At 47.3% G+C, this 115,343-nt stretch carries 100 protein-coding genes (2 of these 100 cut by a window edge); 39 read left to right on the top strand and 61 right to left on the bottom strand.

Features of this window, described 5'->3' with window-relative positions:
• A protein-coding gene (locus tag ACT6NU_RS00920) for a tetratricopeptide repeat protein (protein ID WP_445382582.1) crosses the window boundary here: on the bottom strand, positions 1 to 699 show its beginning. 1,362 nt of this gene lie to the left of the window's left edge; only the first 699 of its 2,061 coding nucleotides appear in the window; the start codon lies at positions 697 to 699; the stop codon falls past the left edge of the window.
• Positions 700 to 917: 218 nt separating this feature from the next.
• On the opposite strand from ACT6NU_RS00920, the gene ACT6NU_RS00915 reads away from it, so the two are divergent.
• The 3 genes from ACT6NU_RS00915 to ACT6NU_RS00905 all read left to right on the top strand — a co-directional run bounded on the left by ACT6NU_RS00915 (position 918) and on the right by ACT6NU_RS00905 (position 4,027).
• Positions 918 to 1,220: an STAS domain-containing protein gene (locus ACT6NU_RS00915; RefSeq protein ID WP_445382581.1), complete on the top strand. Its 303-nt coding sequence runs from the start codon at positions 918 to 920 to the stop codon at positions 1,218 to 1,220.
• Between the two features lie 37 nt (positions 1,221 to 1,257).
• Complete coding sequence (locus tag ACT6NU_RS00910) at positions 1,258 to 2,445, top strand: sugar isomerase (RefSeq protein WP_445382580.1); 1,188 nt, start codon at positions 1,258 to 1,260, stop codon at positions 2,443 to 2,445.
• Positions 2,446 to 2,785: 340 nt separating this feature from the next.
• Entirely contained in the window at positions 2,786 to 4,027 is a 1,242-nt protein-coding gene (locus ACT6NU_RS00905; protein ID WP_445382579.1) for a glycosyltransferase, read from the top strand.
• 65 nt (positions 4,028 to 4,092) lie between these two features.
• Here ACT6NU_RS00905 and ACT6NU_RS00900 read toward each other — a convergent pair whose 3' ends face one another.
• Genes ACT6NU_RS00900 through ACT6NU_RS00890 form a run of 3 tightly spaced genes read right to left on the bottom strand, consistent with a single transcriptional unit; the run spans position 4,093 to position 9,886 of the window.
• Positions 4,093 to 5,592 (bottom strand): cellulase family glycosylhydrolase, encoded by a 1,500-nt coding sequence (locus tag ACT6NU_RS00900; RefSeq protein ID WP_445382578.1) that lies wholly within the window; start codon positions 5,590 to 5,592, stop codon positions 4,093 to 4,095.
• A complete protein-coding gene (locus ACT6NU_RS00895; protein ID WP_445382577.1) occupies positions 5,589 to 6,800 on the bottom strand; it encodes a hypothetical protein in 1,212 nt (403 codons plus the stop codon). Before ACT6NU_RS00895 ends, ACT6NU_RS00900 begins: the two co-directional genes overlap by 4 nt.
• A complete protein-coding gene (locus ACT6NU_RS00890) occupies positions 6,797 to 9,886 on the bottom strand; it encodes a hypothetical protein (protein WP_445382576.1) in 3,090 nt (1,029 codons plus the stop codon). Before ACT6NU_RS00890 ends, ACT6NU_RS00895 begins: the two co-directional genes overlap by 4 nt.
• A 188-nt stretch (positions 9,887 to 10,074) precedes the next feature.
• On the opposite strand from ACT6NU_RS00890, the gene ACT6NU_RS00885 reads away from it, so the two are divergent.
• Entirely contained in the window at positions 10,075 to 11,310 is a 1,236-nt protein-coding gene (locus ACT6NU_RS00885; protein ID WP_445382575.1) for a response regulator, read from the top strand.
• Here ACT6NU_RS00885 and ACT6NU_RS00880 read toward each other — a convergent pair.
• The 4 genes from ACT6NU_RS00880 to ACT6NU_RS00865 all read right to left on the bottom strand — a co-directional run bounded on the left by ACT6NU_RS00880 (position 11,302) and on the right by ACT6NU_RS00865 (position 16,484).
• The gene (locus ACT6NU_RS00880) at positions 11,302 to 13,455 is read right to left on the bottom strand and encodes a molybdopterin cofactor-binding domain-containing protein (protein ID WP_445382574.1); all 2,154 of its coding nucleotides are present in this window, start codon (positions 13,453 to 13,455) and stop codon (positions 11,302 to 11,304) included. The genes ACT6NU_RS00885 and ACT6NU_RS00880 overlap by 9 nt on opposite strands.
• Positions 13,456 to 13,950 (bottom strand): (2Fe-2S)-binding protein, encoded by a 495-nt coding sequence (locus tag ACT6NU_RS00875; RefSeq protein ID WP_445382573.1) that lies wholly within the window; start codon positions 13,948 to 13,950, stop codon positions 13,456 to 13,458. It abuts the gene before it with no gap.
• Between the two features lie 98 nt (positions 13,951 to 14,048).
• Positions 14,049 to 15,221, bottom strand: coding sequence for a galactokinase (galK, locus tag ACT6NU_RS00870; RefSeq protein ID WP_445382572.1), 1,173 nt, complete (start codon positions 15,219 to 15,221; stop codon positions 14,049 to 14,051).
• An 18-nt stretch (positions 15,222 to 15,239) separates the two neighbouring features.
• The gene (locus ACT6NU_RS00865) at positions 15,240 to 16,484 is read right to left on the bottom strand and encodes a cation:proton antiporter (RefSeq protein WP_445382571.1); all 1,245 of its coding nucleotides are present in this window, start codon (positions 16,482 to 16,484) and stop codon (positions 15,240 to 15,242) included.
• A gap of 142 nt (positions 16,485 to 16,626) precedes the next feature.
• Between ACT6NU_RS00865 and ACT6NU_RS00860 the strand changes: the two genes are divergently transcribed.
• The 13 genes from ACT6NU_RS00860 to trxB all read left to right on the top strand — a co-directional run bounded on the left by ACT6NU_RS00860 (position 16,627) and on the right by trxB (position 34,645).
• Positions 16,627 to 17,550, top strand: coding sequence for a dihydrodipicolinate synthase family protein (locus ACT6NU_RS00860; protein ID WP_445382570.1), 924 nt, complete (start codon positions 16,627 to 16,629; stop codon positions 17,548 to 17,550).
• A 65-nt stretch (positions 17,551 to 17,615) separates the two neighbouring features.
• Positions 17,616 to 19,211, top strand: a complete 1,596-nt coding sequence (locus tag ACT6NU_RS00855) for an aldehyde dehydrogenase (NADP(+)) (RefSeq protein WP_445382569.1) — start codon at positions 17,616 to 17,618, stop codon at positions 19,209 to 19,211.
• Entirely contained in the window at positions 19,208 to 20,929 is a 1,722-nt protein-coding gene (locus ACT6NU_RS00850) for a DUF885 domain-containing protein (RefSeq protein ID WP_445382568.1), read from the top strand. Before ACT6NU_RS00855 ends, ACT6NU_RS00850 begins: the two co-directional genes overlap by 4 nt.
• An 8-nt stretch (positions 20,930 to 20,937) precedes the next feature.
• Positions 20,938 to 21,945, top strand: coding sequence for a 4-hydroxyproline epimerase (locus ACT6NU_RS00845; protein WP_445382567.1), 1,008 nt, complete (start codon positions 20,938 to 20,940; stop codon positions 21,943 to 21,945).
• A gap of 81 nt (positions 21,946 to 22,026) precedes the next feature.
• Positions 22,027 to 22,449: an HYC_CC_PP family protein gene (locus ACT6NU_RS00840; protein WP_445382566.1), complete on the top strand. Its 423-nt coding sequence runs from the start codon at positions 22,027 to 22,029 to the stop codon at positions 22,447 to 22,449.
• 103 nt (positions 22,450 to 22,552) lie between these two features.
• Complete coding sequence (locus ACT6NU_RS00835; protein ID WP_445382565.1) at positions 22,553 to 26,344, top strand: efflux RND transporter permease subunit; 3,792 nt, start codon at positions 22,553 to 22,555, stop codon at positions 26,342 to 26,344.
• On the top strand, positions 26,341 to 27,555 hold the full coding sequence (locus tag ACT6NU_RS00830; protein ID WP_445382564.1) for a TolC family protein: 1,215 nt from the start codon (positions 26,341 to 26,343) through the stop codon (positions 27,553 to 27,555). Before ACT6NU_RS00835 ends, ACT6NU_RS00830 begins: the two co-directional genes overlap by 4 nt.
• Positions 27,556 to 27,575: 20 nt before the next feature.
• On the top strand, positions 27,576 to 27,845 hold the full coding sequence (locus ACT6NU_RS00825; protein ID WP_445382563.1) for a heavy metal-binding domain-containing protein: 270 nt from the start codon (positions 27,576 to 27,578) through the stop codon (positions 27,843 to 27,845).
• A gap of 95 nt (positions 27,846 to 27,940) precedes the next feature.
• The gene (locus tag ACT6NU_RS00820) at positions 27,941 to 30,445 is read left to right on the top strand and encodes a heavy metal translocating P-type ATPase (RefSeq protein ID WP_445382562.1); all 2,505 of its coding nucleotides are present in this window, start codon (positions 27,941 to 27,943) and stop codon (positions 30,443 to 30,445) included.
• Positions 30,446 to 30,456: 11 nt separating this feature from the next.
• Entirely contained in the window at positions 30,457 to 31,035 is a 579-nt protein-coding gene (locus ACT6NU_RS00815; RefSeq protein WP_445382561.1) for a DUF2911 domain-containing protein, read from the top strand.
• Positions 31,036 to 31,038: 3 nt separating this feature from the next.
• Positions 31,039 to 31,755, top strand: coding sequence for a PepSY domain-containing protein (locus ACT6NU_RS00810; RefSeq protein ID WP_445382560.1), 717 nt, complete (start codon positions 31,039 to 31,041; stop codon positions 31,753 to 31,755).
• On the top strand, positions 31,752 to 33,518 hold the full coding sequence (locus tag ACT6NU_RS00805; protein WP_445382559.1) for an efflux RND transporter periplasmic adaptor subunit: 1,767 nt from the start codon (positions 31,752 to 31,754) through the stop codon (positions 33,516 to 33,518). Before ACT6NU_RS00810 ends, ACT6NU_RS00805 begins: the two co-directional genes overlap by 4 nt.
• 155 nt (positions 33,519 to 33,673) lie before the next feature.
• Positions 33,674 to 34,645: a thioredoxin-disulfide reductase gene (gene trxB / locus ACT6NU_RS00800; protein WP_445382558.1), complete on the top strand. Its 972-nt coding sequence runs from the start codon at positions 33,674 to 33,676 to the stop codon at positions 34,643 to 34,645.
• 79 nt (positions 34,646 to 34,724) lie between these two features.
• Here trxB and ACT6NU_RS00795 read toward each other — a convergent pair whose 3' ends face one another.
• The 7 genes from ACT6NU_RS00795 to ACT6NU_RS00765 form a co-directional block, all read right to left on the bottom strand.
• Positions 34,725 to 35,171: a hypothetical protein gene (locus tag ACT6NU_RS00795; protein ID WP_445382557.1), complete on the bottom strand. Its 447-nt coding sequence runs from the start codon at positions 35,169 to 35,171 to the stop codon at positions 34,725 to 34,727.
• Between the two features lie 264 nt (positions 35,172 to 35,435).
• The gene (locus ACT6NU_RS00790; RefSeq protein ID WP_445382556.1) at positions 35,436 to 36,449 is read right to left on the bottom strand and encodes a dipeptide epimerase; all 1,014 of its coding nucleotides are present in this window, start codon (positions 36,447 to 36,449) and stop codon (positions 35,436 to 35,438) included.
• 125 nt (positions 36,450 to 36,574) lie between these two features.
• Positions 36,575 to 37,297: a head GIN domain-containing protein gene (locus ACT6NU_RS00785; protein ID WP_445382555.1), complete on the bottom strand. Its 723-nt coding sequence runs from the start codon at positions 37,295 to 37,297 to the stop codon at positions 36,575 to 36,577.
• Positions 37,298 to 37,432: 135 nt separating this feature from the next.
• Positions 37,433 to 39,124, bottom strand: coding sequence for a PspC domain-containing protein (locus tag ACT6NU_RS00780; protein WP_445382554.1), 1,692 nt, complete (start codon positions 39,122 to 39,124; stop codon positions 37,433 to 37,435).
• 34 nt (positions 39,125 to 39,158) lie between these two features.
• Entirely contained in the window at positions 39,159 to 39,494 is a 336-nt protein-coding gene (locus ACT6NU_RS00775; RefSeq protein WP_445382553.1) for a PadR family transcriptional regulator, read from the bottom strand.
• Between the two features lie 104 nt (positions 39,495 to 39,598).
• Positions 39,599 to 40,051, bottom strand: coding sequence for a nuclear transport factor 2 family protein (locus ACT6NU_RS00770; protein ID WP_445382552.1), 453 nt, complete (start codon positions 40,049 to 40,051; stop codon positions 39,599 to 39,601).
• Positions 40,048 to 40,530 (bottom strand): DUF4870 domain-containing protein, encoded by a 483-nt coding sequence (locus tag ACT6NU_RS00765; protein WP_445382551.1) that lies wholly within the window; start codon positions 40,528 to 40,530, stop codon positions 40,048 to 40,050. The genes ACT6NU_RS00770 and ACT6NU_RS00765 overlap by 4 nt, the downstream gene beginning before the upstream one ends.
• Before the next feature lie 134 nt (positions 40,531 to 40,664).
• On the opposite strand from ACT6NU_RS00765, the gene ACT6NU_RS00760 reads away from it, so the two are divergent.
• From ACT6NU_RS00760 to ACT6NU_RS00740, 5 genes are all read left to right on the top strand, one after another.
• Positions 40,665 to 41,117 carry a DUF4442 domain-containing protein gene (locus ACT6NU_RS00760; RefSeq protein ID WP_445382550.1) on the top strand — a complete coding sequence of 151 codons (453 nt, stop codon included), beginning with the start codon at positions 40,665 to 40,667 and terminating at the stop codon, positions 41,115 to 41,117.
• 110 nt (positions 41,118 to 41,227) lie between these two features.
• Positions 41,228 to 41,605, top strand: a complete 378-nt coding sequence (locus ACT6NU_RS00755; protein WP_445382549.1) for a hypothetical protein — start codon at positions 41,228 to 41,230, stop codon at positions 41,603 to 41,605.
• A 159-nt stretch (positions 41,606 to 41,764) separates the two neighbouring features.
• Positions 41,765 to 42,565, top strand: a complete 801-nt coding sequence (locus ACT6NU_RS00750; RefSeq protein WP_445382548.1) for a TIGR00266 family protein — start codon at positions 41,765 to 41,767, stop codon at positions 42,563 to 42,565.
• A gap of 149 nt (positions 42,566 to 42,714) precedes the next feature.
• Positions 42,715 to 43,374: a DUF2461 domain-containing protein gene (locus tag ACT6NU_RS00745; RefSeq protein WP_445382547.1), complete on the top strand. Its 660-nt coding sequence runs from the start codon at positions 42,715 to 42,717 to the stop codon at positions 43,372 to 43,374.
• Between the two features lie 18 nt (positions 43,375 to 43,392).
• On the top strand, positions 43,393 to 43,998 hold the full coding sequence (locus ACT6NU_RS00740; RefSeq protein WP_445382546.1) for an NUDIX domain-containing protein: 606 nt from the start codon (positions 43,393 to 43,395) through the stop codon (positions 43,996 to 43,998).
• On the opposite strand, the gene ACT6NU_RS00735 is transcribed toward ACT6NU_RS00740, so the two are convergent.
• Positions 43,995 to 45,287 carry a D-alanyl-D-alanine carboxypeptidase/D-alanyl-D-alanine-endopeptidase gene (locus ACT6NU_RS00735; protein ID WP_445382545.1) on the bottom strand — a complete coding sequence of 431 codons (1,293 nt, stop codon included), beginning with the start codon at positions 45,285 to 45,287 and terminating at the stop codon, positions 43,995 to 43,997. The genes ACT6NU_RS00740 and ACT6NU_RS00735 overlap by 4 nt on opposite strands.
• A 126-nt stretch (positions 45,288 to 45,413) precedes the next feature.
• Between ACT6NU_RS00735 and ACT6NU_RS00730 the strand changes: the two genes are divergently transcribed.
• The gene (locus ACT6NU_RS00730; RefSeq protein WP_445382544.1) at positions 45,414 to 45,611 is read left to right on the top strand and encodes a hypothetical protein; all 198 of its coding nucleotides are present in this window, start codon (positions 45,414 to 45,416) and stop codon (positions 45,609 to 45,611) included.
• A gap of 60 nt (positions 45,612 to 45,671) precedes the next feature.
• Here the strand turns inward: ACT6NU_RS00730 and ACT6NU_RS00725 are convergent, their stop codons facing one another.
• Positions 45,672 to 46,619, bottom strand: coding sequence for a hydrogen peroxide-inducible genes activator (locus ACT6NU_RS00725; RefSeq protein ID WP_445382543.1), 948 nt, complete (start codon positions 46,617 to 46,619; stop codon positions 45,672 to 45,674).
• A 99-nt stretch (positions 46,620 to 46,718) separates the two neighbouring features.
• Between ACT6NU_RS00725 and ACT6NU_RS00720 the strand changes: the two genes are divergently transcribed.
• Positions 46,719 to 47,198, top strand: coding sequence for a Dps family protein (locus ACT6NU_RS00720; protein WP_445382542.1), 480 nt, complete (start codon positions 46,719 to 46,721; stop codon positions 47,196 to 47,198).
• A 43-nt stretch (positions 47,199 to 47,241) separates the two neighbouring features.
• On the opposite strand, the gene ACT6NU_RS00715 is transcribed toward ACT6NU_RS00720, so the two are convergent.
• From ACT6NU_RS00715 to ACT6NU_RS00700, 4 genes are all read right to left on the bottom strand, one after another.
• A complete protein-coding gene (locus tag ACT6NU_RS00715) occupies positions 47,242 to 47,658 on the bottom strand; it encodes a DUF2141 domain-containing protein (protein ID WP_445382541.1) in 417 nt (138 codons plus the stop codon).
• A gap of 158 nt (positions 47,659 to 47,816) precedes the next feature.
• The gene (locus ACT6NU_RS00710; RefSeq protein ID WP_445382540.1) at positions 47,817 to 48,299 is read right to left on the bottom strand and encodes a GNAT family N-acetyltransferase; all 483 of its coding nucleotides are present in this window, start codon (positions 48,297 to 48,299) and stop codon (positions 47,817 to 47,819) included.
• A gap of 13 nt (positions 48,300 to 48,312) precedes the next feature.
• Entirely contained in the window at positions 48,313 to 48,699 is a 387-nt protein-coding gene (locus ACT6NU_RS00705; RefSeq protein WP_445382539.1) for a hypothetical protein, read from the bottom strand.
• 40 nt (positions 48,700 to 48,739) lie between these two features.
• A complete protein-coding gene (locus tag ACT6NU_RS00700) occupies positions 48,740 to 49,357 on the bottom strand; it encodes an FMN-binding negative transcriptional regulator (protein ID WP_445382538.1) in 618 nt (205 codons plus the stop codon).
• Positions 49,358 to 49,609: 252 nt separating this feature from the next.
• Between ACT6NU_RS00700 and ACT6NU_RS00695 the strand changes: the two genes are divergently transcribed.
• From ACT6NU_RS00695 to ACT6NU_RS00670, 6 genes are all read left to right on the top strand, one after another.
• A complete protein-coding gene (locus tag ACT6NU_RS00695; protein WP_445382537.1) occupies positions 49,610 to 50,941 on the top strand; it encodes a 2TM domain-containing protein in 1,332 nt (443 codons plus the stop codon).
• A gap of 115 nt (positions 50,942 to 51,056) precedes the next feature.
• Complete coding sequence (locus ACT6NU_RS00690; protein WP_445382536.1) at positions 51,057 to 51,338, top strand: 2TM domain-containing protein; 282 nt, start codon at positions 51,057 to 51,059, stop codon at positions 51,336 to 51,338.
• 26 nt (positions 51,339 to 51,364) lie between these two features.
• Positions 51,365 to 51,670, top strand: a complete 306-nt coding sequence (locus ACT6NU_RS00685; protein ID WP_445382535.1) for a 2TM domain-containing protein — start codon at positions 51,365 to 51,367, stop codon at positions 51,668 to 51,670.
• Positions 51,671 to 51,711: 41 nt separating this feature from the next.
• Entirely contained in the window at positions 51,712 to 52,017 is a 306-nt protein-coding gene (locus tag ACT6NU_RS00680; RefSeq protein WP_445382534.1) for a 2TM domain-containing protein, read from the top strand.
• Positions 52,017 to 52,355, top strand: coding sequence for a 2TM domain-containing protein (locus ACT6NU_RS00675; protein WP_445382533.1), 339 nt, complete (start codon positions 52,017 to 52,019; stop codon positions 52,353 to 52,355). Before ACT6NU_RS00680 ends, ACT6NU_RS00675 begins: the two co-directional genes overlap by 1 nt.
• A 19-nt stretch (positions 52,356 to 52,374) precedes the next feature.
• Positions 52,375 to 53,130 carry a LytR/AlgR family response regulator transcription factor gene (locus ACT6NU_RS00670; protein ID WP_445382532.1) on the top strand — a complete coding sequence of 252 codons (756 nt, stop codon included), beginning with the start codon at positions 52,375 to 52,377 and terminating at the stop codon, positions 53,128 to 53,130.
• A gap of 52 nt (positions 53,131 to 53,182) precedes the next feature.
• On the opposite strand, the gene ACT6NU_RS00665 is transcribed toward ACT6NU_RS00670, so the two are convergent.
• Positions 53,183 to 54,388, bottom strand: coding sequence for an LETM1-related biofilm-associated protein (locus ACT6NU_RS00665; RefSeq protein WP_445382531.1), 1,206 nt, complete (start codon positions 54,386 to 54,388; stop codon positions 53,183 to 53,185).
• Between the two features lie 172 nt (positions 54,389 to 54,560).
• On the opposite strand from ACT6NU_RS00665, the gene ACT6NU_RS00660 reads away from it, so the two are divergent.
• The 3 genes from ACT6NU_RS00660 (at position 54,561) to ACT6NU_RS00650 (ending at position 57,396) form a co-directional block, all read left to right on the top strand.
• Entirely contained in the window at positions 54,561 to 55,238 is a 678-nt protein-coding gene (locus ACT6NU_RS00660) for a DUF4331 family protein (protein WP_445382530.1), read from the top strand.
• 25 nt (positions 55,239 to 55,263) lie between these two features.
• Positions 55,264 to 56,025 (top strand): hypothetical protein, encoded by a 762-nt coding sequence (locus tag ACT6NU_RS00655; protein WP_445382529.1) that lies wholly within the window; start codon positions 55,264 to 55,266, stop codon positions 56,023 to 56,025.
• Positions 56,026 to 56,118: 93 nt separating this feature from the next.
• Positions 56,119 to 57,396, top strand: coding sequence for a tetratricopeptide repeat protein (locus tag ACT6NU_RS00650; protein WP_445382528.1), 1,278 nt, complete (start codon positions 56,119 to 56,121; stop codon positions 57,394 to 57,396).
• Positions 57,397 to 57,787: 391 nt separating this feature from the next.
• On the opposite strand, the gene ACT6NU_RS00645 is transcribed toward ACT6NU_RS00650, so the two are convergent.
• Positions 57,788 to 58,543 (bottom strand): DUF547 domain-containing protein, encoded by a 756-nt coding sequence (locus tag ACT6NU_RS00645; RefSeq protein ID WP_445382527.1) that lies wholly within the window; start codon positions 58,541 to 58,543, stop codon positions 57,788 to 57,790.
• Between the two features lie 204 nt (positions 58,544 to 58,747).
• Here ACT6NU_RS00645 and ACT6NU_RS00640 point away from each other — a divergent pair, with 204 nt between their 5' ends.
• Both ACT6NU_RS00640 and ACT6NU_RS00635 read left to right on the top strand, forming a co-directional pair.
• A complete protein-coding gene (locus ACT6NU_RS00640; RefSeq protein ID WP_445382526.1) occupies positions 58,748 to 59,440 on the top strand; it encodes a TIGR04283 family arsenosugar biosynthesis glycosyltransferase in 693 nt (230 codons plus the stop codon).
• Between the two features lie 16 nt (positions 59,441 to 59,456).
• Positions 59,457 to 60,518, top strand: coding sequence for a VOC family protein (locus tag ACT6NU_RS00635; RefSeq protein ID WP_445382525.1), 1,062 nt, complete (start codon positions 59,457 to 59,459; stop codon positions 60,516 to 60,518).
• On the opposite strand, the gene ACT6NU_RS00630 is transcribed toward ACT6NU_RS00635, so the two are convergent.
• The 6 genes from ACT6NU_RS00630 to ACT6NU_RS00605 form a co-directional block, all read right to left on the bottom strand.
• Complete coding sequence (locus ACT6NU_RS00630) at positions 60,515 to 61,321, bottom strand: anti-sigma factor (RefSeq protein ID WP_445382524.1); 807 nt, start codon at positions 61,319 to 61,321, stop codon at positions 60,515 to 60,517. The genes ACT6NU_RS00635 and ACT6NU_RS00630 overlap by 4 nt on opposite strands.
• Complete coding sequence (locus ACT6NU_RS00625) at positions 61,318 to 61,848, bottom strand: RNA polymerase sigma factor (RefSeq protein ID WP_445382523.1); 531 nt, start codon at positions 61,846 to 61,848, stop codon at positions 61,318 to 61,320. The genes ACT6NU_RS00630 and ACT6NU_RS00625 overlap by 4 nt, the downstream gene beginning before the upstream one ends.
• Before the next feature lie 48 nt (positions 61,849 to 61,896).
• A complete protein-coding gene (locus ACT6NU_RS00620) occupies positions 61,897 to 62,484 on the bottom strand; it encodes a superoxide dismutase family protein (RefSeq protein ID WP_445382522.1) in 588 nt (195 codons plus the stop codon).
• A gap of 132 nt (positions 62,485 to 62,616) precedes the next feature.
• On the bottom strand, positions 62,617 to 63,834 hold the full coding sequence (locus ACT6NU_RS00615) for a bifunctional alpha/beta hydrolase/OsmC family protein (RefSeq protein ID WP_445382521.1): 1,218 nt from the start codon (positions 63,832 to 63,834) through the stop codon (positions 62,617 to 62,619).
• Positions 63,835 to 63,839: 5 nt separating this feature from the next.
• Complete coding sequence (locus tag ACT6NU_RS00610) at positions 63,840 to 64,574, bottom strand: DUF2490 domain-containing protein (protein WP_445382520.1); 735 nt, start codon at positions 64,572 to 64,574, stop codon at positions 63,840 to 63,842.
• Positions 64,575 to 64,588: 14 nt separating this feature from the next.
• Positions 64,589 to 66,529, bottom strand: coding sequence for an alpha/beta fold hydrolase (locus ACT6NU_RS00605; protein ID WP_445382519.1), 1,941 nt, complete (start codon positions 66,527 to 66,529; stop codon positions 64,589 to 64,591).
• Between the two features lie 416 nt (positions 66,530 to 66,945).
• Between ACT6NU_RS00605 and ACT6NU_RS00600 the strand changes: the two genes are divergently transcribed.
• Positions 66,946 to 68,445, top strand: a complete 1,500-nt coding sequence (locus ACT6NU_RS00600) for a S10 family peptidase (RefSeq protein WP_445382518.1) — start codon at positions 66,946 to 66,948, stop codon at positions 68,443 to 68,445.
• Positions 68,446 to 68,554: 109 nt separating this feature from the next.
• Positions 68,555 to 71,578 carry a hypothetical protein gene (locus ACT6NU_RS00595; protein WP_445382517.1) on the top strand — a complete coding sequence of 1,008 codons (3,024 nt, stop codon included), beginning with the start codon at positions 68,555 to 68,557 and terminating at the stop codon, positions 71,576 to 71,578.
• Here the strand turns inward: ACT6NU_RS00595 and ACT6NU_RS00590 are convergent.
• From ACT6NU_RS00590 to ACT6NU_RS00550, 9 genes are all read right to left on the bottom strand, one after another.
• Positions 71,575 to 72,882, bottom strand: coding sequence for an amidohydrolase family protein (locus tag ACT6NU_RS00590; RefSeq protein ID WP_445382516.1), 1,308 nt, complete (start codon positions 72,880 to 72,882; stop codon positions 71,575 to 71,577). The two genes, ACT6NU_RS00595 and ACT6NU_RS00590, sit on opposite strands and share 4 nt — an antisense overlap.
• 6 nt (positions 72,883 to 72,888) lie before the next feature.
• On the bottom strand, positions 72,889 to 73,863 hold the full coding sequence (locus tag ACT6NU_RS00585; protein WP_445382515.1) for a sugar phosphate isomerase/epimerase family protein: 975 nt from the start codon (positions 73,861 to 73,863) through the stop codon (positions 72,889 to 72,891).
• Positions 73,864 to 73,869: 6 nt separating this feature from the next.
• Positions 73,870 to 75,252, bottom strand: a complete 1,383-nt coding sequence (locus ACT6NU_RS00580; RefSeq protein WP_445382514.1) for an amidohydrolase family protein — start codon at positions 75,250 to 75,252, stop codon at positions 73,870 to 73,872.
• A 114-nt stretch (positions 75,253 to 75,366) separates the two neighbouring features.
• Positions 75,367 to 77,001: a M1 family metallopeptidase gene (locus ACT6NU_RS00575; protein WP_445382513.1), complete on the bottom strand. Its 1,635-nt coding sequence runs from the start codon at positions 76,999 to 77,001 to the stop codon at positions 75,367 to 75,369.
• Positions 77,002 to 77,025: 24 nt separating this feature from the next.
• Positions 77,026 to 78,333 carry a DUF2268 domain-containing putative Zn-dependent protease gene (locus ACT6NU_RS00570; protein WP_445382512.1) on the bottom strand — a complete coding sequence of 436 codons (1,308 nt, stop codon included), beginning with the start codon at positions 78,331 to 78,333 and terminating at the stop codon, positions 77,026 to 77,028.
• Between the two features lie 36 nt (positions 78,334 to 78,369).
• Positions 78,370 to 79,701: a M28 family metallopeptidase gene (locus tag ACT6NU_RS00565; RefSeq protein WP_445382511.1), complete on the bottom strand. Its 1,332-nt coding sequence runs from the start codon at positions 79,699 to 79,701 to the stop codon at positions 78,370 to 78,372.
• Entirely contained in the window at positions 79,698 to 80,327 is a 630-nt protein-coding gene (locus tag ACT6NU_RS00560) for a TMEM175 family protein (protein WP_445382510.1), read from the bottom strand. Before ACT6NU_RS00560 ends, ACT6NU_RS00565 begins: the two co-directional genes overlap by 4 nt.
• A 4-nt stretch (positions 80,328 to 80,331) precedes the next feature.
• Positions 80,332 to 81,222, bottom strand: coding sequence for a hypothetical protein (locus ACT6NU_RS00555; RefSeq protein WP_445382509.1), 891 nt, complete (start codon positions 81,220 to 81,222; stop codon positions 80,332 to 80,334).
• Between the two features lie 108 nt (positions 81,223 to 81,330).
• Positions 81,331 to 83,541 carry a bifunctional alpha,alpha-trehalose-phosphate synthase (UDP-forming)/trehalose-phosphatase gene (locus ACT6NU_RS00550; protein ID WP_445382508.1) on the bottom strand — a complete coding sequence of 737 codons (2,211 nt, stop codon included), beginning with the start codon at positions 83,539 to 83,541 and terminating at the stop codon, positions 81,331 to 81,333.
• 102 nt (positions 83,542 to 83,643) lie between these two features.
• Here ACT6NU_RS00550 and ACT6NU_RS00545 point away from each other — a divergent pair, with 102 nt between their 5' ends.
• The gene (locus ACT6NU_RS00545; protein ID WP_445382507.1) at positions 83,644 to 85,446 is read left to right on the top strand and encodes a glycoside hydrolase family 15 protein; all 1,803 of its coding nucleotides are present in this window, start codon (positions 83,644 to 83,646) and stop codon (positions 85,444 to 85,446) included.
• Positions 85,447 to 85,624: 178 nt separating this feature from the next.
• Here the strand turns inward: ACT6NU_RS00545 and ACT6NU_RS00540 are convergent, their stop codons facing one another.
• From ACT6NU_RS00540 to ACT6NU_RS00450, 19 genes are all read right to left on the bottom strand, one after another.
• Complete coding sequence (locus ACT6NU_RS00540; protein WP_445382506.1) at positions 85,625 to 87,058, bottom strand: pyridoxal phosphate-dependent decarboxylase family protein; 1,434 nt, start codon at positions 87,056 to 87,058, stop codon at positions 85,625 to 85,627.
• 110 nt (positions 87,059 to 87,168) lie between these two features.
• Complete coding sequence (locus ACT6NU_RS00535; protein WP_445382505.1) at positions 87,169 to 88,980, bottom strand: acyl-CoA dehydrogenase family protein; 1,812 nt, start codon at positions 88,978 to 88,980, stop codon at positions 87,169 to 87,171.
• Positions 88,981 to 89,015: 35 nt separating this feature from the next.
• Positions 89,016 to 90,206: an acetyl-CoA C-acyltransferase gene (locus ACT6NU_RS00530; RefSeq protein ID WP_445382504.1), complete on the bottom strand. Its 1,191-nt coding sequence runs from the start codon at positions 90,204 to 90,206 to the stop codon at positions 89,016 to 89,018.
• Positions 90,207 to 90,232: 26 nt separating this feature from the next.
• On the bottom strand, positions 90,233 to 92,638 hold the full coding sequence (locus tag ACT6NU_RS00525) for a 3-hydroxyacyl-CoA dehydrogenase/enoyl-CoA hydratase family protein (RefSeq protein WP_445382503.1): 2,406 nt from the start codon (positions 92,636 to 92,638) through the stop codon (positions 90,233 to 90,235).
• 9 nt (positions 92,639 to 92,647) lie between these two features.
• Positions 92,648 to 93,106, bottom strand: coding sequence for a MarR family winged helix-turn-helix transcriptional regulator (locus ACT6NU_RS00520; protein ID WP_445382502.1), 459 nt, complete (start codon positions 93,104 to 93,106; stop codon positions 92,648 to 92,650).
• Between the two features lie 92 nt (positions 93,107 to 93,198).
• On the bottom strand, positions 93,199 to 94,983 hold the full coding sequence (locus ACT6NU_RS00515) for an AMP-dependent synthetase/ligase (protein WP_445382501.1): 1,785 nt from the start codon (positions 94,981 to 94,983) through the stop codon (positions 93,199 to 93,201).
• A gap of 285 nt (positions 94,984 to 95,268) precedes the next feature.
• Positions 95,269 to 95,682 (bottom strand): VOC family protein, encoded by a 414-nt coding sequence (locus ACT6NU_RS00510; protein WP_445382500.1) that lies wholly within the window; start codon positions 95,680 to 95,682, stop codon positions 95,269 to 95,271.
• Between the two features lie 21 nt (positions 95,683 to 95,703).
• Positions 95,704 to 97,722, bottom strand: coding sequence for a S9 family peptidase (locus ACT6NU_RS00505; RefSeq protein WP_445382499.1), 2,019 nt, complete (start codon positions 97,720 to 97,722; stop codon positions 95,704 to 95,706).
• Positions 97,723 to 97,812: 90 nt separating this feature from the next.
• Positions 97,813 to 99,681 (bottom strand): adenylate/guanylate cyclase domain-containing protein, encoded by a 1,869-nt coding sequence (locus ACT6NU_RS00500; RefSeq protein WP_445382498.1) that lies wholly within the window; start codon positions 99,679 to 99,681, stop codon positions 97,813 to 97,815.
• 61 nt (positions 99,682 to 99,742) lie between these two features.
• Positions 99,743 to 100,219: a hypothetical protein gene (locus ACT6NU_RS00495; protein ID WP_445382497.1), complete on the bottom strand. Its 477-nt coding sequence runs from the start codon at positions 100,217 to 100,219 to the stop codon at positions 99,743 to 99,745.
• 198 nt (positions 100,220 to 100,417) lie between these two features.
• A complete protein-coding gene (locus tag ACT6NU_RS00490; protein ID WP_445382496.1) occupies positions 100,418 to 101,302 on the bottom strand; it encodes an ATP-binding cassette domain-containing protein in 885 nt (294 codons plus the stop codon).
• The gene (modB, locus tag ACT6NU_RS00485) at positions 101,299 to 101,970 is read right to left on the bottom strand and encodes a molybdate ABC transporter permease subunit (protein ID WP_445382495.1); all 672 of its coding nucleotides are present in this window, start codon (positions 101,968 to 101,970) and stop codon (positions 101,299 to 101,301) included. The genes ACT6NU_RS00490 and modB overlap by 4 nt, the downstream gene beginning before the upstream one ends.
• Positions 101,967 to 102,371 carry a TOBE domain-containing protein gene (locus tag ACT6NU_RS00480; protein ID WP_445382494.1) on the bottom strand — a complete coding sequence of 135 codons (405 nt, stop codon included), beginning with the start codon at positions 102,369 to 102,371 and terminating at the stop codon, positions 101,967 to 101,969. The genes modB and ACT6NU_RS00480 overlap by 4 nt, the downstream gene beginning before the upstream one ends.
• A complete protein-coding gene (modA, locus tag ACT6NU_RS00475; RefSeq protein ID WP_445382493.1) occupies positions 102,364 to 103,125 on the bottom strand; it encodes a molybdate ABC transporter substrate-binding protein in 762 nt (253 codons plus the stop codon). The genes ACT6NU_RS00480 and modA overlap by 8 nt, the downstream gene beginning before the upstream one ends.
• A gap of 87 nt (positions 103,126 to 103,212) precedes the next feature.
• Positions 103,213 to 103,557 (bottom strand): hypothetical protein, encoded by a 345-nt coding sequence (locus ACT6NU_RS00470; protein ID WP_445382492.1) that lies wholly within the window; start codon positions 103,555 to 103,557, stop codon positions 103,213 to 103,215.
• A 127-nt stretch (positions 103,558 to 103,684) separates the two neighbouring features.
• Positions 103,685 to 105,352, bottom strand: a complete 1,668-nt coding sequence (locus ACT6NU_RS00465; protein WP_445382491.1) for a hypothetical protein — start codon at positions 105,350 to 105,352, stop codon at positions 103,685 to 103,687.
• Positions 105,353 to 105,458: 106 nt separating this feature from the next.
• The gene (locus tag ACT6NU_RS00460; RefSeq protein ID WP_445382490.1) at positions 105,459 to 105,890 is read right to left on the bottom strand and encodes an SRPBCC family protein; all 432 of its coding nucleotides are present in this window, start codon (positions 105,888 to 105,890) and stop codon (positions 105,459 to 105,461) included.
• 70 nt (positions 105,891 to 105,960) lie between these two features.
• Positions 105,961 to 109,620, bottom strand: coding sequence for a phosphoribosylformylglycinamidine synthase (purL, locus tag ACT6NU_RS00455; protein ID WP_445382489.1), 3,660 nt, complete (start codon positions 109,618 to 109,620; stop codon positions 105,961 to 105,963).
• A gap of 123 nt (positions 109,621 to 109,743) precedes the next feature.
• A complete protein-coding gene (locus ACT6NU_RS00450; RefSeq protein WP_445382488.1) occupies positions 109,744 to 110,961 on the bottom strand; it encodes an RsmB/NOP family class I SAM-dependent RNA methyltransferase in 1,218 nt (405 codons plus the stop codon).
• Between the two features lie 69 nt (positions 110,962 to 111,030).
• On the opposite strand from ACT6NU_RS00450, the gene ACT6NU_RS00445 reads away from it, so the two are divergent.
• Positions 111,031 to 112,059 carry a WD40/YVTN/BNR-like repeat-containing protein gene (locus ACT6NU_RS00445; protein WP_445382487.1) on the top strand — a complete coding sequence of 343 codons (1,029 nt, stop codon included), beginning with the start codon at positions 111,031 to 111,033 and terminating at the stop codon, positions 112,057 to 112,059.
• Positions 112,060 to 112,061: 2 nt separating this feature from the next.
• Here ACT6NU_RS00445 and ACT6NU_RS00440 read toward each other — a convergent pair whose 3' ends face one another.
• The 4 genes from ACT6NU_RS00440 to ACT6NU_RS00425 form a co-directional block, all read right to left on the bottom strand.
• On the bottom strand, positions 112,062 to 112,511 hold the full coding sequence (locus ACT6NU_RS00440; protein WP_445382486.1) for a hypothetical protein: 450 nt from the start codon (positions 112,509 to 112,511) through the stop codon (positions 112,062 to 112,064).
• On the bottom strand, positions 112,504 to 113,016 hold the full coding sequence (locus ACT6NU_RS00435) for a hypothetical protein (RefSeq protein WP_445382485.1): 513 nt from the start codon (positions 113,014 to 113,016) through the stop codon (positions 112,504 to 112,506). Before ACT6NU_RS00435 ends, ACT6NU_RS00440 begins: the two co-directional genes overlap by 8 nt.
• Before the next feature lie 51 nt (positions 113,017 to 113,067).
• A complete protein-coding gene (locus ACT6NU_RS00430) occupies positions 113,068 to 113,619 on the bottom strand; it encodes an RNA polymerase sigma factor (protein ID WP_445382484.1) in 552 nt (183 codons plus the stop codon).
• 84 nt (positions 113,620 to 113,703) lie between these two features.
• Positions 113,704 to 115,343 carry the 3' portion of an ABC transporter ATP-binding protein gene (locus tag ACT6NU_RS00425; RefSeq protein WP_445382483.1) on the bottom strand. Its footprint extends 184 nt past the window's final position, so the window shows 1,640 of its 1,824 coding nt (coding positions 185-1,824); its start codon lies off the right edge, out of view; the stop codon is at positions 113,704 to 113,706.

Below are 115,343 nucleotides of genomic sequence, written 5' to 3'. Positions count from 1 at the left end.
TGCTGTCAGGGAATCGCCGGTTATTTCAGCGTACTGTTTGTATATGGATCTGGCTGCTTCAAATTTACTGCCAAGCAGAAAACAATTTGCCAGGTCGCGCAAGGCCTCCGGATCATTAGGATAGAATTCAAAAATGGATTCAAGGAGTTGTTCCCCCCTTTTGTAGTTCTGCAATTTTATCTCTTTATCGGCACTTGCCAGCAAAATGTATTTTTTGGAAGTAAGTGCACTAGTGTTTGCCGGATCCAGCTTGAGGGCTTTATCTATCCAGAAAAGTGCTTCTGGATATTCCTTCAGATTACTAAGTGTATTGGCGAAACCCAGTAGTACCTCAAATTCATCAGGATATCGGTTTGCCAGTTCTGCATATAAGGGCCTGGCTTGGGTATATCGACCCGCCCATAATAGCGATTCATTGTAGTTCAGCTCTATTTCGAGATCAGCTGGATATTTTTCGAGCAACTCATTGAATTGACGATTTGCCTGTTCGGGTTTTCCATTTAAACCAACAGCCCGGCCATAGCATATTAATGCTGTTTTATTTTCGGGGTCTTCTGTGAGGTAGTCTCTAAAAAAAGACTCTGCTGTTTTAAAATCCCCGTTTTCGAGCATTTGAAATCCATCCTGAATCCCCTCTTGCGCATAGGAAATAAAAGGGGTCTGGATTAGGATTAACAGGGATAAAATTGAATTTCTCATAGGTTAAGCGGTGTTATTTCAGGAGCACTTGGGTACCCGCTGAAAGCCTGATTAGGGTTCAATGTAAAATTAGGCAAGCTTATCCCGCAGCCGAAGGGTGGAATACGTCATTCATCTACACTAATCCGCCGTCCGCCGAAGCCGGCTTATTTCAAGTGTCATATTCTGAGATATTTGCTTCAAAATTCGAACATTTCTTAACCCAAAATCTTTTACCTATGGCTCTTCAAATCACAGAATGTCGCGGAATATTTCACATTAACGGCGTACTCAATAGTGGGAATGCCCGCATTTTGATAGAACACATGAGCTGGTTCCTGTCACCAAACCGGCACCTTATCCTCAACCTGGAGAGGGTGCCGGCTATAGACCGGACTGCTGCTGTGGCACTAAAGCAACTATATATTATGGCTGGCAAAGCCAACGGTGCCTTATCAATAATCGGACGGGGGAATAAAAACATCCTCCCGATGCTCAGTTCCACCCAAGCCTTATATATCCTCAGTGATGATCGCGTTTAAACTTAGCACCGGGCGAATTGGTCCCCAACAATGGTTTATGATAAGTTCCCTGCTGGTAAACGGCGGGAACTACCTCTATAATCTGATCCTGGGACGGATGTTGGGGCCGGGCTTTTTTTCAGAGGCGGCCCTGATGGTTACCCTTTTGTTGATCCTGAGTTTCCTGGGAATGACCCTGCAATTAACCGTTACCAAGTTCAGTGCCCAGCTGCAGGCATGGGAGCAGGAAAGCCTGGTTGTTACCATGAACAGGTTAGCCATTTTCATTGGTGGGGTGTTGGGCATAGTGGTTATTTTATTGGCTCCTGTTTTGCAGGAGTATTTCCAAACTCAGAACGCCCTGATGTTTCGGATTTTTGGGCTGGGCATTCCAATTTACTTTTTATTGAGTATTAGCCGGGGGAACGCCCAAGGGCAGTTCGATCTGAAAAAACTGTCCATTTCCTATCAGTCGGAAATGTGGGGCAGGCTAATAGTTACCGCCCTTATCTTACTGATAATCCCTTTTCAACCAGGGATACTGGTTTCATTTGGTATATTGGTTTCATTGGTTCTGGGCTTTTTCCCCCTTTCGGGAGGAAAAATAAAACTCCTGAAAGCCCGGAGCCTCGAGACCAAAGTAAAACGGAATATAAAAGTATTTCTTTGTATAACAGCCTGTTATGAGCTCACCCAGATCCTCATCAACAATAGTGATGTGTTGCTTGTTAAGCGGTACTTTGATGCAGAACAGGCAGGTCTGTACGCTGCCCTGGCTCTTATTGGAAGGGTTGTCTACTTTATAGCATGGATGTTTGTAATGTTACTACTCCCGGAAGTGGTTCGTGCCAAAAAGGAAGGGAAGGCTACCGGTAGTTTGCTTTTTAAATATGTTGGCTACGTGGGGGTATTGTCAATGTTTATAGTATTAGCGTGTGCTATTTTCCCAAATGAGATTATCAAGCTCCTTTTTGGGATGGAGTATATCGCTATGGCAGGCTTGCTTTGGCAATATGCCCTTGCGACGGCACTTTTTGCCATCGCCAATATTTTCACCTATTATTTTCTTTCCCTTGAACAATATAAACCCATTTGGTTTTCTGCTGTTTTTGGCCTGTTACAGGTAATATTGATTGGCCTCTTTCACCGGGATCTGGAAATGGTCGTACAGATACAGATTTTTGCCATGCTTGCCCTTTTTGCTTCCCAACTTATGTATTTCAGGCAATCCTGGCTTTCAAATTAAGGACATCTGGGTTTCGTATCCCGGGTCGGACCAGATGCCCGTACAGCCCCAAACTTAAACCTAAGACATAACTCTATTTTGTAACACGTGGCCCTCCTTTCGGAGGGTCTTTTTTTTTGCCGCAACAGGAAACTATGCGGTTTTTCACACTATCGCCAGTGGTATTCGCCCTCTGATTGGCCGGCAGAACTAACCCCAGGAAACAAGCAGAAAATTTTAGTCGAATGATGTTATTCATTCATCTACACAAACAGGTCACCCGCCTTAAAACACCCCTATTTATTAAGGTTCAGAAGGATATTTGCCATATAAATCTATAACCCAATTTAAACTTAGCCTTATGAAATTAGCCATTGTAACTGCGTACCCACCCAGTAAAGTAACGCTTACCGAATATGGTTACCATCTTGTGAAACATTTCCGCCTCCAGTCAGAGGTAACGGAAATTGTCTTGTTAACCGATAAGACCGAGGCTCCTAAAGACCTCGCATTTACGGAGCCAGGTTGCCCCATAACCGTAAAGGAATGTTGGAAATTCAATGATATCCGGAACTTCTGGGGGGTTTTAAAAACCCTGCGGGCGTCGGGCCCTGACGCAGTGCTCTTTAACCTGCAATTCCTCAAATTCGGAGATAAGAAAATTCCCGCAGCCATCGGACTCTTATTGCCATTGGCATGCAGAATAATGGGGATCCCAACTATTTCCCTGCTGCATAATATTCTTGAGCAAGTAGACCTGGAGAATGCAGGAATCACCACCAACCCTTTCCTGAAGCGTATTTATAATTTCGTCGGCAGTACCCTGACCCGTTCTGTTCTGGCTTCTGATGTTCTCGCGGTAACCATCAGTAAGTACAAAGAAATACTAGAGCAGAAGTACGGCTCGCGTAACGTTGCCCTGATCCCCCATGGATCATTTGAAACACCTCCCGAACCGGATTTTGACATGCCTGAAGGCCCCTTGCAGGTTATGGCATTTGGAAAATTCGGCACCTATAAAAAAGTTGAACCGCTTATCGAGGCTGTAGAACTGATCCGCGAGCGTACAGCACTGGATATCCAGATTGTTATAGCCGGAACGGACAGCCCCAATACCCCCGGGTATCTGCAGGAAGTTCAAAACCACTACGCTGCTGTCAAAAACCTGAAATTTACAGGATATGTCGCTGAAGAAGATGTGCCGAATTTATTCGGAGAAAGTGCCGTTGTGGTTTTCCCATACACATCAACCACAGGGAGTTCCGGGGTGCTGCATCAGGCTGGCAGTTATGGTAAGGCTGTTGTTTTACCTGATCTGGGAGACCTCGGAATTCTGGTACGGGAAGAAGGATACAGGGGTGAATTCTTTGCGCCCGAAGACAGGGAATCCCTGTCCATAGCCATTGAGAAAATCCTTAAGGATGATCAATACAGGATTCGTTTGGGAAGACAAAACTACAAGGCGGCATGCTCGCTTCCCATGTCCAGAATTACAGAGATATACACAGGGTACTTTAAGGCTATTCGCTATGCGAAAAACTCCAAACAACGCCTGGCCCTCGAAGAATTATTAAAGGCTGAGGTGTTGGTACATAACGATTAGGTTAGTAGATTAGGTTGGTAAAGGGGTGACAAATAAATTGTCGCCCTTTTCCTTTTCTACAGTACTTAATTCTTTGCGGCCTCTTTTAATTTCCCCTCAGTATTTATCAGACCGTAATGACGCTGATAAGCCTTTCGCCAGGGCAGGCGTCCTACAACTTCTTTTGGGACCTTGTCAAAATCATAAAGGGTCCATTCAAAAGAAGATAATTTGTTATCTATTGTAAATTTCCTGATGGCTTCCATATATGCCGCTTGTTGAGCTTCTGAACCGGAAAAGCCATTCCAAATACCGCTATAACTGGATTTGCCGAATTCCTGTAAGACCACGGGTTTGTTCCTGGCTACTTTTCTAAGGTCCTTAAAACGTTCCGGCAACTCTGCCAGGTCTTCATAGTAATGAAAAGAAACAACGTCTACTACATCGGTTAGCAAACGGGCCTTCTCAGGAGAAGACCAGCCAATAGTAAGCGGGTGTTCGGGATCCCATTTGCGTAGCTGGTTTGCCATTTCCCGTAGCCATTGGAGCACCCGTTGTTGGCCCCTGGAACCGAAATCAAGGTCAGGTTCGTTTTTGAGGTCCCAGCCGAGGAGGGCCGGGGAATCCTTTATCGCCCTGACAATTTTTTCAGCATGCCTGTGGGTTAGGGTCCAGTCGCGAAGGTCGTAATTCCCGTAAAAGTCGAATAAGCTAACCAGGACTTTTATGTCCGATGCTTCTGCCAGCTCCAGTACCTCTTTCAGCTGTTGCAATACCTGCTCGTTTACTTTGGCCTCCCCAAAAACGCCGTAGGGAATAAAAATACGTATAGCATTAAATTGCAGAGACTGAAGCTTTTTGAAATCTTCAGCTACCACCTGCCGGTCAAAATAGGCGCCGAACATTCGCCAGGGACGCTCCTTAGGGTAATAGTTAATGCCCCGAACAGCCTGGAATTCAGGTGCAACCTGCTTTAGTTCGGGCTCGTGATGGGAAGGGATTTGCAACATTTGTCTAATGCGCCAATTCCCGTCTTCAAGAAGTAGAATAATCTGATAGGAACTTGTGGTATACTGTTGAAATACCAGCTTTTCATCCTGATAGCTTTCAGTATACTCACGGACATTATGGTCGTTTAAAACCACCATTTTTCCATCCAGGCTAAAAAATTCCAGTTCGGGATGATGTTCAATGGTCGTGGACCGGATTCGGGTATTTGTTTTATTGTTGTGTTCCAGCAGTGCTGCCAATTGCCGACGGGCATCCGCTGTAAAGTAGTCTTCCAGCCCGAATGGATTACTGTTTTCCAGGGCCACCTGGCGAACATACCAGGCACTTTTATAATCCCTTTCAAGTTCCGACAGCGTCTGGGGGTCCATCATTCTACCCTCCTGTCCCTCCAATTTCCAGGTCATGGCGGGTTGAAAGGCCAAATCCGGATCCTCACTAAGATGTAGCCTTCCCGCTCTGTCCGCCCCGGTGTTCAGAAAATTCCAGCTAGCGGCTATACCGTATATAAGCGCAGCGTTAATGACCAGAAAACTGGCAACCAACAATACCCGGTAAATATTTCTGGATCGGTTCATGGGTAATCTATGGTTTTGCTAATTCCAGCTACTGTCACTTCCATAACACCTGATTTTAGCCTCAGGCGAGTCGGTAATGTAAAAGATGACAGCCCTTGGAAGCTTCCAATTTGCTGGGTATGTACTAATTCTCCTGACAGATTCCTGATAGCCAGCGTTGTCATTACGCCATCCGGAATAAGCTGACCCATAAAACTTTGCATCGGCCCTACCAGAATTTTGGCTTCCAATGGGTCATATACAACTTTAAAATCCAGGATGGCAGGTTCGAATTTCAATTGAATTTCATTGCTTGTGGCCGCAGCAGGAATATAGGCCCTTATGCGCCAGGTACCCGGCCTAAGCGGGTGTAGCATACCAGCCTTCGCCACCCCGCTCAGGGTATGTCCGATTGTCTTCAAGGGGTAGCCTGACCCCGTCTGGACGGAAAAGACAACCTGGGTGCCATCTGCTACTATATTGCCGTTCCTATCGTAAATTTCAGAGGTGGCGAGGGCAATTATTTGATTACCGTCGGCATACGGATGATTGCGCTTTACATTTATCGTAAAATCCTCCGGGAGGAAGGGAAGCAAATTCAGGGTTAGTTCCTTGGACTGCTGATTTCCGACACGGGCGGAAACAAAATATTTACCGACTGCTGATCCCGAGGTAAACGCCTTATAGGCTATCATATTTTTTGTAAAGATGGTGTCTCGCTGTTTCACTCCTTCGAAATACTGCTTGAAGCTAACCGCTGTACTATCGGCCAGGGGATTACCAAACTGGTCTTGGGGCATTACTGCCAGCATACTTTGATCTGAACCATCTGCAAAAATACTAGCTGGCCCTATGTAGGACTCCAGGGTTGATGCATCTGGCAGTTCCGGATGAATCTGGATACTACCCTTTTCAAGGGTTGCCTGTTCCTTTATAAGGGTCCAGTTCAGATTGCCGGATTTTTGGCTGTAAAAATCCGGGAGCAGAAACTCGGGGTTTGGAGGATTACAGGATGACAAGAGGGAAGTTCCCCATGCATTTTGAACCACTAACCTGATTTTGCCCGATTCCGGGCCTTCAAAATGCAGCCGGATGGTATCGCCGGCCGTATAGAATTCATTGAAATCATGGGAATAAGTCAAATCAGAGGGATCTGTCCGATAGGAAGTTTCCGGGGAACATCCAAGGACAGCAAACGTTAGGAGCAATATGAGGGCCTTGTTTTTCATCTCCTGGGATTTCCAATAAATGCGTTCATGTCGATAGATATATAATGATATCCTGCTCCTCTGTATTGTATTCGCCCCGTGGTGTCGGGGTTTCTGTCTCTTTGCAGTTTAAATTTTTTCTGGATTTCCCTGTTGGGAATCCCATTTACAAAGCATTTTTCCAGGCTTTCCTGCAAAACCTCCAGGTCCTCCAGGTTCTTCAACTGGTATTGAAATGGCTGCGTGCGTTGTACACGGACGCCTTCCAAAAGAAAATGGTGGTCTACCCAGACCAAACCCCGGGAATCATCCTCATAGGCTACCAATAACTGCGGTATAGTTATTTCCTGAATCCCGCTGTTATAAAGCATGCCTGAGAGTTCACCTTTATTGATATTCAATTGTTGGAGGGCCATGGATTTATAAAGATCTGAGGTGGCAACATTTCCAGCACATTGCAAATCAAAAGTAACCGGTTCAGAATGCATTCTGACGGGAGTAAAGGTCTCCGGATCAAACGTCCCTGGCATCTTTTGATCTGCAGATGACCAGGCTATACCTTCAAAATCGATTCGAAAAGCCGTTATTTCTTTAGGCATCAACTTGTGTTTCAGATGGTATTTTGCATTATACCGTGCCAAAACCTTATTTTCTTTGTCATACAGGCTGCCCGTAACAGATATATCGGCAGGTACGTTATCGATGTTTTGAATTTGTCCCACAATGCTGTAGCGGCCTTTAAAGCGAACCATTTTTGCGGATAGCACTTCCAGTACAGGTTGCCTCAGAACATCTTCGTGATGGGTTTGCTGGGAGGTAACCCGCCGCCTGCCGTGGTTAAAAAATTGCGTTTCATTCATGGTAACCAACTGGTTGGGAGGGATATCCCGGTCTGGCGACACGGGTATTAAAAACCATTTCTTTCCTCTTTGTACAAGTTGGTGCTCAATCGATCTCCGAATCGTTTCCAGAGGGGTGATCCATTTGGTGCTTACCGTTAAGCGGGCTGCATTATTTGTGGTCTCAAGACGCTCAACTTCCAGGGAATCGAGTTTGGCATAGGAGCCAAGTAAGCCATCGGTAACTGACCTTTCCAGCATAAACTGGGCAATACTGACACTACTTTCAGGGTCTAAATACGCATGTGCCTTTTCAAATTCTTTATAATCGAGTGCATCGTAATAGGCTTTTACCAAGTTTTCGGGAGTGCCATGGTCATTATTTAAAGCGTAGTACCGGTAGGTACAAGCTGAAAATACCAAAAGCATTAATACCGCCCATAAAATGGTCAGTCTTGAGGCTAAGGGAGGCAGGCCACTAAATTCAGGAATATAGCTGTTTAATTGAACTTTCTGATTGAAGCTGCCCCGTATCCTGCGCCACCAACGGAGTTGTATATTGCAAATAAACGCCAGAACAAGTGTTGCCAAAGGAATTATACCCCACATGATCTTCAGAAAATCATTTACGGATTCCTTGGGTATAATTTTGGGTAGAGGAGAAACATTGAGTCGTTCCCAAACCATTATTCCGTTTTCAAGTTGTTGCAGACGCTGCCAGCCACAGAAATATAAAATGGGGTCGTAGAACTTATCGTTGGAGAAGATATATTTTAGATGGTACTTTTCCGGTACGGTTAAAAATTGCTGCAGGGAGCCGATACCTTCAACCCCTCGAAACTTTGAATTCTCCAGTCTTTCAATTGCCCGGGTAGTAAGCTCAGGTAGTCTCCTTGCCGAATGGTAATTTCCATCGACAGTCATGGCATTGGTCTGAGCAGACAACCAGGCCATCTGATCGCCGAATCCAAGGGTGAGATAGCGCCACTGGTCATGTTGATCCTGATTCAGAAAATTAACGATTGGAAGCATTTTTATTTTCTGAGGCTGGGCAGGTCTGAAGTAGCCCAGGCTCATGGTGAAAATCGCTATTCCAACATATAGGGTCCCCAAAACCCCAATCACCGTATAGCGCAAGGGCATTACAAATTTCTCAAGCTGCTTGTTTATATCTCCGGTGGTCAGCCTCCAGACAAATTCACCGAAAAGGGGCAGGGCCATAATACTCGCCCAAAGTGTAAATCGATCGAGTGTAAGAATATTAAAGGCATTCTCTCCCAGCAAGATTTTGGGTAAAGGGGTAGTTCCGCCTGTCCCCAATAAGAATAAAAGGGAGAAAGAGAGTCCGAAAAAAAATAACCTTTTGCTGAAAAATCGATAAAACAGATAGGGCAGGAGCAATAAGAGAATCCCCCACGGAATAATAAAGAAAACCAGGCCAGAAGAGGTAACCTCCAAAAAATTATCTCTGGAACCATGAGGGATGGGAACCTGAGTAATGGGATTATTCTTGGTATTTACCCAGTAAGGTAAGATACATACTACAATTAGAATTAACGAACCCATGCCAAAGGTCACAATGCGCCAGAACAATCTTCTGAATTCGGCCCAGAACACGCTAAAGGTTATTGCCCGGTTCTTTTTTACCCGGTCCTTACAGACGTCCATTATCACCAAACCGATTAATGGGAAGATAAAAAATACCATACCGAAAACAGGCGTCACATGATGGGAGGTAACCGTTACGGCTATGAGCGATAAAGAACTGACCAGGTAACGCGCCTTCCCGTATCTGACCCAGGCGTATATCTCCGGCATGGCATGCAGCAATACTGCAATTCCCATAAGGCTCGGCAGTTGACCAAAAAGGTGCAAAGTTTCCAGGAACATTGAGGAAAATACACTGATTAGGGCGGTATAGCCAGCAACCGCTTCGCTCCCGGTTAAAACCTTTGCAAATCGGTAGATGCCGCTAATAAACAACACAACAATTAGCAGTGCCATTGTAAAGAGGCCGAATTTAAGTCCGCCAACATAAGAAAGAAGTGCTATGCACTGATGCACGAGCGGGGGATAGGCCTGCACCGTAAACCCGGTATACCAGCGAAAATCCCAGGGTTCAAACCAGTCTTTTGCGTAATGATCGGCAAAAAAGAGGTGAATAAGGGCATCATAGGTAGATTCCAGGGTAAAGAAGATACCTACCCCATGGAATATAAGCCCTAAAATCAAGGCAATAGCCAGTATTTGATGCGCTTTTTGATTCATACCCTCTGTAAGAAAATATAACAGGATAAAGATCGAAATATTGTTGCAATAAAGGCTTACCACTCGTCTTGTAGTAGCTTCCTTTGGTCTACACAAACGAGCGATTGGTCTTATACCATCTATTTAAGTATTTATCGGGAATTAGATTTGTACCAGAAATATCAAATTTTTAACCTCAAACTTAACCTATGAAAATCCTAGTAATTGACGATCAGCAACTGGTATTATTGTCTTTAAAAAAGAAATTAACCGAGGCGGGCTATACTGTAGAAACGGCGGCCTGTATTCAGGATGGTATACGCCTCTTCGATACCTTCAGCCCTAACCTGGTTTTGGTAGACATGAATATGCCGGAAATGTCGGGGCGAATCCTGGAAAATTGCACCGGGAAGGAAGTTGTAAAATACATCCGAATGTTCCGAAGCAGCCAGGTTCCAATTATGGTTTTGTCCGGGAATACCTCAGAATCCCTGATTTTGGAAAATTTTAAACTGGGAATTACAGATTACCTTAAAAAGCCAGTTGGTCTTGAAGAACTGCTGGCCCGTATTGGAAAAACCATAGGTTTTCCGAATGAATCAGACAAAGTGCTTCAGCGCTCAAGCAGACAGGTTTTGGGTAAGCATTGTGTTGGGGTGGTAATACCTTGTTATAACGAAGCTGGGAGGTTAAACGCTGAGGTCTTCAAAGATTTTGCTTTTAACAACCTTGGGTATCATCTATGTTTTGTAAACGATGGCAGTTCAGATAATACTCTTGAGGTTTTGCGCGAGATAAGAAGGGGTAATGAAGACCATATCAGTGTTTATAATTGCCCTGTAAATGGTGGGAAGGCTGAGGCTGTAAGACGAGGAATGCTGCACCTGGCAAAAGATTCGCAATTCGATTATATCGGCTACCTCGATGCAGACCTGTCTACAGATTTTCGGGATTTTAACGAATTGGTCCGTACCCTGGAAGATTCTACCTTTAAAATTGTGAGTGGATCGCGCATCAGCCGGATGGGAGCCGACATAACCAAGGAATCGGCGAGAAAAATCATAAGTAAATCCATTAACCTGATCATACAGAGCATTTTGGGCATGCCATTTAAGGATACGCAATGCGGGGCAAAGGTTATGAAAAGAGACCTTGTCCGGAAAATGTTCAGCAGGCCGTTTGTAACCAAGTGGCTCTTTGATGTCGAAATCTTTATGCGAATGAAGTCTGAATTCGGACAAAAAGACGCGATTGATTTCATTTGCGAACAACCCCTGAAGCGATGGAAACACGCCGATGGATCCAAATTGTCTTACAAGGATTCCCTTAGAATATTCCTGCAATTATTCAAATTAAGCTGGGTATACCGGAAAAAGAAAGCTGGAAGAGTTACTCATAATGTTTTGCAACCTGATCAGAAAACAGTTCCGAATTTCTTAACTTAAATTCAAGGGCATTTCCGTCAGCCTTTTCCCGGTGAGTCTGAATACAGCATTGGCAATGGCAGCTGCAACAGGGCCCAGAGGCGGTTCACCTACCGGGCCGGGCCGGTCGATGCCCTGCAGCAGGACCACTTCAATTTCTTTGGGGGCGTGTTTCATCAGGGCCATCTGGTAAGGCCCGTATATTTCCGGTTGTAACTCCCCGTTTTCTATGGTCATTTCCTCAAACATTGCGGCGCTCATACCCATAATGACAGAGCCCTCGCATTGCGCCCGTACCTGGTCGGGATTCACGGCTATTCCAGGGTCCATGGCCACAGTGAATTTATGCACCTTAATTACATTGTTTTCCACAGATACCTCCGCTACCTGGGCGCAGGGGGTACCCGCATCCGTAGAGGCGGCAAAGCCCATGGCGCGGCCTCCTTTTATTTCTTCAGTATAACCTGATGCCTCAACCGCTGCCCGTATGACATTTTTCAAGCGTATACCAGCGGCATCTTCCGGGATATGCACGAGGCGGAATTCGGCCGCATTCACGCCAGCTTTTTGGGCCATCACATCCATAAAACTTTCAATGGCAAAAGTGTTGGCCAATAGCCCCAGGCTGCGCCACCAGCTGGTGGCAAAGGGCAGTTCAACATGCCAGTAGGTGCTGCGCAGGTTTGGCACAGCGGTGTACTGCAGAAAGCCGCCGCGGATAGCACCAATGTCGGCCCCAAGGATGGTTGGCAGCCCGGCCGGCATCAAAGGCGAATTATTGCCCACGGCCCCGCTTACAAAATGATGTTCGAGATGCCTGAGTTTGCCATCCGCATCCAGGCTGCCCTTCATGACATGATGGGTAGGGGGGCGGAACATGTCGTGCTGGAATTCCTCTTTCCGGCTAAAGAAATATTTTACGGGCCGCCCCACCGCCCTGGACATCAAAGCGGCCTGAATGGCATGCGGGGTATGCAGCCTGCGTCCAAAACCTCCCCCCAGGTAGGTGGGGATCACATTTACGTTGGCTTCTTCTATTTCGAGGCTGTCGGCTACTTCCTTGCGGGTCAGGGCCACCACCTGGGTAGAAATTATCAGTGTTACTTTGTCTCCTTCCACGGAGGCTACCACCCCATTGGGTTCCAGTTGGGCATGTGCTCCGATAGGGGTTCGGAATTCCATTTCTACCGGCTGGTCCTTCCCGGCCAGGGCCTTGCCTTCTTTCTGGATGATGGAACTTTTTCCGTTCCCGACCTGAATCTGTTCAAGGATGTCTGCTGTAGTCAGATCAGCCGGGGCTTCCCAGCTAACTGAGATGGCGTTCTTGGCGTTTTCAGCCTGTGTATAGGTCTCCGCTACTACGCCTATAAAGTCTGCTTCACTGATGATTTTAACCACCCCCGGCATCTTTTCGGCTGCTGTATAGTCTGCACTAACAAAGCGCGCTCCAATTTTAGTGGGCCGTACCACAGCTCCGTATAGCATATCGGGAAGGGCGGCATCCATACCAAAGATGGGATGCCCGAAAATTTTAGGGTGCAGGTCTACCCTGGAGATGTCTTTGCCAATCACCCGGTGTTCCCCTACTGGTTTTAGAGTAGGTGCTTCCGGGATATCCGTATCCTGCAGTGTACTCGCAACCGCTGAGAGGGGCAACCAGTTTTTATCAAAGCCAATCTGCCCGTCCCGGATTTGGATCTGTTCTTTAGAAGCAGCCAGCTTCTGGGCAGCCGCCCCTTTCAGCATTTCGCGAAAGGTAGCCGCGAGCTCGCGAAGCGGAACCCACATGCTGGCAATGGACGTACTTCCGCCTGTGCTTATCCCATCCACATTCCCAGTGGCACTGGCAGCATGCACTATCCGGAGTTCTTCCGGATTTATTTCCAGTTCTTCGGCAGCCAGCTGTACCATCCCCGTAAAGGTGCCCTGGCCCATTTCAACCTTGGGGGAATGTAAAATGATATGGTTGTTCTGATCGATTTCAAACCAGATCATGGGGTCGTCCGCCGGCCCCACATAGGCCATCTCCATGGTGTTGGCCATTTCCAGTATTGAACGGCGTATCGGATTTCGGAAAATATAGGACCCTACGGCTACTACCCCTATGGTTCCAAGTCCCCCGCGGATCAGGAATTTTCGTCTCGAGATGTTGCTTTTTGCTGCCATTTATGAATTCTCAGTGGCCTTTTGGGGCTTGGTTTCGGCCTGTATGGCAACAGCCCGGTGGATTGCCTTCCGCATGCGGTAATAGGTGCCGCAGCGACAGATATTGGTGATAGCACGGTCAATGTCTGCGTCGCTGGGTTCGGGGGTTTTGTTTAGCAGGCCGGCCGTGGCCATCATAAAGCCGGGCTGGCAATATCCGCATTGGGGTACAATTTCCTCACTCCAGGCCTGTTGTACCGGATGCGGTTCTGCTTCACTCCCCAGGCCTTCAATCGTGGTTATTTCTTTACCAGCAGCCAGCCGGGCAGGATAAACGCAAGACCGGAGGGCCTCGCCATCAATAAGTACGGTGCAGGCACCACAGGCCGCCTTCCCGCAGCCAAACTTGGTCCCTTTCAGGTCCAGGGTATCCCTTAAAACCCATAGCAGCGGGCTGCTTTCGTCCGTTACTGTTATATTCCTCGAACTTCCGTTTATCGTTAGGGTGAGTTCCATCCTTTATTTTCAGGCTTGAAATTACTTGTAATAGTCTTATGAAAGTACGAAAAATCCCGCTGAATTTTGGTGCCGCCTTATTGTAAAATACCGTTAAATCATAACAGGGATACCACATGGGTCCCCTCGGACAATCGGAAGGTGATGGGCTCGCATTTCATCCCGAATGCACGTTGGTAGGCCTCTTTGGTTTGTTCGGTAAAATCGTCCATCCTATCTTCTTTTACAAGGTTAAGGGTACACCCTCCGAATCCCCCACCCATCATCCGGGCCCCGACAACCCCCTTGTGTGCAGCGGCAGCATCCACCAGAAAATCCAGCTCCGGACAGCTAACCTGATAAGCCTGTGAAAGGCCCTGGTGGGTTTCAAAAAGATAATTACCCAAAGATTGGGCATCCTTGTTTTCCAGGGCTTTATATGCCAGCTGTACCCGTTCGATTTCTTTTACTACATAAGAAACTTTCTGAAAAGCATCTTCAGCTAATACCCCTTTCTTTTTAAGGCCTTGCAGTTCCTGCAGGTTACACTCCCTCAGGGATTTTTTCCCTAATAGGGTAGCTGTTCTTTCACAAAGCGCACGCCGTTCATTGTAGGCAGAATCCGCCAGGGCATGGCTGATTTTCGAGTTGATCAATACCCAGATATATCCATTCATGGTTCCGTTAACTGCAGTATATTCCATGTTCCGGCAATCCAGGAATAAAAAGCGGCCTTTCTCCCCGAACATGCTGGCGAATTGGTCCATAAGCCCACATTGTACCCCTGCATAATTTTGCTCCGCCCGCTGGGAAACCAGGATCATCTGTTCCCTGCTGAGCTTGCAGCCAAACAATTCATTCAGGCCAAAAACGATTCCGTTCTCCAGCGCCGCAGAAGAAGAAAGACCAGCCCCCTGTGGCAGGTTACCGCCAAAAACGAGATTGAACGCGCCAAGGGGGCAACCCAGCTTTTGCATTTCCGCAACTACTCCGATTACATAGTTACGCCAGCCTCCTTTTTCAAGGGGATAAAGCGCGTCATTGAGGTCAAATTGGAAGGATTCCCCGAGATCCGCAGCGATCACTTTGCAAAGGCCCGCAGGCTTGCTCGCCGCTTTCTGTACTGCTACAACAACGCCTTTATCAATGGCTGCAGGCAAAACCAAACCTCCATTGTAATCCACATGTTCCCCAATCAGGTTAATACGTCCCGGGGAGGCGATTATGAACGGTTCAGAACTGAATGCATCTCTGAATCGGTTTTTGATTTTTTGTATGAGGTAGGGGTCCATAGCATTTCCGATAAGGGCTTACCACCGCTTTTTCAGACCGGCAATTAATTTGTCTACCGTCAGGCCCTGAACCACTATAGAAAAAATGACCACCACATAGGTCATTACCAAAAAGAGTTCGCGGGACATTTCCGCGGAAAGGCCCAGGGCCAGTGCAATGGAGATGGCTCCCCTGAGGCCACCCCAGGTCATGATCAGGTTGGTGTTGGGGACAAAATCCAGCCGTTTTGCGAAGAAATTTACAGGTATCAGCAGGGACAGGTAACGACAGAGCAAGGTAACTGGGATAATAATCAGGCCGGCCAGGATAAATTCCATTTCCAGATCCAGTACCAGCATCTCCATCCCGATCAGGACAAATAAGACGGTGTTCAGCAGGATGTCTATCAGTTCCCAGAATTTATCCACATATACCTCTGTGGTTTCAGACATGGCGGCATTGCGGACCTCCGGACCGCCTATCATCAATCCTGCCGCAACCATGGCGAGCGGTCCGGAAACATGCAGGTATTGGGCCGTGGTAATCCCAATCATGACTACGGCCAGGGTTATGATTACCTCAATGGAGTAATCGTTTATCCCCCGCATCATCCTGAAACTGATCCAGCCGAGTAATATCCCCAGAATAAGACCTCCGCCTACTTCATGGACAAATAGCTTAACAACTTCCCAGAGTGAGAAATCAGTCCCACCGCTACTGGCCAGACCAAAAATGGTCAGGAAGACCACCACTCCAACCCCGTCATTGAACAGGGATTCTCCCACAATTTTGGTTTCCAGTTTTTTAGGGGCACCCACCTTTTTGAGAATTCCCAGGACGGCTATAGGATCCGTAGGGGAAATAAGGGCCCCGAATAGCAGGCAATAAATAAAATCCACCTGAAGCCCTGCAAGTGGAAGGAGGAAATAGGTGGCCGTTCCGATCAGGAAGGTGGAGACCAGTACCCCGAAGGTTGCAAAGGCCAGAATGGGCCAGCGCTGTTCCCGGATTTTGTCAAGGTCTGTGTGCAGGGCACCTGCAAACAGCAGAAATCCCAGCATCAGGTCCAGCAATACGGTTTTAAAATCGATCTGGGAGATGATGTAACGTTCTGCCTGCAAGAGGGAATCATCTATATAGCTCAGGGCAAAGGCCCCCAGGGTAAAGACGATACTGATAACCATCAGCCCGATCGTATTGGGAAGGCGGATATATTTTACATTCACATAGCCAAAAATGGCTGAGATAAAGACCAGGATTGAGGTGATCAGGAAATAATCCATAGGTAGCGTCGGTTTTAGGAAGCTGAAAATTACATTTTTCCGTCCGATATACCCAAATATGAAAATTTCAGGAAGCCGAATTTGAAAACGAATCAGGATTCAAATGGGTTCGTTATCTTTAATTCTCAAAAAAATCAAACGCATGGAATTTAAATGGCAGGGGGTGATGCCTGCACTCACTACAAAATTTAAAGGTGACGACACCCTCGATCTGGAGTATTTCGAAAAAAATATTGCCGCCCAACTGCAAGCGGGGGTCAGTGGGTTAATCCTGGGAGGTACCCTTGGCGAGGCCAGTACCCTTACCAATGACGAAAAAATAACGCTGATCAAAACCGCCACAACCTGTGCGGAGGGTAAGGTTCCGGTAATTATGAATATTGCGGAACAAGGCACCAAAGGTGCCGTAACGGCTGCCAAATCAGCTGAACAATCCGGGGCCAGCGGGCTGATGCTATTACCCCCCATGCGGTATAAGGCTACCTCTGGGGAAACAGTGGCATACTTTAAAGAAGTAGCCAAGGCAACGGATTTACCTATCCTTATTTATAACAACCCTGTGGATTACGGGATAGAAGTGACCCTGGATATGTTTGAGGACTTGCTCGAAAGCTGTCCCAATATCGGCGCCGTTAAGGAATCAACCCGGGATATCTCTAATGTAACGCGTATCAAAAACCGATTCGGGGACCGTTTGAAAATCCTGACCGGCGTAGACACCCTTGCACTGGAGAGCCTGCTAATGGGTGCTGATGGCTGGGTAGCCGGGCTGGTTTGCGCCTTCCCTGTGGAAACGGTAGCCATTTATGCTTTGGCCAGGGCCGGGAAAACCTCTGAGGCCCTTAGGCTTTATCGCTGGTTCCTGCCCCTGCTGGAACTGGATATAAACCCGCAGCTGGTGCAGAATATCAAACTGGCCGAGGTCGCAACCGGGCTGGGATCAGAAGCGGTACGCCCACCAAGGCTGCCCCTGGAGGGGGCCGAACGAAAACGGGTGCTCGGCATCATTGAAAAAGCCCTCAAAGCAAGGCCCGAAGTGCCTGCCTACAAGGAATTTCTTAAATGATTTTATTCAAAACCAGGAGGAGAGGAGTACCCCTCCCCACCCCGGTTAAAATTTAACACCATTCCATGCAACAAACCATCACAGGAAACCAACTCATCGGAACAACAGAAAGCGGAGCGGGTAAAATTAGCTTTAACAGTTACGACCCAAAAAGCGGGAATCCCACGCCCTGGTCCTTTAAGACGGCCACTTCGGAGGAAATCAACCAGGCTATGGAGAAGGCCTCAAAGGCTTTTGTGGTGTTGAAAAAACTGCCTGCATCCCGCAGGGCCACTTTCCTTTCGGCTATAGCGGATGCCCTGGAAGCTGAAAAAGCAAGCCTGACAGAAGTTTACCAGTTGGAATCCGGCCTGCCGGAAGGGCGCGCCCTGGGAGAATTGGGTCGCACAACCAATCAATTAAGACTATTTGCCGAACTGATCACCAGAGGGGATTGGGTAGAGGCACGCATCGATACCGCCCAACCGAAAAGAAAACCCGTACCCAAGCCGGATATCCGAAAATGTTTGGTGCCACTGGGTCCGGTGGTGGTTTTTGGCGCCAGTAATTTTCCTTTTGCGTTTTCCACGGCGGGCGGGGATACGGCTTCGGCTTTTGCGGCGGGCTGCCCTGTTGTCGTCAAGGGCCATCCCATGCACGCAGCCACCGGAGAACTGGTAGCCCGGCTGATCCAAAAGGCAGCACGGCTAACCGAGATGCCGGAAGGAATATTTTCACACTTACAGGGGGAAGCGCATGAAGTAGGGGAGGCCCTGGTGCTGCACCCCGGGACAAAGGCTGTAGGGTTTACGGGCAGTCGTAATGGGGGCACTGCACTTGCGGCCCTGGGCAGAAAACGGGAAGTGCCCATCCCGATTTTTGCAGAGATGGGAAGTGTTAATCCTGTATTACTACTTCCTTCTGCACTTAAAAATGCCGAAACCTGGGCACAGGCCTATGCGGGATCCGTTACCCTGGGAGCGGGTCAGTTTTGTACAAACCCCGGTATATTGATAGGGATTGCCGGAACGGAATGGGAGACTTTTACAAAGGCGCTTACCCACGAGATGAATAAAAGCAGGAATGCCTGCATGCTGCATGCCAATCTTTCAAAGAATTTTCGCAAACAAAGGGACGTCCTCCTGGCTAAACCAGCTGTTTTAAAACGCTCCGGAGAGCTCGGGAAAGTGGAGGGTACGCTCGTAAATGCAACCGTAGCAGCAGTGAGCGGGGAAGATTTTATAAAGGATAAATCCCTTCAGGAAGAAGTTTTTGGACCATTTACCCTTTTGATCGGTTGCCGGGATATGAAAAGGGTAGAAGAAGTTATCGCCTGTCTGGAGGGCCAACTCACCGCCACGGTATTGGGATTGGAATCGGAGATGGCGAAATCCGAAACAGCGATAGACCTATTGCGGGAAAAGGCAGGCCGCATCCTTTTCAATGGCGTTCCAACAGGGGTTGAAGTTTGTGCAGCCATGCAGCATGGAGGCCCTTTTCCGGCCACTACAGACAGTCGCTTTACTTCGGTAGGGTTGGATGCCATCCGCCGCTGGGTCAGGCCGATGGCCTTTCAGGACTGCCCGCAGGTCTTACTGCCGGAAGAACTGAAAGATGAAAACCCCCTGGGCATTTTAAGGCTGGTAGACGGGGATTATTCGCGAAAAAAGATCAACCCATGACGAAGTACTGCTTATTTCTATGCCTTTTACTGACCACTGGGGCCCGAGCACAGGATCAAAAAAGTGATTCCCTGCGCTTACAGCTCGTCATGGAACAGGTAAATGATTTTGATCCGGTAGACCGGGATCAATATCCTTTGGGGCTGTATACCAAATCGCGCTACCAAGAAGAGGCTCGTTTTGCCCGGGAACAATTAGCGGCCCTCGAGCAGATTCAGCCGCAAAACCTGACCGAAAGCGACCTTATTTCCTGGGAACTTCTGAAGTTTACCCTGCAGGAACCCATAGACCGCCTGCGTTACAAAACGTACCTGAATCCAATCCAGGCGGATCAGGGCTTCCATCTGAATCTGAATTACCGTATCCGGCCCATCCGCAATTACGCCGATGCCAGACGGTACCTGCAAGTACTCAGGGCCATCCCCGATTTTGCAGAACAGCATTTTAGGCTGATGCGGGAAGGACTCAAACTGGGCGTCTCCCAACCGAAGGTGATCTTTAAGGGATATGAGGCCACCTATGAGGACCATATTGTATCGGATTACCGGGAAAGTGCCTTTTTCCAACCTTTTAAGGAACTGCCCGCTAGTATGTCGCAGCCCCGGAAAGACTCCGTACTGGCAGCTGCACGGGAAGCGATTGAGGAAAGTGTTGTTCCGAGCTTTGAGAAGATCAAGGCGTTTTTTGAGGAGGAATACCTGCCGGCTACCCGAAATGCCATAGGGATTTCAAATATTCCCAATGGGCCTGATTTTTATCAGAACCGAATTGACTATTTCACTACCTCCAAAGACTATACGGCAGATAAAATCCACCAAATAGGCCTGGAGGAAGTGGCGCGTATCCGCCGGGAAATGCATGAAATTATCGAAAACCTTGGTTTTGAAGGTGATTTTAAAGCATTCCTCAACTTTTTAAGGACGGATCCGCAGTTTTATGTGGATACCCCTCAGGAGTTGCTAATGCATGCCAGGGATATCGCCAAACGGATTGATGGCGAACTCCCCAGATTTTTTAAAACGCTGCCCCGAAGGCCTTATGGGGTAAAACCCGTACCGGATGCAATTGCCCCGAAGTATACGGGAGGGCGTTATTCGCCACCCCGGGGTGAGCAGGCCTCGGGGACCTATCTGGTAAATACGTATAAACTGGATAGCCGCCCACTCTACACCCTCCCGGCCCTGACGGCCCATGAAGCGGTGCCCGGGCACCATCTGCAGGGCTCCCTCAACCGTGAGCTTTCAGAAGGAATCCCTGCCTTCAGGCGACGTTTATACCTCTCGGCATTTGGTGAGGGCTGGGGCCTGTACTCGGAATACCTGGCAGCCGAGATGGGCATCTACCGCACCCCCTATGAGAAATTCGGACAGCTTACCTATGAAATGTGGCGCGCCTGTCGTTTGGTGGTAGACACAGGAATTCATGCAAAAGGGTGGACACGGGAACAGGCAGTAGCCTTTATGCGGGACAATACGGCCCTTTCCCTGCATGAAATCAATACTGAAACGGATCGATACATCGCCTGGCCCGGGCAGGCGTTATCCTATAAGATGGGGGAAATCGCCATCCGGGAATTACGGGAAACCGCTCGAAAGGCCCTGGGAGAAGCTTTCGATATCCGGAATTTTCACGAGCGTATCCTCGGGGAGGGTACGGTAACCTTGCCCATCCTGAAAAGGAGGGTGGAACAGTATATTTCTGAACAACTAACCCCCTGATCATTCTTATGGCCAAACACGTTTTTAGATGCATCGACGGGCATACGGCCGGGAATCCGGTTCGTTTGGTAGCCAGCGGCGGTCCAAAGCTGCAGGGGAATACCATGGCAGAGAAGCGGCTGCATTTTTTGAAAGAGTTTGACTGGATCCGTAAAGGGCTGATGTTTGAGCCCCGCGGACACGACATGATGAGCGGGAGTATACTATATCCTCCTGCGAATCCCGAAAATGACCTGGGGATCCTCTTTATTGAAACCAGTGGCTGCCTTCCGATGTGCGGGCACGGAACTATTGGAAGTATCACCATCGGCATAGAAGAAGGCATCATTCAGCCTAAAGTTCCGGGGCAAGTACGCCTGGAAACTCCGGCAGGGCTGGTCTTGGTTCGCTATAAACAGGAAGGTCCTAAAGTGGAGTGGGTCGCTATCACAAATGTTCCTTCCTTTCTGGCTGCAGAAGGCTTGAAGGCCGAAAGTGAATTCCTGGGAACCCTGAAAATAGATGTGGCCTTTGGGGGTAATTACTACGCTATTGTAGATCCACAGGAAAATTTTAAGGGCCTCGAGCACTATAACGCCTCGGACCTGATCCGATTCAGTCAGGACCTGCGCCCGAGAATCAACAAGGCCTATCCGGATTCTTTTATACATCCGATGGATCCCAATATCCGGGATGTGTCACACCTGCTCTGGACGGGCAAGACTCTTTCTCCAGAAGCCACGGCTAAGAATGCGGTTTTTTATGGGGATAAAGCCATAGACCGTTCGCCCTGCGGGACGGGTACATCTGCCCGTATGGCGCAGTGGCACGCCAAAGGCTTATTATCGGATAAAGAGGTTTTTATTCACGAAAGTTTTATCGGGTCGCTGTTCGAAGGCCGGATTGTTGGCCACGGCCATTATGGGTCCCTGAATACCATCATTCCTGAAATAAAGGGGTCTGCCTGGGTTTTCGGTCATAATTCCATTACTCTTGATACAGACAGCCCGTATTTCGAAGGTTTTCAGGTAATCTGATTGCTGCAGGGGAACTTTTGTGTGCTAATATTCTCTTAAAGAGTACAATAAACAGGAATAATTTGTAGTTTTGGTAATCAGATGAGATCCGTTAAACAAAAAACAGGGGCCGTTTCACTTGCCCTTTTGCTGCTATTTTCCACCCTGTCCTTTGCGGTGGAAATGCACTATTGCGGGGATCATCTCGTAGACCTTGGGATTTTTCGAAAAGCCAGTAGCTGTATGATGCAGGCTGACATGCCGCATATGGATAGCATCTCCTCCATTGAGGATGAGATGATGGACTGTTGCTCGGAAATCCAGCTGGTAGTAGCAGGGCAGGAAGACCTGAATGCTTCCTTTGAGACGCTTAACCTCAATCAACAGGTTTTCCTGATATCATTTGCTTACACATTTGTGTTGCAAGAGGGGCTTTCAAAAGAAGAACCCATAGATGCCCTCAGGCATCCACCTCCCAAAATCGTTGAAGACCTTTACCTGCTCAACGAGACTTTCCTTATTTGATTTATTAGCGAATACAAATTTGCCCTGCTGTTTGCTGTTATGGGCATGAGGTATTTATACCTTTACCTTAAACTGAATGTAGTTTGCTAATAATCAAATTTTTATGCTCAATAAAGTCATAAAATACCTAATCGAAAATAAATTGTTGGCCGTTTTGCTGCTGATCCTCTTCATAGGCTGGGGTATTGTACATGCTCCCTTCAAATGGGATACGGGCTTTTTACCAAGCGACCCTGTGGCGGTTGATGCCATCCCCGATATTGGGGAGAATCAGCAGATTGTCTTTACCAAATGGCCGGGACGGAGCCCGCAGGACATTGAAGACCAAATCAGCTATCCGCTTACCACATCGCTATTGGGGATCCCCGGGGTAAAGACTATCCGGAGTTCCTCTATGTTCGGGTTCTCAAGTATCTACATCATTTTTGAAGAAGATATAGAATTCTACTGGTCGCGCAGCCGTATTCTTGAAAAACTTAATTCCCTTCCCTCGGGCCTTCTGCCGGATGGGGTAAGCCCATCACTGGGCCCGGATGCCACGGGTCTTGGACAAATTTTCTGGTATACCCTGGAGGGACGCGACAAGGACGGGAACGTAACGGGTGGATGGGATCTGCAGGAGCTCCGCAGCATTCAGGATTATTACGTAAAATATGGGCTTTCTGCTGCCAGTGGGGTATCCGAAGTAGCCTCTATTGGTGGTTACGTTCAGGAATACCAGGTTGATGTTGATCCGGAAAAAATGCGGCAGTACAATATAAGCCTGGCCGATATTGTAAAAGCGGTAAAGGAAAGCAATCAGGAAATTGGCGCACAAACCCTTGAATTAAATAAGGCCGAGTACCTCGTTCGCGGTCTGGGTTTTGTAAAATCTGTTACGGATATTGAAAACGCCGTGGTTTCTTCCGAAAGCTATACTGCTATCCGCGTCAAAGACGTGGGCCGCGTGCATTTGGGACCTGCTGTACGGCGAGGGATACTGGACAAGGAAGGGGCTGAGGTTGTGGGAGGCGTTGTGGTTGCCCGTTATGGTGCCAACCCCCTGCAGGTTATCAATAATGTAAAAGAACAAATTGCAGAAATAAGTTCCGGCTTGCCTTCAAAAGTTTTGGCAGATGGCCGAAATTCCCAGCTGACCATAGTGCCCTTTTACGACCGCACCGAATTGATTCAGGAAACCCTGGGGACCCTTAACGAGGCCCTGACCCTTGAAATATTGATAACCATACTGGTAATTGTGGTAATGGTGTTCAACCTGAGGGCCTCCATATTGATTACAGGATTATTGCCCGTGGCGGTTTTGATAGTTTTTATAACCATGAAACTGTTTAATGTAGATGCAAACATTGTGGCACTTTCCGGAATAGCAATTGCCATAGGTACCATGGTGGATGTGGGGGTCATCCTGGCTGAGAATATGATTCGGCATCTTGAAGATAAACAGCTACGGTTTCGTGAAGACGGAACGCCCTATCCGGTAAATGAATTGATTTATAATGCAACTGCGGAGGTTTCTGGAGCTATCCTTACTGCGGTATTGACTACCATTATCAGTTTTTTACCAGTTTTTACGATGATAGGAGCAGAGGGGAAGTTGTTTCGCCCCTTGGCATTTACAAAAACCATGGCACTCGCCGCATCTCTGGTCATAGCATTGTTCATTATCCCTCCTTTAGCAGCCCAGATCTTTAAAAACAGGAATTTGCGCAAACAGACGGCCCTGGGTCTGAATGCAGTGCTGCTGCTTTTTGGCCTTGTCTCCGTTGCTTCCGGATATTGGCTGGGTCTCGTATTGCTTGCATTTGCTATAAATGGGCTGGCTAGCACTTATTTCGGTAAGAAGGAATATCAACTCTCTTTTTCCTCATACCACTATGTTCTGTCTACGGCCTTGGTCAACCTGATTATTACAGTAGTAACAATCGTTTTTCTGCTGGCCGAGTACTGGCGACCCCTGGGGTTTGACAGAAGCCTGATGATGAACCTGCTTTTTGTAGTTATCAGTTGCTTTGGGGTCCTGGGCCTGTTTTCATTACTCAAGCGTTATTACGATCGTATTTTACGCTGGGCCCTTGAGAACAGAGTATTGTTTTTGTGCATCCCAGCCTCCTTACTACTTCTCGGATTCTTAATTATGCGCAATACCGGCAAGGAATTTATGCCCGCGCTTAACGAAGGCTCTTTCCTGCTGATGCCTACGTCTTTGCCGCATGCGGGGGTGGAAGAAAACAAGCGGGTACTGCAACAGTTGGATATGGCCGTGGCGAGTATTCCCGAAATTGAAACCGTAGTTGGCAAGGCAGGCCGAACGGAATCCGCTTTGGATCCGGCACCTTTGTCCATGTATGAGAACCTAATCCAGTACAGGGATGAATACCAGACCAATCCGGAAGGCAAGCGCCAGCGCTATCGGGTCAACAATGACGGGTTCTTTGAACTGAAAAACGGCAAGTTGCTGGCCAATCCCAATACGGCAACCGGGAAAGGAACCAATACCGGAGGTAAGATTCTGACTGATCCTTTCCGGGTTGACCGAAACCTGCTCATTGAAGATACTGACGGGGAATATTTCCGGAACTGGCGACCGGAAATACAATCTCCCGACGATATCTGGAATGAAATAGTACGGGTCACCAAACTGCCCGGGGTTACATCGGCACCCAAGTTACAACCCATAGAGACCCGTCTGGTAATGCTGCAAACAGGTATGCGTGCGCCTATGGGCATAAAGGTAAAAGGCCCGGACCTGAAGAAAATAGAGGCCTTCGGATTACGGCTGGAAGAAATCCTCAGGCAGACAGAAGGGGTTAAAGAACAGGCCGTATTTGCAGATCGGATTGTAGGGAAACCCTATCTGCTGATCGATATAAAACGCGATCGCCTGGCCCGATATGGAATCACTATAGCAGATGTGCAGCAAGTGCTGTCTGTAGCCGTTGGGGGTATGCCATTAACTCAAACGGTTGAGGGCCGGGAGCGCTATGCCGTGCGTGTAAGGTACCCCCGTGAGCTTCGGGAGAGTCCTTCGGATCTTAAAAACATCTATGTGCCGGTAGAGAAGGGCAAACCCGTCCCACTGGGGGAACTGGTCGATATAAGATATGAACAGGGGCCACAGGTTATCAAAAGCGAGGATACTTTTTTGGTAGGCTACGTCCTCTTTGATAAGCGAGATGGATTCGCAGAAGTGGATGTTGTGGAAAATGCCCAGGCGCTTATCAAAGAAAGAATTGAAAGCGGGGAGTTGATTGTACCCGAGGGGCTCAGTTATCGGTTTACGGGCACCTATGAGAATCAGTTACGCGCAGAGAAAACCCTGTCTATAGTGGTTCCTTTGTGCCTGCTCATCATTTTCCTCATCCTGTATTTCCAGTTCAAGTCGGTATCTACCTCTTTAATGGTATTTACAGGAATCGCCATTGCCTTTTCCGGAGGTTTTGTAATGATCTGGCTTTATGGCCAGGACTGGTTTTTAAACTTCAACCTCTTTGGGGAAAACCTGCGGGACCTGTTTAACATGAAAACAATCAACCTGAGTGTGGCAGTCTGGGTTGGATTTATAGCCCTTTTTGGGATTGCTACAGATGACGGAGTCGTTATGGCAACCTACCTGGACCAGACCTTCGAGTCAGATCGTCCGGAAGATAAAGTAGGCATACGCCAGGCTACCCGTGAAGCGGCCGGAAAGCGGATACGCCCCTGCCTGATGACAACGGTAACCACGGTACTGGCCTTGCTGCCCGTACTAACCTCCACAGGAAAGGGAAGCGATATCATGATTCCCATGGCTATTCCTATCATTGGTGGGATGCTCATTGATGTTACCTCCTATTTTCTCTTGCCGGTTTTGTATAGCTGGCGTGAAGAATATCAATTAAAAAGAGTACGCAAATGAAAAACAGACTGCTTTTACTGTTTATGATTTTTGTGTCTGCTGTATCAAGAGCACAGGATCTTCAGTCCTTTATCCGGCAGGCTTTGGATAATAATCCCGGGTTACAGGCTTTCGAGTCGCGTTATAACATAGCGGAAGAAAAAGTAAACGAGGCCTTCTGGCTGCCGGCTACCGAACTCAGCCTGGGGTATTTTCTAAGTGAACCCGAAACGCGTACCGGGGCACAAAAAGTACGGTTTTCTGCCCGGCAGATGTTGCCTTGGTTCGGGACCATCGGTACAAGGGAAAAGTACGCTGCATCCATGGCAGAAACGGACTATATTGAGTACCAGGTTGCCAAACGAAAACTCACTCTTTCTGTGGCCCAATCCTATTACAGGCTTTACGCCCTGAAGAACAAAAGGGAGGTGCTGCAACAAAACCTTGAACTGCTCCGGACTTATGAACAACTGGCCCTTAGGGCTGTTGAAGTGGATAAGGCAAGCGCAGTGGATGTTTTGCGCCTGCAGATTCGCCAAAATGAACTGCAGCAACAACTGGACATCCTGGAGCAACAATACAGTGGCGAGCAGGCTGGTTTCAACGGTTTTTTAAACCGTGACCCAGGCTTTGAGGTATATTTGGAAGGAGCCCTTGAGCTTCCCGAACGGGATCCGGTCTCCGCAGACAGCATTCGGCTAAACCCGGAAATACTGCGCTTTGATAAACTATATGAGTCTGTGGTTCAATCAGAGCTACTCAATCAAAAAGAAAGTGCACCCATGCTGGGTTTTGGGATAGACTATGTTCCGGTAGCAGAACGCACAGATGTTGATTTCAGCGACAGCGGAAAAGACATTCTAATGCCGATGGTAGCTTTCTCCATCCCTATTTTTAACAGGCAATACAGTTCCAGGACGCGTCAAAACGAAATCAGGAAGCAGGAGATCAGTTTCCAAAAACAGGAACGATTAAACCTGCTGCAAGCGGCATTCACCAATGCGGTAGCCAATCGAAACGCAGGCAGAATTGCCTATACTACCCAGGAAAGAAACCTGAAGCAGGCCAAAGATGCCGAACAAATTTTACTAAAGAATTATGAAACGGGCACTATTGATTTCAATGAGGTGCTGGACATTCAGGAACTGCAGTTAAAGTTCCAGATTAGTCGTATCGAAGCCGTACAGCTTTATTATGAACAGGCGGCAATCATCAATTATTTAATTAATTAAAAATCAAAACAATGAAGACAATGGAAAAACAAATCAAAACTTTTGTGGCAGCGGTAATTTTGGTAACCGCAGTACTAACAGTATCCTGTAAAGACAAGGCCGAACAGAAAGAAAATTCCGCAACGGAGCCCACTGAAATGAGCGAATTACAGGGCAAAGAGTATACCTCGGCCTATGTGTGTCCGATGCATTGCGAAGGGAGCGGTAGCGATACCGAAGGAAGCTGTCCAAAATGCGGCATGGCCTATGTAACTAATGAAGAACACACACAAAACGGGCATACGCACTAATCTGGCTGATGGCGATTGGAGCATACTGACATGACAGACTGAAGAAAGAACCGACTCCTTCCGGGAAGCGGTTCCTTCTAAAATTTAACCCTTTTATGAAACATACCTACCACATACACGGGATGACCTGCAACGGCTGCAGAAAGCATGTTGAAGAAGTGCTTAAAGCAGTCGATGAGGTGAGTAGTGCATCGGTCAGTCTTGAACAGGAGGAAGCCGTCCTTGAAATGGAACGCCATATAGACCTGAAGGCATTTCAGGAAGCCCTGGATAAAGAGGGAGGGCATTATAGCATCCACCTGCCCGGGGAACATCCGCAGACCTCGAAAAAGGAAGGCCATAAGAAATTGACGGGAAAGGGTTCCGGAACCTATTATTGCCCGATGCATTGTGAGGGGGACAAGACCCACGATAAGCCCGGGGATTGCCCCGTATGCGGGATGGACCTGGTAGAAGAGCAAAACTTGTCATCGGCTGGGTCAGATGGTATGTGGACCTGCCCGATGCACCCTGAGGTGGTCAAGGATGAGCCGGGCAGCTGCCCCATCTGTGGTATGGAACTGGTTCCTAAAGAACCGGACCTTTCCGCTGAAGAAAAGACCTATAAAACCTTGCTTAAGAAGTTGTGGATCGCAGCGGCCTTTACCCTGCCCATTTTCCTGATCGCCATGAGCGAGATGATACCAAATAACCCGCTTTATGATCTGTTGGCTCAGAAATATTGGAACTGGGTACAGTTTGTCCTCTCCATCCCGGTGGTTTTTTACGCTACCTGGATGTTCTTTGAAAGGGCGTATCGCAGTATAAAGACCTGGAACCTCAATATGTTTACCCTTATCGGGATTGGTGCCGGGGTGGCCTGGTTGTTCAGCGTCTTCGGCTTGCTTGTTCCGGACTTCTTTCCTGAGCAGTTCAAAACCACGTCGGGGGCAGTCCATGTTTATTTTGAGGCGGCAACCGTTATTTTAACCCTGGTATTGTTGGGCCAGGTCCTTGAAGCCCGGGCGCATAGCAAAACCAATTCGGCTGTAAAAGAATTGCTGAAACTGGCTCCGAACAAGGCCATCAAAGTGGTAGATGGAGAAGAAGTGGAGGTGCGTATTGATGAGATCGAAATCGGGGATATCCTGAAGGTAAAACCCGGCGAAAAAATTCCAGTGGATGGCAAAATTACTGAAGGGCAAAGTGCCATAGACGAATCCATGATTAGCGGCGAGCCCATCCCGGTGGATAAAGAAGAAGGCGATAAAGTAAGTAGCGGGACTATTAACGGGAATCAGTCATTTCTGATGGAGGCTGAAAAAGTGGGTAGCGATACGCTGCTTTCACAGATCATTACCATGGTGAATGAGGCCAGCCGCAGCCGCGCACCCATACAGAACCTGGCCGATACGGTATCGGCCTATTTTGTTCCGGCAGTAGTAATCATAGCCATTATAACTTTTGTTGTTTGGGCTGTGTGGGGACCGGAACCCGCTTACGTCTATGCCCTGGTCAATGCCATTGCCGTCCTTATCATCGCCTGCCCATGTGCCCTGGGCCTGGCAACGCCAATGTCTGTTATGGTAGGTGTGGGGAAAGGAGCGCAAAGCGGGGTGCTGATCAAAAATGCCGAGGCCCTGGAAAAGATGGCTAAGATAGACATCCTTATTGTAGATAAAACCGGGACCCTTACCGAAGGCAAACCGACAGTAGAAAAAGTGGCTTCTTTTAAAGATGGCCTTAGTGAACAGGATATCCTGGAGCGGATCGTATCCCTTAATACCAATAGCGAGCACCCGCTGGCCGAAGCAACCCTTGCTTTTGGCAGGGAAAAAAAGGCAGAGGTGAAAAAGGCCCAAAACTTCAATTCGGTTACCGGGAAAGGGGTGGAAGGCCAGCTCAACGGGAAACAACTGGCCCTGGGTAATCCTAAAATGATGGAGTATGCCGGAGCAAAGCTTGCTGACCGCCATAAGGATACTGTAAAACATTATCAGAAGCAGGGGAAAACGGTCTCCTATCTGGCGCTTGACGGCCAGGTAGTGGGATATGTGGTTATTGGGGATAAAATCAAAAAAACCAGTTCCCGGGCAATAAAGGAATTGCAAAACAATGGGGTGTCTGTTTTAATGCTGACGGGGGACAACCACAACACGGCCCAGGCGGTTGCCGAAGAGCTGAACCTTGCCGATTTCAAGGCCGGGATGCTCCCGGAAGATAAATTGAAAGAAGTGGAAGGGCTCAAAGCCGAAGGTAAATCAGTTGCCATGGCCGGGGACGGGATAAACGATGCCCCGGCCCTTGCCAAAAGCGATGTGGGTATCGCGATGGGTACGGGTACGGATGTGGCCATAGAAAGTGCAGCCATTACCCTTGTAAAAGGAGATTTACAGGGAATCGTCAGGGCCAGGAACCTGAGCGAGTCCGTGATGAGGAATATCAGGCAAAACCTTTTTTTCGCCTTGATATACAATACCTTGGGAGTGCCAGTAGCAGCAGGGGTGCTTTATCCATTTTTCGGCATCCTGCTCTCACCAATGATTGCGGCTGCAGCCATGAGCTTTAGCTCCGTTTCCGTAATTGCCAATGCACTCCGCTTAAGAAACTCTAAAATCTAAATTCTTTATATATGAGACCCTTACCCTATTTACTAATGTTTTTCCTTGTATTCTCAGGCTGTAAGGAAGAAAAGAGAGAAAGCACCGAAGAACACCAGCACCTAATCGAGAAGCCGGCAACAGGGGGCGCTAAGTCCTTGAGCCCGCACACTTCGGCCATGGCAATGGTGGGAGGAGCACATGTGCATATCGATTACTCCTCTCCCGGCGTGCGCAACCGAATGATATTCGGAGGGTTACTGCCATTTGATGAGGTCTGGCAGGTTGGTGCCCACATGGCCACCTGGATACAGACCGACAAGGATTTGATAATTGAAGATAAAGTCCTTGAAGCAGGCAAGTATGGGATGTTCGCTATCCCATCCCGGGAAGAATGGATTTGGATATTCAATAAAAACTGGGACCAGCATGGGAAGGATGAATATTCCGAGGCAGATGATGTTATCAGAATAGAAGTGTTACCAGAAAAAATAGATAATATTACCGAGCAATTGACCTATAAGGTAGAAGAAACCGGACCTTCCTCAGGAATCATTTCAATGTCATGGGAGCAGGTAAAAATTGAGATTCCGTTTACAATTAAAAAGTAAAATATGGTAAAACGGCGTACAGCAAAATGGATTCGAAGATCGCACAGATACCTGGGGATTTTCCTGGGTTTGCAGTTTTTGATGTGGACCCTGAGTGGTATGTACTTCAGCTGGACCGACATTGATGAAATCCATGGGGACCATTTTAAGAACATGGATTACGAGCCACCTATATTTACAGGCCTGTTGGCCCCTTCCTTACTGGATGTTCCCGGAGGGATCCGTTCCATAGAAATCAGGGATATTGCAAATGTTCCCTATTACTGGATAAATAATAGCCACCTCTACAATGCAACGGATGGATCTGCAAAACCGTCCATCGACCAGGAAGAAGCCTTATATATTGCCGGTCAGTACATGCAGGACGGCTTAAAAGTAACGGACGTAAAGCTCATTGAGAAAATGGACTCTCACCACGAGTATCGGGAGAAACTACTGCCTGCCTTTGTTGTAACTTATGAGGGGGCAGATAACCTGAAGGCTTATGTATCTGCTGTGGATGGGAAATTTCAGACGGTACGCCACAGGGACTGGCGCATTTTTGATTTCCTATGGATGACGCATACCATGGATTATGAGGGACGGGACGATTTTAATACCACCTTACTTCGGACATTCTCCCTAATGGGATTGATAACTGTATTAAGCGGGTTCCTGCTTTGGTATATCAGCTCGCCTTCGATAATTAAATTGAAAAAACGATTAAATATAAAAAAATGAAACAGCGTATAATTTATATCGCAATTGCGGCAATAGCCGGGCTGGGGATTGGTTACCTGCTCTTTGGGGATACCAATACGAGCAAACAGGATAACAACATGCATGATCATTCCGCAGCTGTTCAGAACCAGATGTGGACCTGTTCCATGCATCCTCAGATTATGCAGCCGGAGCCGGGGGATTGTCCTATCTGTGGCATGGACCTGATACCCGCCGAATCTGGCGCTGAGGGTCTCGCTCCCGAGCAGTTTGCCATGACGGAAAATGCCATGGCCCTGGCCAATATAGAGACCACTGTTGTGGGAATGAATGGGGCAGGGGAGGCTTCAGACCTGATCTTGTCCGGAAAAATAGCCGTTAATGAAGAGGCGATCGCTGTACAGGCCAGTTATTTTGATGGGAGGATTGAGCGGTTAAATGTGAATTATGAGGGGCAGCGGGTACAAAAGGGACAATTGCTGGCCAGTATTTACTCCCCGGAACTGGTAGCGGCACAGCAGGAGCTGCTGACCGCGGTTTCCTTAAAAGAGTCACAGCCAAAATTATATCAGGCCGTCCGGAATAAACTACTGCTGTGGAAGCTTTCGGAAAGCCAAATCGACAAAATTGAACAAAGCGGGAAAGTGACCGAAAATTTTTCTGTTTATGCTACGGTCTCTGGAACGGTTTCAGAGGTAATGAGTGCGGAAGGGGATTATGTAAAAAAGGGGCAGCCTATCGTAAGGGTCAGCAATCTGAACACTGTTTGGGCTGAATTCGATGCCTATGAAAACCAGTTGTCACTTTTTAAAAAGGGACAAAAAGTCCGTATTCGCGCCAATGCGTATCCCAGCAAAATATTTGAAGGCAGCATTTCTTACATAGACCCCGTCCTGAATAGCAATACACGGACTGTGACGGTTCGCGCTACGATGAATAATACAGATGGTCTTTTTAAACCCGGAATGTTTATTACCGGCAGCATAGCCAGCGATCTTAACAAAAAAGGAGAATCAGAATTATGGATTCCTTCCTCTGCAGTAATGTGGACAGGAGAACGTTCCCTGGTCTACGTTAAAGTAACACCGGATCAGGCCGTTTTCGAAATGCGGGAAGTAGGGCTGGGCGCCCGTCAAGGGGAGCAGGTCAAAATAGTTTCAGGTTTGGCTGCAGGAGAGGAAATCGTTACGAATGGTACCTTTACGGTAGACGCTGCTGCCCAGTTACAGGGCAAGAAAAGCATGATGAACCGTTCGGGTGGGGTTTCTATGACGGGCCATGAAGGGCATATGGGATCAGAACCAGGACCGGATAGTAAAAACATGGGTAATACCGGGAAAATGGAATTCACAAAAGCCTTTCAAAGCCAGTTTGGTGTGGTAATAGCCTCCTATCTCAGGATGAAAAATGCTTTGGTGGCCAGCGACGCCAGTCAGACGGCGCGGTATGCAAAAGTATCAATAGAAGCCCTGAATAAAGCGGAGGTGAGTCAGCAAAAAGAGGGAAAAATGCACCTCACACAAATTCGGGAAAAGCTCGAAGCCATTTCGGCAACAAACAACTTGGAATTACAGCGGGAACATTTTGTTACGCTTAATGAGCATATGGTTGCTGTGGCGGCAAGCCTTAGTTCGTTGGAAAATACCCTTTACGTACAGCGTTGTCCCATGGCTAATAATAACAAGGGAGCGGTCTGGTTGAGTACGGAAAAAGAGATCAGGAATCCCTATTACGGGGATAAAATGATGAGATGCGGAGAAATTCTGGAAGAATTGGGTAGCTGAGGTAGTGTTTCCCGTGTTGGTTGCCGGACGCAAATACCACTGAATGCTCATTGGGAATCGCTTTTTAACAGGTCCAATAACTTTTAATAACTTTCGGTGTAAGAAAAAGCACTAAAATCCTACTTTTACAACGGATTTTTTTAAATGAGAGCATTATGTCGGAAACAAAAGAAAGAATAAAAACATTGATACTGGGCTCCGGCCCGGCAGGATATACAGCTGCAATTTATGCAGCACGGGCAGACCTGAAACCCGTAATCTATACAGGGATGGAGCCCGGTGGCCAATTGACCACCACTACCGAGGTGGAGAATTTTCCGGGTTATCCTGACGGCATTGACGGCCCTGCCATGATGGTCGATTTGCAAAAACAGGCCGAGCGGTTTGGAACGGATGTCCGCATCGGGATGGCAACGGCCGTTAATTTCTCAGATGAGCCCGGGGGTATCCACGAGGTTACGATAGACAACAATAAAGTGGTGGAAGCCGAGTCGGTGATTATCTCCACCGGTGCCACTGCCAAATATCTGAATATTCCCAGCGAACAGCGCCTGCGGGGTGGGGGTGTTTCTGCCTGTGCCGTGTGCGATGGGTTCTTTTATAAGGGCCAGGACGTAGCCATCGTTGGTGGAGGGGATACAGCTGCCGAAGAGGCATCCTATCTGTCCAAGATTTGCAATAAGGTAACCATGCTGGTCCGCAAAGATTACCTCCGGGCATCCAAGGCGATGCAAAACCGGATTATGAGCATTCCCAATATCGATATACGGTTTAATACGGAGGTGGATGAACTCTTGGGGGAACAGGTTGTTGAAGGCCTGCGGATGGTGAACAATCAGACAGGCGAAAAAGAAGAAATTAAGATAACCGGATTCTTTGTGGCTATCGGCCATAAGCCCAATACCGAAATTTTTAAAGGGCAACTGGAGATGGACCAGACCGGATACATCATCACCAGGGGTAAATCCACAAAAACCAATAAACCTGGTGTCTTTGCAAGCGGGGATGTGCAGGATAAGGAGTACCGGCAGGCAGTTACAGCAGCCGGTACGGGTTGTATGGCAGCCCTGGACGCTGAACGCTATCTGGCAGAGGTAGAAACACCCGAAGAATCCACTACCGGATAGGCTTAAGCCTTAATCGAGAAATAAAAAAAACCGCAAAGGCCAGACTTTGCGGTTTTTTGCTTTGATGTAAGGAGAAATACTACTCAATCTTTTTGTAGTTTTCTGAATATGAGCGGTTACCGTCTTCGTCGAAATTAATCTGACTGTAGGTGTCCCCGTCAATGATTAATTCAAAGGTGAACTGCCGAATGGTATCCAGGGCCTGCAACATTTGGTAATCCCCGAATTCGATGGTTTCCACCAATTCTGTGTTTGTGATGTAATAACTCCCATATCCAAAACGGCCAACCGTATCATTGGGATCTGTTCGGGACCACATCACTTTTCCGTTGTAAAACATTTTTATTTGCCGGTATCCTTTAACCAAAGCTGTGGTATCGACCACCTGCTGTCCATTGTAATTATAGAAGCTTTGAAGTTCCCAGGTGCCCTCGATGGAATGCATGTTGTCCGGTCTCGCTGAGGTAAGGGCTGTTGCGGTAATAAGAATGAGCGCCAATACGACTAGTCCGAGAATTTTTTTCATAGTAGGTGTAGTATTAAAATTATGTTAATAAGATACAATATTATTTGGTATTCCAGCAAATAATATCTTAAAAATGCGACGTATTTACAGCAAAGCAACTTCCTGTTTAAACATTCTGAAATACGATATTAGCCTGTATATAGTTGTTGATTACCCTTGGCGAATCCAGGAGTATCCGGGAGGCAGCAAAACTTATAAGGAGCGAAATTGGAAATCTGAACGTGGGTGTTACAGCGTTTTTTTATTTGAATTAGACCCTTCTGTTCACAGGAGCAGGGAAACACCGCTTCCGCCGGTTGTGGGGAAAATAATTTTTCCATCCTGTCCTATTGCAACCCCACTGGCGATATCTTCCCTTAATAGCATGGCTCCATCCATATCCACATAATCCAGTTCGGGAAGCAGCTGTGCAATGGCTGAAATCCCGACTGAAGATTCGGTCATACATCCAACCATCACTTTCAGGCCCAGTTCACGGGCCCTTGCAATCATACGGCGGGCGGGGATCAGCCCGCCGCACTTGGTTAGTTTTATGTTGATACCGTTAAAATGCAACGCGCATTTGTCCACATCTTCTTCCCGGATACAACTTTCGTCCGCAATTACGGGCAATACACTGTTGTGAATAACCTGTTCCATCCCTTGCCAGTTGTCTGCGGCCAGGGGTTGTTCAATAAATTCTACGCCCAGGGGTTTAAGAGCAAGGGCATTTTCAATGGTTTCCCGGGCTGTCCAGGCGCAATTTGCGTCCACCCTGAAAACGGCATCCGTATGGTTCCGCAATTCTTTTATAATCGAAACGTCTTCTGTAGTCCCCAATTTAATTTTGTAAACCGGCCAGGGCTTTTCAAGCATTTTAGACCGCATTTTTTCGATGGTATCCAAACCGATTGTATAATTGGTGATCGGGTAATTGGTAGGCTCAGTCCCCCATATTTCATATAATGGCTTCCCCATTAATTTTCCATAAAGGTCATGGGCAGCCTGGTCCAGGGCGCATTTGCTGAAATTTGAAAGCTCCTGCTCGTCCATCCACTGGTAGAATGCTTCCGGGCTTTGAAGCTTATAAGCACCTATCTCAGTACACACAGCTCGTATTTCCCTTTTCATTCCGGCAAGAGTGATTCCGTAATAGGGTTTTGCCGCTGCTTCACCATATCCGGTTTTACCCTCTTGTGCGAGGGAAACAATCAGACATTCCTGATGGTCATACCGTTCACGGGAAATGCCGAATGAGTGTTTGAGTTTCAGGTTGTAAGCGCGTAGTTGAAGCTCCACATATATAGATTTACATCCCTAAAGTAATGATTTCAGGCTTTTATAAAAACAAAACCCCCGGGAGCTTCCCGGGGGCTGGTTTAGATGACTGCCTCTTTTTTGATTGATGATAAAAAATAAATTCTTTAATACTTATGTACGCTTCCGGATACCGATTTATTGCTTTTTACATTGGGGTTTCCGCTATAAGAAATATCCCCACCGCTACTTGCATCGGCGGTCAGGGATTCGGATACCTGTACCTTGATGTCTGCTCCGCTGCTCGCCTCGGCGTGGCAAACTTTAACATTGAGGTCTCGTGCCTTAATATCTGAGCCGCTACTGGCATCTGCATAAAGCAGATTTGCCCGTCCTGCCAGACGTATGTCCGCCCCGCTGCTGGCGTCGGCCTCTATTTCATCGGCAACCACTTCTAACTGCAGTGTACCCCCGCTACTGCTATCCAAATTTAACTTACCCGCCTCCAGGGTACCATTCACCTCGAGGTCCGCTCCACTGGAAGCAGAAAGGCTGGTCACCTCCGGCAGGGTAACATAAACTTTTTTGGTTGCCCTCCCGATATTTTCAATGGCATGTACCTTCAGTTTGCCATTCCTGATGTCCGTACCGATCAGTTCGATTACATTCTCATCGGCTTCAACCCGGATGCTGTGGCTGGACCCCTGAGTCACGTAGACATCTATTCCTTCTGAGGCGCTTATGGCCGTGAAATCTTCGGTAATATTCCGGCTTTCCTCTTCCACCACCCCGTTTCCTTTAACTCCGGAGCCCCAGTTTACGTCCAGCATACAGGATGTGCTGAGCAGGGCCAAAATAATTGCGATTGTAAATCTTGCTAGTGTTGCCATTTTCTTCGTTTTTTTAATTGACAGGGGCATACCCCCGGGTGATTGTTTCAGTTGTTTTCAAATGTCTTAATTCCCGCTGCCTTAAAGCAGTTAATACGACCGAACTGTAAAAATCGTTTACCGAATTGCAGTTCTTTACCGATTTTCCTCAGCTTTGATCTGAATTCCATCCTGGTCTATCTTCATCTTAAAGGAATCCTCATTGTCTTCCAACTGTACATCCAGGCCATCCTCATCCAGGATGATCCTGCCGTTTCCTTCACTATCATCGGCCTCATCCGGGCAATTGAGACAAATCAATTCTCCGTTTTCGTCCATCCTCCAGCGGTATTTCACTATTTCCTTCCTGTAGAGGTTGCGGTCCGTTCGCGTCCTGCGTCCCATGTAATTCCGGGCATTAGCGTCAAATTCCAGGATGGTTCCCGCAGGAACGTAGACTGCAATGCGCATTTCCTGATCCCTGAGTTTGTTTGCCACCTCAGTGCTGAAATAGTTGTCGAGCATCAGGGTTTTTCCAGAGAGGGAATAAGAATACAGGATTTGAGCGGCACGATCGCGAGCGTTCTGGTAGGAGTTCCCGTCTGCATCCTTGCGGATCCGGATAGAAGCTACCGTGTCTTCTGCTTTCCGGATATCCAGCAGGAGATCATCCGAGTAAAGCATTGCGTTATCGTTGTCATCATACCTGATCTTCATACCCCCTATGGTCGCCGTCCGGTAGTCGGAGAATTCCCCTTCCCTGAACTGAATACGCAGGCTGTCTGGCTGCGGTTGGATGAGCAGGGTGTCCCGCTCGGTAATACTTCCGGTAAAGGCATGGGCTGATGCCTGCTTGATCCCCAGTACGGCCAGGGTTATTAAGGATATCAGCCAGAGTCCCAGCAGGGAGAATTTTGCTATATATCCTATAGATTTCAAATTGGTGACCAGGATGCGAATTCCCAGGTACATCAGGAAGAAAAACGGAATACCCAGTGCAAAAAACAACAGCAGGGATACCAGCCATAGGGGCGCACTGGTGGAATTCACCATCCCGATAAAATCTACCCCCGGAATATGCACGATATCTACGATCCCTACTGTAAACAGGCCAATGAATAAAGCGATCAGGCTACTGGCTCCTATTATGATGAGCAGGATGCCTATAAACTTTCCGATGACCTTAAAAAGGAACATTATAATGTCTCCCAGGGTATCGAAAAATGTCTTCCCGGTTTCCTTTACTTTGGAACCTACTTTTTCATAATCAACGCTTCTTACTTTGTCGGCCACATCATCGAACCCCTCTTTTACTTTGCGTTCAATATTGCTGATATTGACCGGCTCCCCGGTCATATCCAGCTTTTGAGAGGTCGTGGCCGCTTCCGGGACCAGTATCCACAGGATCAGGTAGGCAATTAAGCCAAATCCACCCGCAAATAGCGCCAGGAATACAAAGATCAGCCGGATCCACAGGGCATCGATCCCCAGGTAATGTTCCAGGCCGGCACAAACCCCGCCTATATATTTGCGGTCTATGTCTCGGTACAGTTTTTTGGCCCGAGAGGCGGAAGCCCTCCTTCTGCCGGAGGCAGGCGGGTCCTCAAAGATTTCCTCATCGATATGGTAGTCTTCCGGCTGCCCCATAATAGCGATTACTTCATCTACTTCCTTCTGGGTAATGACCTGCCGGTCATTTTCCATTTTTTCATAGAACAACTCCGCTATCCTGGCTTCAATATCTGCTATAATCTCATCGCTTCCGGTGGTTCCGGCAAAGGAGCGTTTAATAGCCTCAAGGTAGCGCTGGAGCTTCTGGTATGCATTTTCATCAATATGAAAAAGCATATTAGCTAGGTTTATATTTACAGTCTTGTTCATTTTACTTGTTTTTTACCTTGGTTACGATATTCACAGCTGAGCGAAGTTCATCCCAGGTGGTGTTCAATTCCTTCAGAAAAACCTTTCCGGTTTCTGTTAGTGCATAGTATTTCCGTGGGGGCCCTGAGCTGGATTCCTCCCAGCGATAATTGAGCAGGCCGGCATTTTTAAGCCGGGTCAGCAGCGGGTAAATGGTACCCTCCACTACGAGCATTTTTGCATCTTTAAGGGTCTCCAGGATCTCAGAGGCATACTTGTCCTCTCCACTGAGGATCGAAAGGATGCAATACTCCAGGACGCCCTTACGCATTTGTGCTTTTGTATTTTCGATGTTCATAATTTGTTTTCTTTTCCTTCGGGCCCAGGGGTCCGAAGCTTGTTAACTGTTCGTTTTTTGTGGGTTCATGATTATGATGATTGATGAATAAACTTTTAATTTTTTTAATGCAGGCTCACAATGCGATGCATCTTCCAGCTGTCCCCTTCATTTTTCCAAAGGGTAATAAAGCGACTGGGTTTGGATATAGCCTCCGGCTCTTCACTGTTATAAAATTTATGCAGGCCAATTTCGACAGCCCCAAATCCTTTGATCTCATGAATTTCGACACTTTCCGGAATCAGTTCCCGCCTTACCTTGCCACAGATGTTGGATTGAATACTGCTAAGAATATCGGATTTTGAAAGACTCAGCCCTCCCTGATCGTGATAAAATTCGAGGTCATCAGAAAGTAAGGCAGCCTGTGTGTCCATATCACATTGATTGTAAGCATCGAAATATACCTGGTCCTGTTTCAGGATAGTCTGATATAGATCCGAACTGCTTTCAAGCTGGGCCGTTAGCATACCGGTACAGAGTAAAGTGGTTACAGACAAAAAGTTCAGCAGCTTTTTCATTTGATGAATTTTATGGTTATGGGATACCTGAAGTATTCCCCTTCACTGCTTCGGATAGTTGCCAGAATGGTGTAGGTAATATTGACCACAAATAACCCCAAACCCAGGATGCCACCGATTCCTACCGGTACCCACAGGCCTGGAAAATCAAAAAAGTTACCGTCAAAATGGAAACTGAATGGCCAGGCATGATCAAAATCATTCCACTCCAAAAAGCCCCCGTTAAAGATCCCGGGTAGAAAACCAAGAAAAAACGGGATGGAAATCATACCCAGAATAACACTGTAAAGCAGCAGGCTAATCTGGAAATTCAGTGCCTGCTTTCCATGGTAATCCACAAATTCGTATTGCTTTCGGTTAGCCATCCACAATACCAGGGGCAACAGGAAATTTCCAAAAGGAATAAAGAACCTGCTGAAGGTGGAACCATGTATGATTGCGGCCAGATTTCGTTCGTGTTTTGACAATGTTTCTGTCATGGCATAGTTGTTTCTTATGCAAATATATATACTAAAGAAGGTATTATGCAAAACATAGTACTATAATTTAACATATAATTAACACTTCAGTGATCCACTTTTTTTGATACTTTTAAGCTCTAATAAATCTGCTAATGGCCCTCTCAACCGCTCAATTCAATCGTTTTATGTTTTTTAAACTCCCTTCGGCCTGGTGGTGTGGGGTACGCTTAATAGAAATCGATGCTCAAAAGGCCATTACTTCTGTCAAACACCGCTGGGTAAACCAGAATCCGTTTAAATCTATGTTCTGGGCTGTACAGGGAATGGCAGCCGAGTTCAGCACGGGGGCCCTGGTCATCCAGGAAATCCGTAAAAGCGGTAAACCGGTTTCCATGCTCGTCTTAAATAACAAAGCCAACTTTAGCAAGAAAGCCACCGGACGGATACAGTTCGTCTGTAATGCAGGCGACAAGGTCAGTGAAGCCGTTTCCCGTACCCTGTCCACAGGGGAGGGGCAGACCGTTTGGCTGGAAGCTATTGGTACAGACAGGGACGGGCATATAGTGAGCACTTTTTCCTTTGAATGGACCCTCAAATTGAAATGAAATGGGAATAGGGGACACCAGAGCGGTGAGCTATCGGTTACCGGAGGTATTTCTGCAAGTATTTCCCGGACTCTGAAATTTTAGTTATTTTCAATTTAAATAATTTGGGTATGGGCTACTCTATGGAATTTAATGTGAATCCTCAGTACCTTGAGGTAGTCATCCAAATACAGATTGAGAAAGGAAAAGAATTGAAAGAGGCTGTAGAACGCTGGTCCAAAATATCTGAATTATGCAAGGAGCACCAATTGGATAAAATCCTGGCCGTTATGGAATTCGATGGCTTCTACGGAGCAGAAACCAAGTTCAACCTGGTAAAAAAGGCATCGGATTTTGGATGGGATCCCAGCTATCGATTGGCTATAATAGTCCAGAATGACCAACAGTATGCCGAAATGCTTTTCACGCAAACAGTAATGGACAACATGGGATATCAAATGAAGTTGTTCAAGAACCTTCGCAAAGGTCGCAAGTGGCTGTTTAGCTGATCTGCATGTGTAACAAAAACCAAACGAAAGCTACTGATCAGCCACAGGCTGGCTGGCAACACCAACCAGCTGTGATTTTTAATCGCTGGTTTTACGGATATATCCTGAAGGCAGCCACTGATTTAATAAAAACGTAACAAACTTCAAGACAAGAAACCTATGAATGCACACGAAATAGATTACGAGATCCACGGGGAAGAGATGCAGTATGTATCGGTAGAACTCGATCCAATGGAGGCTGTAGTTGCAGAAGCAGGGTCCTTTATGATGATGGACCCCAACATACGGATGGAAACCATTTTCGGGGATGGCTCCAAAAAGGACACCGGAGTCCTGGGCAAGATTTTCTCTGCCGGGAAACGAATCCTGACCGGGGAGAGCCTTTTTATGACGGCTTTTTACAACGACGGGCAGGTTAAGCGGTCCGTCAGTTTTGCTTCGCCTTACCCGGGAAAAATTGTCCCGATAGACCTTTCAGAAAAAGGAGGGAAGTTTATTTGCCAGAAAGATGCGTTTCTCTGTGCAGCCAAAGGGGTATCTGTAGGAATAGAATTTTCAAAACGCCTGGGACGCGGTTTTTTTGGAGGGGAAGGGTTTATCATGCAAAAACTGGAAGGCGACGGAATGGCTTTTGTACATGCAGGGGGGACTATGGCCAGACGGGAGTTGCAGCCAGGAGAGAAACTTCGCGTAGATACCGGTTGCCTGGTAGGTTTTTCTCAGACAGTGGATTACGATATTGAATTTATAGGGGGGATCCGCAATACGCTTTTCGGGGGAGAAGGCCTATTTTTCGCCACCCTCACTGGTCCGGGGGTAGTCTATATACAGTCATTACCCTTTAGCAGGCTGGCCGACCGTATCTGGGCTGCTGCTCCCAAAGGCGGAGGGAAGGACAAAGGCGAAGGCAGTATTCTGGGGGGGCTTGGAGACCTCATCGATGGGGATAACCGGTTCTGAAAGGTTTGTTAGCACATTTAATAAATCGCTAATTACAGTAGATTAGCAATAAAAGGCCTCTGAATTATAGATTCAGGGGCTTTGTTTATATTTAAACCGGGGAGGGGCGGGCTTTAGCCCCGAAACACATCATTTTGCAGCTTGGGTTTATGGATTTTAAGGTATTGCTTTCATTTTTAGAGGAACTCAACCAAAACAATTCCAAGGATTGGATGGATCGCCACCGTGGCCGCTATAAGGCTTTGCGTCATGAATTTATCCAGTGGCTGGACGCGCTGGATTCTGAACTGGCACAAAGGGATCCCGATTATTACCCGACACCCGGAAAAAGGGGGATCAACAGGATCAATAATAACCTGATGTTCCACCCGAACAAGCCTGTTTACAAGGACCATTTCGGAGCAGGTCTGGATAAGGCTCCTAAAACTGCCGATTTCTACGTTGAAATAGGGTTGAAAGGATCCTTTCTGGCGGGTGGCTTGTGGCGCCCGGATCCTGAACGACTCAACCGGGTACGGGCTGCAATCGACTATGACGGGGAAGTATTGCAAGCTATTCTGCATAAACCATCCTTTAAAAAAATGTTTGGCGGTCTCTATAAAGACGAAATGTTGCAGCGCATGCCGAAAGGCTATTCTGCGGATCATCCGCAGGCAGACCTGCTAAAACAAAAAACATTTGCAGTGGTGCGGAATTTACCGGAAGAGGCCATATATAGTCCGGATTTTGAGAAAAAGATCTTTGAAACCTATTTTGAAATGCTCCCCTTCAGGCGTTATCTTAACAAAGCATTGTCTGTCGGGAACTAAAACCAAAGAATAAAACAAATGCCTCTAAGCCAGAGACTGCGAAACATTCAAAAGGAAATCTTATCGGATGCCTGGTATAAGCTCTACCGTTATACCTTCGACTATTTGCGAAGCGATGGTCTCTGGGACCGGCAGCAGCGCGAGGCCTATGACAGGGGAAACGGGGTAGCCGTGTTACTGTATAATCCGCAGGCGGAAACCATACTGCTTACCTCACAGTTTCGGATGCCAACTTATATTAACGGCAACGCGACAGGTTTCCTCACCGAGGCCTGTGCAGGGGTCCTTGATCAGGCAGATCCGGAGCTTTGTATCCAAAGGGAAATCCTTGAAGAAACAGGTTACAGAGTCCCAAAAGTGGAACGCGTGATGGAGGTATATACCTCCCCGGGGGCCGTTACGGAACGGATGTTCCTGTACCTTGCCCGTTATACTTCGGAGATGAAAAAGGAAGATGGGGGAGGCCTTATGGATGAATCTGAGGATATTGAACTTTTGGAGTGGAGCTATAAGGAAACCCTGAAGGCGATGGAAAATGGCCTGATCAGGGATGCCAAAACCCTCTTATTACTACAATATGCCGCGCTCTACGGCCCGCTAAAAGCGGCCTTTGGGAAATCCTAGTAGTGTTCCCGTATCCAATTCAGGATTCGCTGCATTCGCTCTCGGATCAGACGGGTTGGCCGGGTGTAATGGTTGTTCATAAAACTGAAGATCACAATCTTGCCGGATTTGCAGACGAGATATCCGCTGAGGCTATGGTTATTGCTGAGGGTTCCTGTTTTCCCAAAAAGATAGGGGCCCGCTGCGTCCCTGAAGTAATCTTTCAGTGTGCCATCTGCTCCCCCCTGAGCCAATAAACCAAAAAGCCGTTGCCGTGGTACCTCGCTATACATCCTGTATAAGAGGTAAACTAGGGATTCCGGGGAAGTGAGGTTATATCGGGAGAGGCCGGAAGCGTCTACCCAGCGCCCTTGCTGAGGTAAGCTGGCCAAATGTTCTTTTAAAATATAATCCCTGGCGATTTCAAAACTCAGCTCTTCCCCCAGGGTGGAAGACACCATAAGCAAGGTCTGTTCGGCCAGGAAGTTATCGCTTTGCTGCATCATGCGCCGCAAAAGGCTATCGGTAGGGATGCCTTCAAGCACAAGGAAATCTTCGCCGGAGGGATCAGCCCCCCAATTCAACTGCCTCCCGCTGGCTTCACCCCAGAGGCTCAATTGCAGGTCAAAGTCTAGCCGCAAGGGAACCTCCAGGGTATCGGGGATGTTTCCATTGAGGTAAAAACGGTTCCGGGTCAAATCCCTGCGACTACTGCCTACGGCTCTGACGATGCTATCTTCGAATATTTGGGGAAGGATCTCCGGGCCTTGCTTGGTTTGCTGCAGCCGCAGCACATTGCCATAAATGGGGAAGGCGGTTTTTTCGGGCATATAACCACGGTCAAAGTCTTCCCAGGCCCATCCCGGGGCCCAGTAGGGTTCGCCCAGGTTTTGCCGGGTCAGAATGCCACCGGTTTGTTCCTGTAAAAACCGTATTGCAGTACTGTCCTGAAAGTAGGGGTGAAGGGTGGCAGGATATCCAGTCCCCAGTATATACAACAAATCTCCATCGTATCGGTATTTCAGTGCCGGCAGCTTTTCGGGCAGTGTTTTTAGAGCAGCATACAGGGTGAAAAGCTTTTGATTGCTGGCCGGCGTGAAAAGCCTGTTTGCGTTTTGGGAGTAAAGGGTATCGCGCTGGCCGGCATCTATTATTAAGAGCCCGGTAAACTGATCAGTCAAAACCTGATCTCCCACCTGATCGCTTACGAAACGTTTAATTTTCCGATTGGTGGAACAACTGCTTAGAACAATTGAAAGACCCAGTAAAAAAGTAAGAAAGAAGGTCTTGGGAATGAGCTGAATTTGCAAGGGGTTTGATGCTATTTGACGAAATTAACAAGAATTTTTTTAATTTTTAACGGGAGCTGAACAATAATAAAATCATTTTTTTTGTTAATTTTAGGGTAACAACAGTCTAACTAAACATTCTGAAACATGGCTCAAGCGATGTTGGAGTATACCAAAACGGTACTTCAGAAGGTAAGTTTTGATGCACGCTTATTTAGTAGAGAACTTAAAAAAGCAATCGATCGACTCTTACCCAAAGAATTAGAAGAGTTGAAAAAATGGCTTTTGCAGTTTACAACAGATAAGCCAGAATTACAGCAAAGCCTGGTTTATCTTCCGGTTTAAAATAAAGTCCTCGCAGCTGCGGGGACTTTTTCTTTATCGGAGAAACGGGTCGGGTAAATTTCAGGCATTCATCTTTTTGGACGGATTGATGATGCGAACATCCTGAAAGACGATTGCCCCCCTGACCACCGCGGCAATGGTTTCCCTGATGGCGGCGGTTATTTGCTGCTTGAGTTCTTTTTTATGATAAATCAGGCTAACTTCCCGGGCGGGAGGCGGCTCCTGAAAATACTTCAACCGGTTCTTGCGCTTTTCGTCCAGCCCCAGGGTATGCAAATAGGGGAGCAGGGTCATTCCCATTTGCTCATCGGCAAGGTTTAGCAAGGTTTCAAAACTGCCGCTTTGCAGTTGAAAATGGTCCTGACTGGCATTAAATCCGGCTTTACATAGATTGATCACTCCATCCCGAAAGCAGTGCCCGTCTTCCAGCAGCAGGATATCGTTAATATCCAGGTCTTCCGGTCTTAACTTGCCAGACTGCGAAAGCCTGTGGGATTCCGGGACATAGGCTACAAAGGGTTCGTAATACAACGGGCGCTCTACCAAATCATCAATCCCCAAAGGTGTTGCAGCGATGGCCGCATCCAGGTGCCCTTCTCTAAGGTTTTTTATAAGGCTTTCCGTGCTTTGTTCTTTAATCATCAACTGTACCTTCGGATAGCTATTGATAAATGTTTTCAGGAACATGGGCAGCAGCGTAGGCATGACGGTGGGAATAATCCCCAAAGTATAGGTTCCGCCAATAAATCCCTTTTCCTGGTCGACTATATCCTTTATGCGGGCTGCCTCATTTACAATGTTACGTGCCTGATCCACAATTTTCTGCCCGGCTTCGGTAATGGAAATGGGTTTCTTGCTGCGGTCAAAAATCTGTATATCCAGTTCGTCTTCTAATTTTTGTACCTGCATGCTGAGGGTAGGCTGGGTAACAAAACTTTTCTCAGCGGCAACCGTAAAGTTTCTGTATTCGGCTACAGCGAGAACGTATTGAAGCTGGGTGATGGTCATAAACGGATCCTTTTCTATATTAAAATTAAAAAATGTATTGAAAAAACTGATTGTTATCCTCTTTTATATTTGATATTTTTATATCAAACAGAAACAATTATGGAATTGAACAGTATTGGTTTACCCACAGGTCAGTCCAGGGAACTGGCAAAGGATCTGAATGTACTCCTGGCAAATTTTCAGACGTATTATCAGAATTTGCGAGGGATCCACTGGAATATACGGGGCAAGGGATTTTTTGATTTGCACGCTAAGTTTGAAGAGTTGTACAATGACGCCAATTTAAAGGTAGATCTGCTGGCAGAGCGCATCCTTACCCTGGGGGAGACCCCAAAACATACCTTTGAGGCCTATATGAAAACCTCATCCGTGCCGGTAGGGGAAAACATCAGTAAAGATGAGACGGCTATCCGCCTGATTGTGGATTCGCTCAAGGAATTATTGATTATCGAAAGGCGCATTTTACTGGCTTCAGCTGAGGCTGATGATGAAGGCACCAATGCCATGATGAGCGATTTTATCACCGAACAGGAAAAAACCGTCTGGATGATGAAGGCCTGGCTGGCTGAAAAGGTTTAAAAAAAGCCGCCTGTTAGGGCGGCTTTTGCAGTTTGGCAGGCGCTTAAAACCTGATTCGTATTTCAAGGTCTTCGGTGCCGACTTCAAAAGAAGCGTCCTGAAAACTGGGAGGTCCCATACTCATGGTACCGGTCATGGCATAGGGTTCTTTTGGCATGCCGTTCTCTTCAAAATCCATTCGCTGGTTACTATTCAGGTCCTGCATAATTGAAATAGCATAGACCCCCGGTTGGATCCCAGTAAAGCTAAAGACAAGCTGTCCTTTTTTAGCCTGAGTCTCATACCCGTCAATTCCCATACCTTTCATAAAGGTCTCTGAAGTATGCAGGGCTGCCAGAATTTCTCCCTGTTCGCTTAGAACGTTTTCAAGAACTACGGACACAGTTACCCCTTTATTTTCCTGGGCTTTTGCAGAAAATATACTTAGAAACAAAAGGCTGATAGCTAATAAAGATCTCATGATTGTTGTTTTTTTAATTAATACCACACAAAAATGCTGGTTCCGATATCTAAACCCTAAACAGATCAACCCAGTTGTAAAAATTGAGGGCTGAACTGTAGGGATAGGGTATCCCTTATCAACATTTCATGAAATAACGCGTGCTATAAAAACCATCTTTACAGTAAAATTTCCATGGAGATATCGCTTCGCTGATATGGGGAACTGGGCAGATTCACCTCCCTGAACCCTATTTTTCGGTAGAGCGCAAGTGCAGGAAGTAATCGGGTACTGCTTTCCAGATATACTTTCTCAGCCCCTTTTTCCTTTGCCAGCCTCAATAGGCCCAGCAGTAATTTTTGCCCGAAACCTTTGCCCTGATGTTGCCGTGCCACAGCCATTTTGGCCAGCTCAAAGCCAAACTCCGGGTGCTTGCTTTTCAAGAGGGCACCAACGGCTACTACTTCTTCACCAAACACCCCCACAAGGATATGTCCTCCTTTATCCAGAATATACCCTTGCGGATTGCCAAGAGAAAGGTGGTCGGCCTTTTCCATTTTAAAATAGGTGCGGATCCAGGCTTCATTCAAAGAGCGAAAGGCGCTGGCATGCTCGTCCATGAAAGGTTCAAGCACAAGTTCTTTCCCAGCAGAGGCAGACATGGTCCTGATGATTTCAGCTATCGGTAGCAGGCACTGATCTATCTGGTTTGGCCAGAATTTCCACGATCCAGTAGATTAATTGCCCGATTCCGTTGGCGAAAATGAATAATAATATCCAAATCAATAAAAGGTTGTTTTGCTGTAAATCCGGGTTTTTGGCCGCGTGTACAATATAAAACACCAGGGACCCCAGCGAAATCAGGATAACCAGGAAAATTACGATAAAGAAGATGCCTAGGCCTCCAAGAATGGCCATAGGGGGTTCGGATGAATAGTGGCCGAAATCGCCTTCTCGCCTGATAATTGCAAAAATAAAGGACAAATAGGTAATGAGTAAAAGGAATACGCTTATTAGCGGGGCAAGGGCGAAGAAGCCCTGCCAGAATTTATTGTTTAACATCGGTTGGGTGTTTCTTATAAAGATACCCAAATTGGTGGATTCAATCAAGATTTTTTTTAGCCATTGCTCTGGCGACTGCCTGGGAATTTGCCCCACGTTTGTTCAGTTCTTCCACAATTCGCGGGTGGTCTGCTTCGCGTCCCTGGGAAAGTTTATAAGCCGCTTCAATTTGCGTGATACGGATTCGAAAACCTACAATGCCACGTATCTGTTTCATAGTTTGTTCAGACATGTCGTGGAGGGAAACCGGTTTGGCAGACCCTTTTTCGTATTTGTCAACCATGCGGTGCAAGGAGGCCAGAAGGGCCTCGTCATCGAGTTGCTGGTACACCCCGTGCACCTGCACCGAAATATAATTCCAGGTGGGGACTTCTTCATCCTGGTACCAGGAAGAGGAAACATAGGAATGAGGTCCATTAAAGATGCACAGCACCTCCTGACCCTCCTTCAGGTTTTTCCAATGCGGGTTTGCCCGAGCAAAATGTCCGTAAAGGTATAATTCAGGGTCTGATCCCTTTTCCAGTTCCAGAGGCAGATGGGTGGCCAGAGGAGCGGCTCCTCCCTTATTAGCGGATACGAAAATTCCAAAAGCATTTTCCCGGATAAAGGTTTTTACCTGTTCCTCATCGGTGTTTTTATAAACGGGCGGAATGTACATTATAACTAGTTTCCTGAGACCTCAACGAAAATACATATAATACCTCATTGGTTACAATTGGTCTGCCATATTTGGCAATTCGGTAAATAAAACCCTGTGAAGCGAGCCTCGCTAAACTATCTTTAAATCCGGGCCCGGCCGGTTTCTAAAAAGAGCTGGGCGTATTTTTTATAACTTTATGGCAGGACAACGGAAAGACATTTGTTCTTTGACCTCAATTCCGGCCACAGAAAGATAGAAGGCATATACTACATGAAGACCGTCATCAAAGAATTTGGAAGAGCTACCCTTATAGGCATATTGCTCTTTCTCCTTTTCACCGGAATACGTTTTTTTAATGGATATCAGATTACATTTGATACTGAACTCTGGAAGGACTTCTCCAGACATATGGTCTTTGGCTGGATCATTTATATGGCCAATTTCTACGTTTTCAGGTTTCAGTTTATCAAATGGGGCCCTGCCATGTTCCATTGGAAACGCCTGGCATATGCTATTTCACTCCATACCCTGGTGTCTCTGGTTGCCGTTTTTATTGCCCGGTACTTGATTATATCGGTAAGCCTTGGAGTTGGATTCCAGGAATTTATTGCGCAGGAAGTGCCGGAGTATTACTATAATTCCATATTCCTGGCATTGATCATTGCAGGTATCTTTTATACCTTTTTTTACTATAAGCACCGGCAGGAATACCGTGTCAAGGAACAAAAGATCATTGCCGGAACAGCCTCGGCTCAGTTTGATGCCCTAAAAAATCAGCTCGATCCGCATTTCCTTTTTAACAGCCTTAATGTACTGACCAGCCTGATAGAGGAAGACCCCGAACAGGCCCAGCGGTTTACTACGGCCCTTTCCAAGGTGTACCGATATGTCCTGGAACAAAAAAACAAAGAATTGGTTCCGGTGGATGAGGAATACGCCTTTGCGAACACGTATATCAAGTTGCTTAAGATGCGTTTTGAAGACAGCATTGTTTTTGAAATCCCCGAGCAATGTTCGGATCCGCAGGCCAAAATTGTACCCTTGTCCCTGCAATTATTACTTGAAAACGCCGTAAAACACAATGTTGTTAATGCTGGTAATCCCTTGCGAATAGTAGTCAGTGAGGCCGATGGCTTTATTGTGGTTTCCAATAATTTACAGGAAAAACAGGTGGTCAGTAAATCCAGCGGAGTGGGCTTACAAAACATCCTGCAGCGTTATTCCCTCTTGTCAGAGCGGGAGCCACATATCCGGAAAACGACAGATACCTTTAGTGTCGCAATCCCTATGCTTACCCGCCAGGTAAGCGTTCAGCAAACCCAGGAAGATTTCATTTCAGATAAGCGCTATGAAAAAGCCAGGGAGCGGGTTGAAGCCATTAAGGAATTTTACAGCAATCTGGGATCTTATATGCTGGTTATTCCTTTTTTATTCTGGTTGAATTCCAGAACTACAGATTTTCTCTGGGCTGTTTTCCCGGCTCTGGGATGGGGATTCGGGCTGGTTATGCACGGGATGAAGGCCTATGGATACAACCCGCTTTGGGGCAAGAGATGGGAGGAGCGCAAGATACAGGAGTTGATGGACCGGGAAGACTTCTGATCCCACTCTGTGCTGATTTTACAATTCAGGTCCCTTTTATGACAATTCGGAAAACAATAATTCAATATGCAAACAACAGTTCCGAATTTTGATTCAAATCAATAAACGAATAGTCATGAAAACTTTTGAAGAACAGGAAAAATACGAAAGGGCCAGAAAAAGAGTAGCTTGTATTAAGGGATTTTACTCCAATTTACTGGCCTACCTGATTGTCATCCCTTTTTTATTCTGGCTTAACTACCGTACCTCAAGTTTTCTTTGGGCTCTAATTCCGGCCGTCGCTTGGGGGCTCGGTCTTATCATCAATGGGATGTGTGCCTACGGATACAGCCCTTTTCTGGGGAAGAACTGGGAACAACGCAAAATAAGGGAATTGATGTCCCAGGATGATTTTTAAACACTGATCATTATTAAAACATAACCATGGAAGATTTTAGTAAAGAAAACAAATACTTACGAGCCAAGGAGCGAGTGGAAGAATTGAAGAAATTCTACGGAAATCTCACCTCTTACATTATGGTGATGATTTTGCTGGCCGTCATCAATTACCTTACCAATGAATGGCGCTACATGTGGTTCCTTTGGGCTGCTTTTGGATGGGGGATCGGCTTGTTTTTCCATGCCTTGAGGACCTTTAACCTTAATCCTTTTTTCGGAAAGGACTGGGAAGAGCGCAAGATCAAGGAATTCCTGAAAGAAGATGATAAACCTGCCAATCGCTGGGAATAAAATATACGCGGTAGAAGCTACCAGCACTAAATAATGGGATTATGGAAAATTCACAACAACATCAAAAATATCTCAGGGCAAAAGAGCGCCTGGAGGAGTTAAAAAAGTTTTACAATGACCTGGCTGCTTACATTATTGTAAACGGTATTTTATTGGTTATCAATTATTACGATAATATGTGGCGCGAGATGTGGGTATTGTTTGTAATAGCCATTTGGGGGATCGTATTGGTTTTCCAGGCCCTTCGTGTTTTTAACCTCCTGCCCTTTCTGGGACCCGGCTGGGAGGCTCGTAAAATGGAAGAACTTATGCGGGAAGAAGATTCCTATGAGAAAAAATGGAAATAATGGAATACAAAAACACACAGGCCGAGCAGCAGAGTAAACTGCAACGAGCCAAAAAGCGGGTAGAGGAGATAAAAGGATTCTATATCCACCTTACGGTTTACCTTATTATCAATATCTTTATTATTGTCCTTCTGGGATATGTACAGGGAGGAGATAACCGCTTCGTTCTTACCTGGCCCAACCTGGGAACGGGCTTTTTCTGGGGAATTGGCCTGGCCATACACGGGATCCGGGTTTTCCGGTTTAATCCTTTTTTTGGAAAGGAGTGGGAGCAACGTCAGATCCAGAAATTCATAGAAGAGGATAAGCGGGAAGCAGAAAAATTTAAAAATCGGTAGTAAGGTTTAGTTTTTGCCCATGGAAGTATTGATTATTGAAGACGAAAAGCCCGCGGCCAGGCGTCTGGCCCGACTACTGGAAGTATGTGGGGTGAACGTTTCGCACATGTTACATTCTGTGGAAGAATCCATTAACTGGTTTAACTCGCATTCGCACCCAGACCTGATCTTTCTGGATATTCAATTATCGGACGGCCTTTCATTTGAAATATTCGATGCAGTAGAAATACGAAGCCCCATCATTTTCACAACTGCATATGACGAATACGCGCTGCAGGCATTCAAACTCAACAGTATTGATTATCTGCTTAAACCAATTGATGAAGATGAGCTTCAGGCTGCCATAGAACAATTCAGAAAACACGCTCCTTCAAAAGAAGGCCTGAAGATTGATTTTGAGGATATACGAAACATGTTGGTAAATCCGCTTGAGCGGGAGTTTAAAAAACGCTTTACAGCCAAAGTGGGGCAGCATATCAAAATCATAAACGCAGAAGATATTGAGTGTTTTTACAGTGAGAATAAGGGAACCTATGCAGCCACTTCAGACGGGAGGAATTACCTGCTGGACACTACTCTGGAACAACTGGAGAGCGAATTGTCTCCGGACACTTTTTTCAGGGTCAGTCGAAAATTCTACATCCATATCAATCATATAAGGGACATCATTTCCTACTCCAATTCCCGTCTAAAAATCAAATTAAATCGGTACAGTGAACAGGAAATTATCGTAAGTAGGGAACGCGTAAAGGATTTTAAGCTTTGGTTGGAATAAAGAGGATTAAAAAACTGGTATATAGTATTTTAATTAATACTATAGATATTTCTTATAGTTCACTTTTACCCTTATTTTCCACCCGATTTTCATCAAAGGAAGAGGGAAGGAGCTTTGGGATCAGTTTTATAAAAATAGGAAGGAGCACGGCTCCTCCTGGCAACAAAAAGATGGCCAGGGAGGGAATGCTTTTAAAGATATCCAACAATTGATTCTGCACCTTTTTTTTCTCCTCAGCACTCAGTTCCCGCAAGGTCGATTTGGATAACAACAGCATCAATTCCCCACTTTGTTGTAATTCTTTTTTAAGTCGCTTGCTATTCCTGCTGATCAGTTTATCCACCAGTCTGGACATACTTTCATACAATTGCCCGCCCGTATTGGATTGTTTGAGATAAAAGGCCTGGTTAGCATGCAGCTTGAAAAATGTCTGTACATCTTTCAGTGCCGAAACTACCTGCGATTCCTCAAAACCAAGGATGTTACCCTGCCGGATGGCAAAACTGTGCTCAACCAGCTCTATGGATTCGTCTTCCCAAACGGTCAAACAAATGATATCCAGAAAATACTGGGCCACATCCGTATTCTTGTAAGCTGCGAGCAATTTTTTGAAATCCTCTGTATCACATGGTTTCTGGGCATCGAGAAAGGAGCGGGACGCCTCAAATACCTCCCTTAGTTTTTGGGTGCTCTTACCCGGTTTGCGATATTCCAGAGAGTGGTAAACCAGATTGATCACCATAGATTCCATCTCGTGCGCAGTGGATTTTAAATCATGGGTGCCTCTTAAATACGACCGGTATGTAAGCAGGTCAACAGCCAGCAGGGAATTGGTTATCAGGCTGTTAAAAGTTCTGCTCAGTATGGATTCCCCCAAATACACGCGGGAATCGAGTAATTTCTCCAATTGGGAAGAAGGCTTTCCCCCGCTGAAGATTTTTTGTAATAAATTGGGCTGACCGAGTTCCAGACCTCTGTAGAAAGAAAGTACACTCCTTAAAAACTCCTTGTATTTGTCTTCCCCGGTTATACCCCTGTAACTGAAGTACAGTCCGGCCAGCAAGTTGATCTTCGCATTCTCGTCCTGCGATAAGGGGTGAGTGGGCTCTACATAGGTAGGGATACCGATATTGATCCCATAGGTAAAGCCACAGGATTTCAGATCCCGGTCCAGTGAAGGGAGGTCCGGATATGGGGATATCGTTTTTTCAGTAAGGTGACCGAATTTATCGATCCAACCGGATGCTGACGGGTTCATGCCGTGAAATTTCAGATTCAAAAGTAATTTAAATTATTAAACCCCTGTATATGTCTGCCAGATTGATACCGTAAACCACTTTTTTCCCTTAACAAAAAATTAACATTAAAAAGCAAACCCTTGAATAAGTCCTTCGTAGGTGTAGGTGTAAATAAAAACACAAATAAGCATTATGAAATTAAAACATTTGACCCTTGCATCCCTGGGAATAATAGTCTTAAGCGGACTGTTACTCGCAGCAGATCACATTGATGCCCCTTCCACAGCTGGTTCCACCGCGGATATCGCCGATTTTTTTGCCTTTGAGCCTGCAGAGGGTTCAGCGAATACGGTTTTTGTGGTAGACCTGCAGACCAACGTGCTCCCCGAACTGGCATATGGAACGTTTGACGAAGCGGTGATGACTGAAATTAATATTGACCTGGACGGTGATCTGGTCGAGGATAAGGTAATACAGGCTATACCAAGAGAGGGTATTATGTATTTCTTCCTAGGAGAACCGGACCAAACAGGCCTCAGCAGCCGGGTATTGACCGATTTCCCATTAGGAATGGTTTCAATATCCGGAACCACGGCCACCGTTGAAACAACCGATTCCGGGGTAAAATTATTTGCCGGACCCCGTCAGGATCCCTTCTTTTTTGATTTTTTCCAGTTCAATGCAGTAATTGGGGGAATGGCGCCAGAGGGATTTAAAACCCCTGAAGAAGCTACGGATACCTTTGATGGGGCCAATACCATGTCTATAGTTATTGAGATTCCCAATGAATTACTGGGGACTCCTACTGCTCAAAATGCCCTCGGCTTAACGGTTTACAAGACCTGGGTAACTACAAACCGAAAATCGTAAGAACCTAAAACTTAAAAATCCAGAAATGAGAATTAATAAAATTTTATACGCAATATTTACCCTAACGATAGCCACTTTTGCAGTTTCCTGTAGCAATGACGATGACATGGAAATGGCTATGGCTAGTTGTTCGGATGGGATTATGAACGGTACCGAGACCGGTGTGGACTGCGGCGGTAGCTGTACCCCATGTATGGACGCGGTTGATTTTACAGGTACTTATGTACAGGAAGATCATATGGGACGCCCCGGCATCAACACGGTCCTGAGTTTTGATATGGAAGGGCAGGCCAGTGTTAAAGACCAGCATAATGTGAGTATCCCCTCGGAAATGTCAGCTATTTTTCAGGCCGGGTTTGAGGCGCGTCTGGAGGCTTATCACGATGTATATGCCGAATTACTGGGCCTGAACCCGGAAGACGTAAACTACGAAGCAAACATTCTGCAGCTGGATGCTGCCACACTGACTACCTACCTGGCAGCAGATGTATTGGAAGTAGCCCCGAATTTACCGACAACTTATTTTGATCCGGGTATGGATGCAGATGGTGATGGCAGAATATTAGTACCAGACGGGGACGAGGTAGCCCTAACCGGTCGCAGATTACAGGATGACGTGATTGACGTATCCCTTATTTTGCTTTTCGGTGGTATGGAAGGAGATCGCTTTAGCGGGCAGGACCTTGACAATGATGGTATGGCAGACCTTCCCAGGCTTACCTCAGATGGCGTGTCTCTAACCGCCACCCTGATTGCAGACTTTCCCTATATCGGCAATCCAGAATAACAAATACGCTTTGGAGAAGAAGCAGGGGGCTTTTCCCTTCAGGAGAAGCCCTTTTGTTTTTTAAGATTCCCATTCCTTAAAACAAAACAAATTATGAGACTATTTTCATTACTATTTGTATTTCTACTCATTGTTTCCTGTTCGGAACAGAAGCAAACAAAAATTACGGATGCAGCAGATTACGAAGCCTTTCTGTTTGCTGAAGCACCCCAAACCACTTCCAAATATTTTGAGTTGTGGAATTCAAAGATAAAGCCAGACAGCATGCAGCTGCAAAGTTTCGGCATCGTAGCCGGCGAGTATTCGCGTTTCTTTGAGGCCACGGGAGACATCCTCTTTTTGAAAAAGGCAGAACAGGCCCTGAAGCGCGCCGCAGATATAGCTGCAATAGGTAAAGCAGGTTATTTGAGGGCACTGGGCCGTAACTATATTTCGCAACATCGCTTTAGAGAGGCGCTTGTTTTGGCCAATGAAGCTGAAAACCTGGGTAGTGGACTAAGGCAGACCAAGGGACTGCTATTTGACATTCATATGGAATTGGGAAATTACGACCAGGCAGAAGAATACCTTCGCGACATCGAGGACATGGGGCGTATAGATTACTTAATACGGCTTTCTAAATGGCATGACCACCAGGGAGATCTGCCAGCGGCGATATTTAATTTGGAAATTGCCACCAAAAGGGCAGAAGAAAGTAAAAACCCCCAATTAATGCAGTGGTGCTATTCCAACCTGGCAGATTATTACGGACATGCAGGAAGACTGCAGGATTCATACCAGCACTACCTCAAAACATTGGAACTGGACCCTACAAACGCCTATGCAAAAAAGGGTATCGCCTGGATCGTTTTTTCGCATGAGCGAAGGCCAAAGGAGGCTCTTAGAATGCTCAAGGCCATTGGCAGAACCTACAACAGCCCGGACCTTTGGCTGTTTCGATCAGAAATTGCCGCCTATATGGGAGATAAGGGTGAAGAAGCCCGCAGTTTGGATAATTACCTGCGCTTAGTTACCAATACAGAATACGGGCAAATGTACAATGGCCCCATGGTAGACTTTTATCTTGATGTGACCCGTCAAACCAAGCGGGCAGTACAGTTGGCAGAACAGGAAGTAACCAACCGCCGAACGCCGGAAACGGTAGCCCTTCTGGCGTATGCATATTACAAGGACGGACAGTCAGGCCGGGCCCTGCAGTTAATTGAGGAGGCCGTGACAGGTAAAACCTATGAGCCCAAGCCATTGTTGTATGCTGTAGAAATATATAAGTCATTCGGCAAGACCGATGAGGTTCAGAATATAAAAGCAGATTTAGTAGAGGCGGTCTATGAACTCGGGCCCAATAGTGAGCAAATCCTGGGGAAATTATAAGGAGACAGTTTAAGTTTAAATTAGGCGCTGTTAAAAGAAGACCTCTTTTGCCGCGTTTATTTCCCCGGGCTTTAAAAAGCTATGAATTTTTGACAGTACACCCACCAGCAATCTGTTCGTATCTTTAGTTACCCAAATGAAAACACTAAAGACCATCAGACATATGGGCTGTAAATAGCCCATCTTTTAAAATGCCTGTTGAACCTGTAAACTATATGATATGGAAATTTTTATTTTTTGCATCTGGGCTCTTGCCATGGTTATCATTGGCATGAAGCTTTATGCGGCCCATCAGTCTTTGAATAAGTGAAGATTTTTCGGAAAATACCTTTATTAGTGTACTTAAAGGTTGGTTGGGCACATTTGTGGCCTTTATTGGGCCGTGTTCCCCTCATTCCTGTACGAACTGCAGCAGTTTCAGGCTCCAGTCATAATTCGTAAATTTCAAATCTACCCTGCTGTCTGTTGGGATAATCCCTTCCTCTTTGAGGATATCTTTCACACCGCTAAAACCGCCGAAATCGCCTCGAAACCAGTTAAAAAGGGAAGTGACACGTGCCTCGTTCTCCTCGGGCAGGTAGGTGCTCGTTTTGTTCAAATAAGCGGAACTGACGGCTTCTAATTCCCCATCGAGAGAATCAGGATGGTAGGCCTGTACAGGAGGGCAGTCTGCCGCACCACAATTCAGGGCAAAATGTATCCTGTAATCGCGGGAGGAAACCCTCATCTTGCGTTCAAACCGCCTAGGGAACCATTTGCGAATATAACCTAAGCCCAATTCCCACTGGGATTTTCGCAGAATGCCATGTTCTATCTTTGCAAAGGATACAATCTGTCCGGCTACCCGTACCTGCTCCTTTTTAAAAAATTCCCTTCTGTCCTGGTATAATTCCGGATTCTCCAGCAGGATTATTTGGATATAAGCATTATATATATTCAGCCAGAAGCTGTATTTTTTGGAATCAGTATTCAGTGCGGACTCAAGCCTTGAAAGAGGGATATCGAATATTTTCGACTCGAGTTCTGACGTATTTTCCCCCCGACGAAGCTGCTCTATCAGCTCAGCGGACCAGGCGGGATAATCTTCAGTACTTGCAGAAGATAAATTTTCCTGAGCCACCATGGGTTGGGTGCCATAGAGCGCCATGACTAAAATTAAGGGTTTTAGAACCTTTTTACAGCTGGAAAATTTCAGGTTAGTATATAGTAAAGAGAGAATTGATAACATATCGTTTAAAGGATTTTTGAGAAGATCGGTAAATAATAGAACCATTTCCTATACTTTACGTAAATATTAACGAAAGGTTCATGACATTTGATGAATCCTGTTAATTTCTATCCTCTAGCTTATATGATTAGCGTAATTATCCCTGCACATAATGAGTCGGAAAATTTAAGAAAACTTATCCCGCGCCTTAAGGGCCTGCAAGAAGAAGAGATTGAGACCGAGATTCTGGTCAGCCTTTCTGCCAAGACTAATGACGGATCCCAACAGTTGATCAGGAACTTTGGGCTGGAACCGTTAAGGGATGCATTCTCCAGCCGGGCCAGCCAGATGAACCTGGGGGCCAGCCGGGCTAAAGGAGATATCCTGTGTTTTTTACACGCAGATGTCTGGCCACCAGAAGGCTTCTTCTCTGATATGGTAAATACGCTGCAGGCAGGAAATCAGGCCGGATTTTTTTCATATCGCTTTGACCGGGCTACTTTCTTTCTGAAAATCAATGGACGTTTTACCCGGAAGGATGGAATATTTACGGGAGGTGGTGATCAATGCCTTTTTATCAGCAAGGAGGTCTTCGAGGATTTAGGTGGCTTCGATACCAAGCAGCTGATCATGGAAGACTTTGAAATCTTTGAGCGCATCAAAAAGCGGAGACTCGCCTATCACATTGTTCCTAACGACCTGGTCGTTTCAGCCAGGAAGTACCGTAAGAACTCATATTTAAGGGTGAATTTGAGCAACTTAATGCTATTGATTCTTTTCAGGTGTGGCTGTTCCGCGCCAAGGCTTCGACGCATACATAATTTCCTGATTCGCTAATTGATAAAAAACAGCTATGAGAAAAGTTATCAATGGGATTCAACAGGTTGGCCTTGGGGTTCGGGATGCCACTAAGGTATTCAACTGGTACAGAAGGCACCTGGGCTTTGATGTACTGCTGTTCAGGGATCGGGCCGTAGCTAGCCTGATGACCCGTTATACCGGCGGGGTAGCGCGAGACCGCCTGGCGCTTCTGGCGCTTAATTTAACAGGTGGGGGAGGTCTGGAGATATGGCAGTGCCTCAATCAGGCCATTAGTGCTGAGCCCTCAGATTACGTATTCGGTGATTTGGGAATCAACGTCATAAAATTGCGGTGCAGTGATATCCATGCCGCCCGGCAGGCCTTAAAGAATTCAGGGATAATGCTTTCAGAAATCCAGCCCGATCCCCGGGGGAGACCTGGTTTTTTCGGAATAGATCCCTGGAACAATCGAATACAGGTTATAGAAGATCCTTATTGTTTTTATAATTCCGCCAATCCAATCGGCGGGGTATTAGGAGTCAGTATAGGGGTTTCGGATATGGAGAAGTCCTTGCCTTTTTACAAGAATATTCTCAATCATACGGAGCAGGCTTACGATATTCAGGGCAGCTTTAAGGAATTCGAAATATTTTCCGAGGGCGATCAAAAATTCCGAAGGGTATTGCTGAAATCCGATATAGGTAATAAAGGGGGATTCTCTGAATTGCTTGGCCCTTCAGAGATAGAACTTTTTCAGCCACTCTGCAGAACACCCAATGCAATTTTTAAGGACCGGTTCTGGGGAGATGAGGGTCTTATACATCTATGCTTTGATATTCAGGGGATGCAGCAAATGAAAAAAGAATGCGAAGCCCTGGGGCATCCCTTTACTGTAGACAGCTCCAGTTCTTTTAAAATGGAAAAGGCCTCGGGGCATTTCAGCTATATTGAGGATCCTGATGGTACCCTTATAGAACTGGTGGAAACACATCGGGTACCAATTGTGGAGAAACTCGGTTTGTATATTGATCTCAGCCGGCGCAATCCTTTAAAACCGCTACCCAGGTGGCTTGTAAAGACGCTCAGATGGCAAAGGCGTCATAAGGACCTTTAAGAGGTTTTTACCAGACCAAGGGTATACAATTGCTCCATGGTCGGGCTTTCACTACCGCCCGCAGGTTCCAGGGTAATACCAAATGCTTCAGAAGCATTCGGATTGTTCAGCGCAAAAATCTTATTGGGGTCTTCCGTAAATTGATCCAACAAACCAATACTTACAGGGGTCAGAGGATCGAGTTTTAAAGACCAAACCTGGTACACCATTCCGGGGGGTGGCTCTGGCAGCCCCTGTGCATCTATCAGGACCTGTTCTGAATTTTTATTCCAGTATACCTTTACAAAAGCATCCGGGGCTGCATTCTGCCCGGCAAGGGGAATAACCTCAATATTTTGATCCCTGAGCCTGTTCAGCAGGAATTGAGTTTCAGCAAGTGAATTTCTGGCTCCTTCAACCTGTTGTTCCAGAATTTGATTTTGTACCTGAGCTTCCATGAGTTGGTCTTCCAGAGAACTACGGTCATTGTAGACCCAAAGTGCTCCAAGTGCAAAAACTACAGCCGCTGCCCAACCAGTATACGTCCAGATGCGATACTTGTTTGAAGGTAATTTATAAACGGGAGTATCTGCAGCGAGTAAAATGCGCCTCCGTAAAGCTTCAAATTGGTCCTGCCCCATCTCGGAAGGGGAGAGGTTTTTGGTGAGTTCCAGTATACTGCTCTCAATGGCTTCAATTTCACCTCTGATCTCGGGAAATTCGTCGGAAAGTTGGCGGATCTTCCTGTTTTCATCTGCTGAAAGCACGCCCGCCACATATAACTCCAGCATTCCCGAACTGATATGTTCTTCCGCTTGCTTCATAGCGTCATATTTTTACGAAGACGTGAAATACAGCTTCTGTTTCGCGTTTTAACAGTTCCCAGCGGGATATCCAGGAATCCGGCGGTTTCCTTTTGCGTTAACCCTTTAAAATATAGCAAGTCAAGCATTTGCTTGCATTTTTTTCCCAGGCCCTTGACAAGCTCCCTTAATCTGGTTGTATCTATTTCCAATGCGTCATCCTCTTTAGAATCTGCAATATCTACGAAGTAATCGGTACGAAGGTTTTGTTTTTGCTGTTTATGGGTTTTGGAGCGCAGTTCATCTATAGCTGCGTTCCTTGCTATATTTAAAATCCATGTGAAAAAGCGACCCCTGGAGGCGTCATAGGATTCAGCATAATTCCAAACCTTTATAAAAACATCCTGAGTGAGCTCTTCGGCCCGTTCTTTGTCTCTGAGAATTGTATGGATAACCCCACAAATGTTCGTAGCGTACATTTGGTGTAAATCCTCAAAGGCCTGGACGTCCTTTTGTTTGAAGCGCCCAATCAAGGAATCCAGATCCACTTATCGATTTGTATTTAAAGAAATGATTTTAATGCTGAGGTTGTTGGATTACTGAATAATGCCAGTACAACTAACCCGTGCGCCTGCGGCACCACTGGGTTGGGAGGTAAAATCATCCTTACCCTTGTGCACAATTACAGCTTTCCCCACAATATTCTTGTTTGGATCTTCACAGCCGATACACCACTGATCTGTTTCAAAACTTACAGCGGCATTGCCTTCTGCGTCTGCAGTGAAGTTTCCGATATCCCCTTTATGGAATCCGCCTTCATCTCCCCATTTGCCGTGTGGCTCCGCGGTTGGGTTCCAGTGTCCCCCGCTTGAAGTCGCATCTGCTGCTGAACAATCTGCTTTTTCGTGTATATGGATGGCGTGTTCCCCGGGGGTCAGGCCTGAGAAAGTTGCAGACATGGATACCATACCATCTTTTTCGGTAAAGCTGACTTCCCCGCTAACCTCGCTATCGCTCTTGGGTTCCATTTTAAATGCAATGGATTCTTCCATTACCTCTTCCTGCACCATTTCCACGCTTTTTTCAATTGCTTCCGAGGCTTCTTCGGCTTCTTTTTTGGCTTGTTTACAGCTATATGAACTTATTAGTAACAGTCCGATCAGTAGTAGGCTTATTCTTTTCATGATTTTTGACGTTTGATTGCTTAAAGGTAAGTATAATTGGCCTTGTTGTCAACCTCTTTTGGAAGCGGTAATTTACCGCTGAGATACCTGGGCCTTTTCAAAGATATTTTGAGAGCCTTACCACTAGGTCTTTTATTGATCCGTTAATCGGGTTTTGACCTGTATTTCATTGTGTAATGTCCGGTGCACAGGGCATTTATCTGCAATTTCCAATAATTTATTGATCTGGGAATCATCCAGGTCCCCTACCAATTTGACAGTTCGTTCAAAAGTGTCAATTTTGGAATCTTTGGTCTCACAGGCTTTACAGTCTTCGGCGTGTTTTTTACTATATGAAATATGAACTTCAACATGCTGCAGCTCCCATTTTTTGCGTCGGGCATACATCTGCAGCGTCATGGCTGTACAAGCGGCCAGACCAGCGGAAACCAGTTCGTAGGGGGAGGGACCGTAATCATTACCCCCGAAATCACGGGGTTCATCGGCAAGCATATAATGTTTTCCAAGCTTCATGTCAGTGGTAAAGCCGTCATCTATATCCAGACGGGCCACTACCTGGTCTGCGGTTTTCAGGTCCGGTTCTTCCGGAAGGCCCACATAGCGTCCTGCCCACTGGGCAATTACCTTGCCGGCATATTCTGCATCTGCTGAATTACTGAGCAGGTGATCCGCCCCGTCCAGCGAAACAAAACTCTTGGGGTGTTTGGCTGCTTTGTAAAGGGTTTCTGCATTCCTGATGGATACTGTTGTGTCCTGAGGGGAATGCATAAAGAGAAGTGCCTTTCCGAGCTCCTGTAATTGATCTTCCAGCTGTTGTTGTCTGAGATCTTCAACAAATTGCTGCTTGAGGGTAAAGGAGCGCCCTCCGATATTCACTTCAGCCTTCCCATTGGCTTCAATTTCATCTAATTTTGAACTAAATAGGTGGGTGACGTGGTCCGGGTTGGCCGGGGCACCCACTGTGGCTACTGCTTGTATATCCGGAAGTTTAAAGGCTGCTTTAAGGCAGGCAGCACCCCCCAGGGAATGACCAACGAGCAATTTGGGTGTGCTGTAATTTTCTTCTAAAAACTGTGCAGCGGCAAGCAGGTCTTCCACGTTTCCCGAAAAATTGGTGTCCTTAAAGGACCCCTCACTTTCTCCCAATCCGGTAAAGTCAAATCGCAGAACGCCGTAACCCAATCCGGTCAGGGCCCTGCTGATTTGTTTGACCGCATTCAGGTTTTTAGAACAGGTAAAACAATGCGCGAAAAGGGCGTAGTTATGAGGGTGCTGGTCTACCGGCAATTCCAGCCGGCCGGTAAGTTGTTCCTGTTCAGAAGAAGGAAAATGTACTTTTTCAGATCTCATCAGTCTTATTTTTTACGCAGGTCCGGATTGAAGAAGACTCCAATTTGCAGACGGTCAAAATTTATCCCGTTAAAATGGTTTTTCAGGTATCCCAGCTGCAGACTGCTGTTTTCCGTAATATGTACTCCAAAAGCGCCGTATAATCGGTTTTGGCCGAAAATTTCATCCTGTAGGTTCAGGAAAACTTCGTCGTATAAATTTATAAAAAAAGTACTGGTCAGCGGCAGGGTAAGCTGCAGGCGGTAACGAGCCCGGTGCTGGGTTTCACTAAAATCCTCAAATTCCAGAAAACGCTGTTCCAGCCGATACCGGTGTTCAATCAAAACCTCCCATACCTTGTCCCGGAGGATAAATTGCTGGAAAATACGATGCTCCAGAATCTTATTTCCCGCAAAACCGTCATCAACCAGGGGGCTATCCTCAAAACTCGGATCGGTATCGATATAGGCATAGCCAAGGGTAGCCATGGCATCTGAGTTTATGTCATAGTTCAGGCCGGTTCGCAGCAGCATTTGATTGAAATTCCCGAGGGTTTCATAATAACGGAACTGAGCCTCTGAGTGAATACTCCAGCGATCTGCAACCTGATTGGTTCCAAAATACATATACCAGGCTCCCCATTTGTCTTCTCCCGTTTGCTGTGCGGGTAACTGGAAAGCACAAAAAAACAGTATAAGAAGCAGGCCGTATAAACGGCCTGATCTTATTGGATGTTTGAAAATAATGCGCAATGTTCCCATAGCTAAGCCTTGCCTTATTCTGAGTCAATTTCACCTTCCAGGGCATCGTCCTGTATTGGAGTGCCCGGATCTTTTTTAAGGTAGGTATCCAGAAAATCCAGTACTTTACTGTAAGCCTCAATCTGGTTTTCCTTCTTTACAAAGCCGTGTCCTTCGTCCTCAAAAAGGACGTATTCCACCGGAACCCCATTTTTGCGAACTCCTGCCACAATCTCATCGGATTCTACCTGTAAAACTCTCGGATCCTGTGCCCCCTGTAAAACGATAAGCGGTTTGGTTACCTTGTCTGTGTGGAACAGTGGGGAGATCGCCCGGAGCCGCACAGAATCGGCACTGTTCGGATCGCCCAATTCCTTGTACAGGGCGTCTTTAAACGATTCCCACCAGGGCGGAATGCTCCTGAGGGTACGGATCCAGTTGGTAACTCCAAAAAGGTTAACACCCACAGCAAATTCCTCAGGCGTATAGGTAAGGGCAGCCATGGTCATATAACCCCCATAAGATCCTCCCAGGATCCCTATTTTTTCACCGTCTATTTCCGGCTGTGTGGCCAGCCAGTCCTTACCTGCCACGCAATCTTTAAGGTCCTTGTCTCCGTGGTTCAGGTCGTCCATCTGATAGAAACTTTTTCCGTAACCGGAGCTCCCGCGGTTGTTTACTGCTAGTACCGCATAGCCGTGGTTTACGAGGTATTGCAAAAAAGAACTGAAATTCTGGCGGGACTGTCCCCCGGGTCCCCCGTGTACCCAAACCAGGGCCGGCACCTTGTTTTCAGCAGAAGCCTGGTGGGGCTTGTAGTAGATAGCCGGTATTTCCAGGCCGTCAAAAGAAGCAAACCGCACTACTTCTGCCTGCACCAGATGGCTGGCCTCAATTTCCGGATTCAGCACATCCGTTAGCTGCTTCATTTCTTTGGTTTCCAGGTCGTAGATAAACAGGTTAGACGGGGTGTGGGAACCTCCGGCATAAAACCGCATCACGGTCTCGTCATCGGAAAAGCCAACACTGCTTATGTCCATATTATCCATGGAAGGCAGCTCCAGCAGGTCCCCACTTTCGGTATCTATAACCTCGATTGTGTTTTTGGCGTCTTCATTTATATAGGTAACCCTGTATTTGCCATTTTTGGTAAACGAAGTTCCTGAGATGTCCCAGTCTTTTTCGAGTACCTTTTCCCTACTGCCATCCTTGAGATTGTACCGCATCAGGTAGGCAAATTCTGCCCCGTCATCGGTGGTATAATAAAATGAAGAATTATCCAGGGAAAAATCCTCAGCCGAATTGGCAGACAGGTTTTCATTGATTTTGATAAGTGCATCCTCTTCAAAACTGTAAAGGAATAAATCGCTGTCATTGGTATTGATGGACTTTGAAACTGCCAGGTAGGCCTTATCGTGAGAAATAGCCTCCAGATTGTAGCCGTCCTCGTTTTGATAAAGCAATTCAGGCTGCAGGGTTTCAAGATCCATTTCATACAGGTCGTTATAACGGCCATCCCGCTTATTGGAAGCATAGAAGAAACTTTTGTTATCCTGAGCCCAGCCGTAAAACAGTGCCCGTGCCCCCTCGGCCGGGGTTAGGTCCTTGAACGATCCCTCCTGATCCATCAAATAGATATGGTAGATTTCGTCCCCGTTATTATCCATACGGAATAATTTACGCTCGTCCCCGGGAAAGTAGGAAATGGCAAAAACCGACGAACTGTCGGAGGCCGTTACCGGCGCCATGCGTCCATCAGCAGCATCCACGGTATACATATTGTAAATACCGGAACGGTTGCTGGAAATCAGTAATTTGGATTTGTCCGGAGAAAAACTGCCTCCCCCGATACTTTCGTTATCCATCATCTGCTGGATGGTATAGGATTTCAGGTTTTCTGCAACGGAAGGCTCCCTGGCTTCCTCTTTGCAGCCCAGAAAAATCATCAGGGCAATAATCAGTGTGTAATGTTTCATTATATTAATTTAAGGTTAGGTACTAACAGACGTTTAATTCAGTTTAAAGGTTACCCTCTTTTAAAAGTGCAATAGATGCCAGCAGCATCCAGAGGGGTGAAAATTTTCTCATTTCGGTGTGTTGGATTAGTCGCCTAAAGATATTAAAAAGCCCCCCGGCAAGTCTTAAAAGTCTGTTAATAGGAAACCTGTAAACCGCTCATTAAGTCGGTTCTTTTGACAATTTGTACATTTATTTATTCATCTCATACCTTTTAAAATGAAATCCATTTTTCTCTTTTTTAGCGGTTGTTTTATTTCTATATCCTGCTGTTAAAAACCCTGTATGGCAGAAGGAAGAAAAAGGATTGCCTTTTTAAATATCTGTCAGCACTATTTCCACAAAAACATTTATCTTCAGGGCAAACCACACTGAAATGAGAAAACTGACCCTGTTATTTCTGATATGCTCATTTACGATTGCAGCTCAGGATACTAAAGAAGCAGACAATAAAGAAATCCCAAAAGCTGAGACCTTTCGGTCAAACCAATCGGTAACCATAAATGGAAAATCCCTGACCCTGGCGGCCGAAACCGGGACACACCTGCTCAGGGATGAGGATGATAAACCCATTGCCCTGTTCGGATATACGCATTATGCTCTGAAAGGGGCGAAAAACAGACCCATCGTATTCGCCTTTAACGGCGGGCCACTTTCTGCCTCTTTCTGGCTGCATTTCGGGATATTGGGCCCTAAACGGATTATAGTGAACGATCCGGATTACACCGGTCCTGCACCCTATGAAGTAGTAAACAATGACTATTCGATACTCGATAAGGCAGACCTGGTGATGATAGACCCGGTTGGGGTGGGTTTCAGCAGGCCGGCAGGGGAAGCCAAATGGACTGATTTCTGGGGAGTAGACCAGGATATCCGCAGCATCGGTTTGTTCATTGAACAATTCCTGATCAAATCCGGCAAATTAAATGCCCCCAAATACCTGTTGGGGGAAAGTTATGGTACCTTCCGTAATGCCGGCCTTGTAAAATACCTGCAAGACAAGGGCATTGCAATGAACGGGGTCATAATGGTTTCTGCCGTTTTTGAGTTGCAGCACCTGCTGTTTGGCCCGGGAGACGATATTGCCTACCTGGTCCATTTCCCGACCTATGCGGCAACCGCCTGGTACCACAATAAAATTGCGGATAAAAGCAAGGGACTCGAATCCTTTTTGCAGGAAGTCAGGGCCTTTGCTGAATCTGAATATGCCCCGGCCCTTCTGAAGGGGGATCAGCTCAGCAATCAGGAAAAAAATAATATTGCCTCGAAGCTGGCCATGTATTCAGGCCTTAGTGCTGATTTCTGGCTCAAAGCAGATTTACGGGTCACCAACGGAGAGTATTTTCAGGAATTATTACGCGATAAGGGGGAAACGGTAGGACGGCTGGATTCCCGGTTTACAGGGGTTAATGAAGACCTGCTGGGGCAGTTTGCCCAAACCGATCCGCAATCCGACGCCATTTCCTCGCCCTATATAGCGGCTTTTAAAAATTATCTCTACGAGGACCTGGGGGTGCGAAAGGACCTTAGTTATGTTACCACCGCAGGGCAGCGGGAAGGTTTTAAATGGGACTGGAAGCACCAGGGAAATATTAGCTGGAATGCACAGGTTGCCGTTAGCACGCTGCCGGATATGACCTCTGCCATGAAACGCAACCCAAACCTGAAAATCCTTATTTTGAACGGATACTATGACCTGGCAACGGTCTTCTATGGGGTGGAACACTCCATAAATCATATGGGTTTAAAGCCGGAATTAAAGCAAAATATCATTATGAAATACTACGAGGCCGGACATATGATGTATACACATCCCCCCTCCATGGAGCAGTTCAAGGCAGATGTGGATGCCTTTATTGACCAAACCTCAAAGTAATAATCCGGCAATTTTACAAGTAATTGGAAGGAGTCTTCCCTGGCTTTGAGGGTGCCTTTCAATTTAGAACGTTAAACACTGCTGCCCGACAGCAGGAAAAAAATCACTGATGAAAAAAGCTTCTTACCTTTTTGCAACCAGCTTCTTGCTCTGCCTGGCGTTGTCCGCTCAGGATTTATCTTCCCTGGAATATCGTAATGTGGGGCCTTACAGGGGAGGTCGGGTTACTACTGTAGCCGGAATCGCCTCTCTGCCGGGAACCTTTTATTTTGGGGCCACCGGAGGAGGCGTCTGGAAAACAGAGGATTACGGCCAAAGCTGGAAGAACATTTCTGACGGGTTCTTTAAAACCCCCTCTATAGGTGCGATCTCAGTGGCCCAAAACGATGCTAATATCGTCTATGCAGGGACCGGTTCGGACGGTCTCAGAAGTAATGTGATCGAAGGCCGCGGGATGTATAAATCCATAGATGCAGGGGCCAACTGGACTGCCATCGGCCTGGAAGGAACAGGACAGATTGGGGGGGTCCGTATTGATCCCACAGACCATAATACGGTCTATGTAGCTGCCATCGGAAAGGCCTTCCGGTCTAATCCGGAGCGCGGCCTGTATAAGACTACCAATGGGGGTAAGCAGTGGAAAAAAATCCTGTATATCTCAGAGGATTCGGGGGTTTCGGATGTGGAATTATTGCCATCAAACCCCAATATTGTTTTCGCCGCTGCCTGGAAAGGCAGGAGAACGCCCTGGACTATCATCAGCGGAGGTACTCCGCAAGAAGGCGGTATTTATAAAAGTGTAGATGGCGGGGACAGCTGGAGCAAAATTGAGAAAGGGCTTCCCTCGGAACTTATAGGTAAGATTGACATTGAAGTATGCCCATCGGATACCCGTATCGTTTATGCCCTGGTAGAGGCACCCGGGGAAGAAGGTGGTCTCTATAAATCTACCGACCAGGGGGAGAGCTTTACACAGGTTTCTTCTCACAACGGGATTCGCACCAGGCCTTTTTACTACACCAACATCAAAGTAGACCCGCAAAACAGCGATGTGCTGTATGCAATGGCCACGGGTTATTATAAATCGGAAGACGGGGGCAAGAACTGGAAACGCCTGCGCCCGCCCCACGGGGACAACCACGATATGTGGATCAACCCCCATAATACCAAGCTCTTTATCCAGAGCAATGACGGTGGGGCCAACGTTACCCATAACGGAGGCGAGACCTGGTCTACCCAATTCAATCAGCCAACGGCTGAAATCTACCAGGTTGCCGTAGATAATCAATATCCCTACTGGCTTTATGGCGGGCAGCAGGATAATTATTCAACCGTTTCCGTCCCCAGTTTTCCGCCCTATGGTCTTCAGGTGCCCGGAATCGGGTATATTCAGAATACAGGAGGCTGCGAGACGGGCCCTGCCATTCCGCATCCCTCCAATCCGGATATTGTCTATTCCAATTGCAAAGGGCGCTTTACGGTTTACAATAAGCGGACTGGCACTGAACAATCGTATTATGTGGGGGCCTCCAATATGTATGGCCATAACCCGAGGGATTTGAAATACCGCTTTCAGCGGGTATCACCCATCCTTATTTCGCCCCACGACCCCAATATCATCTATCACACCTCCCAATACGTACATAAAACAACAGACGAAGGCCGGAACTGGGAAACCATTTCCCCGGACCTGACTGCCTTTGAACCGGATAAGCAGGTGATATCCGGCTCGCCTATTACCCGCGATATTACCGGGGAGGAATTTTACAGTACCATTTATGCCATTGGGGAGTCTCCTGTTGTGCAGGGGGTCCTCTGGACAGGTGCCAATGACGGCCCTGTGTACCTTAGCCGCAACGGAGGTGAGAGCTGGAAGAATGTTACCCCCAAAAACCTGCCTCCCGGCGGGCGTGTGGATGCGGTGGAACCTTCCCCCCACAACCCGGCCAAGGCCTATATAGCCGTTTTGAGATACCAGTTGGGCGATTCAAAGCCTTATATCTACAAAACAGAGAATTACGGCCAGAGCTGGAAACTCCTCACTAATGGCTCCAATGGAATCCCTGCTGATACTCCTACCCGGGTAGTTCGGGAAGACCCGGTACGGGAAGGCCTGCTTTTTGCGGGTACGGAATACGGGATGTATTACTCCCTGGATGATGGCAGCAAGTGGCAGTCCCTGCAGCATAATTTGCCCATCACCCCGGTTACGGATCTTAAAATCCACAGAGGGGATCTGGTACTTTCGACCATGGGCAGGGGTTTCTGGATACTGGATGAGATTTCGGCCCTGCGGCAGTATACCCTATCCGGCTATTCGGGTTTACACCTTTTTAAGCCAGGCCCTACTATGCGGTATCGCCTGCCCTCGGGTGCCCGCAATAGCGCTGCCCCGGATTACCCCAGGCCCTCAGTTACCCTGGACTATTGGCTGCCGGAGGATACAGAAGGGCCCTTGTCCTTGACAATTCTGGATAATACAGGAGCTATACTTACGGCCTTTAGCAGTGACAGTATCCCGGAGACGACCGATGAAAGCGAGCGCGATATGGCTACCAACTTTACCCGTACCCGGGTCAATACTTCCCTTACCAAGAAAAAAGGGCTGAACCGTTTTAAGTGGGATATGAGTCAGGCGGGTCCCTGGGACAGCAATAAAAGCAGGAGGTACCAGAATGGTCCCTTGGTGGCTCCTGGAACCTATACGGCTGTATTGAAGATGGGGGAGCAGCAGCAAATCCAGGAATTTGAAATCCTGATGGATCCCCGGGTTAGCGGCGCAGGGGTTTCCCAGGCCGATATTGAAAAACAGTTGCAATTCCAGTTGGTGATTCGTGATAAACTCAGCCAGACCAGGCAATTGCAGGCAAAGCTGGAAAGCCAAATAGACGAACTGAAGGCAATGGAGGTACAATCAGAAGCGCAAAAGGCGAAACTCACTCGAATAGAGTCGCTGCTATCCCAGATTCGTACTGAAGAAGGGATATACATGAAGCCCATGTTAGCGGATCAATGGCAGTATCTTTATTATATGATGGGGCAGGCAGACCAATTACCCGGACGCGATGCCCTGGAACAATTCAAAACGCTGGATCAGCAACTGCAAAATTTACAGGCACAATTGGAGGACTAAGGCTGTTTTACCACTATCCCATTGAGCATTACAAAGGCCACCTTACGTAGTGCCTGTATGTCTTTTACGGGGTTTCCCGGAACGGCGATCAGATCGGCAAGAAACCCCCTTTTTATCCGACCTAGGGAGGGTAGATGGAAGATTCGGGCATTCAGGGAAGTTGCTGCTTTTAATACCTCTATGGTGGGCATCCCGTAGGCTGACATTAATTCTAATTCCCGATAATTCTCCCCATGGGTATAAACCCCAACATCCCCTCCGAAGCCGATTAGCAGCCCTGATTTAAGGGCGTCCTGAAAACTGGCCTTTTTCTTTTGGATCCGCTCTGGGGCGGGATTTTGACCCTTAAGCCAACCATTGTATTGTTCGATAGCATCACCTGCGGCCAGGGTTGGGTATAGGACCACCCCCCTGGCTTTCATCAATTCAAAAATTTCAGGGGTTCCCCCATCCCCGTGTTCAATGGTTTCCACCCCCGCCAGTACCGCCCTGCGCATCCCCTCTGGTGTACTGGCGTGAGCCACCACATACTTGCCTGCAGATTGGGCCGCCGCTACCATCGCATCCAGTTCCTCCTGCAGAAATGTGGGCTGGGATGCCGCTCCCGGGGTCCAGCGATAATCTGCATACACTTTTATAAAATCCGCCCCATTGCCCAGTTGGGTACGTACCTCCCGGATAGCTTCCGGGACGCCGCTTACGGCCTCTGCTCCAAGGGGAACGGTCACCCCATCATGGAAGCCTTTGGGTCCATAGGCCCCTGTAGCGACAATTGCCGGCCCGGCAACGAATACTCGTGGTCCCTGTATGATGCCCTGGGTTATGGACTTTTTCAGGGCTACATCGGCATATCCTGCCCCTTCCGATCCGAGGTCCCTCATGGTAGTCACCCCTGCCATCAGGCTCATGCGGGCATGTACAGACCCTCTCAGGGCGCGTTCTGCAGGAGATTCTTTCAGCACCTGATCATTCCAGGGGGTTTCATTATAGGGGTGCAATAACAGATGGGAGTGCCCTTCAATTAAGCCGGGCATCAGGGTCATCCCCTGCAGTGCAATCTTTTGAGTGTTCGCCGGCAGTCGTAACCCGGTCTCAGGCCCGGCATACTGTATAATGGAGTCCTGTACCAGCACCACCCAGTTTTGCTGCATCCTTTCGCCATCGAAAACACCTTCCGGGACCAGTAGTATTTGCCCCTGAATCAATTGGGCTGTAAACATCAGTAAAACCCATATAAGATTGCGTTTTACATGGGCTGTACTCCTGTGGCTGTTTTTTGGTCCAATATTCAATAGTTTCATCATCACTAATTAGTTAAGTCCGTTCAGATAGGCATAGCTCCTGCCAAGAGCGGATTCCGGATCAGCAACCATGTCCTGTTCTACAAAAAAATGATCCACCCCGGTCTTTAGGGCCACATCCACCAGGGGTTCCAGGGCCAAAACCCCGTCTCCTGCAGACGTCATATAGGGGAAGAGGGGTATCCACTGTGAAGGGTCCCCGCCATCATCCGAAAAAAACCTTAATTCTTTCATGTCCTTTAAATGCAGCATCTTGTAGCGGCCCGCATATTTTTTCAGGTAGTCGATAGGATTGACGCGCCCCGCAGTGGTCCAGAAAATATCCATCTCGAGGTAGACCAGTTCAGGATCCGTATCCTCAATCATCATTTCGAAGGGCACGATCCCGGAAACGGGCTGTAACCCATATCCGTGGTTGTGGTAGGCAAAGCGAAGCCCCTGCTCTTTTGCAGCGGCCCCTATTTTATTAAAGGTATCTGCCATTTGTTTATAACCAGCCATATCCTGCCTCCTTGCAGGTGGAATGGAGGGCAGGGTCAGATAGCTTGCCCCCAGTTTGTGCGCAGCTGTTGCCAAAAAGGGCAACCTTTCCAGGAGGGTATCCAGATCGGTATGCAATGAGGGTACACTAAAGCCAATATCATTCACTATTTTGGCAAATTCATCTTCTGATTTACCAAAAAAGCCGCTCCCCTCAAAGCCTAGCATGGGGGTCGTTTGCTTCCAGAATTCTTTATTGGAAGGAGCACTGAAAGGATAAGGTCCGTATAGTTCCAGTCCCCGGAAGCCCATTTCCCAGAGTAGCTCCAGGCCTGCCCCAAGGTCCTTCTCCAGCATTTTCGGGACCGAAAACAGGGATAGACCCAACACATCCAATTTTTTATTTACAGGCAGGGGAATGGCTCGCGACCAGAGTGGTGCTGCCCCCAGCAGGCCTGAAGCAGCGGCCAGGGCAGTGGTTTTTAAAAAATCTTTTCGCTCCATAAGCAATCATTTTACTTTCTGATTCTCCGCAATCTGTTCCAGCCTTGCTGTAATCATTTCCCTGGAATGCCATTTTCCGCGCAGCATAACCCCCTCCGGGTCTTTCAGGGCGTTTAAATCCACCAGCGGGTTGGACCTAATCAGTACGAAGTCGGCAATTTTACCCTCGGCAATGCTCCCCCATTCTGTTTCCTGCCCGAAAAACCGTGCGGGATAAAGGCTGCCCATCCGCAGGATTTCCAAAGGCGGTATCCCGGCCCGTAGCATCCCATCGATCTCGTGATGGATGGAAAAGCCCGGCACATTAAATAACTGCGGGGCATCCGAACCCAATAGCAGTCCTTTTCCCCCTTGTTGAAGTTTTTTGATAAGGGTCAGCCGGAAACTGTCAAAGCGCTTCCATTGTTCGGGGTCCCAGGCCGGATCACTCAGGTACTGTTCTTTTACCCGTTTCCAGTTTTCAAGTGTAGCCTGTGGCATATACTGCATCTCGGGTTGTTGCAGCAAACTGTCTGCAGCGGCAGGGGAAAACCAGCGCTCAAACAGGCTCTGGGTGGGTACTACCCAAACGCCGTTTTCCCTGGTAAGCGCCACCAGTTCATCAATTTTGCTGGTATCGGTCAAAGGGATAAAATTATAACCAAAAAACCCGTTTTTATCCGGTGCCACGCCTCCTTCTTCAGGCACCAGGCCTTCGAGGTACCCATCAGCGTGGTCTATGGTGGCATACCCGCTCTGCAGGGCATGGCGAATGCCCACTTCCACGGGAACATGGCCGGCAAAGGGTATTCCCTTTTCCCTGGCTGTTTTAACAAGTGTATCAAAAACGTCCCGTTTAATACCGGGGTGTATCTTCAGGAAATCATATCCTTCTTTGGCGTACTGGATAACTTTTGCCCGAGCTTCTTCAGGGCTGCGAACCGTATTCCCGTTAAGGGAGGGGCTGGAAGTAAAAACCCTCGGTGCCGATAAGGAATCTGAAAGGATTCGCGAGCGGAGGTCCAGGTGGTAGGGGTGCCCCAGCATTCCCCGAATCGTAGTGATTCCGTTGGATAAATACAGGAAAAGCGTTTCCTCAATCCGCTCTTCAGATGTGGGCGGGCTTGGGATGTGGGCATGCATTTCCGTCAGCCCCGGAATAAGGTAACCACCCGCCCCGTCTATATTTTTGAGGATTCCTGACACATCGGAAATGGTGCTGTCAATACGGATGATTTTTCCGGAGTCTATAACCACCTGCCGGTTGTACAGGATTTCACCCGTTTCAACATCCACAATATTGACATTGCTGAGGAGTTGGGGAGTAGGGCTGAAGCCTTCTTCTCTTTGTCCGCAGGCTGCCATTGCCAGAAGTAGCAAAAGAGCAAGCCCTTTTCTTATTGGTTCCATATCCGGTTGTTTAGGTCCCCTGCCCAAAAGGGAGGTCCTTTAAAAATACGCCAATAAATTTGGGTATGAAACCTATTGCGGAAAAAGCAAGGCCTGAAGAGCGGTTTTAATGGTCTAAAGTTCTTCGGTTTCGATGTAGAAATTGGGGTCTATCTCAAAGTTGCCGGGCTGCCCGCCCATTTCTTCAGATTTCCATTCGGCCTCCGGAAAGAGCCAGTGTTCCTTTTTATCCATAAAGACGCGTACCGGCATATCGAAGTCTTCCACTATATCCAGATACCTGTATTCCAGTTGGGCCCCCTTCCAGCGGTATTGCAGCTTGGGAATAAGGGTGGTGCGCAGGTATTGATTAAAGAAAGCCGAGAGGTCCTTCCCTGTTCGCTCCGAGAGGTAGTTTTCTATCTGCGCTGTAGTGACGGTCTGATGATAAAAGGTTTCATTGAGCCCCCTGAGGATACTGCGCCATAGTGCATCGTCCTCCAGCAGTTGCCGTAGCGTGTGCAGCATATTGGCCCCTTTGTAGTACATATCCCCGGACCCTTCCTTATTTACCCCATAAGGGCCGATTACAGGGCGGTCGTTTCTTATATTCTTCCGGGTCCCGATAACGTATTCTGAAGCCGCCTTGGGCCCGTAGTGGTAATCCAGGTACAGGTTTTCCGAATAGGCTGTAAATCCTTCGTGTATCCACATATCCGCAGCATCCCGATAGGTAATGTTATTGGCAAACCATTCGTGGCCGGCCTCGTGGATGATGATAAAATCAAATTTCAGGCCCCAGCCGCTCCCGGAGAGGTCGTAACCCCTGTACCCGTTCTCATAGCCGTTGCCGTAGGTAACCGAACTCTGGTGTTCCATCCCCAGGTAAGGTACTTCCACCAGTTTAAAACTGTCTTCATAAAAAGGGTAGGGGCCGAACCAGTGTTCAAAGGCCTCCATCATTTGGGGTACCTGCTCAAACTGCTCTTTGGCTTTTTCCAGATTTTCACGCAACACGTAGTAATCCAGATCCAGCGGACCCTTTTCCCCCTGGTAGGTTTCTCCAAAATGCACATAATCCCCGATATTGACGTTTACCCCGTAGTTGTTGATCGGATTGGACACAAACCATTCATAGGTGCGGGAATTTTCATTTTCCACCACTTCCCGAAGCCTGCCATTGGAAACATTCACCAGCGGTTTGGGGACTTGTACCCGTATGGCCATGCTATCCGGCTCATCGTACATATGGTCTTTGTTGGGCCACCATACGCTGGCGCCCAGCCCCTGGCAGGAAGTGGCTGCAAAGGGCAGGCCATTGCTGTCTGTTTCCCAGGAAAATCCGCCATCCCATGGGGCCCGAACCGCAACCTTGGGTTGTCCGGAATAAAAGATCTGCACTTCCTGGTAGGAACCCGGTTTCTGAGGTGCCTTCAGGCTGATAAAATGCGCATTTCCCTCACTGGTAAAGGAAAGGGTTTCGCCATTCTGGGAAACGGACGCTATTTTCAAGGGGGCCTGCAAATCGATTTGCATCCGTTCTCCAGCATTGATTACTTCATATCCCACTGTATTGCTTCCGCCAATCGATTTTTGCTCCGGATTTACGGCAATATCCAGCCGGTAATATTTAAGGTCCCACCAGGAGCGCTCCGGGCCAATACTGCCCCTGAGGGTATCAGCCCGGGTAAATTTTTCCGCAGGTGGTTGCAGCAATTGGGCTGCTGTGAGTATTGGGAGAAAAAAGATTGCGAAAACAATATACTTCATAGGGTAAAAATAGGGGTTTTTAAATCATAGTATTTCAGGCTGCAGCAGCCATGCATAAGCACTTTGCCTGACAATTTCGGTAAAATCTGAGGTGTTTAGCAATTGATATACGGCTTCTTTTTTATCAGCGTGCTGCTGGTAATACGATTTGCTGATGAGGTACCCCACGGTGTAACCCAGGTCGTGGGGCCTGTCATTTACATTCTCCCCGTTATACAGCCATTTGGAGTAGTCATCCTGCAGTAGATCGGCCCGCAACTCTCTGAATATCCAGCGATGGTTTTCCGGTTCGCCAAGGAAGACTAGGTTCGGGTGCTGCAGGGGCTCCCCTGAAGCAATTTCCACCAGGAAATCGCATACACCTTCCTGAATGATCGCTCCAAGCACATTTTCTGCATTTTCGGTATCCCCGTAATTTTGCTGGAAGTGCATGAGCTCGTGGATGGTTAGTCCCGGGAGGTCTTTAAAGTTCATGATGGCATTTTGCTGCCATTCGGTAAGCTCCTCCACTGGCATTTTTTCGGATCTCCCGTACATGTCGCCTCCTATGAACATTCCCATTTCGGTTGCTGTGCCTCCACTATTGAGAATGCCGGGTACGATATAGATTTTTGGAAAGACGGCTTCCGGATAAATGCCTTTAAAGTTCTGCATCCAATCCGCAGCTCTTTCTTTGGCAAGGGCGAGGCTGTCCGGATCAAACTGCGCTTTCAGGTAACGGTAATAGTTTGGGGCAGCGTTGATCATCTGCCCGTACATCAAATCAATACTGCCATATCGGACTACATAAAAATCCCTGAGTTCCTGAGGTCCTGTAAAAATAAATTCCTTAAGCAATTTTCGGGCCTGGGAAGTATCTGCCAGGGCTTTTTCAAAATAGGGCCAGAACGCATTCATGGCCGATGTCTCGAGTGAAAAATTGGAAACAGACCCCAGAGCCCCGGCTATGGAATCCAGGCGGCTCGCCAATTCAGGATAGTCTTCCGCTCGTAAATCTATGGGTTGCCCGGGAAACTTATCCAGTATTTTAGGGTTAGACATGCCGTGGTCAATGGCCAAATGCAGCTGTAAAACGGCAGAATCAGCCATCCCGCCCTCCTGATACATATAAGCTGCCTGTACATACAATTCCGAGGCCTGCAGATCCCGGTTGGCATCCTGCAGTATCTGCGCAAGGGCAAGATAGGAACCGGAACGTTCAAGCTTGTTATAACGCTCAAAAAGCTCCTCCATTTCCGGCAGGTACAAGGCCTCATAATCTATGGGCTCGTTTTTTTTATCCGCACAAGCCAGCCCCAGGCACAACAGGGCGCACAAAAGAAGATTTTTCATTGGCAACTCAAATTATACTGACCTAACGGGTTGTGATTAACGAAAGACTCCGGTCGGGAAAACTACTTCACTTTCATGTCCATTGGCTCCAACAGCGGCTACTCCAAAAAAGTAATTATCAATTACAATGCCATCCAGGGTAATTTCAGTTCCTTCTTCCACTACTTTAAAATGGTCCCAGGTAGGGGAAGTAGTGTCCCTCCAGTAAACTTTGTATTTAACGGCCCCGGGAACAGCTTTCCAGCGCAACCGTGCGGAGGGTTCCACAATCCCGCCAATTTCCACCTCTTCGGGTGCCTGCGGTGCCCATGCGAGGGAAGCAAGGCTTATTGCATTAACAGCAGTCAGTTTTGCCGCATAGTCGAAATTGACAAAACGCAGCAAATCCCCATACTGAATGCCCCCTTCAAGGCGGATATCCTGATGTTGCTGGGTGTAGTTTTCATGTGCTTCCATAATGCGGACTCCCGCAAATCCCATATCGTTAAAGGGCCGGTGGTGCCCGCCACGCCCAAAACGATCCAGGCGGTAAATGAGCATGGGGTTCATTTCCGGCATATAGGTCCGGGTGGTTTTGTGTACATATCGCGCCAGTTGTCTGGAGATACCATCCACTTCCCCGCCGAAAAAGCGGCGCCCTCTGCGTTCCCGCTCGGTTTCTGTGGGCGGTACAGGTTCGGAGAAGATCCGGAAATCCCGGTTGCTGATAACCCCGTCAACCCCGCGGATGTTTCCGATCATGTCGTTATTGAGGATACCGATGATATCCCAGCTATTTTCTTTGGCGTATTCGGCCAGACCTTTTCCGCCGAATAAGCCCTGCTCTTCCCCGGAAAGCCCTACATAAACAATGGAGTTTTTGAACGTATAACCGGACAGCACCCGCGCTGCCTCTATGGTTCCGGCCATCCCACTGGCGTTATCATTGGCCCCGGGGGAATCATCGGTGGCATTGTTCGGGTCACTTACTCTGGAATCGATATCCCCGCTCATCATTATATAGCGGTTTGGGTGATCGGTTCCGCGTTGAACAGCTACCACATTTACGACCCAGACATCTTTGGGAATACGCTGGTTTTCGGCTGCCTTCACCAAATTTTTCTGATAGAATACTTCCAGGCAGCCCCCGCAATCTGCGGAAATTTTCTCAAATTCTTTTTTGATCCACCGTCGGGCCGCTCCAATTCCACGGTTTTCCGAGAGCGTATCGCTCAGGGTGTGCCGGGTACCAAAACCTACCAGGGTGGTAATGTCTTTTTCGATGCGATCGGCAGAGACCTTCTCGATAATTTCGTAAATACGGGCATCGGTTTGTGCCGATAAACTGAGGCAGTTAATTGCAGTGAAAAGGAGTACTAATTTCTTCATAAATCGGGGGTATCAAATTTTTTTTCGAACCATTGGGAATGTGCATAACACAAGGGCCCTAAAAGTACGTATATAAAACCTGGCAATCCAAAGGTTATTCCAATTTTCAAGGCAGACAGGGCTACTGAAATCAGGCCAACAAACACATATATCGAAAAGTGCCGGGCGTAAAAATACAGGACAATGGAATTGGAAACGGAGCGGGTTTTCCTGTAGGCGCGGTAATACATTAGTGCGTAACAGAGGAAAATGAGCAAAAAGCCCAGACTGTACCATTGAAACAGGTCTGCCAGTCCCTGCATATTGATCACTTCCTGCCCCATCCAGGAGCGGATCAGGGACTTCATGGGAAATACATAATAGAGGATTACAAATAGCAAAACGGTATTGAAGGTGATAATCCAATTGTCCACATAGCCGCTTCTTTTGAAATAATTGTAATGTACCACCCAAAGGGCGGCAAGAACAAAAAAACTAATGCCAATCGTGATCAGGCTGCTACCTTTTGTACTTAAGGTCATAAAACTCTGGTTCAGGTCCAGAGAGACTACCATCAGCGTGGCCGCAAAGGCGAAAACTCCATCGCTGAAGGCTTCCAATCGGTTGCTGTTATGCGGAAATTTCATAGGGTTAATTTTTTGGAGATACCACGAAGGCCAGTTTATCGGTTGCCGGGCTCAGGGCCATACGACTGATGGTTCCCCACGCTTCAGGAAATTCCAGCTGGGGTTGCCATTCCATGTCTTTCCCGGGCCTGTAGGAAAGCAGCATATTCTGGAACCCGCAAAGCAACTGCCCGTCGGGTAACCAGCATATATCCTGGCTTCCTTCCGGTAGTTGGATAATCGGGTCTGTGGCTCCTGATCGCGGGTCCATGGATTTTAAAAGTAACTGCCCGTTTTCGACCGCTGTAAAACTGATACGGTCGGAGCCAGGGATTCGCTGCAGGGATCGGCCTACTCCTTTCTGAAAAGTGTAGACGGTATGATCTTTCATATTCGCCACCACCAGGTTCATGCCCTCTCCCGTTAAAACAGTACAGACCAGCAGGTCTTCGGAGTACCACAGGTGGTAGCCTACTTTCTGATCCTTAAGCAGCAGTTTTGACTTCCCGTTAGACAGCTTGTAACTGTAGAGCCTCTGAAGCCCGCTCGTATCCAGGCGAACGGCAGAAACAGCATCGCGGTACGGGATTTTCAATGGGGAGTATTCACTCCCGCCAGGGGTATTGTTAACCCAGCTCAGCAGGCTGTCAGTGATGGTGTAGCGTGCAATATCGGTCTGCCCGTTTCGTGTACGGGAATACAGCAATACGTCCTTGTTTAAAAAGGAGGGCTGGTTATCATAGCCTGCATTATTTGAAATATTTACAGCTTCTCCCACAGATATTACCCCCTCCCGGATTTCAATTCCAGCCAGGTATATTTCCGATTCCATCTGAGCATGTACACTCCCCAAACAACCTAGGAGGATGACCCCCTGAAGGACCTGTAAAATGAAGGCGTTACTTAATTTATACATAAGAGTCACTTAATCATTAGATATTGATTACTTAAAGCTGGTTTATCTAAAAGATATTATGAGTTTAAATTATTTAATTTTCATCGAATGTCGGTCCCTGTAAATGATTTAAACACTTGTAAAACGCTTTAACAATTCGCGTACATTCCCAATCCCGTCCACATAGTATCGCGCCTGGGTCTTCATGCGCCCCACTTTTACCGTAATGGCCTCCTTGGGTAAATCCTGGAACATAAATTCATCGGTCCAGTCATCCCCGATGGCGAAAATAAAATCGTAAGACTTCCGGGAGATCATCCGCAAGGCTGCACGGCCCTTGTTTACATTGCTGCTTTTGATTTCTACTACCTTATTGCCATTGAGCACGCTGAGGTCGTCATTGGCAATCAGCGAAGTCAGTACCGTATTGAGCTCAGAAGCCCTTTTCTGTCCGAAATCCGGATCTGTACTGCGGTAGTGCCAGGCCAGGGAGTAATTTTTATCCTCAATAAATGAGCCCGGGGTACGATCCACGAAGGACTCCAGTACCGGTCGGATTTTGGCCATCCAGTCATTTTTGACATTCTCCAGCAGCTGGAAAGGCTCGCCTTTTTCAGCGATCCACACTCCGTGCTCCACGATCATGGAATATTGTTTTCCTTCAAACCACCTGGTGAAGGTATCCTTGTCACGGCCGCTGATCAGGAAGATATCCGTACGGGTCTGTTTGTGGAGTTCATCCAAAAGATCCAGTAACTCGCTATCCGGACTGGCTTTTTGCGGATCGTTTTTAAAACCTGCCAGGGTGCCGTCGTAATCCAGGAAGAGGATTCGGTTTCCGGCATTTTGATACTCCTTCATCAGGGTATTGGTCTGGTCCACCGATAGCCGCCTGGCTACAAAACTGAAATCCTGGTTTCTCTGTACTTTGAGGGAGTCCATAAAATCATTGGCCCATTTTTCAACATTATAGCGCTCCAGTCGTTTTTGCATGGGCGCGTTCCGCGCTATCTGTTCTTCTTTGGACATATTGATGGCCTGGTGCAGCGCATCGGCAATCTGCTCAAAATTATTCGGGTTGATCAGCAGGGCTTCATTCATTTCATTGGCCGATCCAGCCATTTCACTTAAGATGAGTACCCCGCTCTGGTCTGTGCGGGTGGCGATATATTCCTTGGCCACCAGGTTCATCCCGTCGCGGATAGGGGTTAACCAGGCAATGTCACAACTGGTGTATAAGTCTATAAGGTTGTCAAAGCCCAGTGAGCGGTAGAAATACCAGATTGGGGTCCAGCTTACGGTAGAAAGTTCCCCGTTAATTCGCCCTACCAGTTCGTCAATTTCTTTTTTGAGTTTTTGGTATTGGGGAACCTTGGAACGGGAAGGCACCGCCAGGATGATCAGGCGTACTTTTTCTTTGTACTCAGGGTATTTCTGCAGGAAGTATTCGAATGCATTGATGCGTTTGGCAATCCCTTTGGTGTAATCCAGCCGGTCTATGGACAAAAAGAATTTGGCATTAGGGGTAGAGGCCTTGTGGGTATTGAGGCGGCGCTTCAGGTCCGACTCCTCGCCCGCCTTTAACTTGATGTGGTTCAGGGCGGCCTGGTGGAATTTTTTGTAGTCGATCCCCATGGGAAAAGAGTCTACCTTTACGATGCGTTCTTCCAGGTGGATTTCGTTAAAGCTTACTTCCAGCCCCAGCAGGCGGCGAACCGAACTTAAAAAATGCCTTTCGTAATCATAGGTGTGGAAGCCGATAAGGTCGGAGCCCAGCAGCCCCCGGAGGACCTCCCTCCTCCAGGGCAGAGTTCTGAATATTTCATAGGACGGAAAGGGGATATGCAGGAAAAAGCCAATGGATACTTCGGGCCGTTGTTTGCGCACCATTTCGGGAACCAGCATCAGCTGGTAATCGTGTACCCATATTACGTCATCCTTTTCGGCCACCTCCAGGATGGCATTGGCAAACTTCTGGTTTACCGCTTCGTAAATTTCCCAGTTTGAGAGTTCAAATTCGGAGTATTCCATAAAATAATGGAATAGGGGCCAGACCGTCCGGTTGCTGAATCCAAAATAGAAACCGTTCACTTCTTTTTTCGTCAGGCGTACCTTGGAACATCCGTGTTCTTCCAGCGCCTTGTCAATTTCTCCTTCCAGGCCATCCGGAATTTCTTCATCGGTTAGGCCGCTCCATCCAATCCAAAGGCTTTCCCCATCCCTATGTACGGATTTCATCCCCGTTGCCAGCCCTCCCACACTAGGAATGGCCTCTAGCCCCCCATTGCTGATTTGTAATTGTACCGGAAGTCTGTTTGAGATTATGATAGTTTTGCTCATGAAAGGGGATTTATTCGTGGATTTTGAATTCATTTTGCCTAAATTTCGTCAAATTGAGGCGCAAAGCCAATTAATTTGAAAATTTTAAAGAAAATATAGCTTATGGATAATCTGGATTATGGAATTATTGGGAATTGCCGTTCGGCGGCCCTGATTTCAAAAACGGGCTCCCTGGACTGGTGCTGTCTGCCTGAGTTCGATTCCTCTTCTGTTTTTGCCAAATTGCTGGACCAGGAGAAAGGAGGGAGCTTTGCTATCCTTACAGACGACTCCTATACTATTACCCAACGATATAAAAAGAACACAGCCGTTTTGATAACCCGCTTTTCAGACGGGGAAAATATTTTCGAGACACGGGATTTTATGCCCCGCTACTATAAGGAAGACAGGCAATATCAGGCCCCGCCCGAAATTGTGCGATACATCCGCCATATTAGTGGTAAGCCGGTTTTCAGGGTTCGTTATGACCCGCGCCTGGAATACGCCCAGGGGCATACCGAAACCTTTGTAAAGCACAATTTTGTAGTAAGCCTGAATCATGGGGAGAAGTACGATACGGTTTTCCTGTATACCTCCTTTAACAAGAATGCGGTGGTTGAAGGAAGGCCGATCGAGCTCTTGGAGGATGGTTTTTTCCTGCTGGGGTATAATGAGAAGTTGTTTAAGCCCACTACCAAGAAAATGTACCTGGAATTGGAGCGAACCAAGGTTTATTGGTTAAACTGGAGTGCACGCACCCCGGTTTATAAACAATACAACGCCCAGATACACCGATCTGCCATAACGCTGAAACTGCTGAGTTATGACAAGTCAGGGGCCGTGCTGGCTGCTGCAACCACTTCCCTTCCTGAAACCATAGGAGAGGTACGGAATTGGGACTACCGGTTCTGCTGGATAAGGGATGCCTCCATGGTGGTAAAGGTGGTCTCAGACCTGGGGCATAAAAATGTGGCCAGGCGCTATCTGCGGTTTATTGTAGACCTGATCCCTGACAAGGATGAGAAATTGCAGATCATGTACGGGATAAATAAGGAGAAACGGTTAACTGAAACTACCCTGGACCACCTTGCCGGTTATAAAGGGTCTAAACCTGTGCGGATTGGCAATGCTGCTTACAAACAACGCCAAAACGATATTTACGGCATCCTCATGGATGTAATCTATGCGCAACTGGTTCGCTTTGAGAACGACATCGAGAACGGGGAAGAGCTCTGGACCCTTACCAAGGGGATCGTCTGGATTGTGCAACGTCACTGGCGGGAAGCTGATAAAGGCATCTGGGAATTCCGGACCGAAGACCGTCATTTTACCTTTTCCAAAGTCCTTTGCTGGGTGGCCATTGACAGGGCTATAAAAGTTGCACGAATATTCAGGAAACAGCGTAAGATTGAGAAATGGAACCTTCTGGAACAGGAAATACGCGAAGATATCCATAAGAATGCATGGAATGAGGAGGCTCAGGCCTTTACCCAGTCCTATGGTTCCAAAAACCTGGATGCCTCTGTATTGCTGATGGAAAGCTACGGTTTTATAGAGGCTAAAGACCCCAAATTTGTGAGTACCGTATACGCCATTGAAAAGGAACTGAGTAACGATGGCTTGTTATACCGCTATAAGAATGAAGATGATTTTGGCCTTCCTTCTTCATCTTTTACCATTTGTACCTTCTGGTTTATCAACAGCCTGTTTAAAATAGGGGAGGAAGACCGCGCCCAGGAGCTCTTTGACCGCTTATTGGGCTATAGTAACCATCTAGGCCTTTTCAGTGAGGATATCGATTTTAAAACCAAACGCCTGCTGGGCAATTTCCCTCAGGCCTACTCCCATCTGGCATTGATAGAGTGCGCCGTGAATTTTTCCAAAAAAGCCCATGAGGCTCAGATTCTGAAATCTATGCAGAATTAAAGGCAGAAGCCCGGTTGTGATTTCCATGTTTTTTACTGGAACGAGAGGAATTTGCAGGGATAGGGATTAGATTTCTAAAAAGGGGGGTGGGGCCCCCGGAAAATGAAGGCGTAGTATGAATTATGCATGATTTTGCGTTCCCATTGTCTATCTTGAAAGTTCCCTGACCCGATACTCCTCATCGCTGCTGTCTTTTGACCAAATCCCTCAGGTAACTAAGCAGGTCTTTCAGGTCTTTGAGGCTCGTGAACGGGTTCATCAGGCTGGTCCTAAGGTATAACCTTCCTTTAAGCCTGGTCTGTACGATATAATAGCGGCCCGCTTTCAGGCTTTCCTCCCTGATGCATGCATTTAACTGATCCAGAGCCTGATGGGAGGTTCCAGGCTGAATAAACCGGAAGCACACAATGTTTGACATGGGGCGGCTTGCAGCTTCAAAATCGTCCGTATCTTCCAGGATACGCCAGAAATCCGCGGCAAGGTCGTACTGACGGGTAAGGAACTGGTCAAAAAGGGCTTTGCCGTAAACCTTGAACAACAAATACCAATGCAGGCTCATCATGGTTTTGGTACATTCAAAGGTTTTCTTGCCGCTATTGATCCAGCCCGCTTCTTCCTCCTCGCTTAGCAGGTAGTCTGCTTTCTGACTAAAGGTGTGCAGGGCATGCATCCCATTGCGATAAACCAGGGCTGTGGTAATAGTGGGCATCAGCATCATTTTATGCCCGTCAATAACCACGGAATCTGCCTGCTTAATCCCCTGAAGCAAATGACGGTATTTGCCCGAAAAGATAGCGGCCCCTCCGTGGGCCCCGTCCACATGGAACCACAGGTTTTTTGATTTGGCAAAGCTGGCGATCGCCTGCAGGTTATCATAAGCCCCGGTTGCAGTGCAGGGGGCACTTCCGACTATTGCAAATACTTCGAGGCCTTCGGACTGCGCCTGTTTGTAGTATGGTTCCAGCTGGGATGGATCCAGGGCAAAATTCTTATTTACCGGGATTTTGATTATCCCCTTATTTCCTAGCCCCATAATTTTTGCAGCGCGATCAATACAGTAGTGGGCTTCCTCACTTACCATGATGGCAAGGGGTTTTTGTAATCCTTCATTCCAGACATCATGGCTGGCTTTAGCCTTTCGGGCAGACAGCAGTGCTGTCAAATTGGCCAATGTACCTCCAGAGGTAAGCAGGCCGCCTGCAGCTTCCGGAAAGCCCACGTTTTCCGCTAGTGCTTCAATAACACATTGTTCAATAGCGGAAGGGGCCATCCCCATTTCATACACGGCCATTCCATTGTTCAGCAGCGCACTGACCATCCCGCTAAGGGCTGTAAGCGGTGCCGTTGCAGCTACCTGATGCCCCATGTAACGAGGGTGGTGGGTATGGGTTGTCCGTTTAATTACTTCGGAAAAGAATTGTTCCGGATTGCCCGAGGCCATGAATCCTTTCCAGAACACGAGTTGTTGTTCCGGATCTTCCCACTTCAAGACCTGCGGTGCATCCCCCTTTGTGGTTAGTCGCAGATGTGTATGAAGTTGTTCCAGCAGCATGTTCCCTGTGGCCAGAAAATGATCAGGATTGAAAGCTTTTTGTAACAGGTTTTGATCCATTTTGTAAGGGTATGGCACTATCAGCCGAATTGTGGCTAAAGGTACGCCAGGGCCGGGAAGAAAAAAACCGCCCGAAAGGGGCGGCTTTAACTTTATCATTTAATGTTCCATCAGTCAAACTTGTATCCGCCTTCGGCTGCAACCTTGTCGGCAATCTGCTCGCGCAGCGCCGCCACATTGGGCTGATTCGTATACTTGGTGAATCGCTTCAGACCCATCAGCATCATTTTCTGTTCGTCCCCGGAGGTAAAGGATACGATGGCTTCTTTTCCTTGTCTGATAACGATATCTACTGCTTCGTATAGGTTAAGCCTTGCCATGGCAATCTGCGTTGCCTGGGCTTCTGCACCAAAACGCTTGGCATTTTTCTCAGCCCTGAGGATTGCTGATTCTGCCATATAGATCTGGATCAGGATATCAGCAGCAGCCATTAGGAGTTGCTGGTGTTTTTCCAGCTCTGGGCCATAGGTTTGTACGGCCTTTCCGGCTACCATCAGAAATACCTTTTTTAAACGGGCGATCATGTCTTTTTCCTCAGCAAGCAGGCCGGAAAAATCAGGGATGTCAAAGGAAGGGATTCCCATTAACTCTTCTCCCACGGCCGTTGCAGGCCCCAGCATGTCCACGTGCCCTTTCATGGCCTTTTTAATCAGCATTCCCACCGACAACATCCGGTTGATTTCATTGGTCCCCTCATAAATTCTGGCGATGCGTGCGTCCCTCCAGGCCTTTTCCATAGGTGTATCGGCGCTAAAGCCCATTCCCCCGAAGATCTGAATTCCTTCGTCCGTGGTTTGCTGCACATCTTCGGAAACGGCCACTTTCAGGATGGAACACTCAATGGCGTATTCCTCAACACCTTTTAATTCGGCTTCCTGGTGCGAGTTTCCGGCGGCTACGCGAAGCGCAATACGGTCTTCAATATTCTTTGCAGCCCGGTAACAGGCAGCTTCGCCCACATAGGCATTGGTAGCCATTGTGGCGATTTTGGCCTTAATGGCTCCGAAATTGATGATAGGGGTTTTAAACTGAACCCGTTCGCCGGCATAGCGGACGGCCTCGTCTGTTACCCGTCGCTGGGCTTCCAGGCAGGCTGCAGCCAGTTTTATCCGCCCCACATTCAGGGCGTTCATGGCTATTTTAAACCCGTTTCCACGCTCGGAAAGCATGTTTTCAACCGGCACCTTGGTTTCGTTGAAAAATACCTGACGGGTAGAGGAGGAGTGGATCCCGAGTTTCTTTTCTTCATCCCCAAGGCTGATTCCGTTCTCCGGATCGTTTTCAACAATAAAGCCCGTTATGTTCTTATCGTCTTCTATCCTTGCGAAAACAATGAAAAGCTGGCAAAATCCGGCATTTGAAATCCACATCTTCTGCCCGGTAATGGAATAGTATTTACCATCCTCGGAAAGAACTGCCTTGGTTTTTCCGGAATTCGCATCAGAGCCCGCTCCCGGCTCGGTAAGGCAATAGGCCCCGAACCATTCCCCGCTGGCCAGTTTAGGCACGTATTTTTGTTTTTGTTCTTCTGTTCCATAAAGGGTTATGGGAAGCGTGCCAATTCCGGTATGTGCCCCGAAAGCAGTGCTGAAGGAGCCGGTGGCACCGGAAATATAATCACATACCAACATAGTGGAGACAAAACCCATCCCCATGCCGCCATAGGCTTCGGGTACTGCAATACTCAACAGCCCGAGTTCCCCCGCCTTTTTCATACAGGCTTCCGTATAGGCGTAGTCTTTTTTCTCAAATCGTTCCCAATGGGCCCAGAGCTCGCGGTCTACGAATTCAATGGTGCTCTCCCGCATCATTTTTTGTTCCTCATCGAGGTCTTCAAGGGTGAAAATATCATCGCAGTCTGTTGTTTTTACAAGAAACTGCCCCCCGCGCAGGATATCTTTTTCTTTGGTTTCGGTACTCATAGTTTTTTTATTTTGATCTGTTTTTTAATTATTTATCAGGAGAGGAATTCAAATATTCCCGCAGCTCCCTGTCCGGTGCCTACGCACATGGTTACCATACCATACTGCCCTTTCATATTTCGCCGGCGCATTTCGTCAAAAAGCTGGACCGAGAGTTTGGCACCGGTACATCCCAGCGGGTGTCCTAATGCAATTGCTCCTCCGTTTACATTTACGATTTCCTGGTTTAAACCCAGTTCCCGGATCACTGCCAGGGACTGGGAGGCAAATGCCTCGTTCAATTCGATTAGACCGATGTCTGCCAACTTTAATCCGGCCTGGGAAAGTGCTTTGGGGATGGCCTTAACCGGTCCTATTCCCATGATCCTGGGTTCCACTCCGGCGGCGGCATAATTTACCAAACGCGCAATGGGCTCCAGTTTCAATTCCTTCACCATTTCCTCGCTCATAACCATTACAAAGGCAGCCCCGTCGCTCATCTGTGAGCTGTTTCCTGCCGTTACACTACCTCCCTCTGCAAATACGGGCCGAAGCTTGGCAAGTACTTCCAGGGAAGTGTCTGCACGAGGGCCCTCATCTTTGGATACAGTGTAGGAATCTGTCGTTTTTTTTCCAGCAGTATTTACATAGGTATGCGAAACCTCAATGGGCACAATCTGGGAATCAAATTTTCCTTCTTCCTGTGCTTTCAAAGCTTTTTGGTGGGATGCGTATGCGAAGGCATCCTGGTCTTCTCGGCTTACCTTAAATTGTTCTGCAACGGCTTCAGCAGTGAGCCCCATACCCCAGTAGTAGTCTTCGTGCCCGGCTTTTGCTATTTTATAATCCGGGGTGGGCTTATATCCGCCCATGGGAATATAACTCATGCTTTCGGCCCCTCCCGCGATAATACAGTCTGCCATCCCGGCCTGTATCTTTGCGGTGGCTATCCCTATAGTTTCCAAACCTGAGGCACAGTAGCGGTTAACGGTCACCCCTGGTACGTCTTCGATCTGCAGGCCCATCAGGGAGATCAATCGGGCCATATTCAGGCCCTGTTCGGCTTCCGGCATGGCGTTCCCTACAATCACGTCGTCTATGCGCTTTTTATCCAGCTCGGGTAATTCGCCCATCATATGGGCGATGGTTTCAGCTGCCAGTTCATCGGGTCGCTTGAACCTGAATTTGCCTCTCGGGGCTTTGCCCACAGCGGTGCGGTATGCTTTAACGATATATGCTGTTTTCATGATCTTTTTTGGATCTCTGTTTATAATTAGTTTCTTAAGGGTTTTCCGGTTTTAAGCATATGCTGGATACGTTCCAGCGTTTTGCGTTCGGTACACAGGGAGAGGAAAGCCTCCCTTTCCAGGTCCAGAAGGTATTGTTCGCTTACATAGGAGGCTTCGGAAAGGTCGCCACCGGCCATTACATAGGCGAGCTTGTCGGCAATTTTTTTATCGTGTTCTGAAATATAATGCCCGGCCTCCATGGAATCCGTACCCACCAGGAACATTCCCAGGGCTTGTTTCCCCAGGACTTTTACATCTTTCCTAGGTATCGGCTGTGAATAACCACTTTCAGCCATAATACGGGCATATTGCTTCGCAGTGGCAATTTGCCGGTCTTTATTCACTACAATAACATCTTTCCCTTTCTGAAGGATCCCCGTATCAAAGGCTTCATAGGCAGAGGTGGAAACTTTCGCCATCCCGATGGTGAGGAAATATTCCTGTAGTACGTTGAGCTCCACATCGTTTTTCCTGAAGGTATCCGAAGCGCGCAGGGCCATTTCTTTGGATCCCCCGCCCCCTGGGATTACCCCAACACCGAATTCGACCAGGCCGATATAGGTTTCGGCCGCAGCCACCACCTTATCTGCATGCAGGCTCAGTTCACATCCGCCACCCAGGCACATGCCATGGGGTGCCGCGATTACCGGGATAGCCGAATACCTCATGCGCATCATGGTATCCTGGAAATATTTTACAGCCATATTCAGCTCGTCATACTCCTGCTCAACGGCCATCATAAAGATCATACCGATATTGGCCCCTACTGAAAAGTTTGCAGCCTGGTTTCCGACAACAAGGCCCTGAAAGTCTTTTTCGGCAAGGTCTACCGCCTTATTCAGGCCCGCCAGGACATCGGCACCAATGGTATTCATTTTGGAGCGGAACTCCACATTTAAAATTCCGTCCCCAAGGTCTTCCACTACCACTCCGGTATTTTTAAAGACTTCTTTGGATTCCCGGATGTTATCAAGGATAATAAAGGCATCCTGCCCTGGTATTTTGCGCTGTGCTTTTTCAGGGATATCGTAATACCAGCTGGCCCCGTCCTTAACGGTATAAAACTGCTTTGATCCGGCCGCCTTCATTTCCATGACCCAGGGGGCCACCTCCTGTCCGTTGGCTTTTGCCAGCTCAATTCCCTGCTCCAGGCCAATGGTATCCCAAATCTGAAAAGGACCGTGTTCCCAGCCAAATCCAGCCTTCATCGCATCATCTATTTTATAGAGTGCATCCGTTATTTCAGGGATACGGTGGGAGACATAGGCAAATAAAGCTCCGAAACTATTGCGATAAAATTCGCCTGCCTTGTCTTTGCCTGCCACAAGTACCTTAAAACGATCAATAACCGTATCGATGGTTTTGGTATTTTCCAGGGTGGCAAACTGGGCTCGCTTTTTTGAACGGTATTCCAGGGTATCGAGATCCAGGCTGAGGATTTCACTGGAGCCGTCCTTGTTCTTGACTTTTTTATAGAATCCCTGTCCGCTTTTGCTGCCCAGCCATTTATTATCTGCCATTGTCTTGATAAAATCGGGCAGCCTGAACAGGTCTTTACGTTCATCATCCGGGCAGTTTTCAGCAATCCCATTGGCTACATGCACCAGGGTATCCAGTCCCACAACATCCACAGTACGGAAGGTTGCGGATTTTGGCCGTCCGATAACCGGGCCGGTAAGCTTGTCTACTTCTTCTACGGTCATTCCCATTTCCTTAACCGTGTGGAAGAGGCTCATAATGCTGAAAATCCCTATCCTGTTGCCGATAAAGGCCGGGGTATCCTTGGCAACCACCGAAGTTTTTCCTAAAAATTGTTCCCCGTAACCGTTGAGGAAATCCAGGACTTCCTCTTTGGTTTTGGGCCCCGGGATGATTTCAAACAATTTCAGGTAACGGGCCGGATTAAAGAAATGCGTTCCGCAGAAATGTTGCTGAAAATCTTCACTCCGCCCTTCACTCATAAAGTGAATCGGGATACCTGAGGTATTCGAGGTTATAAGGGTTCCCGGCTTGCGATGTGCTTCCAGTTTTTCAAATACCTGTTTTTTGATATCCAGTCGTTCCACAACAACCTCAATAATCCAGTCTGCACTGGCAACCTTACTGATATCATCCTCCAGGTTTCCGGTTTGAATCCTGGAAGCAAAATCTTTGTGATAAATAGGGGAGGGCCTGGATTTAAGAGCGTTATTTAAGGAATTGTTTACTATTCTGTTGCGTACTACAGCGTCTTTAAGGCTGAGGCCTTTCGCCTTTTCAGCGTCTGTCAGTTCCCGGGGGACGATATCCAGTAGTAATACCTCCACTCCTATATTGGCAAAATGACAGGCAATCCCACTGCCCATTATCCCTGAACCAATTACGGCAACTTTTTTAATGTGTTTTTTCATGGATCCCTTCTATTTGGATTTTGATTGGTCTGATTTCAGATAGATTTTTTTTTCGCTGATCAATTGATTGATGGTTTGCACAACTGCAAAGAATCCCTTCAGATCTTCGTCCTTCAATTCACTTTTTACAACCTCGTTAAAGCGCAGTACCACGTCTTTGGAATCCTTTCGTTTTTCTAGCCCGAAATTCGTAAGATGAATGAGTACACCCCGTCCGTCTTCAGGGTTGGGTTTGCGGCAGATAAGCCCTTTTTCTTCCATGCTTTTAAGGATACGGGAGAGGCTGGTTGCCTCCATTCCCATCTTTGGCCCCAGGGCAGTAGAAGGGGTTCCCGTTTTCGGGTCAATACTCAATAGTGTGAAGCCTACAGCCATGGTACTGTCGAAATTTTTTGCCTCTTCATTGTACATGCGGGCTACGGCCTGCCAGGTAGCCCGAAGGGCATAGTCTATTGTGATATCCTTCATTTGCAGTAATAAGCACCCCAAATATAATAAAATTTATTATGCATGCATAATAAATTTATAAAAATCAGTTGTAGCGCCTTTTAAGTGAAGAACTATATTTTCTCGGGGGGATGCCCGTATATATCGCTGTAGAGGGGTGCGTATTTTTGCAGGATAATTTTGCGTTTCAATTTCATGGTAGGGGTGAGGTGACCTTCCTCTACCGTCCAGATATTGGGGGTTAAGCGGAAGGCCTTCACCTTTTCCCACTTCGCAAATTGTTCGTTGGCCAGATCAACTTCTTCCTGATAACGGGCTACAACCTGTGGGTGATCGACAATTTTCTGACCGCCCGACAATTCAATTTTATGCCTTTTTGCCCATTCGCTAAGGAATTCAAAATTGGGCTGAATAAGGGCAGCCGGCATTTTTTCGCCTTCTCCCAAAACCATGATTTGTTCTATAAAGCGCGATTGTTTAAAACGGTTTTCCAGTAGTTGCGGGGCCACATACTTGCCACCTGAGGTTTTGAACATCTCCTTCTTGCGATCCGTGATCTTCAAAAAGCCTTCCGAATCGACCTCTCCGATATCTCCGGTGTGGAAGTATCCGTTTTTCAGTACCTCGGCTGTTCTTTCAGGATCCTTGTAATAACCCATCATCACATTGGGACCTTTGCAGAGTATTTCCCCGTCTTCGGCAATCTTTATTTCAACATCCTCTATAATCTTTCCTACAGAGCCAATTTTCCATCCGCGATTCCGCTGGTCGTTTACAGAGATAACAGGCGAGGTCTCCGTAAGACCATACCCCTCCATAACAGGAATGCCTGCAGCGGCAAATATCCTGGCAAGGCGCTGTTGCAGGGCAGCACTTCCGGAGACCATGGTTTCCAAATTACCGCCCAGGGCTTCCTGCCACTTCTTGAAAATCAATTTACGTGCCAGCCCCAGCTTTTTTTCATACCACCAGCCGTTGGCCCCATATGGTTTGTATTGCAAACCCAATTCCACCGCCCAGAAAAACAAGGCTTTTTTAATCCCGCTAAGATCTGCTCCCCTGGCGATAATTTTATCATAGACTTTTTCCAGCAACCTCGGAACCACAGTCATTACATTGGGTTTGACCTCCTTGAGGTTATCACTTATTTTATCCAGTCCTTCGGCATAGTAAACACTGATCCCACAGTACTGATACAGGTAGAGGATCATCCGTTCGAAAATGTGACAAACCGGCAAAAAACTTAGAGCGCTGTGTCCGTAATCAAAAGGCACCCTTTTCTGGCTGGCCAGGACATTGGATACGATATTGTGATGCGATAACATAACCCCTTTTGGCTTTCCGGTGGTCCCGGAAGTGTAAATAAGGGTCGCCAGGTCTTCGGGCCGTACCGCGTCCATCCGCGCCTGTACTTCCTTCTGGTTGGCCTCGTCTTTCCCCAATTCCTTTACTTCACTCCAATGCTTACAGCCAGGAATCTTATCAAAACTGTATACCTCTTTTAAACTGGGGACTTCAGACCGGATGGCCTCCACCTTCTCAAGCACTTCCTGGCAGGAGACAAAACAATAGACCGCTTCCGAATGGTTCAGGATATAGGAATAATCGGCTTCTGAAATGGTAGGATAGATCGGTACGTCCTGGGCCCCAACCTGAAGGATGCCTGTATCCATTATACTCCATTCGGTGCGGTTGGTCATAGAGATCAGGGCAATTTTATCATTTGCCTGAACCCCCAGGCGCAACAGGCCCCTGCTTATGGCATTGGCTTGTTTGAGGTATTCTGCGGTAGAAACCGCTTTCCACTGGTCTCCGTATTTGGTTACCATTGATTTTTCCAGGGCGCAGTTGGCTTGTTGATAGTAAGGGAATTCGAAGAGGCGTTTTACTTCTTGCATTTTGTTTAGCTGCTTAGTGCATTGCAAAATAAGAAAAGGGAGTGGTATTTTAAAAGAAGGCTGACAATATCTGCACTGTATTTTTGCGTATATGGCAAAATTATACTCAGACAGCCAATGGACCGACACCCAAATCTAAATTGGATATAGGCTTTATGATGGCAACTTGCACTTATCCGCTTTAAATTGTTTGAGGGGGCGGGGGGATTCCCCAGGTCTGATATTTCTTTGGATTGAGAGATAGGCCTCTGTCAAAAATGCGGCGTCTGGGCCAGTTCAGCAAACTTATTTATAAAAATTATCAGCCTCACCCAGCAGCGTTGTCAGTTCCACTTTATGTCCATCCGGGTCGTGAATGTAAACTGAAAGGAAATAGTGATGATCCTGCTGTTCAAACCGGATTCCCAGTTGCTTGAAGTGTTCCAGGGCTTTATCGTAGTTTTCCCGGGTCACCTGAAATGCGAAGTGCTCGATACAAATTCCTGAAAGATCGGGTGTATTGGAAGTGTTAGCGTCTTTAACCGGAAAGAGGGCAATACCGCTTTTTCCGTATAACATAAAAATAGGAAAATCCCCCCATTCGGGAAGCTGATAGCGCGTTAGCCCAAGTACCTGTTGGTACCAATTGGCCGAGCGCTCCATATTGCTCACCCTGAGGGCAACATGATCCAAAAACTCAAGTGAAAAGGGTGTTTTCATAACGCAACTGAAATGAGACTGCTAATCCTTTAAATGTCGGTTAAAAAAGTCTGCGGAGGCCTCATAAGCTTTTAACCAGCTTTCATGGCGGAGAAAGCCGTGAACTTCATCAGGAAAAACCAGGGCTTCGTTGTACACCCCAAGCGCATCCAGCTTGTTCTTTAAATCGATCGACTGTCCGAACATTACATTGCGATCATCATCTCCGCTAATAAGTAAGACTGGAGATTGCCATTTGCTTAAATCGTAAACAGGCGAAGATTCCAATGCCAGTTCCATCAGGTCTTTTCCAATGCCCCAGGCGCCTCCGGGAGAGAAGTCACGGGCGCGCCAGGACCAGTCGTGTACGCCGTGTAAATCTACACCTGCCTTAAAGATATCTGAATTCCTGGCCAGGCCCATGGCAGTTAGGAAACCTCCATAGGAACCGCCCCAGAGTCCAATTTTGTCTGGGTTTACCTCCGGGTGAGATTGCAGGTATCGGGCTGCAGCCAGTATATCCTGGTATTCTGAGGCGCCTCTGGGGCCCTGTTTTTTAGCCCTTCTGAAATCCCTTCCGTAGCCAATCCCGGTACGGAAATTTACTGCCAGCACCACATACCCCTGCGAAGCCAGATACTGATTCATGACATAGGCATTTGCGTAGTAATTGCTGTAATGAAAGCCCAGCAGCATTTGCCTGATGGGCCCTCCATGCATAAAAATCAACCCTGGTTTCCTGTCTTTTTTTGCGGTAGCGGGCAGGAATAACTGTCCGTGTATACTAAGGCCATCTGAAGCGGTGAATTGAACCGGAATGGGTTCAGTAAAGGCATCCCTCGGAAAATCGCCCTCGATCTGTGTTAGTCGATGTTGCCCATTCCTGTTTTGAAGAACAATTCCCGTAGGAAGGTCGTAAAGGCCCTCCCGAAAAGCAAAAGCATCCCCTTCCAGGGCAACGGGATCTGTCTGTATACCCTTACCTGATGTGATCCTTTCTGTTTGCCCGTTTTGGACATTACTCCTCCACAAGTGCCTTCTGTGTGTATCTCCGCAATTTGTGGAGATTATTACCGAATTTTCATCCAGCGACAGCGCGCTGTTCTCAATTTCACATTCCCCGGGGCTAAGGTCTGTTATTCCGCTCCCGTCCGGATTGATAGCGTACAAGTGATTCCATCCCTGATGTTCCGAACTGAAAAGGATTTTCCCGGTCCGGGTCCATCTGAGAGGCTCATTGTGATAGTAGTGTGCAAAGCCACCATCATCCCCCGCCGATTCCCAGATAGCTTTTGGATTAGTACCATCGGCATCTGCAACCATGATTTTAAAAGGGTTCCCTCCCATAATATTCCGCAACTGATCTTTACCCTGTCCGGGCCTGCGTATAAAGGCTATTTTTTTTCCATCCGGAGACCATGCCGGATGTTCATCAAAAGACAGTGCAGGGGCTATCCATTTAATTTTTTGCTGATCGATCTGATATTGTCCGATAAAACTGTGATCACCCCGGGAACTCACAAAGGCGATGGCTTTGCTGTCAGGGGACCAAATAAGGGAACCGGCCCCACTTCTAACTTCAAATAGTTTTTCGGGTTTCGCCCGGGCAACGGAAAGATCGGGGATAATGTATACCCCCTTTTTTGAAGGGTATATCAGGGATTTTCCATCCGGGGAGAGGACTGCGGAACTGGCAGTGGCCAGAGTATCGGTTTGTTTATCCGAAAGTCGCATTCGCAATAAAATACGTTCCGGAGTTTCGGGCAGGCTGGCCGGATTTGCAGGATAGCCCTGACGGTTGTTGCCATTACCCCGAGAATAGATCATAAAATCTGCGGTAAGGATCAGATTTCCAAGATCCAGGCCGTCGTCTTGGGTGTAATTGGTAAGTCGGACAGGAGAAGGCTGCGAAACCGAACTGTACCAGATGTTGCGGACCCCCTCTTTATTGACCACCCATACAATCCCCTTTCCGTCTGCAGAACCCTTTATGGATTGTGCGTAGGGCCCGGAGAGCATATTTTCAAGTCGGGCCTGAGAAAAGGCTATAGCTCCGGTCATTAGGAGCGTGATTAGTATTGTTTTTGAGATTATTCTTTTCGTATCCATTGTATTCGGTATTGGCTGTAAAATTTGAAAACTGCATTGCCATCAGGATTTCACATTTTCAAGTTCTGAATTATCCTGATGTTCCTTTACTTTTTCAGAAGTCACAAAATACATTTTCAGCATTCCTTTATTTTTAGCCGAAATCATTCCCCTGTACTCGCACTGAATATGATCCTGTACCAGCTTAAAGGTATTTTCAGAGATATTGATCTTGCCGGTGGAAGAGTTCGCCTCCATCCTTGCAGCCGTGTTAACGGTATCTCCCCATATGTCATAGGCAAATTTTTTGGTTCCCACCACTCCGGCCACAATTGGCCCACTGTTAATGCCGATACGTATTTCAAATTTCTGGCCTCCGGGAGTAGTATCTGCCTCCACCTCCCCGACAAACCTTATGATATCAATGGCGGCCTTAACCATTCTCAGGGCATGGTCTGAAGAAGTGAAAGGCAATCCCGAGGCACACATATAACAGTCTCCTATACTTTTTATTTTTTCCAGCTCATACTTTCCGATTATTTCATCAAATTTTGAGAAATAGAAATCCACATTCTGAACCAGAGCTTCAGGGCCCATATTTTCAGAATGGTGGGTAAAACCCACAAAATCTGCAAACATAACCGTGGCTGAATCGAATTTTTTAGCCTTTACCCTTCCACTGCGCTTGAGTTCTTCCGCCGTTTCGTCTGGCAGGATATTCTTCAACAGATTATCTGAGCGCATCTTTTCATCCTGAATGATGCGGGAAGTCTTTTTAATATAGCGATAGCGGTAATACATGCCGAGGGCCAGCAGGAACACCAGGCCGGTAATTCCAATACTTACATAGAGGATGGATTTTTGTTTTCGATCCCTCAACGATTGAATTTCAGCCTCTTTCTCCAACAGATCCACCTCTGCCTGTTTTTGTGAGATCTCAAAATCATTCCGCATTTTAGCCATTTGTTGAACGAGATCAACATTATTGATACTGTCTTTATAGGCGGTATAGGTCTTATAATATCCCAGGGCGCGAGTTGGCATGCCTTTGGCCTCGTATAATTCGGAAAGTTTCAAATTCGCATCGCTTATCTGTTCTTTCAGACCGTATTCTTCTGCGATAGCCAGGCTCTGAGAGGTATAGCGCAAGGCGGCATCCAGATTATTCTGATTTTGGTAGATATCTGCCACATAAGGGAGAAAGGCAGCAATTCCATAAAAGTCCTTTTCCTCACGCAGAATTTCCAGGCCCTGGTTTAGTTTGAAAAGGGCCAGGGAGTCTTTTCCCTGTTTGCCGAGTACCATGCCAACAGAACCCAGATAATACCCTTTGCCCAAATTAAAATCAACAGCTCTGAATAACGCACCCGATTCTTCAAAATAGATCAGTGCCGAATCCAATTTTCCCTGATTGAAATACTCATCACCGGCATTGGAGAGTGCCATGGCTACAGAGAGCGTATCGCCTGTGGTCTTCAGTATCCGGATGGCCCGGTTATAGTAATTACTGGCATTTTGGGCATTACCCATCAAAGAATAGGAATCTGCGATGGTGATGTAAGCAAGACCTAAATTAATATCATTTTCATGCTCAATTGCCAGGTTTGCTGCGTAAAAATAGTTTTTAAGCGCCTCTGCAAAATCCCCGGTCATCCGATTAGCTGTTCCTTTTCGAAAATAACCATTATAAAGCGCTTCCAGGGAATCCATACGGATTGCGATCTCGATGTAGGCATTGCTATACTGAAGCAATTTCTGGGGGTCCTGCAGGGCGGCGGTAAGGTCCCCCAGTATTGCAATACTGTCTGCCGGCTCAAACGGGCCATTCAGATAATAGGCTTCCAGGCTGTCTGCGGATTGTGGAAGTTGTTGCTGTGCACATAGCTGCGTAAGGGTGCAACTAAAAAAAAAGCCCAGGCATATCCGGGCCAATTTCCTTACTTTAAATAAGATTTTATTTGGTGCAGACATAAAAAGCAGCTGCTACTATCTTTTAGTTTACCTTAATCTTCGGGTCTATCTGAAAAATACCTCCTTTACTTTCACCTTCGTGAATTACCCGAAACGATATTTTGTATTTGTAATCTGCCCCGGGTTCCGTTGTGGTTACAATGGTGCCCCTTACTTCTCCGTCTTCGGCAGTCAGTCGATTATCCCCTCCAAATACATCTCTCCCCCCATTGGCCCCCTGGTGGTTGATCGCCACAATTTCCACACTACTTGTTTCAGTAGCCCCAAGTGCCACTCCTTTCCAGACAATGCTATCATCCACGTTGGCGCTGATGGTATAATCTTCATTGCTGCTGCCGTCAGTCTGCCCGAAATTACAAGAGGCGTTAACATCTGGATTCTGTATTTCTGCAGTATTAACATACAGTGTGATAATTCGCTCTGTCTGGGCATGCCCCCATTGCATAAAAAAACAGCTAGTTCCAATGGCAAGTAATACTATTTGTTTGGTGATTTTCATTTCAGTTGGTTATAAGTTTGGTATAAGATAAGGCATTTTTAGATAGGGTGCTAGGAATTCGAAATAAGTCAAACCTCACGATACCAGCGTGACGCATGAGCTGAAGGGCATTGGAAATTTCACGGGTTAGTCCTCGCCTAATTCTTTGCAAAATATAAAGGGATTCAGGGCCCTGGAGTGCAGGCTAGTCTTACAATATTAATCTAGTAGGTTGATTTTCTGGATTACCGGATTGAACGCCTTGGATGCCAGAAGTACTTTATTTCCTATTTGAAAGGCTCCGGCCTCTGACGATTCAACAATGACCTTGACCAGATCGTTCCCCACCAGGACAGTAATGACGGACACCACCTCTTCCTGTATAATATCAACAATATCCCCGGTAAAGGTGAATTTCCCACTTAGTGTATTGTTTGAGAATACTTTTGATGGGGGACCGTGCCGGATTATTTTCCCATTGTTCATCATCCAGACTTCCCCGGCCAGTTTCATTATTTCCGATATATTGTGGCTAACCAGAAAGGTGGTCGGTTTAAACTCCCTTTGTATTTTTAGAATATAATCCTGCAACTTGTTCCGCGTTTTTCCATCCAGGGCCGATAAGGGTTCATCGAGCAGCAGCATCTCTGGTTGTCGGACCAGAGCCCTGGCCAGGGCAACCCTCTGTTTCTGACCTCCGGAGAGGGTTGCGGGTTTCCGCTGGCGCAGGGCACCTAATTCCATCAATTCAATAATTGCGTCAGTTTTTCCTAAACCACTCTTTCCAGCCTCCGCGAACTGTATATTTTCCAAAACCGTCATATTGGGAAAGAGCGCATAGTCCTGAAAGACATAGCCTGTATTTCGTTTTTGGGGGCTAAGATTGATTTTTTTAGAAGCCTCGTACCAGTATGTGTCCCCAATCCGGATCTTTCCGGAGTCTGGCTGTAACAAGCCCGATAAGATCCGCAACAAGGAAGTCTTCCCAGCACCGGAAGGGCCATAGAGGGCGATGCATTTACCCTGCATCACTTCCATTTCCACATCAAGGGAAAAGGATTCCTCGGGTCCGACCAACTTTTTGTGAAGATGCAGTTCAATCATTTCCAAAATCGGTTCAGGTAGTTGCCATTAACAACATAGACGGTAAGGAGAATGCAGAAGGTTATTACGAACAGGATGATCGAATAAAAATTGGCCATCCCGTAATTCATGGCCTCTACTTCCTCATAAATCGCAATGGAGGCTACCCTTGTTTCTCCAGGGATATTGCCGCCAATCATCAAAACCACCCCAAATTCACCCACTGTATGTGCAAATGCGAGCACAATCCCGGTAAGGAGGGAAGTTCTGATATTGGGCAGTTGTACTTTGAGTAAGGTCTGTAATTTGGATTTTCCCAAAACGAAGGCCGCTTCCCGCAGGGAGGGAGGCAGCCCTGAAAACCCCGCCTGCAACGGATGTACCATAAATGGAAGACTGTAAATAAGGGACGCCAGCACCAGTCCTTCAAAGGAAAAGACCAATTGCAGCCCCAGCCACTGATCAAGCCAGGCCCCAAAACTGTTTCCCGGACTAAAGGCAATCAGAAAATAGAAACCCAGCACGGTTGGGGGCAACACCAGCGGCATACTGACCAGGGTCTCCACCACCGGTTTGATTCGCGAGCGGGTATGTGCCAGCCAGTAGGCCAAAGGCAGCCCAATAAGCAACAAAAGCAGGGTTGTGGCCAAGGCCAGTTCAAAGGTCAGAACAAGCGGGTTCCAGTTCATGCCGGCTGCAACATTATTTGATTAAAAGGGATTACCATCAGTAAATGTATCCCTTTTTCAAGGGACATAGCCTCAATAGCCTTTGTATCTGCGATAGCTGAAATTGATCCGCCATCCCATTTTAGATCTATACGGCTGAGAATCTTTCCTTCCTGCACCTGGGATACTACTCCGGTAATGCGGTTTGCCACACTCATAGGAGGGGTTTCTGCCTGACACAGAATCACTTCAGTTTCTTTAAATATCAGGTTTACAGTGGCGCCTTCCTTTAGATAGTCTGCTGTTCCGGGCTTATCAATAACCACTGCCTGAAGGTTTAGGTTTTCGGATACACTTACCACTACCCGGCTGAGGTTTCCATGGCTGATTACCTGACTTATATGTCCTTTTAGTTTATTCATCAATAAGATATCCGTAGGATACCAGGATTTCCCTGGCCTGCTGGGAAAAAAGATACTGATAAAATTCCTGAACGCCCTTTTTCAAGCCATTTTCAGGATGAAGCAGTAAAACCCCCTGACGAATCGGGTTGTGCAGTTTGGGGTCAACCTCCATCCACCTGCCTTTTCCCTGCAATTCAGGGGCGAACAGGGCAGATCGCGCTGTAAAACCAATATCGGCAGCTGCGGAATAAATGTATTGGGTGGTCTGGCCGATATTTTCCCCATAAACCAGCTTGGATTGTAAGGGCCCGTAGAGGCCTTTTTGCTCCAGTACCTCTTTTGCAGCCCTGCCGTAGGGTGCTGTAACCGGATTGGCAATCGCAATGTGGGTTATGAAAGGAAGCCGCAGGACTTCAAATGAAGGATTGAGGCTGTCTTTGAGGCTTATTAACACCAGACTTCCCAGGGCGTATACTTCTGGTGCTTTTTTTGAAAACCCTTTGTTGTAGAGTTCCTGAGGGTATTTCATATCTGCCGCCAGAAAGATATCATAAGGCGCCCCTTCCCGGATTTGTGCTGTGAGTTTTCCTGTTGAACCCAGCACCAGTTGGCAGGTAATACCGGTTTCCGCGGTAAAAGCAGCGGTAATATCCTTAAGAGCATACTGCATATTGGCAGCTGTAGCGATCACTATACCTTCATGGGGTGCTGTTCTGCAAGAGGTGAGGAGTGTAAAAAACACGGCAACTAAAAGAAAAGGATGCTGTCTCATTAGGATTCTCTCACCGATTTAAAAGGAGAACCTCCCTCGTCCATAGGTTTGAAGTGGTGGGCTAAAGGAAATAGAGAAGAACTAGGATTACTTATCATACTTAACCTTACAGGTAGGACATTCCAGACTATTGCTTCCTTTTTTCAGCTGTATCCCGTCTATGTGCTTTACTACAAAATCCTTTATAAAAGCATAGTGAGCCATGTGATTGTTGACATCTATTTGCTTATCCTTGTATAATTCCCGGATCTGCTGATCGTATTCCTGCTTCCCCCAGCAATTCGGACAAACGCCTTCCGGGCTTTTGCCAGCTGTTTTGCTGCGGTCCTTTTTAAAAAAGGCAATTAGTTTTTCAATCATGGATTTAATGCGTTGTAGCTGGCAGAAATAGTACATCCAGCTCCTTAAATTTACGATATTCTCATCTGCCATAAAAGCATTTACGCAGGGTCCTGCATATTTTCATAAAAACCATGCCTTCGTAAAAACCCATATAACTAAAGCTTTAGCCTTTTTTGAATCGCAGCTCAACAACTGGATTTTCAAAAGAGCGAACAGATTATTTTTGTGAAATGATGGGGGTTAAGGCTTTTTTGGATCCCGTCATCTCCCAATGGGCAAGTCTAACCGGGATGTTCCCGATTTTATTCAGCTGATCAAAAAAGTTTTTGGGAACAAAAGTTTCTCCTTCATTTTCAAGCAATAAGGCATAATCTGCCAGGGCATTTTCAAGCAGGTATTTCCCGCTGATATAACTGCTGCCATATCCGGGTTGCCGCATATAGAGGTGCTGTTCAAAGAGTAACAGTTCCTTTTCGGTTTTCATCCAGCCCCTGGGGGTGTATTCCGAATGTATCCCACCGGCTTCTTCCATACTCATCAGGTTGGCGTGGGCATAAAGCGAGCCCAGGCCTCTGGCCGCCCGTTGGGCGATCATGATATATACAATTTCCCGGCTGCGGGGACTGTCTTCGTATAAACCGGCCTGCAGGAACATCTCTTCCACCGCGGTTGCGGTACCCTCATTTCGCGAATCAAATATGTTATAGAGTAATGGCCCCCTTCTTATCTCACTCTGATGCGGTTCGGTATCCATACGGGCCAGTTCAAACCAATGGTAAAAATGCGAGTATAAGGGCCTGGGATCCAGATGCTCCCCGATTACAAAAAAATTGCGCTTTTCCCTGGGAATGTAACTCCCCAGATGTTCCCGCAAGGCAGGTTCAAAATAGGGCTTTACGGTAACGATCTGCTGGTCTTGCAAAAAGGAAATCAGGCTGTTGGCTGCCCGGTCTGCCATCACATTATAGGCTTCCACAGAATTGGCATCTTCCAGATCGGCAAGATCCCGGTTTTTGTGTTCCTCAAATTTCAGCGCGGTCCAGGCTCTTGCCAGCTCTCTTTTGAGCAGCATAACCTCGTCTTCCCAGCTAAGGGGAACCAGATGTACATTTTGCAGATACCAGCTGTAGTTTTCTTTTCCAATTCCGGAAGGTCCGGTTTTGTTACCTGCTTCGGCCTGTAACCAGCTAACCAATTCGTCAGTGGTGGTTTTTGCTTCAGCCACCAGACGGCTAAGTTCGGGGTCTTCAGAGATATGCGGATCATCTGCCAGGGAGGATAATACCTCGCTTTGTTCTTCAATGTCACGTATTCCGGCAACCCACAATTCTTTTGCATTGCCAACCAGGTTGGTTTGTGCCTGGCGGTTTAAAGCAGGAATTCGCTCAAGGTCTGCCTCCAGCCTTGTTTTTTCTTCCACGGTCAATGGAAACTGGTAGGTCCATAATTCCATGGTCCCATGGTTTGTGGGGCCTTCGTGCGCGGGAACATCGCTACGAGCCGTCCAGACAGATTTATAAAAAGCAGGATCTCGTTGCCAGGGTTTCAGGATACGCTCATTAAAATCGTATCCGTTCATTTCGGCCCAAACGATCATCCAGTCTGCCTGCTGCGGAATACTCCAACTGGCAGTGTCTATTTGCTGCAGCCTGTTGCGCAAGGCTTGAAATTCAGGGCGTCTTTTATCGAAAGTCTGCTGACGGTAATCGGGTGCTCCCTCAAAGAGAGGCGGGTTTTCAAATTGCCGCCAGTCCCGGAAAAGAAGTACCAGGTCCTTGTATTGGTTGGTTTCAGAAGCAGCCTGGGTATCGGCCTTTTTCGTGTTGGGTTCCGTACATCCGATAAAGAAGATGCACGTCAGAAGGATTATTACATATTTGTTCATAGGGCTTTTAAAAGGGTTATTGCCGTTGTGCAGGTATAGCGGCTTAATTCTTTCCCGGAAGTTAAACAAAATGATCGAAGTAATTACCGGACTTTTAGCCGGGGATCTACCCCAGGAAGGACTTCAGCCGTTCCCCAATAAAATATTCCCATCCCTGCAGACAGCTCTTGCGCTGAAACTCAGGGATGTGATCAGGAAAATCTTCAAGTACCAAATGGGTGAGTTTCAGCCGGGAAGAAGCAGCATCTCCCGATATCTCAAACAGAACCCTTGACTGTCCCGGATAACCGCCATAGGACCAGTCATAAACGATTTTCTCTAAAGGGACAACTTCACTGATATGCCAGATATGCTCGAATGACCGCCCGCCTGACAGGACCGAAAATCGCGTTCTAAAACCCTTTTGTGCTCTAAATTCCGGGATATTTTCAAAAAACCACTGAACCATTTCACTTCGGTTTGTCAGGGCTTTCCACAGCCTTGTGAGGGGATGATTGAAATCCACCTCAAGCACTACTGGTTTTTCGGTTGTTTTCACAGAAACTACTTAATCGATGGTCGTAAAATAGCTTATCCACACGTCTAGTTAGGATATTCGCCGGAAAGGTTTAATGTGACTCAATCCACTTCCGTGCATTTACAAAAGCCTGGAGCCAGGGTGAAACGACATCGTCCCGCTCCTCCGGGTAACAGGCCCAGTTCCATGGGAAAATAGAACGTTCTATGTGTGGCATGGTAACCAGGTGCCTGCCGCTGTCATCGCAAAGCATGGCGGTATTATAATCGCTGCCATTCGGATTGGAAGGATAGGCCTTATATCCATAAGTAGCCACGATATTGTACTTGCCCGCCTCGTATGGTAAACTGAATTTTCCCTCTCCATGTGAAATCCAGACTCCGAGGGTGGTCCCTTCCAGATCAGACAACATTACCGAGTGGTTTTTTCCAATGGTTACTGAGGTAAAACTGCTTTCATGTTTTTGGGAATCGTTATAGGTCATTTTCCCGTGATTGTCGTGATCGGGATGTATGAGTTCCAACTCCATAAAAAGCTGGCAGCCATTACAGATACCCACAGACAGTGTATCGGGACGGTTAAAAAAGCGATCCAGGGCTTTTCGGGCCTTCTCGTTATACTTGAATGCCCCTGCCCAGCCTTTGGCACTCCCCAGTACATCGGAATTGGAGAAACCTCCAACGGCCCCTATAAACCGGATATCCTCAAGGGTTTCGCGGCCAGAGATCAGGTCGGTCATGTGTACATCCTTTACATCGAAACCAGCCAGGTACATCGCATGGGCCATTTCCCGCTCCGAATTGCTTCCTTTTTCCCTCAATATGGCTGCCTTTGGTCGTTCTGAGGCTTTAATGGTCACCTCAGGCAAGCGACCTTTAAACTTTTTGGGGAACGCAAAGGAAAGCGGCTGTTTCTTATACTGCTCAAAGCGGACCTTTGCCAGGTCTCCTGCCGTTTGCCGGCGGTCCAGCAAATAGGAGGTTTTATACCAGCAATCCCGGAGTTTTGGGACATCGAGTTCCATGGTAAGCCGATAATTTTTCAGCTGTATATTTTTTCCCTCTTGTACGGTACCAATCCTGCAGAAAGAAACCCCTGCTTTTTCCAGAAAAGCTTCTACTTTGGTATTGCGGGCCTGTATTACTACCCCTGCATTTTCGGCGAATAATACCTTCAGAAGGTCTTCCTCCCCCAGTGTAGTCAGGTCCAGCTCGGCCCCCAGGTCTGTATCGGCAAAGCACATTTCCAGTAAAGTGGTGATGAGGCCTCCTGAGGCAACATCATGCCCGGCGAGAATATCACCATTTTCAATCAGCCTTTGGATGGTATTAAAAGCTTTGGCAAAATAGGCAGCATCTGTAATATGCGGGGCCTCATTTCCAATGCTGCCAAGAACCTGCGCAAAAGAGGAGCCGCCCAGTTTAAAAGCATCACCCGAAAGGTTCAGGTAATAGATGGGCCCACCTTTTTTCTTAAAAACAGGTTCCACGACCTTTTTTATATCCTTGCAATGTCCGGCTGCCGAAATGATTACGGTTCCCGGAGCCAGGACTTCCTTATCCGGGTATTTCTGTTTCATGGAGAGGGAATCCTTGCCGGTCGGAATATTGACCCCCAGGGCAATGGCAAACTCAGAGGCAGCAGCAACAGCCTCATACAGGCGGGCATCTTCCCCCGGGTTGTTACAGGGCCACATCCAGTTGGCGGAGAGCGAAACGGATTTAATACCCTTTTTCAGAGGAGCCCAAACCAGGTTGGTTAGCGCCTCTGCAATACTGTTCTGACTGCCCGCCCTCGGATCGATTAAGGCGGAGACAGGCGAATGCCCCAGAGAGGTGGCCATTCCTTCTTTGCCCTTAAAATCTAAGGCCATTACCCCACAATTATTCAGGGGTAGTTGCAGAGGGCCGGCACATTGCTGTTTCGCCACCCGCCCCCCCACGCAGCGGTCTACCTTGTTGGTGAGCCAGTCTTTACAGGCCACAGCCTCCAGCTGCAGGACCTGATCCAGATATTGGTGGAAGGCCTCCAGATTGTATTCTAAATCTTTGTAAGACCGCTTAATCCTGCGGTCTTCCATAATGGTTTTTGGAGAACTGCCAAACATATCAGCAAGTGCCAGGTCCATTGGTTTTTCGGTGGCGGAAGCTATTGTAAAACGGTTGTCTCCGGTAACCTCGCCCACATCGTATAAGGGGGCCCGTTCCCTGGCGGCAATCCTTTTAAGGAGGTCCATATCCTTCGGTGCCATTACCAGGCCCATACGCTCCTGGGATTCGTTCCCTATAAGTTCTTTGGCTGAGAGGGTGGGGTCGCCAACCGGCAGTTTCTGCAGATCAATGCGTCCCCCGGTTTCCTCAACCAATTCTGAGAGGCAGTTCAAATGGCCTCCGGCTCCATGATCGTGGATGGAAACTACCGGGTTGTGCCCGCCTTCCACCAGGCCACGGATGGCGTTTGCTGCCCTTTTTTGCATTTCGGGGTTGGATCGCTGCACGGCATTGAGTTCGATGGCAGAACTGAATTCGCCCGTATCCGCACTGGAAACTGCTGCACCACCCATTCCGATACGGTAATTATCCCCGCCCATCACTACAATCCGGTCTCCTTTTGAGGGTTTGTCTTTCAGGGCCTGGTTAGCCTTTCCGTAACCAATACCCCCTGCCAGCATTATTACCTTATCATAGCCGAGGTAACGATCAGCTTCCCTGTGCTCAAAAGTTAGCACGGAACCACTAATAAGCGGCTGCCCGAATTTATTCCCAAAGTCCGAAGCCCCGTTAGAAGCCTTTATAAGAATATCGATTGGGGTTTGATAGAGCCATTTGCGTTCCTCCATTTGCTTTTCCCAGGGCCGGTTTTTTTCAAGCCGGGAGTAGGCGGTCATATAGACAGCTGTTCCCGCCAGAGGCAGGGCACCTTTTCCACCCGCCAGACGGTCTCTGATCTCCCCTCCGGATCCCGTGGCCGCTCCATTGAACGGCTCAACGGTTGTAGGGAAATTATGTGTTTCCGCCTTCAGGGAAAGTACAGATTCAAAAGGCTGTTCTTCATAAAAATCAGGCCGATCTGCTGAACGCGGGGCAAATTGTACCACCTCAGGGCCTTTTACAAAGGCTACATTGTCTTTATAGGCAGAAACGATATCATTAGGATGTTCAACCGATGTTTTCTTGATGAGTTTAAAAAGAGATTCCGGCATTTCCAGGTGATCGATAATAAAGGTCCCGTTAAAGATCTTATGGCGGCAATGCTCCGAATTTACCTGGCTGAAACCAAAGACTTCAGAATCGGTTAAGGGCCGCTGCAGTCGCTGGCTCAATTCCTGCAGGTAAGCAATCTCTTCATCACTCAGGGCAAGGCCTTCTTCGCGGTTGTACGCGGCTATGTCATGTATTTCCCGGATGGCCTCCGGCTCATGCTCAATAGTAAAGATATCCTGGTTAAGGCTCTCATATTTCTGGTAGAGCATGGGATCATAGTCCTTAGCGTCCTTTTCGGCAGCCTGAAATCGTTCAATACGATTGATCCCACTAATCCCCATGTTCTGGGTAATTTCCGTGGCATTGGTACTCCAGGGAGTAATCATGGCAGATCGCGGGCCAACAAAAAAGGCGTCTACGGACGCCCCCTGCAGCATGGGTTGATTCCCAAAGAGCCAGGAAAGTTTTGCAATGGTTTCCGGGTCTAGATCCCCTCCGCTATCCAGGGCATAAACGGTTTTTTGCGGATCTCCGAAGAAATGAATCATGAAAAGCCTGTTAAGTGATTTAAAAGCCTCAAAGGTACCATTTTATCGCTGAAATTCCGCGAGATATTAATCAACAGCCTTGCTGGTTTTTGTTGATTAATCTTAAATACCATTAAAATGGCCTTATAGCGCTTTCCGACTGAGACGGGCCATGTAGAAACCGTCAAAACCGGTTTCCGAAACAGAGATAGTACGTTCTTCTTCCAGTGTAAATTCACGTCCGGTTTGGGACTTCAGAAATTCTGAGACCTGTAATTGATTTTCGAGCGGCAGGATGGAACAGGTAGCATAAACCAGCTTCCCTCCGGGTTTGACCATTTTGCTGTAATCAGAGAGCAAGGACTGTTGCAGGGCACAGACTTCCTTTACAAAGCCCTCTTTTAATTTCCATTTCGCGTCCGGATTCCTTCGCAGCACCCCTAAACCGGTACAGGGGGCATCAATCAATACCCGGTCGGCAGATCGTTCCAGACGTTTTATGGTTTTAGCAGAGGTGATGGGCCGGGTTTCAATATTAAAGGCCTTTGCCCGGGAAGCCCTTCTTTTAAGTTCTTTTAATTTATTGGGATAGATATCCAGGGCCAGCAATTGCCCTTTGTTTTGCATCAAGGCAGCCAGGTGTAATGTTTTGCCCCCGGCTCCAGCACAGGCGTCAATAATTCGCATGCCCGGGGCTGCCTCCAGGAACGGCCCTACCAGCTGGGAGGCCGCATCCTGAACCTCAAATGAACCCTTTTTAAAGGCCTCAGTGGTAAAGACATTCGCCCGTTCCTCCAGCTCTAGTGCATCCGGGCAGGCCGATATAAATCTACACTTAAAACCTTCTGCAGCCAGGGATTCCGCCAATGCTTCCCTGCTGTTAAGCAGTGCATTGGCCCTTAAAATGACCGGGGCCGGCTCGTTTAATGCGTGAATTTCTTTTTCCCATTTGGCTTCCCCCAGCTGTTCCGACATCATTTTATCCATCCAGTCGGGTACCGATTCCCTGAATTTCCTGATTTTACTCAGCTCATCAAACCGTCCTTTAATACGGCGTTCGGGCACCTGTACAAATTCTTTCCAGTCGGGCAGGGGATGGCCCCGGAGTACTGCCCATACGGCAAACAGCCGAAAACAATCTGTCCTGCTGTAAGGAGGTTTAACCTCCGCGATTTCGCTATAAAGGCGTTTCCAGCGCACAATATCATAAAGGGTCTCCGCTATAAATCCACGGTCGCGACTCCCCCAGCGCTTATCCCGTTTTAGCAGGCGCTCCACTACCTTATCTGCATACCCTTCCTGGTTGAAGATCTGATCCATGCCGTCCACTACGGCGTACACAAGGTTTCTATGAAATCGCATCGAATTGAATTGGGCGTCAAAGGTATCATTTTGAGGAGAATAAAAGTATCTTTAGTGCAAAAGAAACCAATGAAAAAAGCATTGTTCCTGGCAGGCCTGTTAATTGCCTGTTCCTGTGAAGAAAGAAATCCTTCGCATCGTTTTTCATCGGTTGAAATCAAAACGGTTTTTGAGGACACAGTCTCCATCCGCGCCCTGGAAGTAATGCCCGGGGTGGTTGCCTTTGCCGGGAGCAGGGGTGTATTCGGGAATGTTGAAACCGGAACAGACCGGGTTCGGGTATCCCGGCAGCAATACCAGGACCGAAATCCCGAATTCCGGGCTGTGGGGCATACAAATACTGATTTTTTCATGCTCTCCGCCGGGGACCCGGCCCTGCTTTATAAAACAGGAGACCGCGGACAGATGGAACTGGTTTATACCGAGAGTGGCCCGGGGGTTTTTTACGATTCCATGGCTTTCTGGAATGATACAAATGGGATAGTGGTTGGGGACGCTATGGACGGTTGCCTTGGCATTCTGCTTACCCGTGACGGGGGCAACAGCTGGAAGAAATTACCTTGCGAGGCTCTTCCTGTGGCCTTAGAAGGAGAAGGTGCCTTTGCGGCCAGCGACACCAATGTGGCCCTTTCAGGAAATAAGTGTTGGATTGGAACTACTGCCGGGAGAATTTATTACTCCCCGGATTTGGGAAACAGCTGGGAAGTTTTTCAGACCCCCATTATAAACAGCTTGCAAACCCAGGGCATTTACAGTCTTGATTTTTACGACGAAAAACTGGGTTTTGCCATAGGAGGTGATTATACGGAACCCGAAAGCAACAGAGCTAACAAAGCCCTCAGCCGCGATGGAGGCAGGCAGTGGGAACTCGCAGGGGATGGGGCAGACCCTGGATACAAGAGCTGTGTGCAATTCATACCCGGCTCCGGGGGAATGGACCTGGCTGCTGTAGGCTTTACAGGATTGGCCTATTCAGCCGACCAGGGAAGTAGTTGGGTAAAGTTTTCAGAGGAATCCTTTTACAGTATCCGCTTTATAAATGATTCAGTGGCCTATGCCTCTGGAAAAGGAAGGATAGCCAAGCTTACTTTTCGATAAGATTAATTTCCCTGCCTTTTTCGGAATTCTTTTAAGAGGCGACGCCTGAATTCCAGTTCTGCCCGGAATAATTGAAGTGTTTTGGAGGCCGAAAGCGAAGCGGCCATTTCCCGGTAAAAATTTTTGTCCAGCTCTTCCTGTTCTTCCTCAATGGCGATATACCGGTTCAGGATTTGTTTTGCCTCGCTTTCCGAAAAGGAGTTCGCAGCGGCAATCCGGCTTCGGACTTCCCTGATTTCCATATTTCTGAGACGTTCCTTTTCCTGCTCGTATTTATTGTAAATAGGCCAGAAAACCGAAGCCTCTTCGGGGCTTAATTCCAGTCGTTCAGTGAAAAAAGCAATTTTTAATGCTTTGATCTTCTGCTGGTTTGGCCTGTCCTGAGCATGACCCATAAGGCTAAATAGCACAAACGGGATAATCAGAACGCATTGTAGGTATATCTTACTCATCTGTTTCCCAGTATATTTCATCCAGACCCTCAATATTGTCATCAAGGTAGTCCAGAATTTGTTCTTCTTCAGGCCCTGCCTCCAGTACATCGTCCATTTCGATTCCGTCCAGGGGAAAGACTTCTGCCAGTTCAAAGGTACTCATATCCATTTCATCAGATTCCAAATAGGCCTGTATCTCGTTTTTTTCAAGATCATCAAATTGCAGTCTTTGGTTTCCTTTAAAAGGATAATAAACCAGCATCAGCACTACGGCTGCCGCAGCAGACATGGCCAGTGCCATCCGGGGTCCCCACAGACTGCGGACCTTCCCGGCGGGCTGCTGCATCCTGCTTTCCAATCGCTCACCAAAGGTATCAAAATACCCTTCCGGTAATTTAAAACCTTGATCTTCAGATGTTTTAGGGATGTGTTCTTTTTTGACCTGGTCCAAAACCCGGTCTGTCAGAGTGTCAAAATAACCCTCCGGCACAGTAAAGCCCTTATGTTTAGATGTCGGTTTCATTTCTTATTAGATACTATTTCTTGCAAAAGGTTTAATGTTCTCTGCCAGAATTTATTCCAAAGGTTTCTTCTTAAGATACCCCTCAATTTTTTTTACAGCCAGGTGGTACGATGCTTTCAGAGCTCCAACAGAGGTTTCGAGTACTTCCGAAATTTCATCGTATTTCATTTCTTCAAAATATTTCATGTTGAAGACCAGCCGTTGCTTCTCGGGCAGCGTCGCCAGGGCCCGCTGCAGTTGCAGCTGTGCGGCTTCCCCGTCAAAATAGGGGTCAGCCTCCAGTTGGTCTACCATGAGCTGCCCGATTTCAGCATCGCTCACCCCCTGTATTCTGGACCGTTTCTTCATAAAACTCAGCGCCTCGTTGGTGGCAATCCGGTACATCCAGGAATATAGTTTACTTTCCCCTTTAAATTGATCAATATTCCTGAAAACCTTGATAAAGGTATTTTGCAATACGTCGTCTGCATCTTCATGGCACAGCACCATCCTCCGTATATGCCAGTACAAGCGTTCCTGGTATTGGCCCACCAGAGAACGAAAGGCAGCTTCCTTGGAGTGCCTGTCCTGTAATTGACTGACCAAAATCGTTTCTGAAGACATATACGCGAATTACATTTTAGACGGGAAGAATGAGAAAAGGTTTAAATGAGTGTTCTGTCGCCTCCGTTTTCAGGGTTATCATTTTTATGCCAGTTGTTGCATATTTACCAGTTTGTGGTAGATTCCTTTCCGGCTGATCAATTCCTGATGGGTACCCTGTTCTACTATCTTTCCCTTCTGAAGGACCACAATCAAATCCGCATTCTGAATAGTACTTAACCGGTGGGCAATGACCAGGGAGGTCCTGTTCTGCATCATTTTTTCCAGAGCGTCCTGTACCAGTCTTTCACTCTCTGTGTCCAGGGCAGAGGTCGCTTCATCCAAAATCATTATAGGTGGGTTTTTAAGAACAGCACGGGCTATTGACAAGCGCTGTTTCTGCCCGCCGCTCAATTTATTACCGCTATCGCCTATGTTGGTGTCGTAACCTTTGGGAAGCTGCATGATAAAATCGTGGGCATTGGCAATCCTTGCCGCTTCTTCAACTTCCTCCTGGCTGGCTCCCTCTTTTCCTAACAGGATATTATTCCGGACAGTATCGTTAAATAGAATAGAATCCTGGGTAACCAGGCCCATCAGTTGCCGGAGGGACGCCTTGCTGACCGAGCGGATGTCTGTGCCATCAATCTGAATACTGCCGGAATCCACATCGTAAAAACGGGTTACCAGATTCGCGATAGTGCTTTTTCCACTTCCCGATTGCCCGACCAGGGCCACGGTCTGCCCTTTTTTTACCATCAGGCTGAAATGGTCCAGGACCTGCTCGGCCTCATAGCTGAAACAGACCTCTGATAAGGTTACGGACTCCTTAAATCCATTGATTTCCCTGCCGTCTTCCGGATCTTTTAATGGATTTTCAGTTTCAAGGATGTGAAGGACCCTTTCGGCGGCCGCATTTCCCTTGCGCACCCCGTAAGAAGCCTTGCTGATCGCTTTGGCTGGGGTTAAGATGTTATAGGCCAAACCCATGTAGGCAATGAAGGAGGCAGCATCCAGGGTTTCTTCCACCAGGACCATCTTTCCCCCAAACCATAAGAGCACTCCTATTACCAGAATCCCCAGGAATTCTCCTGTGGGCGATGCCAGGTTCTGTCGGTTGAGCAAACTATTCGAGAAATGAAAAAATCTGCTGGTTGAGGTTTCAAAAACCTTCCTGAAACGGGATTCGGCATTAAAGGCCTTGATAACCCGCAGCCCTCCGAGTGTTTCTTCCACAATGGAGAGAAATGCCCCCTGTTCTGCCTGTACACGGTCACTTTTGCGCTTCAGGGATTTGCCGATTCTGGAGATGATTAAACCAGCCAGGGGAATGAATATAAAGACAAAGAGCGTAAGCTTCACACTGATAAAAAACATAACCGCTATGGTAAAAAGGATGGTCAGCGGCTCGCGTATAATCAGTTCCAGGATGGATAGAAACGAATGCTGTATTTCAAGTACATCAGAGGTTATTCGCGCAATAACATCTCCTTTCTTCTTTTCGGAGTAAAAGGAGATCGGAAGCGTCACTATTTTTTCGTACATGGCATTTCTGAGGTCCTTTAAAACCCCATTTCTTAAAAAGGTAATAAAATACATGGCGAGGTAATTGAATATGTTTTTTAGGAAAAACAAGATCAATACCAGCCCGATTACCCAGACCAGTGCCATCATTTTATCATCCCCGGCCACCTCACTGACCTGATAGTAAAGAGACTGTTTCAGGTAGGCCTGCAAACTGCCGA

This window comes from Robiginitalea rubriflava, assembly GCF_052540725.1.
Note: the sequence above shows the minus strand (reverse complement) of the source record. Positions and strands in the feature narration are given on the sequence as shown.

Excerpts from the sequence above, each read along its gene's own strand:
- ACT6NU_RS00915 (WP_445382581.1), top strand. The coding sequence starts at position 918 with ATGGCTCTTCAAATCACAGAATGTCGCGGAATATTTCACATTAACGGC.
- ACT6NU_RS00910 (WP_445382580.1), top strand. The coding sequence starts at position 1,258 with ATGATAAGTTCCCTGCTGGTAAACGGCGGGAACTACCTCTATAATCTG.
- ACT6NU_RS00905 (WP_445382579.1), top strand. The coding sequence starts at position 2,786 with ATGAAATTAGCCATTGTAACTGCGTACCCACCCAGTAAAGTAACGCTT.
- ACT6NU_RS00900 (WP_445382578.1), bottom strand. The coding sequence starts at position 5,592 with ATGAACCGATCCAGAAATATTTACCGGGTATTGTTGGTTGCCAGTTTT.
- ACT6NU_RS00895 (WP_445382577.1), bottom strand. The coding sequence starts at position 6,800 with ATGAAAAACAAGGCCCTCATATTGCTCCTAACGTTTGCTGTCCTTGGA.
- ACT6NU_RS00890 (WP_445382576.1), bottom strand. The coding sequence starts at position 9,886 with ATGAATCAAAAAGCGCATCAAATACTGGCTATTGCCTTGATTTTAGGG.
- ACT6NU_RS00885 (WP_445382575.1), top strand. The coding sequence starts at position 10,075 with ATGAAAATCCTAGTAATTGACGATCAGCAACTGGTATTATTGTCTTTA.
- ACT6NU_RS00880 (WP_445382574.1), bottom strand. The coding sequence starts at position 13,455 with ATGGCAGCAAAAAGCAACATCTCGAGACGAAAATTCCTGATCCGCGGG.
- ACT6NU_RS00875 (WP_445382573.1), bottom strand. The coding sequence starts at position 13,950 with ATGGAACTCACCCTAACGATAAACGGAAGTTCGAGGAATATAACAGTA.
- galK (WP_445382572.1), bottom strand. The coding sequence starts at position 15,221 with ATGGACCCCTACCTCATACAAAAAATCAAAAACCGATTCAGAGATGCA.
- ACT6NU_RS00865 (WP_445382571.1), bottom strand. The coding sequence starts at position 16,484 with ATGGATTATTTCCTGATCACCTCAATCCTGGTCTTTATCTCAGCCATT.
- ACT6NU_RS00860 (WP_445382570.1), top strand. The coding sequence starts at position 16,627 with ATGGAATTTAAATGGCAGGGGGTGATGCCTGCACTCACTACAAAATTT.
- ACT6NU_RS00855 (WP_445382569.1), top strand. The coding sequence starts at position 17,616 with ATGCAACAAACCATCACAGGAAACCAACTCATCGGAACAACAGAAAGC.
- ACT6NU_RS00850 (WP_445382568.1), top strand. The coding sequence starts at position 19,208 with ATGACGAAGTACTGCTTATTTCTATGCCTTTTACTGACCACTGGGGCC.
- ACT6NU_RS00845 (WP_445382567.1), top strand. The coding sequence starts at position 20,938 with ATGGCCAAACACGTTTTTAGATGCATCGACGGGCATACGGCCGGGAAT.
- ACT6NU_RS00840 (WP_445382566.1), top strand. The coding sequence starts at position 22,027 with ATGAGATCCGTTAAACAAAAAACAGGGGCCGTTTCACTTGCCCTTTTG.
- ACT6NU_RS00835 (WP_445382565.1), top strand. The coding sequence starts at position 22,553 with ATGCTCAATAAAGTCATAAAATACCTAATCGAAAATAAATTGTTGGCC.
- ACT6NU_RS00830 (WP_445382564.1), top strand. The coding sequence starts at position 26,341 with ATGAAAAACAGACTGCTTTTACTGTTTATGATTTTTGTGTCTGCTGTA.
- ACT6NU_RS00825 (WP_445382563.1), top strand. The coding sequence starts at position 27,576 with ATGGAAAAACAAATCAAAACTTTTGTGGCAGCGGTAATTTTGGTAACC.
- ACT6NU_RS00820 (WP_445382562.1), top strand. The coding sequence starts at position 27,941 with ATGAAACATACCTACCACATACACGGGATGACCTGCAACGGCTGCAGA.
- ACT6NU_RS00815 (WP_445382561.1), top strand. The coding sequence starts at position 30,457 with ATGAGACCCTTACCCTATTTACTAATGTTTTTCCTTGTATTCTCAGGC.
- ACT6NU_RS00810 (WP_445382560.1), top strand. The coding sequence starts at position 31,039 with ATGGTAAAACGGCGTACAGCAAAATGGATTCGAAGATCGCACAGATAC.
- ACT6NU_RS00805 (WP_445382559.1), top strand. The coding sequence starts at position 31,752 with ATGAAACAGCGTATAATTTATATCGCAATTGCGGCAATAGCCGGGCTG.
- trxB (WP_445382558.1), top strand. The coding sequence starts at position 33,674 with ATGTCGGAAACAAAAGAAAGAATAAAAACATTGATACTGGGCTCCGGC.
- ACT6NU_RS00795 (WP_445382557.1), bottom strand. The coding sequence starts at position 35,171 with ATGAAAAAAATTCTCGGACTAGTCGTATTGGCGCTCATTCTTATTACC.
- ACT6NU_RS00785 (WP_445382555.1), bottom strand. The coding sequence starts at position 37,297 with ATGGCAACACTAGCAAGATTTACAATCGCAATTATTTTGGCCCTGCTC.
- ACT6NU_RS00780 (WP_445382554.1), bottom strand. The coding sequence starts at position 39,124 with ATGCTTTTTCATATTGATGAAAATGCATACCAGAAGCTCCAGCGCTAC.
- ACT6NU_RS00775 (WP_445382553.1), bottom strand. The coding sequence starts at position 39,494 with ATGAACATCGAAAATACAAAAGCACAAATGCGTAAGGGCGTCCTGGAG.
- ACT6NU_RS00770 (WP_445382552.1), bottom strand. The coding sequence starts at position 40,051 with ATGAAAAAGCTGCTGAACTTTTTGTCTGTAACCACTTTACTCTGTACC.
- ACT6NU_RS00765 (WP_445382551.1), bottom strand. The coding sequence starts at position 40,530 with ATGACAGAAACATTGTCAAAACACGAACGAAATCTGGCCGCAATCATA.
- ACT6NU_RS00760 (WP_445382550.1), top strand. The coding sequence starts at position 40,665 with ATGGCCCTCTCAACCGCTCAATTCAATCGTTTTATGTTTTTTAAACTC.
- ACT6NU_RS00755 (WP_445382549.1), top strand. The coding sequence starts at position 41,228 with ATGGGCTACTCTATGGAATTTAATGTGAATCCTCAGTACCTTGAGGTA.
- ACT6NU_RS00750 (WP_445382548.1), top strand. The coding sequence starts at position 41,765 with ATGAATGCACACGAAATAGATTACGAGATCCACGGGGAAGAGATGCAG.
- ACT6NU_RS00745 (WP_445382547.1), top strand. The coding sequence starts at position 42,715 with ATGGATTTTAAGGTATTGCTTTCATTTTTAGAGGAACTCAACCAAAAC.
- ACT6NU_RS00740 (WP_445382546.1), top strand. The coding sequence starts at position 43,393 with ATGCCTCTAAGCCAGAGACTGCGAAACATTCAAAAGGAAATCTTATCG.
- ACT6NU_RS00730 (WP_445382544.1), top strand. The coding sequence starts at position 45,414 with ATGGCTCAAGCGATGTTGGAGTATACCAAAACGGTACTTCAGAAGGTA.
- ACT6NU_RS00725 (WP_445382543.1), bottom strand. The coding sequence starts at position 46,619 with ATGACCATCACCCAGCTTCAATACGTTCTCGCTGTAGCCGAATACAGA.
- ACT6NU_RS00720 (WP_445382542.1), top strand. The coding sequence starts at position 46,719 with ATGGAATTGAACAGTATTGGTTTACCCACAGGTCAGTCCAGGGAACTG.
- ACT6NU_RS00715 (WP_445382541.1), bottom strand. The coding sequence starts at position 47,658 with ATGAGATCTTTATTAGCTATCAGCCTTTTGTTTCTAAGTATATTTTCT.
- ACT6NU_RS00710 (WP_445382540.1), bottom strand. The coding sequence starts at position 48,299 with ATGTCTGCCTCTGCTGGGAAAGAACTTGTGCTTGAACCTTTCATGGAC.
- ACT6NU_RS00705 (WP_445382539.1), bottom strand. The coding sequence starts at position 48,699 with ATGTTAAACAATAAATTCTGGCAGGGCTTCTTCGCCCTTGCCCCGCTA.
- ACT6NU_RS00700 (WP_445382538.1), bottom strand. The coding sequence starts at position 49,357 with ATGTACATTCCGCCCGTTTATAAAAACACCGATGAGGAACAGGTAAAA.
- ACT6NU_RS00695 (WP_445382537.1), top strand. The coding sequence starts at position 49,610 with ATGAAGACCGTCATCAAAGAATTTGGAAGAGCTACCCTTATAGGCATA.
- ACT6NU_RS00690 (WP_445382536.1), top strand. The coding sequence starts at position 51,057 with ATGAAAACTTTTGAAGAACAGGAAAAATACGAAAGGGCCAGAAAAAGA.
- ACT6NU_RS00685 (WP_445382535.1), top strand. The coding sequence starts at position 51,365 with ATGGAAGATTTTAGTAAAGAAAACAAATACTTACGAGCCAAGGAGCGA.
- ACT6NU_RS00680 (WP_445382534.1), top strand. The coding sequence starts at position 51,712 with ATGGAAAATTCACAACAACATCAAAAATATCTCAGGGCAAAAGAGCGC.
- ACT6NU_RS00675 (WP_445382533.1), top strand. The coding sequence starts at position 52,017 with ATGGAATACAAAAACACACAGGCCGAGCAGCAGAGTAAACTGCAACGA.
- ACT6NU_RS00670 (WP_445382532.1), top strand. The coding sequence starts at position 52,375 with ATGGAAGTATTGATTATTGAAGACGAAAAGCCCGCGGCCAGGCGTCTG.
- ACT6NU_RS00665 (WP_445382531.1), bottom strand. The coding sequence starts at position 54,388 with ATGAACCCGTCAGCATCCGGTTGGATCGATAAATTCGGTCACCTTACT.
- ACT6NU_RS00660 (WP_445382530.1), top strand. The coding sequence starts at position 54,561 with ATGAAATTAAAACATTTGACCCTTGCATCCCTGGGAATAATAGTCTTA.
- ACT6NU_RS00655 (WP_445382529.1), top strand. The coding sequence starts at position 55,264 with ATGAGAATTAATAAAATTTTATACGCAATATTTACCCTAACGATAGCC.
- ACT6NU_RS00650 (WP_445382528.1), top strand. The coding sequence starts at position 56,119 with ATGAGACTATTTTCATTACTATTTGTATTTCTACTCATTGTTTCCTGT.
- ACT6NU_RS00645 (WP_445382527.1), bottom strand. The coding sequence starts at position 58,543 with ATGGCGCTCTATGGCACCCAACCCATGGTGGCTCAGGAAAATTTATCT.
- ACT6NU_RS00640 (WP_445382526.1), top strand. The coding sequence starts at position 58,748 with ATGATTAGCGTAATTATCCCTGCACATAATGAGTCGGAAAATTTAAGA.
- ACT6NU_RS00635 (WP_445382525.1), top strand. The coding sequence starts at position 59,457 with ATGAGAAAAGTTATCAATGGGATTCAACAGGTTGGCCTTGGGGTTCGG.
- ACT6NU_RS00630 (WP_445382524.1), bottom strand. The coding sequence starts at position 61,321 with ATGAAGCAAGCGGAAGAACATATCAGTTCGGGAATGCTGGAGTTATAT.
- ACT6NU_RS00620 (WP_445382522.1), bottom strand. The coding sequence starts at position 62,484 with ATGAAAAGAATAAGCCTACTACTGATCGGACTGTTACTAATAAGTTCA.
- ACT6NU_RS00615 (WP_445382521.1), bottom strand. The coding sequence starts at position 63,834 with ATGAGATCTGAAAAAGTACATTTTCCTTCTTCTGAACAGGAACAACTT.
- ACT6NU_RS00610 (WP_445382520.1), bottom strand. The coding sequence starts at position 64,574 with ATGGGAACATTGCGCATTATTTTCAAACATCCAATAAGATCAGGCCGT.
- ACT6NU_RS00605 (WP_445382519.1), bottom strand. The coding sequence starts at position 66,529 with ATGAAACATTACACACTGATTATTGCCCTGATGATTTTTCTGGGCTGC.
- ACT6NU_RS00600 (WP_445382518.1), top strand. The coding sequence starts at position 66,946 with ATGAGAAAACTGACCCTGTTATTTCTGATATGCTCATTTACGATTGCA.
- ACT6NU_RS00595 (WP_445382517.1), top strand. The coding sequence starts at position 68,555 with ATGAAAAAAGCTTCTTACCTTTTTGCAACCAGCTTCTTGCTCTGCCTG.
- ACT6NU_RS00590 (WP_445382516.1), bottom strand. The coding sequence starts at position 72,882 with ATGATGAAACTATTGAATATTGGACCAAAAAACAGCCACAGGAGTACA.
- ACT6NU_RS00585 (WP_445382515.1), bottom strand. The coding sequence starts at position 73,863 with ATGGAGCGAAAAGATTTTTTAAAAACCACTGCCCTGGCCGCTGCTTCA.
- ACT6NU_RS00580 (WP_445382514.1), bottom strand. The coding sequence starts at position 75,252 with ATGGAACCAATAAGAAAAGGGCTTGCTCTTTTGCTACTTCTGGCAATG.
- ACT6NU_RS00575 (WP_445382513.1), bottom strand. The coding sequence starts at position 77,001 with ATGAAGTATATTGTTTTCGCAATCTTTTTTCTCCCAATACTCACAGCA.
- ACT6NU_RS00570 (WP_445382512.1), bottom strand. The coding sequence starts at position 78,333 with ATGAAAAATCTTCTTTTGTGCGCCCTGTTGTGCCTGGGGCTGGCTTGT.
- ACT6NU_RS00565 (WP_445382511.1), bottom strand. The coding sequence starts at position 79,701 with ATGAAGAAATTAGTACTCCTTTTCACTGCAATTAACTGCCTCAGTTTA.
- ACT6NU_RS00560 (WP_445382510.1), bottom strand. The coding sequence starts at position 80,327 with ATGAAATTTCCGCATAACAGCAACCGATTGGAAGCCTTCAGCGATGGA.
- ACT6NU_RS00555 (WP_445382509.1), bottom strand. The coding sequence starts at position 81,222 with ATGTATAAATTAAGTAACGCCTTCATTTTACAGGTCCTTCAGGGGGTC.
- ACT6NU_RS00550 (WP_445382508.1), bottom strand. The coding sequence starts at position 83,541 with ATGAGCAAAACTATCATAATCTCAAACAGACTTCCGGTACAATTACAA.
- ACT6NU_RS00545 (WP_445382507.1), top strand. The coding sequence starts at position 83,644 with ATGGATAATCTGGATTATGGAATTATTGGGAATTGCCGTTCGGCGGCC.
- ACT6NU_RS00540 (WP_445382506.1), bottom strand. The coding sequence starts at position 87,058 with ATGGATCAAAACCTGTTACAAAAAGCTTTCAATCCTGATCATTTTCTG.
- ACT6NU_RS00535 (WP_445382505.1), bottom strand. The coding sequence starts at position 88,980 with ATGAGTACCGAAACCAAAGAAAAAGATATCCTGCGCGGGGGGCAGTTT.
- ACT6NU_RS00530 (WP_445382504.1), bottom strand. The coding sequence starts at position 90,206 with ATGAAAACAGCATATATCGTTAAAGCATACCGCACCGCTGTGGGCAAA.
- ACT6NU_RS00525 (WP_445382503.1), bottom strand. The coding sequence starts at position 92,638 with ATGAAAAAACACATTAAAAAAGTTGCCGTAATTGGTTCAGGGATAATG.
- ACT6NU_RS00520 (WP_445382502.1), bottom strand. The coding sequence starts at position 93,106 with ATGAAGGATATCACAATAGACTATGCCCTTCGGGCTACCTGGCAGGCC.
- ACT6NU_RS00515 (WP_445382501.1), bottom strand. The coding sequence starts at position 94,983 with ATGCAAGAAGTAAAACGCCTCTTCGAATTCCCTTACTATCAACAAGCC.
- ACT6NU_RS00510 (WP_445382500.1), bottom strand. The coding sequence starts at position 95,682 with ATGAAAACACCCTTTTCACTTGAGTTTTTGGATCATGTTGCCCTCAGG.
- ACT6NU_RS00505 (WP_445382499.1), bottom strand. The coding sequence starts at position 97,722 with ATGACCGGAGCTATAGCCTTTTCTCAGGCCCGACTTGAAAATATGCTC.
- ACT6NU_RS00495 (WP_445382497.1), bottom strand. The coding sequence starts at position 100,219 with ATGAAAATCACCAAACAAATAGTATTACTTGCCATTGGAACTAGCTGT.
- ACT6NU_RS00490 (WP_445382496.1), bottom strand. The coding sequence starts at position 101,302 with ATGATTGAACTGCATCTTCACAAAAAGTTGGTCGGACCCGAGGAATCC.
- modB (WP_445382495.1), bottom strand. The coding sequence starts at position 101,970 with ATGAACTGGAACCCGCTTGTTCTGACCTTTGAACTGGCCTTGGCCACA.
- ACT6NU_RS00480 (WP_445382494.1), bottom strand. The coding sequence starts at position 102,371 with ATGAATAAACTAAAAGGACATATAAGTCAGGTAATCAGCCATGGAAAC.
- modA (WP_445382493.1), bottom strand. The coding sequence starts at position 103,125 with ATGAGACAGCATCCTTTTCTTTTAGTTGCCGTGTTTTTTACACTCCTC.
- ACT6NU_RS00470 (WP_445382492.1), bottom strand. The coding sequence starts at position 103,557 with ATGGCAGATGAGAATATCGTAAATTTAAGGAGCTGGATGTACTATTTC.
- ACT6NU_RS00465 (WP_445382491.1), bottom strand. The coding sequence starts at position 105,352 with ATGAACAAATATGTAATAATCCTTCTGACGTGCATCTTCTTTATCGGA.
- purL (WP_445382489.1), bottom strand. The coding sequence starts at position 109,620 with ATGATTCATTTCTTCGGAGATCCGCAAAAAACCGTTTATGCCCTGGAT.
- ACT6NU_RS00450 (WP_445382488.1), bottom strand. The coding sequence starts at position 110,961 with ATGCGATTTCATAGAAACCTTGTGTACGCCGTAGTGGACGGCATGGAT.
- ACT6NU_RS00445 (WP_445382487.1), top strand. The coding sequence starts at position 111,031 with ATGAAAAAAGCATTGTTCCTGGCAGGCCTGTTAATTGCCTGTTCCTGT.
- ACT6NU_RS00440 (WP_445382486.1), bottom strand. The coding sequence starts at position 112,511 with ATGAGTAAGATATACCTACAATGCGTTCTGATTATCCCGTTTGTGCTA.
- ACT6NU_RS00435 (WP_445382485.1), bottom strand. The coding sequence starts at position 113,016 with ATGAAACCGACATCTAAACATAAGGGCTTTACTGTGCCGGAGGGTTAT.
- ACT6NU_RS00430 (WP_445382484.1), bottom strand. The coding sequence starts at position 113,619 with ATGTCTTCAGAAACGATTTTGGTCAGTCAATTACAGGACAGGCACTCC.